The 111,323-nt window shown below is 67.5% G+C and carries 111 protein-coding genes, 1 tRNA gene, 1 pseudogene and 2 riboswitches (1 of these 115 running past the window's edge); of the genes and pseudogenes, 54 read left to right on the forward strand and 59 right to left on the reverse strand.

The features are described 5' to 3' along the window. Positions 1-326: pseudogene (locus RKE40_RS12445) on the reverse strand (hypothetical protein); the annotation flags it as partial. 15 nt (positions 327-341) lie between these two features. Beyond that, on the reverse strand, positions 342-2,147 hold the full coding sequence (locus RKE40_RS12450; RefSeq protein WP_316018563.1) for an ATP-binding protein: 1,806 nt from the start codon (positions 2,145-2,147) through the stop codon (positions 342-344). A gap of 348 nt (positions 2,148-2,495) precedes the next feature. Between RKE40_RS12450 and RKE40_RS12455 the strand changes: the two genes are divergently transcribed. After that, entirely contained in the window at positions 2,496-2,780 is a 285-nt protein-coding gene (locus RKE40_RS12455) for a hypothetical protein (protein WP_316018564.1), read from the forward strand. Positions 2,781-2,864: 84 nt separating this feature from the next. Then, on the forward strand, positions 2,865-3,290 hold the full coding sequence (locus RKE40_RS12460) for a SufE family protein (protein ID WP_316018565.1): 426 nt from the start codon (positions 2,865-2,867) through the stop codon (positions 3,288-3,290). A 7-nt stretch (positions 3,291-3,297) separates the two neighbouring features. Here the strand turns inward: RKE40_RS12460 and RKE40_RS12465 are convergent, their stop codons facing one another. The 3 genes from RKE40_RS12465 to RKE40_RS12475 all read right to left on the reverse strand — a co-directional run bounded on the left by RKE40_RS12465 (position 3,298) and on the right by RKE40_RS12475 (position 5,085). Further along, the gene (locus RKE40_RS12465) at positions 3,298-4,086 is read right to left on the reverse strand and encodes a DUF6456 domain-containing protein (protein WP_316018566.1); all 789 of its coding nucleotides are present in this window, start codon (positions 4,084-4,086) and stop codon (positions 3,298-3,300) included. Next, complete coding sequence (locus tag RKE40_RS12470; RefSeq protein WP_316018567.1) at positions 4,083-4,442, reverse strand: helix-turn-helix domain-containing protein; 360 nt, start codon at positions 4,440-4,442, stop codon at positions 4,083-4,085. The genes RKE40_RS12465 and RKE40_RS12470 overlap by 4 nt, the downstream gene beginning before the upstream one ends. Positions 4,443-4,668: 226 nt before the next feature. Then, positions 4,669-5,085: a Ros/MucR family transcriptional regulator gene (locus tag RKE40_RS12475; RefSeq protein WP_316018568.1), complete on the reverse strand. Its 417-nt coding sequence runs from the start codon at positions 5,083-5,085 to the stop codon at positions 4,669-4,671. A gap of 419 nt (positions 5,086-5,504) precedes the next feature. Between RKE40_RS12475 and RKE40_RS12480 the strand changes: the two genes are divergently transcribed. Continuing rightward, a complete protein-coding gene (locus RKE40_RS12480) occupies positions 5,505-7,646 on the forward strand; it encodes a S9 family peptidase (RefSeq protein ID WP_316018569.1) in 2,142 nt (713 codons plus the stop codon). Between the two features lie 88 nt (positions 7,647-7,734). Here the strand turns inward: RKE40_RS12480 and RKE40_RS12485 are convergent, their stop codons facing one another. Continuing rightward, complete coding sequence (locus tag RKE40_RS12485) at positions 7,735-9,213, reverse strand: hypothetical protein (protein ID WP_316018570.1); 1,479 nt, start codon at positions 9,211-9,213, stop codon at positions 7,735-7,737. Between the two features lie 289 nt (positions 9,214-9,502). Between RKE40_RS12485 and RKE40_RS12490 the strand changes: the two genes are divergently transcribed. Beyond that, complete coding sequence (locus RKE40_RS12490) at positions 9,503-10,102, forward strand: superoxide dismutase (RefSeq protein WP_316018571.1); 600 nt, start codon at positions 9,503-9,505, stop codon at positions 10,100-10,102. A 171-nt stretch (positions 10,103-10,273) separates the two neighbouring features. On the opposite strand, the gene RKE40_RS12495 is transcribed toward RKE40_RS12490, so the two are convergent. Together RKE40_RS12495 and RKE40_RS12500 are read right to left on the reverse strand one after the other, a co-directional pair. Beyond that, entirely contained in the window at positions 10,274-11,971 is a 1,698-nt protein-coding gene (locus tag RKE40_RS12495) for a methyl-accepting chemotaxis protein (protein WP_316018572.1), read from the reverse strand. A 144-nt stretch (positions 11,972-12,115) separates the two neighbouring features. Further along, the gene (locus RKE40_RS12500) at positions 12,116-12,946 is read right to left on the reverse strand and encodes a ChbG/HpnK family deacetylase (protein ID WP_316018573.1); all 831 of its coding nucleotides are present in this window, start codon (positions 12,944-12,946) and stop codon (positions 12,116-12,118) included. 122 nt (positions 12,947-13,068) lie between these two features. On the opposite strand from RKE40_RS12500, the gene RKE40_RS12505 reads away from it, so the two are divergent. Both RKE40_RS12505 and murJ read left to right on the forward strand, forming a co-directional pair. After that, positions 13,069-14,103 (forward strand): glycosyltransferase family 2 protein, encoded by a 1,035-nt coding sequence (locus RKE40_RS12505; protein WP_316018574.1) that lies wholly within the window; start codon positions 13,069-13,071, stop codon positions 14,101-14,103. Positions 14,104-14,289: 186 nt separating this feature from the next. Beyond that, positions 14,290-15,816, forward strand: coding sequence for a murein biosynthesis integral membrane protein MurJ (gene murJ, locus RKE40_RS12510; protein ID WP_316018575.1), 1,527 nt, complete (start codon positions 14,290-14,292; stop codon positions 15,814-15,816). A 6-nt stretch (positions 15,817-15,822) separates the two neighbouring features. Here murJ and RKE40_RS12515 read toward each other — a convergent pair whose 3' ends face one another. The 4 genes from RKE40_RS12515 to RKE40_RS12530 form a co-directional block, all read right to left on the reverse strand. Then, a complete protein-coding gene (locus tag RKE40_RS12515; RefSeq protein ID WP_316018576.1) occupies positions 15,823-16,806 on the reverse strand; it encodes an NAD(P)H-dependent flavin oxidoreductase in 984 nt (327 codons plus the stop codon). Between the two features lie 14 nt (positions 16,807-16,820). Beyond that, entirely contained in the window at positions 16,821-17,681 is an 861-nt protein-coding gene (locus RKE40_RS12520; RefSeq protein WP_316018577.1) for a branched-chain amino acid aminotransferase, read from the reverse strand. A gap of 182 nt (positions 17,682-17,863) precedes the next feature. Then, complete coding sequence (locus tag RKE40_RS12525) at positions 17,864-18,181, reverse strand: AzlD family protein (protein ID WP_316018578.1); 318 nt, start codon at positions 18,179-18,181, stop codon at positions 17,864-17,866. Further along, positions 18,168-18,899, reverse strand: a complete 732-nt coding sequence (locus RKE40_RS12530; RefSeq protein ID WP_316018579.1) for an AzlC family ABC transporter permease — start codon at positions 18,897-18,899, stop codon at positions 18,168-18,170. Before RKE40_RS12530 ends, RKE40_RS12525 begins: the two co-directional genes overlap by 14 nt. Before the next feature lie 131 nt (positions 18,900-19,030). Here RKE40_RS12530 and RKE40_RS12535 point away from each other — a divergent pair, with 131 nt between their 5' ends. Next, positions 19,031-19,642 (forward strand): 4'-phosphopantetheinyl transferase family protein, encoded by a 612-nt coding sequence (locus RKE40_RS12535; RefSeq protein WP_316018580.1) that lies wholly within the window; start codon positions 19,031-19,033, stop codon positions 19,640-19,642. Positions 19,643-19,649: 7 nt separating this feature from the next. Here the strand turns inward: RKE40_RS12535 and RKE40_RS12540 are convergent, their stop codons facing one another. From RKE40_RS12540 to pheS, 8 genes are all read right to left on the reverse strand, one after another. Further along, positions 19,650-20,393 carry a TerC family protein gene (locus RKE40_RS12540; protein WP_316018581.1) on the reverse strand — a complete coding sequence of 248 codons (744 nt, stop codon included), beginning with the start codon at positions 20,391-20,393 and terminating at the stop codon, positions 19,650-19,652. 19 nt (positions 20,394-20,412) lie between these two features. Beyond that, positions 20,413-21,117 (reverse strand): TerC family protein, encoded by a 705-nt coding sequence (locus RKE40_RS12545; protein ID WP_316018582.1) that lies wholly within the window; start codon positions 21,115-21,117, stop codon positions 20,413-20,415. A gap of 73 nt (positions 21,118-21,190) precedes the next feature. Beyond that, entirely contained in the window at positions 21,191-22,270 is a 1,080-nt protein-coding gene (locus tag RKE40_RS12550; protein ID WP_066468290.1) for a tartrate dehydrogenase, read from the reverse strand. Then, the gene (locus RKE40_RS12555) at positions 22,267-23,169 is read right to left on the reverse strand and encodes an alpha/beta fold hydrolase (protein ID WP_316018583.1); all 903 of its coding nucleotides are present in this window, start codon (positions 23,167-23,169) and stop codon (positions 22,267-22,269) included. Before RKE40_RS12555 ends, RKE40_RS12550 begins: the two co-directional genes overlap by 4 nt. Positions 23,170-23,397: 228 nt before the next feature. Continuing rightward, the gene (gene pheT, locus RKE40_RS12560; protein WP_316018584.1) at positions 23,398-25,821 is read right to left on the reverse strand and encodes a phenylalanine--tRNA ligase subunit beta; all 2,424 of its coding nucleotides are present in this window, start codon (positions 25,819-25,821) and stop codon (positions 23,398-23,400) included. Then, a complete protein-coding gene (locus tag RKE40_RS12565; protein WP_390893345.1) occupies positions 25,818-26,240 on the reverse strand; it encodes an ASCH domain-containing protein in 423 nt (140 codons plus the stop codon). Before RKE40_RS12565 ends, pheT begins: the two co-directional genes overlap by 4 nt. Next, on the reverse strand, positions 26,237-27,424 hold the full coding sequence (locus RKE40_RS12570; RefSeq protein ID WP_316018585.1) for a glycosyltransferase: 1,188 nt from the start codon (positions 27,422-27,424) through the stop codon (positions 26,237-26,239). The genes RKE40_RS12565 and RKE40_RS12570 overlap by 4 nt, the downstream gene beginning before the upstream one ends. Before the next feature lie 29 nt (positions 27,425-27,453). Further along, positions 27,454-28,536 carry a phenylalanine--tRNA ligase subunit alpha gene (pheS, locus tag RKE40_RS12575; RefSeq protein WP_316018586.1) on the reverse strand — a complete coding sequence of 361 codons (1,083 nt, stop codon included), beginning with the start codon at positions 28,534-28,536 and terminating at the stop codon, positions 27,454-27,456. Between the two features lie 299 nt (positions 28,537-28,835). Here pheS and RKE40_RS12580 point away from each other — a divergent pair, with 299 nt between their 5' ends. Then, positions 28,836-29,597: an LOG family protein gene (locus tag RKE40_RS12580; protein ID WP_316018587.1), complete on the forward strand. Its 762-nt coding sequence runs from the start codon at positions 28,836-28,838 to the stop codon at positions 29,595-29,597. A 207-nt stretch (positions 29,598-29,804) separates the two neighbouring features. On the opposite strand, the gene rplT is transcribed toward RKE40_RS12580, so the two are convergent. The 3 genes from rplT to RKE40_RS12595 form a co-directional block, all read right to left on the reverse strand. Then, on the reverse strand, positions 29,805-30,179 hold the full coding sequence (gene rplT, locus RKE40_RS12585) for a 50S ribosomal protein L20 (protein ID WP_066468282.1): 375 nt from the start codon (positions 30,177-30,179) through the stop codon (positions 29,805-29,807). A gap of 28 nt (positions 30,180-30,207) precedes the next feature. Beyond that, positions 30,208-30,408, reverse strand: coding sequence for a 50S ribosomal protein L35 (gene rpmI, locus RKE40_RS12590; RefSeq protein ID WP_066468280.1), 201 nt, complete (start codon positions 30,406-30,408; stop codon positions 30,208-30,210). 160 nt (positions 30,409-30,568) lie between these two features. After that, positions 30,569-31,777, reverse strand: coding sequence for an MFS transporter (locus RKE40_RS12595; RefSeq protein WP_316018588.1), 1,209 nt, complete (start codon positions 31,775-31,777; stop codon positions 30,569-30,571). Positions 31,778-31,891: 114 nt separating this feature from the next. On the opposite strand from RKE40_RS12595, the gene RKE40_RS12600 reads away from it, so the two are divergent. The 5 genes from RKE40_RS12600 to RKE40_RS12620 all read left to right on the forward strand — a co-directional run bounded on the left by RKE40_RS12600 (position 31,892) and on the right by RKE40_RS12620 (position 36,666). Beyond that, complete coding sequence (locus RKE40_RS12600; protein ID WP_316018589.1) at positions 31,892-32,485, forward strand: TetR/AcrR family transcriptional regulator; 594 nt, start codon at positions 31,892-31,894, stop codon at positions 32,483-32,485. 90 nt (positions 32,486-32,575) lie between these two features. After that, on the forward strand, positions 32,576-33,469 hold the full coding sequence (locus tag RKE40_RS12605; protein WP_316018590.1) for a MurR/RpiR family transcriptional regulator: 894 nt from the start codon (positions 32,576-32,578) through the stop codon (positions 33,467-33,469). After that, entirely contained in the window at positions 33,466-34,803 is a 1,338-nt protein-coding gene (locus tag RKE40_RS12610; protein WP_316018591.1) for an aspartate aminotransferase family protein, read from the forward strand. Before RKE40_RS12605 ends, RKE40_RS12610 begins: the two co-directional genes overlap by 4 nt. A gap of 77 nt (positions 34,804-34,880) precedes the next feature. After that, positions 34,881-35,900, forward strand: a complete 1,020-nt coding sequence (locus RKE40_RS12615) for an amino acid ABC transporter substrate-binding protein (RefSeq protein WP_316018663.1) — start codon at positions 34,881-34,883, stop codon at positions 35,898-35,900. A 136-nt stretch (positions 35,901-36,036) separates the two neighbouring features. Beyond that, positions 36,037-36,666, forward strand: a complete 630-nt coding sequence (locus tag RKE40_RS12620; RefSeq protein ID WP_316018592.1) for an aspartate/glutamate racemase family protein — start codon at positions 36,037-36,039, stop codon at positions 36,664-36,666. Positions 36,667-36,673: 7 nt separating this feature from the next. On the opposite strand, the gene RKE40_RS12625 is transcribed toward RKE40_RS12620, so the two are convergent. From RKE40_RS12625 to RKE40_RS12635, 3 genes are all read right to left on the reverse strand, one after another. Next, on the reverse strand, positions 36,674-37,405 hold the full coding sequence (locus RKE40_RS12625; RefSeq protein WP_316018593.1) for an aldolase: 732 nt from the start codon (positions 37,403-37,405) through the stop codon (positions 36,674-36,676). A 114-nt stretch (positions 37,406-37,519) separates the two neighbouring features. Beyond that, on the reverse strand, positions 37,520-38,062 hold the full coding sequence (infC, locus tag RKE40_RS12630; protein ID WP_316018664.1) for a translation initiation factor IF-3: 543 nt from the start codon (positions 38,060-38,062) through the stop codon (positions 37,520-37,522). Between the two features lie 165 nt (positions 38,063-38,227). Continuing rightward, positions 38,228-39,451, reverse strand: a complete 1,224-nt coding sequence (locus RKE40_RS12635) for a glycosyltransferase family 4 protein (RefSeq protein WP_316018594.1) — start codon at positions 39,449-39,451, stop codon at positions 38,228-38,230. Between the two features lie 126 nt (positions 39,452-39,577). Here RKE40_RS12635 and RKE40_RS12640 point away from each other — a divergent pair, with 126 nt between their 5' ends. Then, positions 39,578-40,357, forward strand: a complete 780-nt coding sequence (locus tag RKE40_RS12640) for an alpha/beta hydrolase (protein WP_316018665.1) — start codon at positions 39,578-39,580, stop codon at positions 40,355-40,357. A gap of 54 nt (positions 40,358-40,411) precedes the next feature. Here RKE40_RS12640 and RKE40_RS12645 read toward each other — a convergent pair whose 3' ends face one another. The 6 genes from RKE40_RS12645 to RKE40_RS12670 form a co-directional block, all read right to left on the reverse strand. Then, entirely contained in the window at positions 40,412-40,666 is a 255-nt protein-coding gene (locus RKE40_RS12645) for a BQ00720 family protein (RefSeq protein ID WP_066468264.1), read from the reverse strand. A gap of 96 nt (positions 40,667-40,762) precedes the next feature. Further along, positions 40,763-41,191, reverse strand: coding sequence for an Hsp20 family protein (locus RKE40_RS12650; protein ID WP_066468263.1), 429 nt, complete (start codon positions 41,189-41,191; stop codon positions 40,763-40,765). Positions 41,192-41,331: 140 nt separating this feature from the next. After that, positions 41,332-41,736 carry a RidA family protein gene (locus RKE40_RS12655; protein WP_316018595.1) on the reverse strand — a complete coding sequence of 135 codons (405 nt, stop codon included), beginning with the start codon at positions 41,734-41,736 and terminating at the stop codon, positions 41,332-41,334. A gap of 135 nt (positions 41,737-41,871) precedes the next feature. Then, positions 41,872-41,948, reverse strand: a tRNA-His gene (locus RKE40_RS12660). A gap of 157 nt (positions 41,949-42,105) precedes the next feature. Continuing rightward, positions 42,106-43,101 carry a hypothetical protein gene (locus RKE40_RS12665; RefSeq protein WP_316018596.1) on the reverse strand — a complete coding sequence of 332 codons (996 nt, stop codon included), beginning with the start codon at positions 43,099-43,101 and terminating at the stop codon, positions 42,106-42,108. Between the two features lie 120 nt (positions 43,102-43,221). Beyond that, positions 43,222-43,617, reverse strand: a complete 396-nt coding sequence (locus RKE40_RS12670) for a phasin (RefSeq protein WP_316018597.1) — start codon at positions 43,615-43,617, stop codon at positions 43,222-43,224. A gap of 253 nt (positions 43,618-43,870) precedes the next feature. Between RKE40_RS12670 and RKE40_RS12675 the strand changes: the two genes are divergently transcribed. Continuing rightward, a complete protein-coding gene (locus tag RKE40_RS12675) occupies positions 43,871-46,951 on the forward strand; it encodes an ATP-binding protein (protein ID WP_316018598.1) in 3,081 nt (1,026 codons plus the stop codon). Positions 46,952-46,953: 2 nt separating this feature from the next. Here the strand turns inward: RKE40_RS12675 and RKE40_RS12680 are convergent, their stop codons facing one another. Next, complete coding sequence (locus RKE40_RS12680; RefSeq protein WP_316018599.1) at positions 46,954-47,451, reverse strand: GNAT family N-acetyltransferase; 498 nt, start codon at positions 47,449-47,451, stop codon at positions 46,954-46,956. Between the two features lie 56 nt (positions 47,452-47,507). Continuing rightward, positions 47,508-48,890 (reverse strand): magnesium transporter, encoded by a 1,383-nt coding sequence (gene mgtE, locus RKE40_RS12685; protein ID WP_316018600.1) that lies wholly within the window; start codon positions 48,888-48,890, stop codon positions 47,508-47,510. Between the two features lie 342 nt (positions 48,891-49,232). Between mgtE and RKE40_RS12690 the strand changes: the two genes are divergently transcribed. The 10 genes from RKE40_RS12690 (at position 49,233) to RKE40_RS12735 (ending at position 58,271) form a co-directional block, all read left to right on the forward strand. Further along, complete coding sequence (locus tag RKE40_RS12690; RefSeq protein ID WP_316018601.1) at positions 49,233-50,390, forward strand: acyl-CoA dehydrogenase family protein; 1,158 nt, start codon at positions 49,233-49,235, stop codon at positions 50,388-50,390. Positions 50,391-50,501: 111 nt separating this feature from the next. Next, complete coding sequence (locus RKE40_RS12695; RefSeq protein ID WP_316018602.1) at positions 50,502-50,993, forward strand: hypothetical protein; 492 nt, start codon at positions 50,502-50,504, stop codon at positions 50,991-50,993. A gap of 132 nt (positions 50,994-51,125) precedes the next feature. Next, entirely contained in the window at positions 51,126-51,788 is a 663-nt protein-coding gene (locus RKE40_RS12700; RefSeq protein ID WP_316018603.1) for a glutathione S-transferase family protein, read from the forward strand. A gap of 86 nt (positions 51,789-51,874) precedes the next feature. Next, positions 51,875-52,816 (forward strand): DMT family transporter, encoded by a 942-nt coding sequence (locus RKE40_RS12705; RefSeq protein WP_316018604.1) that lies wholly within the window; start codon positions 51,875-51,877, stop codon positions 52,814-52,816. Between the two features lie 234 nt (positions 52,817-53,050). Continuing rightward, positions 53,051-54,040, forward strand: a complete 990-nt coding sequence (locus tag RKE40_RS12710) for a LysR family transcriptional regulator (protein WP_316018605.1) — start codon at positions 53,051-53,053, stop codon at positions 54,038-54,040. Then, on the forward strand, positions 54,040-54,558 hold the full coding sequence (locus tag RKE40_RS12715; RefSeq protein ID WP_316018606.1) for a tripartite tricarboxylate transporter TctB family protein: 519 nt from the start codon (positions 54,040-54,042) through the stop codon (positions 54,556-54,558). Before RKE40_RS12710 ends, RKE40_RS12715 begins: the two co-directional genes overlap by 1 nt. 4 nt (positions 54,559-54,562) lie before the next feature. Continuing rightward, positions 54,563-56,065, forward strand: coding sequence for a tripartite tricarboxylate transporter permease (locus tag RKE40_RS12720; RefSeq protein ID WP_316018607.1), 1,503 nt, complete (start codon positions 54,563-54,565; stop codon positions 56,063-56,065). Positions 56,066-56,130: 65 nt separating this feature from the next. After that, positions 56,131-57,099, forward strand: a complete 969-nt coding sequence (locus RKE40_RS12725) for a tripartite tricarboxylate transporter substrate-binding protein (protein ID WP_316018608.1) — start codon at positions 56,131-56,133, stop codon at positions 57,097-57,099. Between the two features lie 102 nt (positions 57,100-57,201). Further along, complete coding sequence (locus tag RKE40_RS12730; protein ID WP_316018609.1) at positions 57,202-57,750, forward strand: ureidoglycolate lyase; 549 nt, start codon at positions 57,202-57,204, stop codon at positions 57,748-57,750. Between the two features lie 101 nt (positions 57,751-57,851). Next, entirely contained in the window at positions 57,852-58,271 is a 420-nt protein-coding gene (locus RKE40_RS12735; protein ID WP_316018610.1) for a DUF1236 domain-containing protein, read from the forward strand. 112 nt (positions 58,272-58,383) lie between these two features. Here the strand turns inward: RKE40_RS12735 and RKE40_RS12740 are convergent, their stop codons facing one another. From RKE40_RS12740 to RKE40_RS12775, 8 genes are all read right to left on the reverse strand, one after another. Next, positions 58,384-58,830, reverse strand: coding sequence for an RES family NAD+ phosphorylase (locus tag RKE40_RS12740; RefSeq protein ID WP_316018611.1), 447 nt, complete (start codon positions 58,828-58,830; stop codon positions 58,384-58,386). Further along, the gene (gene parS / locus RKE40_RS12745; RefSeq protein WP_066468768.1) at positions 58,830-59,258 is read right to left on the reverse strand and encodes a type II RES/Xre toxin-antitoxin system antitoxin; all 429 of its coding nucleotides are present in this window, start codon (positions 59,256-59,258) and stop codon (positions 58,830-58,832) included. Before parS ends, RKE40_RS12740 begins: the two co-directional genes overlap by 1 nt. 65 nt (positions 59,259-59,323) lie before the next feature. Further along, a complete protein-coding gene (upp, locus tag RKE40_RS12750) occupies positions 59,324-59,965 on the reverse strand; it encodes a uracil phosphoribosyltransferase (RefSeq protein ID WP_316018612.1) in 642 nt (213 codons plus the stop codon). Between the two features lie 101 nt (positions 59,966-60,066). Then, complete coding sequence (locus RKE40_RS12755; protein WP_316018613.1) at positions 60,067-61,284, reverse strand: URC4/urg3 family protein; 1,218 nt, start codon at positions 61,282-61,284, stop codon at positions 60,067-60,069. Positions 61,285-61,289: 5 nt separating this feature from the next. Beyond that, positions 61,290-62,552, reverse strand: coding sequence for a GTP cyclohydrolase II (locus tag RKE40_RS12760; RefSeq protein ID WP_316018614.1), 1,263 nt, complete (start codon positions 62,550-62,552; stop codon positions 61,290-61,292). A gap of 139 nt (positions 62,553-62,691) precedes the next feature. Further along, a complete protein-coding gene (locus RKE40_RS12765; protein ID WP_184231595.1) occupies positions 62,692-62,853 on the reverse strand; it encodes a Thivi_2564 family membrane protein in 162 nt (53 codons plus the stop codon). A gap of 360 nt (positions 62,854-63,213) precedes the next feature. Then, complete coding sequence (glyS, locus tag RKE40_RS12770; protein ID WP_316018615.1) at positions 63,214-65,352, reverse strand: glycine--tRNA ligase subunit beta; 2,139 nt, start codon at positions 65,350-65,352, stop codon at positions 63,214-63,216. Continuing rightward, on the reverse strand, positions 65,352-66,260 hold the full coding sequence (locus RKE40_RS12775) for a glycine--tRNA ligase subunit alpha (protein WP_316018666.1): 909 nt from the start codon (positions 66,258-66,260) through the stop codon (positions 65,352-65,354). The genes glyS and RKE40_RS12775 overlap by 1 nt, the downstream gene beginning before the upstream one ends. 234 nt (positions 66,261-66,494) lie before the next feature. Between RKE40_RS12775 and RKE40_RS12780 the strand changes: the two genes are divergently transcribed. Continuing rightward, positions 66,495-66,785, forward strand: coding sequence for a hypothetical protein (locus tag RKE40_RS12780; protein WP_316018616.1), 291 nt, complete (start codon positions 66,495-66,497; stop codon positions 66,783-66,785). A gap of 98 nt (positions 66,786-66,883) precedes the next feature. Then, complete coding sequence (locus RKE40_RS12785) at positions 66,884-67,183, forward strand: hypothetical protein (protein WP_316018617.1); 300 nt, start codon at positions 66,884-66,886, stop codon at positions 67,181-67,183. Here RKE40_RS12785 and RKE40_RS12790 read toward each other — a convergent pair whose 3' ends face one another. Next, positions 67,184-67,954 (reverse strand): tRNA1(Val) (adenine(37)-N6)-methyltransferase, encoded by a 771-nt coding sequence (locus RKE40_RS12790; protein ID WP_316018618.1) that lies wholly within the window; start codon positions 67,952-67,954, stop codon positions 67,184-67,186. Between the two features lie 6 nt (positions 67,955-67,960). Beyond that, positions 67,961-68,245: a putative signal transducing protein gene (locus tag RKE40_RS12795; protein ID WP_390893348.1), complete on the reverse strand. Its 285-nt coding sequence runs from the start codon at positions 68,243-68,245 to the stop codon at positions 67,961-67,963. 126 nt (positions 68,246-68,371) lie between these two features. Between RKE40_RS12795 and RKE40_RS12800 the strand changes: the two genes are divergently transcribed. Together RKE40_RS12800 and RKE40_RS12805 are read left to right on the forward strand one after the other, a co-directional pair. After that, positions 68,372-69,388, forward strand: a complete 1,017-nt coding sequence (locus tag RKE40_RS12800) for a polyprenyl synthetase family protein (RefSeq protein ID WP_316018619.1) — start codon at positions 68,372-68,374, stop codon at positions 69,386-69,388. Continuing rightward, positions 69,385-69,996 carry an NUDIX hydrolase gene (locus RKE40_RS12805; protein WP_316018620.1) on the forward strand — a complete coding sequence of 204 codons (612 nt, stop codon included), beginning with the start codon at positions 69,385-69,387 and terminating at the stop codon, positions 69,994-69,996. Before RKE40_RS12800 ends, RKE40_RS12805 begins: the two co-directional genes overlap by 4 nt. Positions 69,997-70,028: 32 nt before the next feature. On the opposite strand, the gene RKE40_RS12810 is transcribed toward RKE40_RS12805, so the two are convergent. The 3 genes from RKE40_RS12810 to RKE40_RS12820 form a co-directional block, all read right to left on the reverse strand. Beyond that, positions 70,029-70,913 carry a 4-(cytidine 5'-diphospho)-2-C-methyl-D-erythritol kinase gene (locus tag RKE40_RS12810; RefSeq protein ID WP_316018621.1) on the reverse strand — a complete coding sequence of 295 codons (885 nt, stop codon included), beginning with the start codon at positions 70,911-70,913 and terminating at the stop codon, positions 70,029-70,031. Between the two features lie 3 nt (positions 70,914-70,916). Next, entirely contained in the window at positions 70,917-72,698 is a 1,782-nt protein-coding gene (locus RKE40_RS12815; protein ID WP_390893349.1) for a tetratricopeptide repeat protein, read from the reverse strand. Between the two features lie 486 nt (positions 72,699-73,184). Further along, positions 73,185-74,864: an electron transfer flavoprotein-ubiquinone oxidoreductase gene (locus tag RKE40_RS12820; protein WP_316018623.1), complete on the reverse strand. Its 1,680-nt coding sequence runs from the start codon at positions 74,862-74,864 to the stop codon at positions 73,185-73,187. A gap of 335 nt (positions 74,865-75,199) precedes the next feature. Between RKE40_RS12820 and RKE40_RS12825 the strand changes: the two genes are divergently transcribed. The 4 genes from RKE40_RS12825 (at position 75,200) to ypfJ (ending at position 79,587) form a co-directional block, all read left to right on the forward strand. Then, positions 75,200-76,000: a uracil-DNA glycosylase gene (locus tag RKE40_RS12825; protein ID WP_316018624.1), complete on the forward strand. Its 801-nt coding sequence runs from the start codon at positions 75,200-75,202 to the stop codon at positions 75,998-76,000. Between the two features lie 142 nt (positions 76,001-76,142). Next, positions 76,143-77,573: a cytochrome ubiquinol oxidase subunit I gene (locus RKE40_RS12830; RefSeq protein ID WP_316018625.1), complete on the forward strand. Its 1,431-nt coding sequence runs from the start codon at positions 76,143-76,145 to the stop codon at positions 77,571-77,573. 11 nt (positions 77,574-77,584) lie between these two features. Then, positions 77,585-78,589 (forward strand): cytochrome d ubiquinol oxidase subunit II, encoded by a 1,005-nt coding sequence (cydB, locus tag RKE40_RS12835; RefSeq protein ID WP_316018626.1) that lies wholly within the window; start codon positions 77,585-77,587, stop codon positions 78,587-78,589. 107 nt (positions 78,590-78,696) lie between these two features. Next, entirely contained in the window at positions 78,697-79,587 is an 891-nt protein-coding gene (gene ypfJ, locus RKE40_RS12840; RefSeq protein ID WP_316018627.1) for a KPN_02809 family neutral zinc metallopeptidase, read from the forward strand. Between the two features lie 21 nt (positions 79,588-79,608). Here the strand turns inward: ypfJ and RKE40_RS12845 are convergent, their stop codons facing one another. Then, entirely contained in the window at positions 79,609-80,094 is a 486-nt protein-coding gene (locus RKE40_RS12845) for a glycosyltransferase family 2 protein (protein WP_316018628.1), read from the reverse strand. 115 nt (positions 80,095-80,209) lie between these two features. On the opposite strand from RKE40_RS12845, the gene RKE40_RS12850 reads away from it, so the two are divergent. The 3 genes from RKE40_RS12850 (at position 80,210) to RKE40_RS12860 (ending at position 83,615) form a co-directional block, all read left to right on the forward strand. Then, positions 80,210-81,400, forward strand: a complete 1,191-nt coding sequence (locus tag RKE40_RS12850) for a PA0069 family radical SAM protein (RefSeq protein WP_316018629.1) — start codon at positions 80,210-80,212, stop codon at positions 81,398-81,400. An 81-nt stretch (positions 81,401-81,481) separates the two neighbouring features. Next, complete coding sequence (locus tag RKE40_RS12855; RefSeq protein WP_316018630.1) at positions 81,482-82,099, forward strand: ribonuclease HII; 618 nt, start codon at positions 81,482-81,484, stop codon at positions 82,097-82,099. A gap of 313 nt (positions 82,100-82,412) precedes the next feature. Next, positions 82,413-83,615: a site-specific DNA-methyltransferase gene (locus RKE40_RS12860; RefSeq protein WP_390893350.1), complete on the forward strand. Its 1,203-nt coding sequence runs from the start codon at positions 82,413-82,415 to the stop codon at positions 83,613-83,615. A 16-nt stretch (positions 83,616-83,631) separates the two neighbouring features. On the opposite strand, the gene RKE40_RS12865 is transcribed toward RKE40_RS12860, so the two are convergent. After that, on the reverse strand, positions 83,632-83,886 hold the full coding sequence (locus RKE40_RS12865; RefSeq protein ID WP_316018632.1) for a GDCCVxC domain-containing (seleno)protein: 255 nt from the start codon (positions 83,884-83,886) through the stop codon (positions 83,632-83,634). Positions 83,887-84,002: 116 nt separating this feature from the next. Further along, positions 84,003-85,070, reverse strand: coding sequence for an A/G-specific adenine glycosylase (mutY, locus tag RKE40_RS12870; protein ID WP_316018633.1), 1,068 nt, complete (start codon positions 85,068-85,070; stop codon positions 84,003-84,005). 210 nt (positions 85,071-85,280) lie between these two features. On the opposite strand from mutY, the gene RKE40_RS12875 reads away from it, so the two are divergent. Both RKE40_RS12875 and RKE40_RS12880 read left to right on the forward strand, forming a co-directional pair. Next, complete coding sequence (locus RKE40_RS12875; protein ID WP_316018634.1) at positions 85,281-86,081, forward strand: class I SAM-dependent methyltransferase; 801 nt, start codon at positions 85,281-85,283, stop codon at positions 86,079-86,081. 290 nt (positions 86,082-86,371) lie between these two features. Then, the gene (locus RKE40_RS12880; RefSeq protein ID WP_316018635.1) at positions 86,372-87,220 is read left to right on the forward strand and encodes a SphA family protein; all 849 of its coding nucleotides are present in this window, start codon (positions 86,372-86,374) and stop codon (positions 87,218-87,220) included. Positions 87,221-87,325: 105 nt separating this feature from the next. Here RKE40_RS12880 and RKE40_RS12885 read toward each other — a convergent pair whose 3' ends face one another. Next, positions 87,326-88,426: a linear amide C-N hydrolase gene (locus RKE40_RS12885; protein WP_390893353.1), complete on the reverse strand. Its 1,101-nt coding sequence runs from the start codon at positions 88,424-88,426 to the stop codon at positions 87,326-87,328. A gap of 237 nt (positions 88,427-88,663) precedes the next feature. After that, on the reverse strand, positions 88,664-89,461 hold the full coding sequence (locus RKE40_RS12890) for a class I SAM-dependent methyltransferase (protein ID WP_316018637.1): 798 nt from the start codon (positions 89,459-89,461) through the stop codon (positions 88,664-88,666). A gap of 92 nt (positions 89,462-89,553) precedes the next feature. On the opposite strand from RKE40_RS12890, the gene RKE40_RS12895 reads away from it, so the two are divergent. The 8 genes from RKE40_RS12895 (at position 89,554) to RKE40_RS12930 (ending at position 97,084) form a co-directional block, all read left to right on the forward strand. Beyond that, a complete protein-coding gene (locus RKE40_RS12895; RefSeq protein WP_316018638.1) occupies positions 89,554-90,051 on the forward strand; it encodes a DUF721 domain-containing protein in 498 nt (165 codons plus the stop codon). Positions 90,052-90,139: 88 nt separating this feature from the next. Continuing rightward, the gene (locus RKE40_RS12900) at positions 90,140-90,757 is read left to right on the forward strand and encodes a DsbA family protein (RefSeq protein ID WP_316018639.1); all 618 of its coding nucleotides are present in this window, start codon (positions 90,140-90,142) and stop codon (positions 90,755-90,757) included. Positions 90,758-90,784: 27 nt separating this feature from the next. Then, a complete protein-coding gene (locus tag RKE40_RS12905; RefSeq protein ID WP_316018640.1) occupies positions 90,785-94,240 on the forward strand; it encodes a chromosome segregation SMC family protein in 3,456 nt (1,151 codons plus the stop codon). A 221-nt stretch (positions 94,241-94,461) separates the two neighbouring features. Next, positions 94,462-94,812, forward strand: a complete 351-nt coding sequence (locus RKE40_RS12910; RefSeq protein WP_066468160.1) for an AtpZ/AtpI family protein — start codon at positions 94,462-94,464, stop codon at positions 94,810-94,812. A 40-nt stretch (positions 94,813-94,852) separates the two neighbouring features. Beyond that, positions 94,853-95,614 (forward strand): F0F1 ATP synthase subunit A, encoded by a 762-nt coding sequence (locus RKE40_RS12915; RefSeq protein ID WP_066468157.1) that lies wholly within the window; start codon positions 94,853-94,855, stop codon positions 95,612-95,614. 64 nt (positions 95,615-95,678) lie between these two features. Beyond that, complete coding sequence (locus RKE40_RS12920) at positions 95,679-95,906, forward strand: F0F1 ATP synthase subunit C (RefSeq protein ID WP_066468155.1); 228 nt, start codon at positions 95,679-95,681, stop codon at positions 95,904-95,906. Between the two features lie 49 nt (positions 95,907-95,955). Next, entirely contained in the window at positions 95,956-96,597 is a 642-nt protein-coding gene (locus tag RKE40_RS12925) for a F0F1 ATP synthase subunit B family protein (protein ID WP_316018641.1), read from the forward strand. Between the two features lie 10 nt (positions 96,598-96,607). Next, positions 96,608-97,084, forward strand: a complete 477-nt coding sequence (locus RKE40_RS12930) for a F0F1 ATP synthase subunit B family protein (protein ID WP_316018642.1) — start codon at positions 96,608-96,610, stop codon at positions 97,082-97,084. 385 nt (positions 97,085-97,469) lie between these two features. On the opposite strand, the gene RKE40_RS12935 is transcribed toward RKE40_RS12930, so the two are convergent. From RKE40_RS12935 to RKE40_RS12965, 7 genes are all read right to left on the reverse strand, one after another. After that, positions 97,470-98,750, reverse strand: a complete 1,281-nt coding sequence (locus RKE40_RS12935) for a L,D-transpeptidase family protein (RefSeq protein ID WP_316018643.1) — start codon at positions 98,748-98,750, stop codon at positions 97,470-97,472. Between the two features lie 134 nt (positions 98,751-98,884). Next, positions 98,885-100,459, reverse strand: a complete 1,575-nt coding sequence (gcvPB, locus tag RKE40_RS12940) for an aminomethyl-transferring glycine dehydrogenase subunit GcvPB (protein ID WP_316018644.1) — start codon at positions 100,457-100,459, stop codon at positions 98,885-98,887. Then, positions 100,459-101,799 carry an aminomethyl-transferring glycine dehydrogenase subunit GcvPA gene (gene gcvPA / locus RKE40_RS12945; RefSeq protein ID WP_316018645.1) on the reverse strand — a complete coding sequence of 447 codons (1,341 nt, stop codon included), beginning with the start codon at positions 101,797-101,799 and terminating at the stop codon, positions 100,459-100,461. The genes gcvPB and gcvPA overlap by 1 nt, the downstream gene beginning before the upstream one ends. A gap of 156 nt (positions 101,800-101,955) precedes the next feature. Then, on the reverse strand, positions 101,956-102,330 hold the full coding sequence (gcvH, locus tag RKE40_RS12950) for a glycine cleavage system protein GcvH (RefSeq protein WP_316018646.1): 375 nt from the start codon (positions 102,328-102,330) through the stop codon (positions 101,956-101,958). A 28-nt stretch (positions 102,331-102,358) separates the two neighbouring features. Next, positions 102,359-103,522 carry a glycine cleavage system aminomethyltransferase GcvT gene (gene gcvT, locus RKE40_RS12955; RefSeq protein WP_316018647.1) on the reverse strand — a complete coding sequence of 388 codons (1,164 nt, stop codon included), beginning with the start codon at positions 103,520-103,522 and terminating at the stop codon, positions 102,359-102,361. A gap of 57 nt (positions 103,523-103,579) precedes the next feature. After that, a riboswitch (glycine riboswitch) is annotated at positions 103,580-103,674 on the reverse strand. 4 nt (positions 103,675-103,678) lie between these two features. Beyond that, a riboswitch (glycine riboswitch) is annotated at positions 103,679-103,778 on the reverse strand. 196 nt (positions 103,779-103,974) lie between these two features. Further along, positions 103,975-104,583 carry a hypothetical protein gene (locus tag RKE40_RS12960; protein ID WP_316018648.1) on the reverse strand — a complete coding sequence of 203 codons (609 nt, stop codon included), beginning with the start codon at positions 104,581-104,583 and terminating at the stop codon, positions 103,975-103,977. After that, entirely contained in the window at positions 104,580-105,089 is a 510-nt protein-coding gene (locus tag RKE40_RS12965) for an invasion associated locus B family protein (protein ID WP_316018649.1), read from the reverse strand. The genes RKE40_RS12960 and RKE40_RS12965 overlap by 4 nt, the downstream gene beginning before the upstream one ends. A 424-nt stretch (positions 105,090-105,513) precedes the next feature. Between RKE40_RS12965 and coxB the strand changes: the two genes are divergently transcribed. The 8 genes from coxB to RKE40_RS13005 all read left to right on the forward strand — a co-directional run. Then, positions 105,514-106,344, forward strand: coding sequence for a cytochrome c oxidase subunit II (gene coxB, locus RKE40_RS12970; protein WP_316018668.1), 831 nt, complete (start codon positions 105,514-105,516; stop codon positions 106,342-106,344). Between the two features lie 53 nt (positions 106,345-106,397). After that, positions 106,398-108,032 carry a cytochrome c oxidase subunit I gene (gene ctaD, locus RKE40_RS12975; protein ID WP_316018650.1) on the forward strand — a complete coding sequence of 545 codons (1,635 nt, stop codon included), beginning with the start codon at positions 106,398-106,400 and terminating at the stop codon, positions 108,030-108,032. A 150-nt stretch (positions 108,033-108,182) separates the two neighbouring features. After that, positions 108,183-109,136 (forward strand): heme o synthase, encoded by a 954-nt coding sequence (locus RKE40_RS12980; protein WP_316018651.1) that lies wholly within the window; start codon positions 108,183-108,185, stop codon positions 109,134-109,136. After that, a complete protein-coding gene (locus RKE40_RS12985) occupies positions 109,136-109,327 on the forward strand; it encodes a hypothetical protein (RefSeq protein WP_316018652.1) in 192 nt (63 codons plus the stop codon). The genes RKE40_RS12980 and RKE40_RS12985 overlap by 1 nt, the downstream gene beginning before the upstream one ends. 4 nt (positions 109,328-109,331) lie before the next feature. Next, the gene (locus tag RKE40_RS12990) at positions 109,332-109,913 is read left to right on the forward strand and encodes a cytochrome c oxidase assembly protein (RefSeq protein ID WP_316018653.1); all 582 of its coding nucleotides are present in this window, start codon (positions 109,332-109,334) and stop codon (positions 109,911-109,913) included. Between the two features lie 45 nt (positions 109,914-109,958). Then, on the forward strand, positions 109,959-110,816 hold the full coding sequence (locus RKE40_RS12995; protein WP_316018654.1) for a cytochrome c oxidase subunit 3: 858 nt from the start codon (positions 109,959-109,961) through the stop codon (positions 110,814-110,816). Between the two features lie 72 nt (positions 110,817-110,888). After that, positions 110,889-111,263 (forward strand): DUF983 domain-containing protein, encoded by a 375-nt coding sequence (locus tag RKE40_RS13000; RefSeq protein WP_316018655.1) that lies wholly within the window; start codon positions 110,889-110,891, stop codon positions 111,261-111,263. 2 nt (positions 111,264-111,265) lie between these two features. Next, on the forward strand, positions 111,266-111,323 hold the start of the coding sequence (locus tag RKE40_RS13005) for an SURF1 family protein (protein WP_316018669.1). It continues 704 nt past the right edge of the window; only the first 58 of its 762 coding nucleotides appear in the window; the start codon lies at positions 111,266-111,268; the stop codon falls past the right edge of the window.

Consider the following 111,323-nt stretch of genomic DNA (forward strand, 5'->3'; position numbering starts at 1 on the left):
CCCTGCGGCGCTGCCGGCTGCGACTGCGGCTGAGCGGCGGGCATGTCGGCACGGCGTTCGGTCGCGCGAGCCGGCGGAGGGCTGGCCGAGGGCGCCGACAGAATCGGCGCCGGGTGGCGTACCTTCTGGAAGAGCAGCGCGTTGAGCGTGATCGCCGCAGCGACCGCAGTGAACAGCAAGATGATGACAGCCCTGCCGGGCTTGCGGCCGAGCCAGCGCATCAGCCGGCTCGACATGGAAGCCTGGCGCTTGCCGCCGCCGGCTCGGCGCGGCGGCATGGACAGCGTCGCATCGTTGCGGGCGCGGGCGGCGAGCGTTGCGGACATCTTCTCGGCTCTCGATCAGGCGGTCAGGCGAAAGGGCTGCTTGGTTTCAAGACCGCGGCGCGGGGCGCGGGCATGGGTGGCGATGCGGACCGGCTCGCAGGCAGCGGCGATGCCGGCCAGCGGCAGGCGAACGGCGACGCGGGTGCCGACGCCGGGCGCACTCTCGATGCTGAGCGTGCCGCCATGCAGGCCGACGAGCCCGCGCACGACGGAGAGTCCGAGACCGGTGCCGTCATAGGCACGATCATAGGAGGACTTGGCCTGGAAGAAGGGATCGCCCAGCCGCGGCAAATCCGCTGCGGCGATACCGATGCCGGTATCGGAGATCGAGAGGTCGATCATGCCGCCATCGCGCACGACGGCAAGGGTCACGCGGCCACCGGGGCGGGTGAATTTCACCGCATTCGAGAGCAGGTTGAGCATCACCTGCTTGAGGGCGCGTCGATCGCCGAGCAGCGGCGGCAGGTCGGGTCCGAGCACGCGCTCCAGTGTCACCTGGCCGGACTGGGCCTTGAGTGCGACCAGGGAGCAGCAATCCTCGGCGAGCTTGGCGACATCGAGCGGCGCCTGCTCGATGGTCATTGCCCCGCTCTCGATCTTGGAGACGTCGAGCAGCGTGTTGACGACGTCGAGCAGATGGTGCCCGGAATCATGGATGATCGTCGCGTATTCCTTGCGGCGCTCGGCGTCGAGGCCGCTGGCGAGGTCTCCGCTGAGCATCTCCGAAAAGCCGATGATGGCGTTCAGCGGCGTGCGCAGCTCATGGCTGACGGTCGCGAGGAACTGGCCCTTGACGTCGCTCGCCCTGACGGCCTCGGCATGGTGCCGCTCGCGCTCTTCGTCATGGACGCGGCGGTCGGTGACATCGCGGGTGACGCAGACCACGGCCGCACCGAAGCGCGCACCCGCCTGATCGATCCGCCGGGCATTGAGCTCGAGCCAGCGCACGGTCGGCACGCCCGCGGGCTCGCCGGGACGGTTGGCGATGAACAGCACGCGGAAGCAGGCACTGGCCCGCCCCGGTCCATGGGCGGCATCACTGAGCGCCTTGAGGAAGAGCGGGCGATCGGCGATGTGGACGCGCTCGAACAGGCCCTTGCCGTGCAGTTGCGACGGCTCGGAGCCGGTCAGGGCACGCGCCGCCTCATTGGCGAAGACGACGGCGCCGCCCAGATCGTGCCACGTCACGAGGTCGCCGACATGCTCCAGCATCAGGCGGGCGCGGGCATCCGAGGCGCGGTGCTCGCGCACCTCGTCATCGCGCCGGCGCAGAAAGGCCGCGGCGATCAGCAGCGCGTGCAGGATCGCGACGGCGGCAAAGAGTGGCATCGCCGCGACAATCCAGGGCGCGGGCTCGCCCACGACGCCCCAGCTCTGGAGCGCGACGACGCTGCCGAGCCCGATCGCGGCGAGGGCACTGGCGCGCGCAACATAGGGCCGCGAGCCCAAGAACATCGCCTGCGCCGGGACAGCGGCGAGCCAAAGCAGTAGTGGCGAGGTCGCGCCACCGGTCATGCAGGCAAGCGCCACGATGAGAAGCGTCAGCGCCGCCGCGGAAATGCAATGTGCGGCGTCGAGACGGCCGGTGCGCGACAGCACGAAAACCGCCAGCAGCGGCAGCCCGAGCGCCATCAGCATCAGGGTCTCGAACGAATCGAGGCGGCCGCGCCAGGCGATATAGGCCGGCACCAGACTGAGCCCGCCGGCGCCGATCGCCAGGCGGGTCAGCATGAAGCGCTCATGCCGCATGCGTTCGAGCGAATTCGGCAGCGCCGATGGATGAACCATCGCCGCGACCTGCGCCCTGACCGCCGTCATCATGCTGGAGAACCGCAAACGCTCAACCTCTGCCGGCCGGCGACGAAAAGCCGGGCCTTGTTGGGAGCGATCCTCGCGGCCCGCATTTAAGCGGGACTTAAGGCGAAAGCCCACCTAGCGGCGACGGGCGTAAGGGAAGCGAGATTTATATCTTTTATTTTCAATCACCTAGCTCTCATCAGCCAAAATTCTCCGAGGTTTCGCTTGTTGCCAGCAAGGTGAATGGAAACTGAAGAGCAAACACGGTCTTTGATTCAAATTGCGACCGTCCGGCACACCCGATGTTTCGACCCGTGTTCTAAGGTCGCAACGTCGGGGCCGGGACGCCCCGCGCTAGCGACGGGGACGATGATGGCCTATCTATTGCGAAGCATGGCCCTGATCGGGGCGATCGCCATGTACTCGCCGGTGCATGGCACGAAGAGCGAGCCGGAGGCTGCGCCTTTCGATGCGAAGGCCGCCATCTCCGTGCTGGCGCAGATAGACCCCAAGGCGGTGCTGCAAGGCGCGACCAGCCTGCGCGAGGCGGCCGAGGTGCTGGCCGGGCTGGAGCCCGAGACACGCGCCCGGGTGCTGGCGCTGGCGGCGGCCGCCGCGACGAGCCGCAATGGCGAGGCGCAAACGTCGCAGCGCTGACGCTTGACCTCGAAGGGCCGCGCGCCGAAGACAGCCGGCCAGACCGCCTCCCCCGCCGGCGGCCTGCAAGGTGAGCGACGGCCGATGAGCGAAAACCTCGACGAGATCATTGCCAATTTCGAGGTCCTGGACGAATGGGACGATCGCTACCGCTACCTGATCGAGCTCGGGCGCACGCTCGCGCCGCTGCCGCAGGAAGCCTATAGCGACGCCAACAAGGTCCGTGGCTGCGCCAGCCAGGTCTGGCTCGAGACGACGCGTGAGGGTGGCCCCGGCGAGGCGACCCTGCTGCATTTCCGCGGCGACAGCGATGCCCATATCGTGCGCGGCCTCGTAGCGCTGGCGCTGGCGATCCACTCCGGTCGCAGCGCCGCCGAAATCCTGGCAACCGACGCCTTCGGCATCTATGAGCGACTGGGCCTTGCCGCCCATCTCACGCCACAGCGCTCGAACGGGGTGCGCTCGATGATCGAGCGGATCAAGAACGACGCCCGCGCCGCCCTCGCCTGACCAAGCTTCAGCCCGGCGAAGGAAACACCGGGCGGGCATCCACGGCCTGCCAGGCATAGTGCGCGACGGGATGGCGGCCGACCTTGCGCGCCAGGCCGTAGTGTTCGGCCAAGGCCGCCAGAGCCAGGCGCAGCACGACCTTGCCCGAGCGCGAAGGCCAACCTCGCTCGCGCTCGACCTCGTCCAGCCCCTTGAGAAAGCCGCAGACGTCGATCGCGAGCCCGGACAGCTCGGGGCCGAGGCGCTTGCAGGCCTGTCGAACACGCTGGCGCGCCGCCAGGCTGGCATCCGAGGCGCTGGCCGGGCCATGCGACGAGGCATGGGTTCCCGCAGCCAGCCCGGCATCCCAGTTCACGGTTACGCGCGGCAGCATCTGCGCCAGCGTGAGGTCGGCCCGGAAGCGCTCGCCGGCGGCGAATTCCGCGGCCGAGATCTGCGGTCTGCCGTCCCTGCCAGGCCGACGGTGCAGCCAGAGCAGCGGGCTTTCGCGCTCGTTCAGGGCGACTTTCCGCACTTCGCCCTCGATCATCACATCGGTCAGCGCGACGGGGCGGGTTTCGGCAAGCTGCAGGCGGCGGGCCTTGCCGCTACCAAGCCAGACGGCGAGACCAGCCTCGACCAGTGCCGCCGCCTGTTCGGGCGGCGCGTACCCGGCTCCGAGGGTCGCCGCGCCCACGGTCCGATAGAGCGCGATGCGGCCGCAGCCGAAAGGAGATTCAGCAGCGAACGCCCCAGCCTGCCGAAGGTGTTGCAGCAGGCGCTCCGGAGGCGCCCCGGCCACCGCGCCCGCGCTCATCGGCCCGCCTCCGGCGCCAGTGACCGATGTCTCAGCGCCAGCGCAGCCTCCAGTGCCACGAGCGCGAGCTCGAAACCGGGCTCGCTGCGCCTGTCTTCGACCAGCGCACAGGCATGACGCACGGTCGTCCGGTCGCGACCGAAGGTGAGACCGACCTGGCTGAAGTTCAGCCCGAAGCTGACATGGGTGAGGTACATCGCGATCTGCCGGCCGAAGGCGACGCGGCTCACACCGCGCCGGCCTTGCCGCAGCGCGGCCGGCGGCAGGCAGAGCGCCGCACAGACGGCCGCCTCGGCGAGCCTCGCCCCGGCGCTGCGGGACAAGGGATCGGGCCCATTGGCGAACTCAATGTTCATGCTATGTTCACTTCCACATTGCGATCGTCTGGCGCGATCGGGGACAGCGAACACAGGACTATATTCCTATTTCTGGATTTTCAAGGGCGCCAGCAAGGCCGGGGATATCCTCCTGCCATATCCTGGCAGGGGCGCTCCAAACGACAAAGCCGCCGGCACAGCCGGCGGCTCGACATGAATCCCTTGACGGAATCCGCTTCTGCGCGAGGGCTCGCGGCAGGCTCCCTCAGCGGCGCTTGCGGCGCTGCTGGCCGAGGCCCATCTTTTTGGCGAGCTGCGAGCGCGCCTCGGCATAGTTCGGCGCGACCATCGGATAGTCGGGCGGGAGGCCCCACTTCTCGCGGTACTGCTCGGGGGACATGTTGTACTGCGTACGCAGATGCCGCTTCAGCGACTTGAACTTCTTGCCGTCCTCCAGGCAGATCAGGAAGTCGGCCGTAATCGACTTCTTGACCGCGATCGCGGGCTTCGGCGCTTCGGCCGGGACGACTGGGGCTGCACCGCCAACGACGCGGCTCAGAGCCGCATGGACGTCGTTGATCAGCGCCGGCAATTCCGAGGCTGGAACCGAATTGTTCGAGACGTAGGCGGAAACGATATCTGCTGTAAGCTCGATAAAGTCCGAACCGTCGTGATCAGCCATGGCGGCGTTGCTCCGTTGTTTTTTTGAACCGGGCGTATCGGTGACTGTGCCCGCTCTGTTTACGTGGCGCGAACGCCTGCCGGAACCTGCACCGGCAGCAGGTCGAATTCTGCCGGACATAGAATCGTGCAAAACGGATCAGTCGTGCAATCGTCTAATCCAACAAAGATGACATCGCAAGTGGCAGTGATCATTTCGAATACGTTTATTCATGCCCAGTATTGGCGCTTCTTGCAATCGGCATGGTAACCAGAATGTGCAGCGGCTCGACCAGAATGTGCAATGGCGCGAATGGCCACGCGGAATGGTTGTCTTGCCAGCCCTTTTGCGCGGCTCTACGACTCCGGGACCTGCCGCAACGTCCCGATATCGAGCAACGACGCGGCGAATGACCGCAACGCCGCGCTTCGAGACGGACCATGCCTGGAAAAGCCACTGCTACCCCGCCCCGCGCCGAAGCGCGCCCGCAGCATCGGACAGTGCACGGCGTCGCCCTCACCGACGACTATGCCTGGCTGAAGGCGGAGAACTGGCGCGACGTGCTGCGCGACCCGGCGGTCCTGCCTGCCGACATCCGCGCCTATATCGAGGCGGAGAACGCCTGGTGCGAGCGGCTGATGAAGCCGACCAAGGCGCTGCAGCGTGAACTCGTCAAGGAAATGCGCGGGCGCATCAAGGAAGACGACAGCGAATTGCCGCAGCCCGACGGCCCGTTCCTCTATTATCAACGCTACCGGCGCGGCGGCGAGCACCCGTTGATCTGCCGCAAGCCGCGCCAGGGCAAGGGCAAAGCTACAGGGAATAGCGCCGGCAAGCCCGGCCGCGAGCAGATCATGCTCGACGCCGACAGCCTCGCCGAAGGCAAGGAGTTCTTCGACCTCGGCGATGCCGCGCACAGCCCCGACCATCATCTGCTCGCCTGGAGCGCCGACGAGGCCGGCTCCGAACTCTACCTGATCCGCGTGCGCGACCTTGCGAGCGGGAAGGACCTGCCCGACGAGATCCGCGACACCAGCGGCGAGGTGATCTGGACGCAAGATGCCAGCGCCTTCGTCTATGTCGCGCTCGATGCCGATCACCGGCCGACGCGTGTGCTGCGCCATCGGCTCGGCACATCCCAAGGCGACGACGAGCTGCTCTACGAGGAAACCGATCCGGGCCTGTTCGTCGACATCGACGAGACGCAGTCGCATCGCTACCTGCTGATCTCGAGCAGCGACCACGAAACCTCCGAGGTCCGCATCGTCGACCTTGCGGCGGTGGACGGCCAGCCTCGGCTCGTCGCCGCGCGCCAGACCGGGCGGCAATATGCGATCGAGCACCATGGCGAAGAGCTGCTGATCCTGACCAATGCCGACGGTGCCGAGGACTTCAAGATCGTGCGGGCGGCGCTCGACGATCCCTCGCCGGAGCGCTGGATCGATCTCGTGCCGCACAAGCCCGGCCGGCTGATCCTCAACCACCTGTGCCTGCGCGGCCGCCTGCTGCGCCTGGAGCGCGAGGACGGCCTGCCGCGCCTGGTGATCCGGGACCTCGCCAGCGGGGCCGAGAGCACGATCGCCTTCCCCGAGGAAGCCTATGGCCTCGGCATGGATCCCGGATACGAATTCGACACCGACAGCATCCGCTTCATCTATGCCTCGATGGCGCGCCCGGCGGAAACCTTCGACTTCGACATGGTGACCGGCGCACGTACCTTGCTCAAGCGGCAGGAAGTGCCTTCAGGCCATGATCCGGACGCCTATGTCGTGCGCCGGATCTTCGCCACCGCGAAGGACGGCGCCAAGGTGCCGGTCTCGCTGCTTCACAAGCGCGGCCTCGTGCTCGATGGCTCGGCGCCCTGCCTGCTCTATGGCTACGGCTCCTATGGCTCGGCGATGTCGGCTTCTTTCCGAACCCGCCCCTTGAGCCTCGTCGATCGTGGCTTCGTCTATGCGATCGCCCATATCCGCGGCGGCACCGACAAGGGCTGGCGCTGGTATCTCGACGGCAAGCGCGAGAACAAGCCGAACAGCTTCACCGACTTCATCGCGGCCGGCGAGATGCTGGCGGCGGAGGGCTATACTTCGCGCGGCCACATCGTGGCGCAAGGCGGCAGCGCCGGCGGCATGCTGATGGGCGCCGTCGCCAATCTCGCGCCCGATCTGTTCTCCGGCATCATTGCCGAAGTGCCCTTCGTCGACGTGCTCAACACCATCCTCGACGAGAGCCTGCCGCTGACGCCGATGGAATGGCCTGAATGGGGCGATCCGATCCGCGACGAGGCGGCGTTCCACTGGATCAAGGCCTATTCACCCTATGACAATGTGCGGGCCCAGGCCTATCCCCCGATCCTCGCCATGGGCGGGCTGACCGATCCGCGCGTCACCTATTGGGAGCCGGCGAAATGGGTGGCGCGCCTCCGCGCGACCATGACCGGCGGCGGGCCGGTCCTGCTGCACACCAATATGGAGGCCGGGCACGCCGGCTCGGCCGGCCGCTTCGACTCGCTGAAGGAAACGGCGCTCGCCTATGCCTTCGCGATCACCGCGGCGAATGGCGGCTGGCAGCGGCAGGCATAGCCCGACGCCTGCCTGCCGTGCCCTCCCCGGGCCAAGCAGGCGCTGAAGCCGGCCAATCGCCCGGCGGCAATGTCGCCGGGCCCGACGCTCAGCGGGGCCCGGATTCGAGCCGGCTCTTCTCGCTGGCGAGATAGGTCTTGAGCTCGTCCATCGAGCCGAAGACATAATCGCCATCGGGCGTACGCGCCTGGATCGAGCCATCGGCGTAGATGGTGAAATGCGTCTCGCCGACCTGGTAGGCGCCGACGACGCCTTCATTGGAAGCGGAGGGCTTGTCCGCCGCGCGAGCGGGCGCCTCGGCTTCCGCAGGCGCGGGCTCCTGCGCTTCTGCTTCGGCAGCGTCCTCTTGCGCTTCCGGCTCGACCGCGATGGCCGGCTCGTCCTCCGCGGACGGCGCCGGCTCGGGCGCCACGTCGGGTATCTCTTCGACGAGCGGAGGAATCTCGCCCGCAGCGGCTGCGGCCGGCTCTTCGAGGGCATCCAGCACGTCGCTGCTGCGCGGCTGGGTCACCGGCGGCCATGCACGCGGCGCCATCCAGCTGCTGACCGCATCGAGCGAGCGCTTTGGCGGCTCGACCTCGGGGACCTTCCCGGGCGTCGCGAGCGCGTCGTTCAGCTGCTCGCGCAGCGCGCTGAAGTCGTCGAAATCGTGCCCGGCCTTTTCCTGCTTGGGCTCGTCGGCGGCCCGGTCGACCTGCGGCCACCACATCGGCCCCGGTTCGCGCGCGGGCTCCTTTGTCATGTCGTCAGGCTTCACCTCGTCTTCCGGCACCTCGGAAGACGGCTCGAACGCCAGCTCCGTCTGGTCCTCCGAGACGGGCTCGGATTCGGGTTCGGGCTCTGCGTCAGCCTCGGAGCCATATTCCACCAGCGTCTCGCGCTGTGCGGACTCTGGCTCCACGGGCGGCGTCGGCAGCAGAGCAGCCTCGAAGAAGTCGGGCTCGACCTTCTCGGCAGCGTCGTCCCCGTCCTGCGGTCGGGGGTCCCGCCATGAAGCAGGCGGCAGCAGCCAGTCGTCGTGCCCTGCGCTAGGCTCAGGCTCGGGCTCGGGCTCGGCCTCGGCCACTGCGACGGCCGGCGCGGCTTTTTCGTCGTCCGGTGACGGCGTGGGGCCAGCCGGCTCGGCATCCTCCACTGCCTCCTCGCCGTCATAGGCGGACTTCTCGGACTTTTCGGGCTTCGACAGTCCAGCGAGCGCTCCACCAAGCGCGATCGCTCCAGCGCCGGTGGCGATGGCCGCAGTCCCGAGGCCCGGCGTCGGTGCCGCAGCCGGCGGCTCGTCGCGCGGAAGGACGGGCGCGGGGGCCGGGACCGAAGCCGGCTCGCCGGAGCGCCCGCCGCCGAGCGCGACTGCGGTCATTGCGCCGGCGACCAGCGCCTTCAGCCTGCGGATTTCGGCGAGGATCGCCGCCGCGGACAGCATGAGCAGACCGGCCGCGAATGAAAGCGCGCCGAGGATGACCTCGGTGAACCCTCGCTCCAAGACCCGATAGGGCCAGCCATCGAAGATGGCATAGGCGCCGCCAACCAACAGGGCGAGCCCGAGAACCACGAACAACTTGACCAAACGCTCGCTCCTTCGAGACGGCAGAGTCCTGCGACAGCTTGCCGCCTCATGGTTAAACTATCGATACAGCCGGTTATTGCCAACCAAGCGAGCGGAGCTGCGCACCGCAAAGCCCAAGTCAAGCCGCACCCGCGCTGCCACGATCTCTCCGCTTGCCGGTTGCCGCTGCCGCCTTCGCGGCTTAACTAACGGGGGAATGGCGGACGTTCCGCCGGGCCTGACGGCTCTAGCGATACATCATTGCAGCCATTCTCACGTCGCGATTTCGACAGCCCCAAGGAGAGGCCCTATGTCCTTTACCCTGCCCGATCTTCCCTATGCCCATGATGCGCTGCAGCCCTTCATGTCGAAGGAGACGCTGGAGTACCACCACGACAAGCATCACCTTGCCTATGTCAACAACGGCAACAATGCGATCAAGGGCACCGAGTTCGAGGGCAGGTCGCTCGAGGAGATCGTCAAGACCTCGTACGGCAAGAACCCGGCTGTCTTCAACAATGCCGGCCAGCACTACAACCACCTGCATTTCTGGAAGTGGATGAAGCCGAATGGCGGCGGCAAGCTGCCGGGCGCGCTCGATAAGGCGATCGTCGATTCGTTCGGCTCGGTCGACAAGTTTAAGGAAGACTTCGTCGCCGCCGGCGTCGGCCAGTTCGGTTCGGGCTGGGCCTGGCTCGAGGTCAAGGGCGGCAAGCTCGCCGTCAGCAAGACCCCGAACGGCGAGAGCCCGCTGGTCCATGGCGCGACCCCGATCCTCGGCGTCGACGTCTGGGAGCACTCCTACTACATCGACTACCGCAACCGCCGGCCCGACTATCTCAAGGCCTTCCTCGAGAGCCTGGTGAACTGGGACTACGTCGCCGAGCTCTATGACGGCGCCAAGGCCTGATCCGGCCAGAAGCGATCAAAACGGAACGGGGCCCTCGCGGGCCCCGTTTTCGTTTCCGGTGCGGCCGGCCTTTAGAGCATTTTCGAGCGAAGTGGATACCGGTTCGCGTGAAGACAATGCGATAAAACAAAGAGCTAGAGCGTCCCGCGCTTCAGAGAAGCTCGGGACGCTCTAGACGGCAACGCGCTTGAGGAACTGGTCCACAGTCGAATCGAGCCGCATCGCCTGGGCCGAGACCTCGCCGGCGGCGTGGCGGACCTGTTCCGCCGAGCGGCCGGTTTCCTCGACGCTGTCGGCCAGCACGCAAAGGTCGCTCGACACCGACAGAGCGGAAGTGCTCGCCATGGCGACGCCGCTGGCGATCTCGCCAGTGGCGATCGCCTGCTGTTCGACCGTGGTCGCGACCGCGTTGGCAAAGCTCTCGATGGCACCCATGCGGCTGGCGATGTTCTGGATCGCGCCGACGACCTCCCCCGTCGCGCCCTGGATAGCGCTGACCTGGGCGACGATGCGGTCCGTGGCATCGGCGGTCTGGGACGCGAGGCTCTTCACCTCGGCGGCGACGACGGCGAAGCCGCGCCCCGCCTCTCCGGCCCGGGCGGCCTCGATCGTGGCATTGAGGGCGAGCAGATTGGTCTGGGCGGCGATATCGCGGATCAGATTGACGACTTCGCCGATGGCGCGGGCGGTCTCATCCAGCGCATGGACCGACCCGGCCGTATCGCGCGAGGCAGAAGCCGCCTCGACGATCTCGGTGCGGACACGACGAACCTGCGACTCGACCTCGCGGATCGCAGCTCCCATCTCCTCGGCGGCCTGGGCGGCACTCTCGACATTGGCGGAAGCGCCCTGCGAGGTCTGCGCGGCGCGGGCGGCGCGCTCGGAGGACTCGGCTGCAACCTGCGCAAGCCCGCCCGAGGCCTCACCCATCCGGTCGGCGTTGCTCTTGAACGCTTCGAGCGCGATGCCGACCTCGCCCCGAAACATCGCGATCGCCTCGTCGACATGCTGCTGGCGCTGGCGGCGCTCGGTTTCGGTCACGAACTGCTGCTCCTGCAGCGTGGCGCGCTCGCCGAGGCGCAGCTTGAGGACGCCGAGGGCGCGGGCGATCGCGCCGATCTCGTCGCGGCGTCCGGTCGCGTCGATCGGCGTGTCGAGCTTGCCGTCGGAGATGCTGACGATCGCCTGCGTCATGCTCTTCAGCGGCTTCATGGTGCGCGACAGCGAGAACCAGAGCAGCGGCCCCAGCACGAGCAGGAGACCGAGCCCGAGCGCGATCGTCACGAGCTGCTCGCGGGCCGCGCGAGCGACGAGGCGGCTCTTGTCGAAACGCAGCGCGACATAGCCGATCTGCTTCTGGTGACCACCGACCCGCACGACGAGGAGCTTGGTGAGGTAGGTCTTGTCCTCGAGCTGGAGCGGGCTGTGCGCGCCGAGCGCATCCCATGGCTCGCGCCCCAACGCCCTGGCGAGGTTGTTCGGCGTCAGCGAGAGCCGCGCATCCTCGTCCCGGCCGGCGGTGGCGAGTGCCACCACGTCGTCGGCGACGATGCCGGCAGCGAAGTCGGGGTCTCGTTTCAGCGATTCCAGAATGTAGCTGAGCGTCGTGGTGTCCCGGGAGAGGATCAGGGCCGGCGCGGCGTTGACCACCATCGCGGTCAGCGAATTCATCTTCTGCTCGAGATCGCTGCGCGTCTTGCCGTCATTGTAGCGTGTGACGGCGATGACCACGATGACGATGGCTATCGCGACGATCGCGACCGCGGCACCGGCGATCTGTCTGCTGAGCGAGCCCGAAGCTTCCTCGGATGGGTCCCCTGCGGGTGGCGTGGCCTGCGGTTTCTCCGCCCGCAGCTTGAACCAGCTCATCTTGCTCTTTTCCTTGCGGGCGCAGCCGACGCGGCCGTGCTGGCGCAGCCAGACCGCTGGCGGGAAAGATGACAGAACAGGGTAAATTTTCGATTGCGACGCCTTGTCGGGATTTTACAATTATTGCGTGCAACAATGCCGATCTCAGCCGAGTTCGCGAAAGCGGGCGAGGCGCAGGCCGGGCGGCGGGACGAAGGCCAGGAGCGCGGCATGCTCGACCGGCCGGGATCCGATAACCGGGTCCAGCGCGCGCAATTCGTCGTCGATGAAACCGGGATGGCACATCACCAGATGCGCCGGCCCCGGCCGCTTCAAGAAGCGCGGCAGATCGGCGGCGAAATCGCGCGTCGGATCGAAGGGCGACACACCGGAGAAGCCGTGATTGAGCGGGATTCCGCGCCGCGCCGCGGCCGGGCGCAGCCCGGAGGCGAGACCGGCGATGACCAGCGCCTTGCCGACGGCCACGCCGCGGGCGCGGATCGCCGTCACCGAATCCGCGGGATCGCGTAGATAGACCGAGCCCCGCGGATAGCGGGCCGCGATAGCGTCGAGCACGGCGCGACGAACGCCCGGCAGCACATGGACGTGCTGGTGGCCGTCGACGAAGTCGGGCGCGCGCCCGAGCGCATCCTCGAAAGCGTCGAGCTGGCGGGCAAGCTCGGCGGCGATTTCATGGCGCGCCGCCGCCGAGCCCAGCGCCAGCCGCGACAGCCCACCCAGTTTCGGCAGGCTCCCGCCTGGAGCGAGGATCGGCATGGCAGCGAGCGGCGCACCGCTGGTCAGGTTGAAGTGCAGGCCAAGATCAGCCTTGCCGGAGAAGGCCGCGAGCTCTCCCGCGAGCGGGCGCCAATGCGGCCGGTTCGTCATCGCGCCGGTGGCGGAGAGCCTGCCCTGCGCGAGCAGCTCGAGGATCGAACGGCTGACGCCCGCCGTCATGGCGAAATCATCGGCGCAGAGCACGAAACCGCGGGTCATGACGGTCTGTTGTCCCTCGTTCATCGAGCGTGATGTAAGTAGCCGCCGGCGGAGCCGGTGCGCGTCCCGATCCGCCCCATCACGACGCCCCCCCTATCCCACGCGCTAAGGTCGTCAAAGCCTTGTCTGCCACGCAGCCCCTCGCCGCCTCGGCCAATCCCGCCGCCCAGCCACGGCGGCCTGAGCTTTCCATCGTCGTTCCCGTCCATGACGAAGCCGACAACCTGCCGCTGCTGGTCGAGCGCCTCAAGAGCGTGCTCGATGACTGCGTCGCCTCCTGGGAGATCGTCTGCGTCGACGATGGCAGCCGGGACGGCACGCTTTCTGTCCTGCGCCTGCTGCACGAAGCCGATCCGCGCATCAATGCCATCTCCTTCAGCCGGAATTTCGGCAAGGAGATCGCGATCGCCGCCGGGCTCGACCATGCCAGCGGCGATGCCGTGGTGATCATGGATGCCGACCTGCAGCATCCACCGGAGACCATTCCCGTCTTCCTGGCGAAATGGCGCGAGGGCTTCCTCAACGTCTATGGCCAGCGCACCGACCGCGAGGGCGAAGGCCGGCTGAAGCGCGGCTTCGCCAAGGCCTTCTACAGGCTGTTCGCCAGCTTCGGCGAGACCGAGCTGCCCGAGGGCGCCGGCGATTTCCGCCTGCTCGACCGCAGGGTGGTCGAGGCGCTGCGGGCGCTGCCCGAGCGGGCCCGCTTCTCCAAGGGCCTCTATGCCTGGGTCGGCTTCCCGGCCACCGGCGTGCCCTTCGAGGTCGCCGAACGCGCCCATGGCCAGACCAAGTTCCGCTTCCGCAAGCTGTTCAGCTTCGCCTTCGACGGGCTGTCCTCGTTCTCGACCGTGCCGCTGAAGATCGCGACCTGGCTCGGCGTCGTCATCGCCATCATCGCTGCCGGGACCGCGCTGTTCTTCGCGGTGCGCACCCTGCTCTTCGGCACCGACCTGCCCGGCTTCCCCTCGCTGATCGTCTCGATCATGTTCTTCTCCGGCATCCAGCTGATCTCTCTGGGGCTGATCGGCGAATATGTGGGGCGCATCTTCGCCGAGGTGAAACGCCGGCCGCTCTATCTCGTCGGCGAGCGCATCGGCTTCGAGAAGCTCGACAGCGTCCACCCGCGCGGCGACGCCCTGCCGCCGCTGATCCGCTAGAGGCCGCTTCCGTCATTGCGAGCAAAGCGAAGCAATCCAGCCTTGCCAGGCCGTCTCTGGATTGCTTCGCCGCTACGCGCCTCGCAATGACGACGCGAATGAACGCCCGCACTGGACCATCCGGCAGGAGGCCGCTATGCGGCTCCTCGGGATGAGGGCTGCGGATTTCGGCGCCCCGGGACAGCGATGCTGAGAAAAATCCTTTCGGTCAGCGGCTTCACGCTGCTCTCGCGCGTCTCCGGCTTCGCCCGCGACATCGTGCTCGCCGCCGTTCTCGGCGCCGGGCCGCTGATGGACGCGTTCTCGGTGGCGCTACGCCTGCCCAATCATTTCCGCGCCATCTTCGGCGAAGGCGCCTTCAACCAGGCCTATATCCCGGCCTTCGCCCGCATCCGCGAGAAGTCAGGCGCGGCGGCGGCGCAGCATTTCTCGGACCGTGTCTTCACGCTGAACCTGATCGTCCAGCTCGTGATTCTCGGGCTCGCCCTGCCCTTCATGCCCGAGCTGGTGCGCCTGCTGGCGCCCGGTTTCGTCGGCGATCCCCAGCGCTTCGACCTCGCGGTGGCGCTGACCCGGATCACCTTCCCCTATCTCTTGTTCATCACGCTGGTGACGCTGCTCTCGGCCAATCTCAACGCGGTCGACCGCTTCGCCGCAGCCGCCGCGGCGCCGATCCTGCTCAATGTCAGCCTGATCGGCGCGCTCGCCGTCGCCTTCCTGTTCCCGAGCGCGGCGCATGCCGCAGCCTGGGGCGTCGCCGCAGCCGGCGTGCTGGAATGGCTGCTCCTCTGGCTCGCTGCCCGGCGGGAAGGCGTTTCGGCGGTACTGACGCGGCCGCGGCTCGACGGCGAGGTCAAGCGCTTCCTCAAGGCGCTGGGGCCGGCTGTGATCGGCTCGGCCGGCGTCCAGATCGCGATCTTCGCCGACACGATCATCGCCTCGCTGCTGCCGGCCGGCGCCTATGCCGCGCTCTACTATGCCGAGCGGCTCTACCAGCTGCCGATCGGCGTCATCGCCATCGGCGTCGGCACCGTGCTGCTGCCGACGATGAGCCGTGCCATCGCCGCCGGCGACGAGGCCAAGGCCGACAAGGCGCAGAATCGGGCGATCGCGCTGACGATCTTCGCCGCAGCGCCTTTCGCCGCCGCCTTCATCGCAATCCCCGAGCTGATCGTCGCCGCCCTGTTCGAGCGCGGCCGCTTCGACGCAGCCGCGAGCCAGGCGTCGGGCGCCGTGCTCTTCGCCTATGCGATCGGCCTGCCGGCGATCGTGCTGATCCGTTCGCAGGTCTCGAGCTTCCAGGCGCGCGGCGACACGACAACGCCGATGATCGTCTCGCTCGCCGCGATAGCCGCGAATGTCGGGCTGAAGCTTTTGCTCTGGCGCGATCTCGGCGCGCCCGGCCTTGCGCTCGCGACCGCTGCCGGCGCCTGGATCAATGTCGGGGCGCTGTTCGTACTCGCTTTGCGGCGCGACTGGACCCGGCCGGATCGCAAGCTGCCGGGCCTGATCCTGATCGTCACGGCCGCAGCCGCCTGCGCCGGCATCGCCGCGCGCCTGCTGGCGCTGCCCCTCCAGACGGCGCTTGCCGGTTTCGCCTTCGAGCCGAAGCTGCTGGCGCTCGGCGTACTCAGCCTGCTTGCGGCGGCGCTCTACGCCGTCCTCGCGCTCGGTGGGCTGAAGCTAACGGGGTTGCTGCGGCTGCTGCGCTGACGCTGCTCAGCCTTCGGCAACGATGCCGGCACCGCGACGCAACTGCTCGGCCGCTTCTGCGACCATGCGCGCGACGATCTCGGCGGCCGGCGGCACATCCGTAATCAGCCCGGCCGCCTCGCCATAGATCGCGGCGGCCCTATCAGGATCGCCGGCCATGAAGGCCTCGCGATAAGCCGGTCCCTCGATTTCGGCCGCCGCCAGCAATTCGGCATCGCGGCCGCGCCATTTGGCCATGAAGGCATTGTCGCCGACGCGGATGTCGAAGGGTTTTGGCCAATCGAGCCGGCGGGCGATGTCGGGCAGCGAGGAGCGCACGGTCTGATCGCCGGTCGCGGCGATGGCCGCGGCCTGGTGGTTCTGGTGGACGAGCGCCTCGCGGCTCGCCCAGAAGCGGGTGCCGACGAGCACGCCATCGGCGCCGAGCATCAGCGCCGCGGCGAGGCCCCGGCCATCGGCGATGCCGCCGGCGGCCAGCAGCAAAGTGTCCGGGCTCTCGCGGGTAAGGAGGTCTGCGACCTCTGGAACGAAGGGCAGCGTCGCACGGGCGTGGCCATGGCCGCCCGCCTCGGTACCCTGCGCGACGATGACGGAGGCACCGGCCGCCAGCGCCACCCTGACATGCCCGATGCTCTGGCACTGGCAGATCAGCGGAATGCCGGCAGCGGCGATCTCGGCCGCGAAGGGCGCGGGATCGCCGAAGGAGAGCATCAGCGCCGCCGGGCGATGGGCGAGCACCTCGCCCAGCAGATGCGGCTGCTTCGCCAGCGACCAGGTGATGAAGCCGCAGCCGGTGCGCATGTTGCCGGCCGCCTCATACTGCGTCCTCAGCCAGTCGCCATCGCCATAGCCGCCGCCTATCAGGCCGAGCCCGCCGGCCCGCGTCACCGCCGCCGCCAGCGCCCCACCGGCAGCGAGTGCCATCGGCGCCGAGACGATCGGATGCTCGATGCCGAAGCGCTCGGTCAGGCGGGTGGCGAGACGGGCCATGCGGGGAGCTCCGGTTACTTGGAGTGGGCGAAGTCCATGTAGAGTTCGCGCGCCTTGCGGAACATCGGGCCGGGCTGAACCTGACGGTCGTCGATCCGGTAGATCGGCATCACCTTCGAGTAGTTGCCCGAGGAGAAGATCTCGTCGGCCTGCTCGAAATCGGCATAGCTCAGGCTGGTCTCCTCGACCGGCACGCCGGCGCCGCGCAGCAGCGAGATAACGCGCTGGCGGGTGATGCCATTGAGGAAGGTGCCGTTCGGAACCGGCGTCTTCACCACGCCGTCCTTTGCGAGGAAGATGTTGGAGGTGCCGGTCTCGGCGACGTTGCCGAGCATGTCGAGCACCAGCGCATTGTCGAAGCCCCGGCCTTTGGCCTCGCGCAGGATGCGGGCATTGTTGGGGTAGAGGCATCCGGCCTTGGAGTCGGTCGGCATGGTCTCCATGGTCGGGCGGCGATAGGCGCCCTTGGTCACCGAGAAGCCCTTGCCGGGATCGCCCATCGCCGCCTCGAACAGGCACAGGCAGAACTTGGTCGAGTCCGGATCGGCCATGATGGTCGAGAGGCCGTCGGCGTCGGCCCAGTACATCGGCTTGACGTAGATCGCGGTACCCGGAGCGAATTTCTTCACGCCCTCGGCGGTGCGCGCGATGATCTCTTCGACCGGAACTGTCGCCTTCAGGCCGAGCGCGTCGGCGGAGCGGTTCACGCGCGCGGCGTGCTTGTCCATGTCGGGGGTAACGCCGTCGAAATGGCGGGCGCCGTCGAAGACGGTCGAGGACAGCCAGCTCGCATGGGAGCGCGGTCCCATGATGCCGGGGTTGCCTTCGTGCCACTCCCCTTCGAACCAGCTCCAGGTTTGCGAATACCAGGCCATAAGGCGCTCCGATCTGTCAGTCTTGTTGACCCGCACCGTCTGCCCCTGCCCCCGTGGCGTCAACACGCGGTCCCGGACGCGACGAACGAATGATGTGATGGCTCCGATCGTAACCGGTGATGGGTCACGATGTGAGGTGCAAATCCGCGCAGCCCGCCCGGCATCCCGCCCGTAGCTGCCGCTCAGAGGCCGAAGGCGCGCGCCAGCGAGACCGTCGCCATGCCGACGAGCAGCGCCAGCAATTCGCTGCGCCGCAGGACCATGCTGCAGATGGCGGCGACCAGCGCCAGGCCTGCGGCCAGTCCGAGGCGCTCGATCAGCGGCAGCACGGTGGCGAAGACGATCGAGCCCGGCAGCGCAGCGAGCCCGCGCCGCACACGCGGCGTCAGCGGCACGAAGCCCATCAGCACCACGCCGGAGATGCGGCAGAGATAGGTCGCTAGCGCCATTGCGAGGATGGCGAGATAGGGGCCCCAGGCGCCGGGATCAGGCAGCGTCATCAAGGAAGGCCCCGGCAAGGGCGCCCGAAAGCGCGCCGATGATGATGAAGGCATAGCCGTCGACCAGCTTGGCGACGACGAGGGCGACCACGCCTGCGACCACCCAGGGCAAGGCAGCCCGGCGGCCGCGCCAGAGCGGCACGATCATCGCCGCGAAGAAGATCGGCATGACGAGATCGATGCCGTACTGGCGGGGGTCGGCGACGAGCGAGCCGAGCAGGAAGCCGGGGATGGTGGCGAGGAGCCAGACGATCCAGAGGCAGAGGCCGGCACCCAGGACGACGCCGAGATCATTGCCGCCCTCGGCCCGGTAGCGCGTGCCGATCAGCCAGTTGGCATCGGTGAAGACGAAGAGCTGGAAGGCGTTGACCAGCCGCGGATAGCGCGCGAACCAGGGTTGCAGCGAGGCTCCCTGCAGGATCGAGCGGGCATTGACCGTCGCGGTGACGAAGGCCAGCCCGGCGATCGCTCCCCAGGTCCATTCGGGACGCCACAGCTCCATGGCGACCAACTGGGCGACGCCGGCATAGACCAGCGCGCTCATCAGCAGAGCTTCCAACAGGCTCAGCCCCTTGGCCGAGGCCGCGGCACCGAAGGCGACTGCAAAGACGACGATGCCGGGCAACAGCACGGAAACCCGGCGCAGGCCGAGCGCCATGCCGGCGAGAGTCAGCTGCGCCTGGGCGGCGGATGCGGAAGGAGTTTCCGGATGGGACATAAGCTGTTCGAAGCTTCTCGGAGGGCCGGCGTCAATGGTGGCGACGCGGCCGGCACATGAATGCAGCGCAAGGCGGGCCATGCATCGAGCGCCCGTCACGACAGAAAGGCGGATCGCGTCTAGAACGGCGTATGCTCTGGCTCTCCTCCCCCGACCAAAGCGCCGCGGCCCTGCCGACAGTCTGGCTCGTCGCGACCGACCACCGGCCCGCCACGCTGGCCGAGCGCTCGGCGCTGCGGCGTGGGCTGGCGCGCACCATTCTCGCCACACAGTTCAACCTTGAGCCGGACGCCGTGAGGATCGAGCACGAGCCCGGCGGCCGGCCAGTAATCGCGGCGCCGTTTGGCAGCGGCTTGCATATCTCGCTGGCAACGCGGGCGGGGCTGGTGGCCCTGGCCCTGGCTCATGGCCCGGTCGGCGTCGATGTCGAGCAGGTCGACCTCACAGCGCAACCGCCACTTGCGGCGCTGCATCCCACCGAGCAGGCGATGCTTCAGGCACTGCAGCCGCCGGCTCGGCCGCTTGCCTTCGCGCAATTGTGGAGCGCCAAGGAAGCCTATGTGAAGGCGCTCGGCACCGGTTTCCGGCGGCCGCCCGAGAGTTTCGAGGTCCGGCTCATCGGCCTGGGAGGCTTTGCGGTCGAAGACCCCGAGCGGCCGGGCGAGCCGGTTCTCGGCAGCAGCCGGATCATAAAAAACGGCGGCCATGAAACCATGGCCGCCGCGTTCATTCAGCTCGCTTGAGCAGGGCTCAGCCGGGCTGGTTCACCGGCTTCTTCTTCAGAATGTAGGCGACGCCGACGACGAAGGCCGCGCCGATGACCGCCGCCGAGTAGAACGGCAGCTTGGCGGGGGCGAGACCGGCCGGGTTGGTATCGGAGACCGGCACGCTGGCCACCCAGCTCGGAATGGCGGTCTGGAGCCACTGCAGAACGGCGATGTCGGAGAGCAGCATCTCGCCAGCGATCCAGCCGAGCAGCGCGGCGCCGAGCCAGATCAGGATCGGATAACGCTCGAGGATCGTCGACAGCATGCGCGCGCCGAAGACGATCAACGGAATAGTCAGCAGCAATCCGAAAATGAAGAGTTCGAAATGGCCGCGCGCCGCCGCAGCGATCGCCAGCACGTTGTCGAGGCTCATCACCGCGTCGGCGATGGCGATGGTGCGCACGGCCTTCCAGAGATTGTCGCTGGCCGCAACGTCACCATGTGCTTCCTCCTCGCCCTTGGCGAGCTTGATCGCGATCCAGAACAGCAGCAGAGCGCCGACCACCTTCAGGAACGGGATGTTGAGAAGATAAGAAACGATCACCGCGAAGAGGATGCGCAGGCCGACGGCAGCGCCGGCGCCGAGCAGGATGCCCATTTTACGCTGCTTCTCCGGCAACGAACGGACGGCGAGCGCGATCACGACCGCATTGTCTCCGGACAACAGCAGGTCGATCCAGATGATCTGGAGCAGCGAAGCCCAGAAGGTGGAAGATGAGAAATCCATAGGTCGGTCAGTCCCTGTATCAGAGGGCCGGATCTGGCCGGCGTTGCTTGAGGAAATAGCCGAGGCCGAGCACGAGCAGGGCCCCAAGTATGGCTGCGGGGTATTCGAGCTGATGGGCCAGCGTCTCGCCGAGCTTGCCGACCAGCCAGGGGTCGGATTCGAACATCTCGCCCGCGACCCAGCCCAGAAGGCCGGCCCCGGCCCAGACCAGGATCGGGAAACGCGAGAGGAGATTTGTGATCAGCGAGGCGCCGAGCACGATCAGCGGGATCGAGATAATCAGCCCGCCGATCAGCAGCGGGATGGAGTCCTTCGCCACGGCCGCGATGGCGAGCACGTTGTCGAGGCTCATGACGATGTCGGCGATGGCGACGGTCTGCACCGCCTTCCAGAGCTTGCTACTGGCGGCGACCGCATTCTCGTCGCCCTCGCCATCTTCGATGACGAGCTTGACAGCGATCCAGACGAGCAGCGCCGCGCCGACGATGTGCAGGAACGGCATATTGAGTAGGGAGGCGATCAGCACTGTGAAGACGACGCGCAGCAGAACCGCGACGCCGGCGCCGAGCGCGATGCCCTTGGCACGCTGTTCGGGCGCGAGCGCCCGGCAGGCGAGCGCGATCACCACCGCATTGTCTCCCGACAATACGATGTTGAGCGCGATGATCTCGAAGAGCTTGCCCCAGAGCGCCGGTTCAAGCAGCGAAAACGTCAGATCGGGCACTTTGTCGCCTCCCTAAGTCTTACGTCTTATTCCGGCGCCGGCCGGAATTTGTGGCCGTGCGCCGGCCGTGTCGTCAACCCAGCGCCTGCTCGATCGCCTTGCCGGCAGCCTCGGTACCGAGCTTGCCGCCGAGGTCGCGGGTGCGGGTGCGCTCGTCGCCGAGCGCCCGCTCGATCGCGGCCTCGATCCCCTTGGCGGCTTCGGTCTCGCCGAGATGGTCGAGCATCATCGCGCCCGACCAGATCATGCCGACGGGGTTGGCGATGCCCTGGCCATAGATGTCCGGAGCCGAGCCATGGACCGGCTCGAACAGCGAGGGATGATCGCCGGTCGGGTTGATGTTGCCGGACGGGGCGATGCCGATCGTACCGGTGCAGGCCGGGCCGAGATCCGAGAGGATGTCGCCGAACAGGTTGGAGGCGACGACCACGTCGAAACGGTCCGGATTCAGCACGAAATGCGCGGTCAGGATGTCGATATGGTACTGCTCGACGGCGACGCCCGGATAGTTCTTCGCCATCTCCTTCACCCGCTCGTCCCAATACGGCATGGTGATCGAGATGCCGTTCGACTTGGTGGCCGAGGTCAGCTTCTTGCGCGGCCGGCGCTGGGCCAGCTCGAAGGCGTATTTCAGCACGCGGTCGACGCCGACGCGGCTCATCACCGTCTCCTGCATGACGATCTCGCGCTCGGTGCCGGCGAACATGCGCCCGCCGACCGAGGAGTATTCGCCCTCGGTGTTCTCGCGGACGACGAAGAAGTCGATATCGCCGGGCTTGCGATTGGCGAGCGGGCCGGGCACGCCCGGCATCAGGCGCACGGGGCGCAGATTGACGTACTGGTCGAACTCGCGGCGGAAGAGCAGCAGCGAGCCCCAGAGCGAGACATGGTCCGGCACCTGGGCGGGCATGCCGACGGCGCCGAAATAGATCGCGTCATGGCCGCCGATCTTCTCCTTCCAGTCGTCCGGCAGCATCTTGCCGTGCTTGGCGTAGTAGTCGCAGGAGGAAAAGTCGAACTCGTCGAGACGCAGCTCGAAGCCGTACTTCTTCGAGGCCGCCTCGAGCACGCGCAGGCCCTCGGGCATCACCTCCTTGCCGATGCCGTCTCCGGCGATGACGGCGATGCGATAGACGCGATTGGTCCGGCTCATGCGACTTCTCCAAAAAACGCGGCAAATTCTGCGGCGACGAGATCAGGAATCTCTTCGGCCAGATAGTGCCCGCCGGGCAATGCCTTCCCACGCACATCCACAGCCCGCTCACGCCAGAGCGCGAGCACGTCGAAGCACTTGCCGACGGCTCCGCGATCGCCCCAGAGCGCCAGCATGGGACAGTCGAGCTTCCTGCCGCCGTCGGCGTCGTCATGGGCGATATCGATCGTCGCCGCCGCGCGGTAATCCTCACAGCTGGCATGGATCATCGCGGGATCGCGGAAGCAGCGGAGATACTCGGCAAGCGCCGCGGGCTCGAACAGCCGCATGTCCGAGGCGCGACGGCTCGTCCAGTAGAACTCAGGATCGGCGCCGATCATGTTTTCGGGCATCGGTGCCGGCTGGATCAGGAAGAACCAGTGCCAATAGGCGCGCGCGAAAGCGTCGCTGGTGTCGCGATACATCTCCCGCGTCGGCGCGATGTCGAGGGTCGCGAGCTTCAACACCCGCTCGGCATGGTCGAGCGCCAGCCGGTGCCCGACACGGGCGCCGCGATCATGCGAGCCGACGAAGAAGCGCTCGTGCCCGAGCGCGCTCATGAGCTCGGCCATGTCCTGTGCCATGGCGCGCTTCGCATAGGGGGCGTGGTCAGCCGAGGTCGCCGGCTTCCCGGAATCGCCATAGCCGCGCAGGTCCGGGCAAACGAGCGTGAAGCGCTGCGCCAGCGCCGGGGCGATACGCCGCCACATGATGTGCGTCTGCGGATAGCCATGGAGCAAAAGCAGGGGCGGCCCCTCCCCGCCGGTGCGCACGCGGATGCGCGCGCCGGAGGTCGCGACGTCGAGCAGCCTGAAGCCGGGGAAGAGATTGTCTTCAACGGGGAGCTCGGTCAGCGACATACGGCCTCTCAGATTGCAACAATCTGAGCCGATACCCCGATTTTCAAACGATTTCGTGCGCCGATTATTTCATAATTATGATCAATAACGGTGCCCCGGCGGTACCTGACCAGAAGCCGCTCACAAAGGGCGTGGGGCGCGGGCCTCGATTCCTTGCAACAAAAAAGGCGCCCGAAGGCGCCTCTTCCGTCCTGGGATGACCGGCCCGAGGCTCGCCCTGAGGCATTGTCACCCGCGCAGCGCGGCCTTGTAGCGCTTGGCCATCTCCGCGACGATCTTAGCGGCGACGGCCTCGATCTCGGCCTCGGTCAGGGTCTTCTCGACCGGCTGCAGCGTCACCGCCAGTGCGACCGACTTCTTGCCGGGCTCGACCCCCGCGCCCTCGTAGATGTCGAAGACGCTGATCTCGGCGATCAGCGCGCGGTCGGCGTTCTGGGCGGTCTTCGCCATGTCGCCGGCCGCCACCGCCTTGTCGACGATGAAGGCGAAATCGCGGGTCAGCGGCTGGAAATCGGAGAGCGCCAGCTTCGGCTTGACCTTGGTCGGCTTGTACTTCGGCAGCGGCAGCGCATCGAGATGGATCTCGAAAGCGACAAGCGGGCCCTTGACGTCGAGCGCCTTGAGCACGCGCGGATGCAGCTCGCCGAAGGCGCCGATCACGCCCTTGGGGCCGAATTGCAGCGTGCCGGACCGCCCGGGATGTGCCCAGGACGGGCCGCCCGCGACGATCTGCAGGCCGCCGACGGGCACGCCGAGCCCGGCCAGCAGCGCCATGACGTCGGCCTTGGCATCGAAGGCATCGACCGGCTTCGCCGCGCCGTCCCAATGGCGGCCTGCGCCTTCCAGCCTGGCCGTGCCGCGGCGCAGACCGGCGGCGGCGATCAGCTGGCCTTCCGGCTCGTCGCTCTGGAAGACCTGGCCGACCTCGAACAGCGCGACATCGCCGAAACCGCGATCGGCATTGGCCTGCGCCGAACGGATCAGGCCCGGCAGCAGCGAGGGGCGCATGTCGGAGAGATCGGCGGCGATCGGATTGGCGAGGACGAGCTGGCGCGAGCCGCCGCCGAAGAGCTTGGCCGCCTCATGCGAGATGAAGGACCAGGTCACGGCCTCGACCAGCCCGCGGCTGGCGAGCAGGCGCTTCGACTGGCGCGTGCGCTTCTGCAGCACGGTCAGCACCGGCTTGATGACCTCGCCCTTGATCCGCGGCAGCGGCGCCGGCTCGACCCGGTCGAGCCCGGCGATGCGCAGGATCTCCTCGACGAGATCGGCCTTGCCCTCGACATCGGCGCGCCAGGAGGGAGCCGCGACCTTGACCCGTTCGCCGGCGCCCGAAACATGGAAGCCGAGCGAGGTCAGAGCCAATTTCATCTCGACCTGCGGCAGGTCGAGACCGGTCAGGCGCTTGACCTCCGACCAGGGAAAGTCGATGGCACCAGCGCTCTCGGGCAGCTCGCCGGCGAAGACCATCTCGGAGGCTTCGCCGCCGCAGAGCTCGATGATCATCTGCGTCGCGAGATCGAGGCCGGGACGGGTGAAGTCCGGATCGACGCCGCGCTCGAAACGGTAGCGCGCATCGGAGGTGATGCCCAGCGCGCGGCCCGAGCGGGCGATGTTCAGCGGCTCCCAGAGCGCGCTCTCGACCAGAACGTCGACAGTGGTCTCGTCGCAGCCGGAAGCCTCGCCGCCCATGATGCCGGCGAGCGATTCGACACCCTCCGCATCGGCGATCACGACCTGCTCGTCGGTCAGCGTGTAGGTCTTACCGTCGAGCGCCAGGATCTGCTCGCCGGCCCTGGCGCGGCGCACCGTCAGGTCGCCATGGACCTTGGCGGCGTCGAAGACGTGCAGCGGCCGGCTGCGGTCATAGGTCATGAAATTGGTGATATCGACCAGCGCGTTGATCGGCCGAAGGCCGATGGCGCGCAGGCGCGCCTGCAGCCATTCCGGCGACGGGCCGTTCTTGACGCCGCGCACCAAGCGCAGGGCGAAGGCCGGGCAGAGCTTCTTGTCTTCCGGGGCGAAGTCGAGCTTGACGTCGACCGGGCACGGGAAGCTGCCGCGCACGGGCGCGACCGAAGCCGTCTTCAGCGTGCCGAGCCCGGCGGCGGCGAGGTCGCGGGCGACGCCGGACACGCCGAGCGCATCGGCCCGGTTCGGCGTCACCGCGATCTCGATCATCGCATCGTCGAAGCCGGCATAGGCGGCATAGGGCTGACCGACCGGCGCATCCTGCGGCAGGTCGATGATGCCGTCATGATCCTCGGAGAGCTGCAGCTCGGCGGCCGAGCAGAGCATGCCGTTCGACTCGACGCCACGGATGACGCCCTTGCCGAGGGTGATGTCCTTGCCGGGAATATAGGTGCCGGGCGGCGAGAATACGCTCTTCATGCCGGTGCGGGCATTGGGGGCGCCGCAGACGACCTGCACCGGCTCGCCGGAGCCGGTATCGACCATGCAGACGCGCAGGCGGTCGGCATTCGGATGCTGCTTGGCCTCGATGACATAGGCGATGGTGAAGGCCGAGAGCGCCTTCGCCTTGTCCTCGACCGCCTCGACCTCGAGCCCGACGCGGGTCAGCGTCTCGGAGATGGTGTCGAGGGTTTCCGAGGTCTCGAGATGGTCTTTGAGCCAGGAGAGCGTGAATTTCATGTGGTTACGTCCATCGGAGCGAAGGCTTCCACCAGGCGGAAGCGCTCGCAAAGCAGGGGCATGTCGGGGCTGAAGACGCCGAGGCGCCGGAAATAGGCCTCATGGGCCTCGCGCCAGAAGGAGAGGCTGCGGTCGCCCTCGCCCTCCTCGAAGGCGAATTGCGCATCGACCTCGTCGAAGCGCCGGGGCGTGAGTTCGAGCGTCTCGATCACGCAGACCGGACGCTTCTCGCCGTCGAGCACGATCCAGAGCTCGCCAAGCTTCGGGCAGTCGGGTGCGTCCAGCGTGTTCACCGTCGCCGTCTTGCGGCCGCTGACGACCAGTGCCGCCAGCTCCGTCGCGAGCTCGGGACTATCGCCGAAGGAGAAGCTCGGGCAGTCGCGATAGCGTTCGGGGATGGTGTGCATGTCCAAGGTCACGCCGCCCCGTCCCGCCGTGCGGCCACGGACGACAGCGCCGGCGCATTGTCGTTCAGCCGATCGTCGCCATCCGTCCTGATCTTCATGGCGTTGCCGCGCCAGCTGACCTCGCCGGCAAGGAAGGCATAGGCCCAGATGCCGGGGAAGACGAGATCGCGGGTGAGATAGGCCAAAGGCGTGCGCCAGTTGACGAACCAGCCGACGCCCTTCGCCAGCGCCATCTCGGCGCCATACCAGATCGCCAGCACCAGCAGCGGAGCCTGCCAGCTCGCAAGGCCATAGGCCGGGGCGGCGAAAGCGGCGAGCACCGCCGGCACCAGCGGGCCGACCAGGATCTCCGGCGCGAAGAAAGGCAGGAAGGTGACGCGGCGCAGCCGTGCCCAACGGAACTGGCGTTGCACGACATGGCGCAGATGCCGGTGGCCGAGCGGCTGCTCGAAGGGCTGGTCGACGAGGTGGACATGCTTGCCGGCGGCGCGCACCAGCTTGGTCGCCGCTGCATCCTCGGCGATCTCGGCAGCGAGCGCCGCGATGCCACCGCGGGCATCGAGGAAGGGCTTGTTCCAGAGCATCGACTTGCCCTGGGCGAAGCCGAAGCCGAGCGCCTCGCCGGCATATTGCCAGCGCGCCTGGAAGGTATTGAGGAAGGCGCACTCCACCTCGGCGCCGAAGCAGAGCGGGCGCGAGCCGGCCGGCGTCGAGCAGACGAGCCCGCTATCCTCGCGCCAGGCCGCCATCATCCGCTGGATGTAGTCCTTCGGCATCAGCACGTTGGAATCGGCGAGGATCACCCAGTCATGCCGCGCCGCTTCCCAGCCCCTGACGCAGTTGTTGAGCTTGGGATTGGCGCTGACCGCGACATCGCCGACGATCAGGCGTACGCGTTCCGGCCCATGGCTGGCGATCAGCTCCTCGACCAGCGGCACGATCGGGTCCTGCCCGTCGGCGACGCAGAAGATCGTCTCGTAGTCGGGATAGTCGAGGACGAGGCCGGAGGTCAGGGTCTCCCGGCTGAAGCTCTCCAGGCCGCAGACCGGCCGCACGATCGTCACCGGCGGGCGCTGGCGCAGCAGGCTGGATTCGAGCGGCTTGCGACGCAGGCGCACGAAGGCGATGGCCAGGCACAGGAGATTGGCCGCCACCAGCAGTGCCGCGATCAGGCCGGCCCAATGCGCCGCGCTCATCCGCCCTTTCCTCTCCTAGCCCGCCCTGGTCACGACGACAGGCCGCCGGTCAGCGTCGGCAGGTCGAGCGGGCGGAAGCCGTAATGCGAGAGCCAGCGGACATCGGCCTCGAAGAAGGGCCGCAGATCCGTCATGCCGTATTTCAGCATGGCGATGCGGTCGATGCCCATGCCCCAGGCGAAGCCCTGATAGACGTCCGGATCGAGCCCGCAATTCCTGAGCACGTTCGGGTGGACCATGCCGCAGCCGAGAATCTCGAGCCAGTCGTCGCCCTCGCCGAAGCGGATCTCGCCGCCCTTGCGCGAGCACTGGATGTCGACCTCGGCGGACGGCTCGGTGAAGGGGAAGAAGGAGGGGCGGAAGCGCATCTTAACGCTCTCGACCTCGAAGAACGACTTGCAGAACTCCTCCAGCACCCATTTCATGTGGCCGAAATGGGTCTTCTTGTCGATGACGAGACCCTCGACCTGATGGAACATCGGCGTATGGGTCTGGTCGGAATCCATGCGGTAGGTCCGGCCCGGGCAGATCACGCGGATCGGCGGCTCCTGGGCCAGCATGGTGCGGACCTGGACCGGCGAGGTGTGGGTGCGCAGGAGCTTGCGCTCGCCATTGGCGTCGGGCGCGAAGAAGAAGGTGTCGTGCATCTCGCGGGCGGGATGACCGACCGGGAAATTCAGCTTGGTGAAGTTCAGATCGTCGGTCTCGACATCCGGCCCTTCGGCGACGGCAAAGCCCATATCGCCGAAGATCGCGGTGATCTCGTCGATGACCTGGCTGATCGGGTGGATTCGCCCGCGCGCTTCCGGCCCCTCGCGGACGGGCAGGGAGATGTCCAGCCGCTCGGCGGCGAGCCGCGCTTCCAGCGCCGCCTCGCCCAGCGCCTCCTTGCGGGCGGTGAGCGCCTGCTGGACGCCGTCGCGCAGGCCGTTGATCAGCGGCCCCTTCTCCTTGCGCTCGTCCGGCGTCATCGCGCCGAGCGTCTTCAGCAAGGCGGAAACCGAGCCGGACTTGCCGAGCGCGGCGATGCGCAACTGCTCCAGCGTCGCCTCGTCCTGCGCCGCGGCGATCTCACCGACAAGGGAATCGCGAAGGGTATCGATCTCGTTCATGCCTGATCTGGTCCGTTAGCGCGTCCTCCGCCGGGCCGGAACCGACCGGCCGCCGGGAATTCGCACCACTTCAAAAAGCCGGAGCGCGTCCCGGCGAGGCATCTTCTATGGCTTCGGCCATGCGGATGCCAGCCCGAATTGCGCTGGCAAAGCGTGCCGATCGCGGCGTTTTCACACATTCGGCCTCGCCTGCCGATCGTTCATGACAAGACCGTAGCACTCGCCCCCGCATGCGGGCGGCAGGGGCGACAGTCGATCCCCTGCCCGGCTATGCAGGGAGCAAGCACGGAGATGCCGACATGACCGAGAACCACGCCCAGAAGAACTCGCCTTCCTATCGCCTCGCCGCGCTCGACCAGGACTTCATCCTGGGCGACTCCACCCGCGGCGCGCGCTTCATGCTCGAATACCAGAAGGCCGAGGACAATCTCAGGGCACGCGGCATCGTCTCGACCATCGTGGTCTTCGGCTCGGCCCGGGTGCGCGAAGGCGAGCCCTGGTACGAGGCGGCAAGGGCCTTCGCACGGCTCGCCTCCGAGCGCGGCGGCGCGCTCGATGCCAAGGGAAGCGGCCGGCACCACGTCATCGCCACGGGCGGCGGCCCCGGCATCATGGAGGCGGCCAATCGCGGCGCCGAGGATGCCGGCGCGGTCTCGATCGGGTTCAACATCACCTTGCCGCACGAGCAGGAGCCTAACGCCTTCTCGACGCCCGACCTGACCTTCCGCTTCCACTATTTCGCGATGCGCAAGATGCACCTCGCCATGCGGGCCTCGGCGCTGGTGGCCTTCCCCGGCGGCTTCGGCACGCTCGACGAGCTGTTCGAGATCCTGACGCTGACCCAGACCGGCAAGATGTCGCCCGTCCCGGTCATTCTCTACGACAGCAGCTTCTGGAAGGGCCTGCTCAATCTCGAGCGGCTGGCCGAAGCGGGCTTGATCCGCAAGGAGGACCTCGAACTGTTCTGCTACGCCGACTCGCCGGAGGAGGCCTATGCAAGGATCGTCGAAGGCGCCGGCGACGACTGGATCCCGGCTGCAGCCGACAGCGTGCAGACGTAAGCCGGCGTTCGACCGCCGACCTCGTCCCGGGCGACCGCAGGGAGACCCGGGATCCATGCCTGAGCTTTTCCGAACCATGCTCCGGCATGGGTCCCGGATCGGCGCCGCTGCGCGGCTTGTCCGAGACGACCCGCTTTTTCCCTGTCAGCAAAAACGAAAAAGGCCGGCGTTTCCGCCGGCCTTTCGCAATTCGTCAGGTCAGACCGCTCAGGCGGCCTTGGCCTCGGCGCCGAGCGCGCCCTTGACCGTCTCGACCACCGCAGCGAAGGCAGCCGCATCGTCGATCGCGAGGGCCGACAGGGTCTTGCGGTCGAGCTCGAGGCCCGACTTGGTGAGACCGTTGATGAAGGCCGAATAGGTCAGGCCGTGCTCGCGCACCGCGGCGTTCAGGCGCTGGATCCAGAGCGCGCGGAACGAGCGCTTCCGGTTCTTGCGGTCACGATAGGCATACTGCATCGACCGATCGACGGCCGCCTTGGCGGCGCGGATCGTATTCTTGCGGCGGCCATAGAAGCCCTTGGCGGCCTTCAGTGTCTTCTTGTGCTTGGCGTGGGACGTAACGCCCCGTTTCACGCGAGCCATGTTTGATCTCCGGAAAGGTTGTCAGGCGTCAGCCGTTGGGGAGGAAGAACTTCTTCACGTTGGCAGCGTCGCCCTCGAACAGGGTCGTCGTGCCACGCTGGTTGCGGATCTGCTTGTTGGTCCGCTTGATCATCCCGTGACGCTTGCCGGCCTGGGCTGCGAGCACCTTGCCGGTTCCGGTGATCTTGAACCGCTTTTTGGCGGCCGCTTTGGTCTTCATCTTGGGCATTTCAGCTCCTCATAGGTCGCGAGCGCGCGAATTGCGCCGCTTGAATTTTGCTTCGGGAAGCAAATAACGATCGCCACGGCAGCCCTTATCAGCCGGGCGATCGAAGGCCGGGCATATGACAGAAAAGCCCCATCCTTGCAAGCAGGGCCGCTCTGCCCGCTCAGGCGAGCGCCGGACGCGAGCTGTCCGAGGCCGCGCCTGACAGCCTGCGCAGGCCGAGCAGCAGGATGCCGAGCGCGGCGAAGCCGCCAACGACCGAGACGTAGAAGCCGCTCGCAGCACCGTAATTGTCGATCAGCCAACCCGATGCCGCGGAGCCCAAAGCAAGCCCGACACCGACACCGGTCATCACCCAGGTGATGCCCTCCGTCAGCTTGGAGGGGGGCACATGGCGCTCGACCAGCGCCATGGCGACAATGACCGTCGGCGAGATCGAAGCCCCGGCGACGAACAGCACAGCGGCCAGAGACCAGAGCGAACCGACCGCGAGCAGCGGCAAGGTCGTCGCCGCGGCAAGACCTATGGCAAGAACGAACTGCCGCGCCAGCGAGATGCGCAGATGCAGGGCGCCGAAGATCAGGCCGGCGATCAGCGAACCGGCTGCGTAGGAGGCCAGCACCAGGCTGGCGGCGGCCTTCTGTCCCTGCGCCTCGGCAAAGGCGACCGTCGTCACCTCGGACGTGCCGAAGATCGCCCCGATGGCAACCATCACCAGAGCGATGAGGCGTACGGCCCCGAAGCGGATCGCCGAGCCGTCGGCGCTCGCCGCCTGCTGATGAACAGGCGGCTCGGTCCCCCGCTGGAGCACAAACAGGGCCATGCCGATGGCAAGGAGAATCGTGGCGGCAAGCGGTCCCGCCTCCGGGAACCAGGCGACGCTGAGGCCGATCGCCAGCACGGGGCCGATCATAAAGACCATCTCGTCGACCACCGATTCGAAGGCGAAAGCGGTGCGCAGCTGTGGCTTGCCGCGATAGATCTCGGTCCAGCGCGCCCGCACCATCGCCGCCATGCTCGGCTCCAGGCCGGAAAGCGCGGCGAACAGGAAAAGCGCCCAGTTCGGCGCCTCGAAGCGCGTCGCCAGCATTAGTCCCGCGAGCGCGACGAGCGTCGCCAGCGTGGCAGGGATCAGCACCCGGCTCTGGCCATGGCGGTCGACGAGGCGCGAGATCTGCGGTGCGATCAGCGCGTTGGCGAGCGCGAAGGTCGCGGCCACGCTACCGGCCAGCCAGTACTCGCCGCGCGCCTGCGAGAGCATGGTGACGATGCCGATCGTCACCATCGACAGGGGCAGACGGGCAACAAAGCCGGCCGCCGAGAAGGCGACAGAGCCGGGTGCGCGGAAGATCTCGCGGTATGGGTTGGGCATTGGCAAAGAGACTCCGTCGCAGCGCAGCGATATTCGCATACGGAGCGTATGTGAACTAATTGCATACGCGCCGTATGTCAATTAACATACGGAGCGTATGCAAAGGAGATGTGGATGAGCCGCAGGCCACGCCAACAGATGATCGCCGAGACCCGTGCGAAGCTGATCGAGGCGGCGCGCGCCGCCTTCGGAACGGTGGGCTATGCCGCGACCTCGATGGACGAATTGACCGCCGCGGCGGGGCTGACGCGCGGCGCGCTCTATCATCATTTCGGCGACAAGAAGGGCCTGCTCGCCGCGGTCATCGCCGAGATCGACGCGGAGATGAACGAGCGGCTGAACGCCGTCTCGGCACGCGCGGCGGACCCGTGGACCGGCTTCCGCGACGAATGCGCCGCCTATATCGAGATGGCTCTGGAGCCCGAAATCCAGCGCATCGTGCTGCGGGACGGGCCGGCCGTGCTCGGCGACCCGTGGACCTGGCCGACGCAGAGCGCCTGCATCACCTCGATGACCGACAGCCTCGGCAAGCTGCGCGACGCCGGCGTCATCCTGGCCATCGACCCTGAAGCTGCCGCCCGGCTGATCGCCGGCGCGACACTCCATGCGGCGCAGTGGATCGCCCACGCCCCCGATGGCCGCGCGGCATCCCAGAATTCCATCGCCGCCTTCGACGCCCTGCTCGCCGGGCTCCTCGTCCGGCCTTGAGCTCATTCGCAGGAGGCGAAACAAACGCGCCTATTTCGAGCTCCTGAATTAGATGTTTCATATCGGTACCCAGCCTGCTAGCGTCGCCGTGTGGACCAGCCGCATCTGACCGCCGCCCTCTCCGCAGGTTTCGAGCAATTGCCCCAGCAATTGCAGGCGGCGGCACGCTGGGTGCTCGATCATCCTGCCGATGTTGCACTGCTGACGACCCGCGAGCAGGCGAAGCGCGCGAGCCTCTCGCCCGCGACCCTGACCCGCCTCGCCCAGCGCTTCGGCCTTTCGGGCTATGACGAGTTACGGGCAATCCATGCCGCCGCCCTGCGGCAGCGCCCGGAGGGCTTCGCCGGCCGCGCCGGCGAATTGATGCAGCGCCACGGCGACGAAGGAGCCGGCGCGATCGCGCAGGACATGTTCGCCGCGCTCGCCGAACATCTCAGGGCCCTGCGGGAGCCGGACACGCAGGCCCAGCTCGAACGCGCTGCCATCCTTCTGGCCGAGGCGCAGACCGTGTTCTGCTTCGGGCTGCGCTCGGCCTTCCCCGCCGCCTACATGCTCGACTATATCCGCGACCTGATCGGCGCCGGTTCGGTGCTGGCGGACGGTGCGGGCGGGCGCGGCATCGACGCGCTGCGTCGGATCGGTCCTGATGACGCGTTCTTCGCCGTTTCGGTCTCGCCCTATACGCGCCTGACCCTGCAGGCCGCAGAGCTCGCCAAAGCGAAGGGTGCGAAGCTCATCGCGCTGACCGACAGCCCGCTCTCGCCGCTCGCTGCGCTCGCCGATGCGACGGTCCTGGTGCGCACCGAGACCCCGTCCTTCTTCCACACGATGACGCCGGCCTTCGCCGCGGTCGAATGCCTGGCGGCGCTCATGACGGCACGCAAGGGCGCGGCCGCGCTCGCCGCCATCGCCCGCCATGAGGCGGAGCTTCACGACACCGGTACCTTCCACCAACCCAGACCCGCCAAGCGAGGCCGCAAATGAGCCATGTCCTGCATCGCATGCTCGGCAAGACCTATCCCGTGGCGGAAGGGGGCGCCGGCGTCATGCTGCGCGACCGCGACGGCCGCGACCACATCGACGCCTCGGGCGGCGCGGCGGTCTCCTGCATCGGCCATGGCCATCCCGACGTGCTCGCCGCGATGCATGCGCAGATCGACAAGCTCGCCTATGCCCATACCAGCTTCTTCACCAGCGACGTCGCCGAGGAACTCGCCGACCACCTGATCGCGCGCGCGCCCGCCGGCATGGACTCGGTCTATTTCTGCAGCTCGGGCTCGGAAGCGATCGAGGCCTGCCTGAAGATGGCGCGGCACTACTTCGTCGAGACGGGCGAGCTGAAGCGCGTCAACTTCATCTCGCGGCGGCAGAGCTATCACGGCATCACGCTGGGCGCGCTCGCGGTCGGCGGCCGGATGAAGGACCGCGCCGCCTTCGCCGAGATGCTGATGACCGGTCACCACATCTCGCCCTGCTTCGACTATCGCGGTCGACGCCCCGACGAAACGGCCGAGCAATACGGGCTGCGCGTCGCCGACGAGCTCGAAGCGAAGATCCTGGAGCTCGGGCCCGAGACGGTCTGCGCCTTCGTCGCCGAGACGGTCGTCGGCGCGACGCTGGGCGCGGCCACCGCGGCGCCGGGCTACTTCAAGCGTGTTCGGGAAATCTGCGACCGCTATGGCCTTCTCCTGATCCTCGATGAGGTGATGTGCGGCATGGGCCGTACCGGCACGCTGCATGCCTGCGAGCAGGAGGGCGTGGCGCCGGACCTGATGGCGATCGCCAAAGGGCTGGGCGGCGGCTATGCGCCGATCGGCGCCATGCTGGTCTCGAAGCGGATCGCGGAAGCGGTCCGGCGGGGCTCGGGCCTCTTCCCGCACAGCCAGACCTATGTCGGCCACCCGCTCGCCTGCGCGACCGCGCTCGCCGTGCAGAAGGTGATCGAGCGCGACGACCTCCTCGCCAATGTCCGGCGCCAGGGCGCCAGGCTGGAACAACGCCTGCGCGAGCGCTTCGGCAACCACCACCATGTCGGCGACATCCGCGGGCGCGGCCATTTCTGGGGCGTCGAGATCGTCGCCGACCGCGCGAGCAAGACGCCGTTCGACCCCGTGCTCAAGCTGAATGCCCGGATCAAGGAAGCGGCCATGGAGCGCGGCCTGATGATCTATCCGATGGGCGGCACCGCCGACGGCACGGCGGGCGACCATGTCCTGCTCGCGCCGCCCTTCATCATCGACGCCGCCACCGTCGACACCATCGTCGAGCGCCTGGGCGATGCGGTCGATGCGGCTCTGGGGACCGTGCAGCCGATCTGAGAAGACCACCAGGCGGGCCGCCAAAGAGCCTGCCTCAACCAAGGGGAACTGCCATGAAACAACTGACCGTGAAACGACTGAAACAGGCGAGTCTCGCCGCGATCGGCCTCGCGGCGATTGGGCTGTCCACGCCGGCCTCGGCGCAATCGGGAACGCTCGACCGCGTCAAGGCGCGCGGCGAGCTGATCTGCGGCAACCACATCGCCCTGCCCGGCTTCGGGCTGCAGGGGCCGGACGGTCGCTGGGCCGGGCTCGACATCGATCTTTGCCGCGCCGTCTCGTCGGCGATCTTCAACGACCCCAACAAGATCAAGTTCATCCCGACGACGCCGCAGATGCGCTTCGTCGTGGTGCAGTCAGGCGAAGTCGACATGCTCGCCCGCAACGCCACCTACACCATGTCGCGCGACACCTCGGCCGGCATGTCCTGGCCGATCATCAACTATTTCGACGGCCAGGGCTTCATGGTGCGCAAATCGCTCGGGGTCAGCGAGGCGAAGGGGCTGAGCGGCGCCTCGATCTGCGTGACACAAGGCACGACGACCGAACTCAACCTCGCCGACTTCTTCCGCGCCAACAACCTGAAATACGAGATCATCGGCTTCGCCACCAACGAGGAAGGGGTCAAGGCGCTGGAGGCCGGACGCTGCGACGCCTTCACCACCGATTCCTCCGGCCTTGCCGCGGAACGGCTGAAATTCGCCAAGCCCGACGATTTCATGATCCTGCCGACCCTGATCTCGCGCGAGCCGCTCGGCCCGGCGGTGAAACGCGGCGACGAGAGCTGGTTCAATCTTGTGAAGTGGACGCACTACGCCATGCTCAACGCCGAAGAGCTCGGCGTGACCAAGGCCAATGTCGACGAGATGCTGAAATCGACCAATCCCGAGATCAAGCGCCTGCTGGGCGTCGAGGGCAAGTTCGGCGAGGGGCTCGGCCTCAGCAATGACTGGGCCTACCGGATCATCAAGCATGTCGGTAATTACGGCGAGAGCTTCGAGCGCAATGTCGGCATGGGCTCGAAGCTTCAGCTGAAGCGCGGGCTGAACGACCTCGCTTCGAAGGGCGGGCTGCAATACCCGCACCCGATCCGATAATCCCGAGAGCCATTGCAAATGGCTCCCCGGATTCCGCATCTGGATGTCTCGAGCCCTTGGCTGCATTTGAGACATCCAGATTGGAGCAACGACCTGACGCGTCAGCGTCATTGGCCGTTGGCATAAGGACCGCCTGATGAGGATCGCGCTGATCCATGCACTGCGCCATTCGCCGCCTCCGATCGAGGCGGCGTTTGCGCGTCTGTGGCCCGAAGCCAGGCTGATGAACCTGCTCGATGACAGCCTATCGGCCGACCTCGCCCGCGACGGCAAGATCACCGAGACGTTGACCGGGCGGTTCCTAGGCCTCGCGCGCTATGCGCGAGGGACCGGGGCCGACGGAATCCTCTTCACCTGCTCGGCCTTCGGCCCGTGCATCGAGGCGGTGCAGCGCGAATTCGCGCCGATGCCCGTGCTGAAGCCGAACGAGGCGATGATCGAGGAGGCAGAAGGGCTTGGCGGCCGGGTCGGCCTCCTCGCCAGCTTCGCGCCGACGCTTCGGTCGATGCCGCCGGAGTTTCCGGCTGCGCTGACCGTCGCGCCGAAGCTGGCGGAGGGCGCGCTCGCAGCGCTCGACCGCGGCGACGGCGATACACATGACCGGCTGGCGGCAGAGGCGGCCGGCGATCTCGCCGGCTGCGACCTGATCGCCCTCGCCCAGTTCAGCCTGGCGCGAGCGGCGCCGGCCGTGGCCGCAGCGACGGGCAAGCAGGTTCTGACCACACCGGACAGCGCAGTCAGGAAACTGAGGCGGCTGCTGGCCTGAGCGCCGCTCAGAGCCCTTCCATCCGGCGCAGCGCCTCGAATTGCTTCGTCGCCTGGTAGACGAGGACCTGGCGCCATTCGCGCGCCGTCGCCTCGATCTCGTCACTCGGGATCAGCTTGAGGGGCCGGCCGGTCGACATCGCCAGCACCTGCTGGCGGCAGGCACGCTCGAGGAAATAGAGGTCGTCGAAGGCGACCGCCACCGACGGCCCGCCGATGGTGACACCGTGATGGGCGAGGAAGGTGATATCGGCATGGCCCTGCTCGCGATTGGCCGCGACGATCGCCTCGCCTTCGCCCTCATCGAGCGCGAGCCCGCCGAAATGGTCCTGGTAGAGGGTGCGGCCATGGAAGCGGCAGGCGGTCTGGTGTGCCATCTCCAGCCGGCCGCCCTCGACCATGGTCAGCGCCGTGGCATAGGGCATGTGGACATGCAGCACGGCGACATGGCGCGGGTTGGCCTTGTGGGCGGCGATATGGATGTTGCGGGCGGTCGCCTCGACCTCGCCCTCCCCTTCCAGCACCTGACCGTGCTCATCGATCAGCAGCAGGTCGGACGGGCGCATCTCCGACCAGTGCACGCCATAGGGGTTGATCAGATAGCGCGGGCGACCATCGGGACCGTCGGGAAGCGCCACCGAGAAATGATTGCAGATGCCCTCGTTGAGCTCGAATCTGGCGGCGAGGCGCAAGGCGGCGGCAAGATCGCGGCGCTGCTCGGTCACGGTCGGTGTCGTCATGGGGGAAGGCCTCGCGCTGGCTCGGGAACCCGGAGCGAAGCATCGCGACACCAGACATGACAAGGCCCGGCACGCGGGCCGGGCCTGTCTGGATTCGCATGACGGAGCGGCAGCCTATTTCGGCGCCAGCACCATCACCATCTGGCGGCCTTCGAGCTGCCAGTCGCTCTCGACCTTGGCGATATCGACCAGATCGGCCTTGACGCGCTCGAGCACCTTCACGCCGAGATCCTGGTGAGCCATCTCGCGGCCGCGGAAGCGCAGGGTCACCTTGACCTTGTCGCCTTCCTCGAAGAAGCCGTGCATGGCCTTCATCTTGACGTCGTAGTCGTGCTTGTCGATGCCGGGGCGCAGCTTGATTTCCTTGATCTCGATGGTGCGCTGCTTCTTGCGCGCCTCCGAAGCCTTCTTCTGCTCGAGGAAGCGGAAGCGGCCATAATCGAGAATCTTGCAGACGGGCGGCTCGGAGTTCGGGGCGATCTCGACCAGATCGAGACCGGCGTCCTCGGCGATCTTCAGCGCTTCGAAGAACGAGACGACGCCGCGGTTGACGCCCAAATCGTCGATGAGCTGAACATCGCGAACGCCGCGGATGTCGCGGTTCGAGCGGGGCCCGTCCTTGGTCGGGGTGGGTGCGGCACGGAAAGGACGACGAATGGCTGTATTCTCCTGTGATTGGCGCGCTACGCGCCGTTGGTGAGACACATTGCACAACGCGTAGCGTTGTCAATGGACGGCAAAGTCAAATGACGGGCGAAAACGGAAGATTGCGGGCTCGCGGGGCGCCGTTTGCCCGCGAACCCTGCTCATCCGTCCACCAGTTCAACGCCCGAGCAGGGCGCAGTAGACATCCAGCGTGTCGTTGACCATCGCGGCCAGCGAGAAATGCCGTTCGACATGCAGGCGCGCCCGCCGCGCCAGCGCGTCCCTGGCGGAAGGACGCAAGGCGAGCGCTTCCTGCAGCGCCGCCGCCAGTGCAGGAGCGTCGCCCGGCGGGATGCGCCAGCCGGTACGCTCGGAAGGGGCGACCTGCGGCGGCGCCAGCACCGTCTCCGGCACGGCTCCGAGATCGGAGACGACCACAGGCACGCCCATGGCCTGCGCCTCGACGGCGACGCGTCCGAAGGCTTCCGGCTCGGTCGAAGGCACGGCGACGATCGCCGCTGCGAGCATCGCAGCAGGCATATCGCTGCAATGCCCGACCCGGCGCACGCGCCTTTCCAGCCCGGCCTTGGCGATCTGCTCGTCGAGCTCGCGGACATAGCCGTCGCGCCCTTGCGGGTCGCCGGCGAGGATGAAGGCAGTGTCCTCGTCACCCGCATCGCGCATCAGGCGCGCAGCCTCGATCAGGACCTTCTGGCCCTTCCAGCCGGTCAGCCGGCCGGGCAGCAGCACGATGCGCTGATGCGGCTCGACGCCCCAGGCGCGGCGCAAGGCGCTGACCCGCTCGGGCCCGACGGCCGCCGGCGCGAAGGCCGAGAAATCGGTGCCGCGGTTGACGATGCGGATTCGGTCGCGGGCAAAGCTGTGCCGCGCCAGGATGAGATCGGCGGTGTAGGCGGAGTTGGCGATGACGACGTCGCCGCGCGCCATCACCGAATTATAGTGGTTCTTCACCACAGAGCGGCTGTTGTAGGAGCCGTGATAGGTGGTGACGAAGGGCAGCTTCAGCGCGCGCGTCGCCGCCAGCGCGACCCAGGCCGGCGCGCGCGAGCGAGCATGGACGAGATCGACGTGCTCCTGCCGGCAGAGTCGCGCCAGCTTGCGTACGTTCATCGCCATGGCGAGCGGGTTCTTGGACGCCGCCGGGAACGGCAGCCAGATGCCGCCCTTGGCCTGCAACTCGGCGACGAGCCGGCCACCCTCGGTCGCAACCAGTGCGCGGGCGCCGGCCTCGGTCAGCCCCTCCGCGATATCCACGGCAGTGCGCTCGGCACCGCCAGCCTCCAGATCGGGGATGATCTGCAGCACTGTGCGCCCACTCAGCGGGTGGGTCTCGGTCGATGGCAGCGAGAGTGGCGCTCCGGAGCGCAGGGTGGTGGTCACCGTTCGAAAGGGCCTTCTTGCAGACGGCGGGTTTGCTATCTGCGCCATGATGGGCATAGCGCTTGCGCGAAGCACAGCGGCCCGGTGCAGATTCCCGCGGTTCGTCACAGGAGAAATAGGGTGAATATGCCTCAACCGCAATTTCTGAGCGTCGGCGAGGGTGAGCAGCGCCGCGAGATCGCCGTGCTGGACGAGCCCGGCAACGGCCCCGCCGTGGTCTGGCTCGGCGGCTTCCGTTCCGACATGCGGGCGACCAAGGCCGAGGCGCTGGCGGCCTGGGCTCGGGCCAAGGGCCGGCGCTTCGTCCGCTTCGACTATGCCGGCCACGGCGAATCAGGCGGCGACTTCGCTCGGTGGACCTTGTCCGACTGGCTGGACGACGCGCTCGCCGTGCTGGAAGCGAAGGTCGAGGGACCGGCTGTGCTCGTCGGTTCGTCGATGGGCGGCTGGCTCGCCCTGCTCGTCGCGCGCCGGCTGCGCAAGCAGGGCGCTGCGCGGACGCCGGCCGGGCTGGTGCTGATCGCACCGGCGGTCGATTTCTCCGAGGAGCTGATGTGGGCGCAGATGCCCGAGGCGATTCGCCGGACCATCCTCGAAGACGGCGTCTGGCTTCGTCCCTCGGAATACTCGCCCGAGCCAACCCCGATCACGCGGGCGCTGATCGAGGACGGGCGCAAGCATCTCATGTTCGGACAGCCGATCGAGACCGGCTGCCCCGTCCACATCCTGCAGGGAATGAAGGATCCCGACGTGCCCTATGGCCAGGCGCTCAAGCTGGTCGAGCATCTGCCGCACGATCCGGTGGTGCTGACCCTGATCAAGGACGGCGACCACCGCCTGTCGACGCCGGAAGACATCGAGCGCCTCATCGCGGCCGTCGAGGGAATCGCTCCCGCAGCCGACTGAGGCCCTGCCCGGCGCCCTTCCCGCCCGGCCGGAAAGGCCGAGCGGCGCGGGCGCCTAGTGCAGGCTGACCATCTTCAGGTCGTGTTCCCAGGCATTGGCCGTCGCGGCTTCGCGCGAATCGGTCACCAGGATCGGCGCGCCATCGGCCGAGAGCAGCGCGAAGAGCTGCAGACCCGGTTCGATATGCGGCGCCTGCGGGAAGATCCGCGCCAGCTCGTCCGAGGTCATCGGCTTGAGATAGGCGACCTGTCCGGCGCCGAGCGCGGCGAATTCCGCCGTGGTCAGGGGGGTGTTTCTGGTCTCAGTCATCGCGCCCTCCTTCAGAGCAGTGCGAGGCGGTTTGATTGTGGACTCATGATCATGAACGGAAGGCAAACCGCATGCCTTTCCCCGAACCGACCTCCTTCAGTCGCGGCTCATGATATCGATACGCCGGACGAGCCGTTCCGGTTCCGGACGGGCGAGATCAATCGCCAGCAACCCGTTCGAAAGATCGGCGCCTAGGACCTGCATGCCATCGGCGAGCAGGAAGGACCGCTGGAACTGCCGCGCGGCGATACCGCGATGCAGGAACTGGCGCGTCTTGTCGTCGATCTGGCGACCGCGGATGGTGAGCTGGTTCTCTTCCAGGGTGATCTCGAGCTGTTCGCGCGAGAATCCCGCCACCGCGAGCGTGATCCGAAGCTTGTCGGGCTCGTTATCCGTGCGCGGCATGCGCTCGATGTTGTAGGGCGGGTAGCCTTCCCCGGCGCCTTTGGCGACCCGGTCGAGCGCCCGCTCGATATCATCGAAGCCGAGCAGGAAAGGATGCGACAGGCTAGGCGGACGCGTCATTGCGAAGCCCTTTGAAAGGCGCCTCTTCAAGATCGCAGGGCCCGCTGGCGCAGCACCCTGCCGGCAGCGGGCGAACCCCACTGCGTGCTCACGATATGGCGAGCGCCGGTTCCGGCTTCAAGCCCGCAGGCGTTCCAGGCTCAGTCGAGCGCCGCGATCAGCTCGATCTCGACCAGCAGGCGCGGATCGACCAGTGCGGTGACGCCGACCATGGTGCTGGCGGGATAAGGCCCCTCGCCGAGATACTTCACCCGCACCCTGTGGATCGCCGCCGCCTTCTCCGGCGTCAGGTCGACGACATAGCTCACCGTCTTGAAGACCTTCGAGAAGTCGGCGCCGGCGGCGGCGAGCCCCGCGGCGAGATTGGCGAAGACCTGCTCGGCCTGGGCGGCAAGATCGCCCTCGCCGACCACCTGGCCCATCGCGTCGAGCGCGATCTGGCCGGAGATGTGGACCTGCCTGCCGGCGCTGACGACCGCGACATGGCAATAGCGCCCCGGCGGCGCGAGCGAGGCGGGGTTGAGGCGGTCGATCTTCATCGGCATGGCGCAGGTCCTGACGGATTCGATGTGCAGCGTCTGCCCGCCGGGAGCGGGTTGGCGCGGCACGGGCCTGCGCGACAGACTAGGCCGCCGGAGCGGCGCGCTGCAATCGAACGATGTCGGGTCTGGTGGAGGGAATGGTACAGCCACCCCGGCTTGAACGGGGGACCTCTAGATCCACAATCTAGCGCTCTAACCAACTGAGCTATGGCTGCACAGCTTCGCGAAATCCGCGATGCATATCCCTGCCGGCATGGCCGGCGGGCGCCGGTTCGTTGCCGATCCAGCGACGGCGCGGAACCTAGTGCCGCGCTGCGCCGAATGCAACGGAGAAATTGCGGCCGGTGCACAGAACTCGCACCGGCCTGCCGATCAGGGGCGCGGCAGCTCCTTGCGGGCGGTCGCGGCGAGGTCGCTGATATGGCTCGACAGCGATTCGTAGCCGCGGCGGAACGCCTTCGCCTGCAGCGCGACAGCATCGGCCGCGCTCTGGGTGCGGGCCAGAGTCTCGATCTCGCCCAGTGTCGCCTTCAGCTCGGCGCAGGCATGATCGAGCACCTTGGCCTGGATCGCGCCGAAGGCACGGGTCAGCGCCAGCGTCTGGCTCAGCCAGGGCGAAACCGGCTCGCTGACCGCTTCAATCGCGGCGATGAACGGCTTCGTCGTCGCGGCCGGGCGGATAGCAACTCCCAGCTCGACCGCCTTCGCCGCGACGGCAACGGGCGCTGCCGCCTTGGCAGCCGCGGACTTGGCAGGCTGAGCCTTGGTCGCGGCAGTGGATTTGGCAGACGCGGCCTTGGCCGACTTCGGCGCCTCGACCTTGGCGTGTGGCGCCGCGACCTTGGCAACACTGCTCGCTGCGATCTTTCGGGCAGGCGGGGCCTTGGCCCGCGGCGCCTTCGCGACGGTCTTGCCAGCCGGCTCGGCGGTGGTCTTGGCCGTGGCCTTGGCCGCGCCTTCGTCCGCGACCTTCGCGGCCGGAACGGCAGCCGGCGCAGGCGGCTTCAGCGGCGCCGTCTTTGCGGCAACGACTTCGGCGACAGCGGCGGCGACGGGATTGGCGGCGACCGGCTTTGCAACCACGGCGGCCGGCGTGACGTAGGCAGGCTTCGCTACCGCAGGATTTGCAGGCGCGGCAGGAGCCGGCTTGGCCGGAGCAGCCGCTACCGCAGGCTTCTCGGCGGGCTTCTCAGCAAGCTTGGGAACGACAGGGGTCGGCTCGACCTTGGCGGGAGCCGAAGCGGCCGGCGCGAGGGCCGATGGGACAACCGGCGCCACCACGGCGCTCGGGGTGGGCTGCGATTCGCTCATCGCCTTGACCGGAGCAAGGCTGATCGGAGCTTTGCCGGGCGTAGTCTGTTTCGCCATCACCGTTCTCCTTCGTGTTTCGGGCCGGGCGCTCCTGCAAGCGCGTGGCCGGCTCGATACCGGCCACGAATCTTGAAAGTCCGCTCCGCCCTGGCAGCAGGCCGGCGTCAACTGACCTGCTTACTTGGTCTTGGTCGCCTTGGCCGCGGTCTCGGCCGTCTTGGCAGCGGCCTCCTGAACCGCCGAGCCCAGCTCCTTGAGCTGCGTCTGGAACGAAGCCATCTGCGACTTCAGGAACTCGGACTGGTGCTGCAGCACCTCGTTGACGTCGCGCGAACGCACCAGCTTCTGGGCGAGATCGAAGGCGGCCGCGACATTGGCCTCGGCATAGCCGATCGCCTTGCGGGTCGCGTCCTGCGCACTGACGCGGGCCGACTCGGCCGAGCCATGAGCGCTGTCGACAGCCTTGTGAGCGGCACCGATGAAACCGTCGAAAGCCTTGCGCGCCTGATCGACGCTCTTCTCGGCGAATTCGCGCATCTCGGTAGGAACCTCGTAAGGGGTCTTGCCGTCCATGATCGATCCTCCTGATGGTTGTGACCGGAGGCCTGCCGCGTGTTCCGCCAGGCTTTATTGTGCACTGCAATATCATTATTGCGATGCGATGACAACGCGCTGCGCGCCTGCCCTCCCAGCCACATTAACGCTGTTTGGAAACGTCAGGGGAGAGCGCCTGTTCCCGCATGGCTTCACAAGGATTTGGTCGCTATTAAAGTTTTGTTAGGCATAATCACGCCGGATTGCAGAGTCGCCGGAAGAACGGGACGGAATGAGCGGATCCGAACAGGATTGGACAACCCTGGGCAGCGCATTGGCGCTTGACGGTGCTTTGGCGCCGTTTGCGGCCGAAGGGGCATTGCTGGTCTGGTCGCTCGACGGCCAGAAGCTTTTGCACGCCAATCCGGCAGGCAGGGCGCTGCTCTCACGTGGACCTGCCAGTTTGCCGGCTGCGGTGCAAGAGCGGCTGCGCCTGCTCGGCAGCGGCCTCGCCACCGCCGACACGGTTCGGCTTGAGCGTTTGCGCCTCGGCACGGGCCTCTCCGGGCTGGTCACCTGCGCCTGCAAGCTGATCGAAAGCCCGGCGGGCCGAGCGCTGGCACTCGGCATCACCGGCGCGGAATTGCGCCGAATCGGCGTCAGCATCCCCGCGGAAGCCCCTCCGACAGCGAACATGGTTCCAGCGTCGGCACAGGCGGAGATCTCGACCGAGAGCGCCGCCGCCGAAGCGCCGGCGCCTGCCGCGCCAGGGCGCCGGGCCAATCTCCGATTTCTGTGGGCAAGCGATGCCGAGGGCCGCTTCACCAGCGCCTCGCCGGAGTTCGGCGAGCTCGCCGGCGTGGAAGCGGCGGCCGCCCTGCCCGGTCGCACCTGGAGCCAGTTGCTCGGCCGCGAGATCCTCGACCTCGACGGCGACCTTGCCGAACGTCTTGTGACGTCGAGCACCTGGAGCGGCCGCGCCGTGATGTGGCGCGTCGCGCCGGGCGAAGGCGCGCGCGTCGAGCTTTCCGGTTTTCCGCTGTTCGACAAGGAGCGGGCGCCGGCCGGTTTCCGCGGTTTCGGCCTCGTCCGGCAAAGCGAGAACGAGCCCTTCCCCGAGTCTGACCCCGAGTCTGAAGCCATCGTCGAACCGGCGACACCGATCGCCGGAGCTAACCCTGTGAACGCCGCTTCCACCGGTGAAGACGAGGCGCATCAGTCGGCATCTGATGCCGATCTCGCGCCCCCGACCACCGAACAGGCGATCGCGGATGCCGACGAAGACGCCGCAGACGTCGCCGAAGTGACCGAGCCCGTCGCGGCGTCCGTGAACGAGGCATCCGAGGCCAGCGAACCCGAGCAGGATGCCGGAGCTGGAACCGAGGCCTCGACCGCAAACGAGACGTCGGGCGAAGCCGACGAAGAGCCGCTGATCGACGAAGCCCAGCAGGACGCCCAGCCACCGGCCGCCACTGGGAACGAAGAGATTTCCGAACCCGCAACCTCCGAGGCTGCGGCCGCCAAGACCGATGCAGCCGACACGCCGCCCTCCCCCGGCAATGTCGTGCCGCTGCGCAACGGGCAGCTTGCCGGCGTGCGCCCCGTGCTCGAACCGTCGAAGACGCTGCTGTCCTCGGCCGAGCGCAGCGCGTTCCGCGAGATCGCCAAGGCGCTCGGAGCGAGAATCGCCGGCGACGACGACGTGGAGACCGGGTTGCGCCTGCCCGCCGCGGCGCCATTGAAAGTAGGCGACGAGAGCAAGGCGGAGGCGCAGGTCGCCTCCCCGACCGACGCACAACCAGCCGCCACCGTGGTCGAAGGCCGGCCACGCATCGCCAACGCCCATGCCGAGATCCTCGACCGTTTGCCGATCGCGGTGCTGGTCAATCGCGACGAGACCGCGCTCTACGCCAATCGCACCCTGCTCGACCTGCTCGATTATGCAGATCTCGACGACCTGACAGCGGCTGGCGGCGTAAGCCGGCTGATCAAGGGCGCCGCCCGCAGCGCCGGCGGCGCGATGATCCTGGTCGACCGCAAGGGCGGGCTGGTCAGCGTCGATGGCAGGCTGTCCAGCATCGGCTGGCAGGGCGAACCTGCGACCCTGATGGCCTTCCGCAACAGCGTGCCGGGGGGTGACCTCAAGCTGCTGACAGAGGAGGAAGCGGAGCAGCACGAGCTCGCCGCCGAATTCGAGGCCGAGGAGGAAGAGGTCGCTGCGCGCGTCGCGTCGCTAAAGCTCGAAGGCTCCGCCAACGAATCGCGCGTCGCCGAGCTGAGCGCCGTCCTCGACACGGCCACCGACGGCGTCGCCACCGTCGACGGCCGCGGCCGCATCCTTTCGCTCAACAAGAGCGCCGAGGCGCTGTTCGGCTACGACCAGCGCGAGGTCGCGGGCGAGCTCTTCACCCTGCTCTTCGCGCCGGAAAGCCATTCGCCGGCGCTCGACTATCTCGATGGCCTGATCGGCGGTGGCGTCGCCTCGCTGATGAACGACGGACGCGAAGTCGTCGGGCGGGTCCGCCAGGGCGGACGCATCCCGCTGTTCATGACGATGGGGCGGATCGCAGAGGGGCCGGACAGCAAGTTCTGCGCGGTGCTGCGCGACATCACCGCCTGGAAAAAGACCGAGGGCGAGCTGGTCGAAGCGCGCAAGGCGGCCGAAAAGGCCAGCGCCCAGAAATCGGACGTGCTCGCCAAGATCAGCCACGAAATCCGCACGCCGCTCAACGCGATCATCGGCTTCGCAGAGGTGATGGCCGAGGAGCGCTTCGGGCCGATCGAGAACGAGCGCTACAAGGAATACCTGCGCGACATCCACCAGTCGGGCGGCTATGTCATCAGCCTGGTCAACGACCTGCTCGACCTCGCCAAGATCGAGGCCGGCAAGCTCGACCTCGACTTCGTCGGCGTGAACCTCAACGAGATCGCCTTGTCGGCGGTGAACCTGCTGCAGCCGGAGGCGCAGCGCGGGCGCGTCGTGCTGCGCTCGGGGCTGGCGCCGAAGCTGCCGCCGGTGGTCGCCGACGAGCGCTCGCTGCGCCAGATCGTGCTCAACCTGCTCTCCAATGCGGTGAAGTTCACCGATGCCGGCGGTCAGGTCATCGTCTCGACCGCACTCGGCGACCAGGGCGAGGCGATCCTGCGGGTGCGCGATACCGGCATCGGCATGGATGACGACGAGATCGCGCTGGCGCTCGAACCTTTCCGCCGGGTGCCGACGACGCGCAAGGCCGGCGGCACGGGCCTCGGCCTGCCGCTGACCAAGGCGCTGGTCGAGGCCAACCGCGCCGCGCTGACGATCACCAGCGTCAAGAAGGAAGGCACGCTGGTCGAGGTGACCTTCCCGCCGCAGCGGGTGCTGGCCGGCTGAAATCAGCGCTCAAGCGCGTGCCGGTAGAGATTGCGTTCCAGTTCGGGCACGTAGCGCTCGATCGCGAAACCGGCCTTCTCGAGAACCCGGCACGAGCCGACATTGTCCGGGCGGGCGAAGGCCCGCAGCTCCGGCAGCCGCAACCGGTCGCGCGCCTCGGCGACGCTCGCCACCGCGAGTTCGCTCGCATAACCCGTGCCCCAGGTCGAGGGCGCGAACCAGTAGCCGAGCTCGACACCCCAGCCCGGATCGAACGGGTCCTCGAACAGCCCTCCCCAACCAATGATCGCCCCGTCGCTCCGGTTTCGGACCGTCCAGGGCGCGCAGCCGAGCCGGCGACGCTGCCACTCATGCCCGGCGACGTGGCGGCGGCAGGCGCGCAATGTCGCGAAATAAGCGGTGTGCCGCATCGCCTGCGCGTCGCCGAGAAAGCTGAAGAGCGCCGGCACGTCGGAGGCTTTGGTGGGGCGCAGCGAGAGCCGCTCGGTCAGGATGTCCATGCAGGCCTTCAAGCAAGAACCGCGCCCGCGGTGCAAGGCGGGCGCGGCTCGTTCCGCTAAAGCAGCGTCCCGGTCAGGATCAGCGAGGCGATGCTGAAATAGATCGCCAGCCCGGAGACATCGACCAGGGTCGCGACGAAGGGCGCCGAGGCGCTGGCGGGATCGAAACCGAGCCGCGTCATGATGAAGGGCAGCATCGAGCCGGTCAGCGAGCCGAAGGTGACGATGCCGAGCAAGGCCGCGCCGACCGTCGCCGCAACCAGCAGCCAGTGCTCGCCATAATCGTAGAAGCCGAGCTTCTGCCAGACCACGACGCGGACGACGCCGATCGCCCCGAGGATGGCGCCGAGCGTGATCCCGGTCGGCAGCTCCCGGAGTGCAACGCGCCACCAGTCGCCCGGCACGAGCTCGCGCAGAGCCAGCGCCCGGATGATCAACGAAGTCGCCTGCGAGCCGGAATTGCCGCCCGAGCTCATGATCAACGGGATGAACAGGGTCAGCACGATCGCCTTCTCGAGCGCGCCCTCATAGTGCTGCAGCACCGAGGCCGTCAGCATCTCGCCGAGCAGGAGCACGCTGAGCCAGCCGGCGCGCTTCTGGATCATGCTGAAGAAGCCGATCTCGCGGTAGGGCACGCCGAGCGCTTCCATGCCGCCGAGCTTGTGCACGTCCTCGGTGGTCTCGGCGATCATCGCGTCGATGACGTCGTCGACCGTGACGATGCCGAGGACGCGGCTGTTATCGTCGACCACCGGCACGGCGAGCAGGTTGTACTTGGCGATCAGCCGCGCCACCTCCTCGCGATCTGTCAGCGGCGAGACGCTGACCGGCTCGCGCCGCCCGGCGGCGGAACCGACCAGCGCCCCCGGCTCGGCCGAGATCAGGCGGCGCAGGGCGACCGCCTGCTGCAGCCCGCCGGTGACGGGATCGAGCACATAGATCGCATAGACGGTCTCGCGGGTGCGCTCGACGGTGCGGACATGGTCGAGCGTGCGTGCCACCGTCCAGTCGGCCGGCACGCTGACGAACTCGGTGGTCATGATCGCGCCGGCGCTGTGCTCGGGATAGGCGAGCAGCGAGGCGAGAGCGGCCTTGGTCTCGTGGTCGAGCTTCGCGACATAGCGATGCCGCTCGGGCTCGGAGAGATCGTTGCGGAACAGGTCGGCGACGCGGTCCGACGACATCGCCTGGATGAAGGCGACCGCGCGCTCGAGCGGCAGCGCCTTCAGGATCGCACCCGGCTCGCGCAATTCTGGCTGGTCGAGCACGTCGACCGCGCGCGCCTTCGGCAGATCGAGCAGGACATCGGCGGCATAGGCCGGCGGATGCTCGTTCAGCGCTTCGACGATGTCGGCGACATGGGCGCGGCTCAGCGTGACGGCGAGAGCCGACGCGGCGAAGCCGACGGTGGGCAGGATTTCGGTAACAGCGGCGTTCATGGCCCGCTTCCTTTCGTTCGGCCGTCGATCGGCCAAACGCGGGCGAGCCTGCCGGTTAGGGTTCAGGCGCCCGGGCGGGCCGGCGACGGCAAGGACTGTCGACTGGGACTGTCGCTTGGCATGGGGTTCAAAGGTTCCTGTGAGGTCGCCGGACGAGCGGAAGGCGCGAGCCGGCGAACAGCGCGGCACATGCGCCTCGCGATCCGCGCCGTCAAGTCGAAACTTCAGGGTTCGGGCGAGCGCCCGCCAGCGCAAAACCCGCCGGGCAAAGCTTCGCGTTGGCGCCAACGACGGCGCGCTCTAAGCTCCCCGTCATCCGTCCAGTCCAGCGAGCGCAACCGCATGCAATTTGCCTTCACCGAAGAGGAAGAGCTGATCCGCGACAGCGCCCGCAAGCTCGCCACCGACCGGCTGGCTCCGCTCGCCGAGACGCTCGACCGCGGCGAAGGCCGGGCCGAATTCCTCGCCAACCTGAAGCTGCTCGCGGAGAACGGCTTCATGGCCCTCAACATCCAGGCCGGCTTCGGTGGCTCGGAAGCGGGTACTGTCGCCTTCGCCCTGGCGCTGGAGGAACTGGCCGCGGCCTGCGCCTCGACGGCGGTGACGACCTCGGTGACCAACATGGTCGGCGAGGTGATCCAGGCGGTCGGCAGCTCGCAGCAGCAGGCCGAGCATCTGCCCAAGCTCGCCGACGGAACCTACCCGGCCGGCGCCTTCTGCCTGACCGAGGCGGGCGCCGGCTCCGACCCCGGCGGCATGAAGCTGCGCGCTCGCCGCGACGGCGACGCCTATGTCCTCGACGGCGAGAAGATCTTCATCACATCCGGGGAGTATGCCGGCCTCTTCGTGGTCTGGGGCGTGACCAACCCGGATGCACCGAAGGGCAAGGGCATCTCGGTCTTCCTCGTTCCCGCCGCCACGCCGGGCGTCAGCGTCGGCAAGGCCGAGAAGAAGATGGGGCAGACCGGTTCGGCCACCAACACGATCCGCTTTGAGGGCGCGCGCATCCCCGCCAGCGCGCTGATGGGCAAGGAGAATGACGGTTTCCGCGTCGCGGTCGGCGAACTCGCCGGTGGGCGCATCGGCGTCGCCTCGGTTTCGCTCGGCATCGCCCGCGCGGCGATGGACGCTGCCAAATCCTATGCTCGCGAGCGCAAGCAGTTCGGCCAGGCGCTGACCGAATTCCAGGGGCTGCAGTGGCTCATCGCCGATCGCGAGCTCGACCTCCACGCCTCGCGCCTGCTGATCCTCGATGCCGCCGCGAAGAAGGACCGCGGCGAGCCCTTCGCCCGGGAAGCCTCGATGGCCAAGCTCTTCGCCTCGGAGGCGGCGCATCGCTGCACCGATGCCGCGATCCAGATCCATGGCGGCGCCGGCTATTGCCGCGACTTCCCGGTCGAGCGCTATGCCCGCGACGCCCGGATCACCCGGATCTACGAGGGCACTTCGGAGATCCAGCGGCTGATCATCGCCCGCGAGACCTTGCGCCAGCTCGGCTGAACGAGGTCCGCGTCGACAACGCCGGCGGTGGACATCACAATTCGGGCGGGAGCGAAGCGGTAGAAGGCTACGAGCGCAACGGCGATCACAGGACAGCGTCAGGGGGCCATCGTGTCGAGGGCACTGGTTTTCGGATTGTGCCTTTCCCTCGGGCTAGCCCCCCGCGCCTACCCGTCCGAACTGCTGGCCAAGGTGGAGTTCATCGAGCAGCACGAGCGGATCGCGCCCTCGCGCGGCTTCAGCCACACGAAGGTCGAGATCAGCGCCGCGATCAAATCGACTGGTCAGGTCAGCGTCGCGGAAAACCGGGCCAGCGGGCGCGCCGCATCTTCCGGCAACCGATCCAGCACACTGGGAAGACCGGGCACCAGGCAGCTCTGGAAGGTGATCAGCGAAAAGAGACTGGCGAACTATACGGCCTATACCAACTTCACGCGGGTCATTTACCTGACCATCGATGGCCCCCGCTGCTCGATCGAGGTCCAGTACCCACTGCAGCCGGGCGAAACGGAGTATCGCTACCGGCGGCTCTCCAACGGCGAAAGGGCGGTCGCGCGCTCGATCTCGATCAGCCATCCGCGCTGTGAACTGAGAACCATGTGAGCAAGGGCGTCCCGGGCCGCGCCGGCACGCGCGCAGCGATCTTGACAATCGCCTGATCCGATCCGCTACCTGAACGGGCTCGCTCCGGTTACCTGCGATCCGGAGTTCCTCCCGCCCGCCGGAATTCCGCCCATGACCCTGACCATTTATGGCTGTCACCGCTCGCGCGCGGCGCGCAATGTCTGGCTCGCCAACGAGCTTGGCATCTCTTTCAAGCAGGTTCCGGTGATTCAGGCCTACCGCCTCGCCGATCCAGACGCGCCCGGTGCGCCGCTCCATACCCGCAGCCCCGAATTCCTTAAGGTCAACCCCAACGGGCACATCCCGTCGATCGACGATGACGGCTTTGTCCTGCACGAATCGCTGGCGATCAACCTCTACCTCGCCCGCAAGCATGGCGGGCCGGTCGCGCCCAAGAACGTGCAGGAGGAAGGGCTCGCGGCAATGTGGGCGCTGTGGGCCGCGACCGAGTGCGAGACGCATGCGCTCAACCTGACCTATCACCTCGCCGCCTACCCGCCGGAGAAGCGCGACCCGGCCATCGTCGCCGCCGCGCTCGCCGCCCTGCCCGCCCCCTTTGCAGTGCTCGACAAGGCCCTGGCGGAAGGCGGTGGCTATGTGATGGGCGGGCGCTTCACCGTCAGTGACATCAACGTCGCCGAGATCATCCGCTACGCCAAACCGGCGGCGCAGCTCTTCGACGCCGCCCCGAACGTCAAGGCCTGGCTCGAGGCCTGCCACGCCCGTCCCGCCTTCAAGGCGATGTGGGCGGCGCGCGAGGCGGAAGCCGCCTGAGCCTGCCTTGCGGAAATCGGGTGGTCGGGCAAAGCCCGGCCGCCTACTGACGCAGGCTGACCTACCCTGCGAAGACAGATTGCACCATGACACAGCCGACCTCCGCTCCCGCGCTGCGCATGGGCCCGACCGAGTGGCTCCTGCTCGTCGTCCTCTCGGTCCTGTGGGGCGGCTCGTTCTTCTTCAACAAACTCACCGTGGCGGAATGGCCGCCCTTCGCGGTGGTTCAGGTCCGCGTCGGCCTCGCCGCGCTGTCGCTGCTGCTGGTGGTCCGGATCACCGGGCAATCCATGGCGGTGGGACGCAGCCTCTGGCTCGCTTTTTTCGGCATGGGCGTCCTCAACAACCTGATCCCGTTCAGCCTTTTTCTTTGGGGCCAGCAGCAGATCGCCAGCGGCCTCGCCTCGATCCTGAACGCCACGACGCCGATCTTCGCCGTGCTGGTGATGCATTGCTTCGGCAATGAGAAGGCGACGGGGTTGAAGCTCGGCGGCGTCCTCGCCGGCCTCATCGGCGTCGGCATATTGATGGGACCCGATGCGCTCGGCGGCCTCGGCTCCAATCTCGCGGCGCAGCTCGCCTGCGTTCTTGCTGCGGTTTCCTACGCCTTCTCCGGCCTGTTCGGCCGGCGCTTCCGTGGCTTGCCGCCGCTCGTCGCCGCCACCGGCCAGTTGTCCGCCTCAACCATCATGATCGTTCCGATCGTGTTTTTCCTGCATCCGCCCTGGACGTTGCCGGTCCCCTCGCAGCAGGCTGTCCTCGCGGCGGTCGGCCTGGCCCTGATCTCGACGGCCCTGGCCTACATCATCTTCTTCCGGATCATGCGCACCGCCGGGCCGAGCAACGTCATGCTGGTGACCTTCCTGATCCCGGTCAGCGCCATCCTGCTCGGATCCGGCCTGCTCGGAGAAGAGCTTCTGCCGCGCCATTTCGCCGGCATGACCGCGATCTTCGTCGGACTCGCACTGATCGACGGCCGGGTCGCGACCTTGTGGAGCGCCAGACGAGCAGGCGCCCCGACCGCTTGACCGGCTTCTGCCGAGCGCCGACAAGCGCCGAAAGATCAATCCATTACGCCATCGACCGGCGATGGCGGCGACGTTCGCCCTGTGGATGTTGCCCGCATGGCAATCAGCTTTGTTGCCAATAAATTATGAATTGCTCTAGGGTCGCAAATTGAGCGGTTGACGCTAAAGGGGCATAACAGAAATCACTGGACGATATCACAAAAAGCGATACGCCAGAGGGGAGACGCGACAACCATGGATCTGCGGCAACTGCGATGCTTCATCGCGGTGGCGGAGGAGCTTCATTTCGGCCGAGCGGCCGAGCGGCTCGGCCTCGCGCCACCCGCTCTCTCGCGCCAGATCAGCGCGCTGGAGGATGGACTCGGCGTCAGCCTGCTGACGCGCACGACCCGTCAGGTCGCCCTCACCCGCGCCGGCCTGATCATGCTCGAGGAAGCCAAAGGCATCCTGGTCAGGATGGAGCGTGCCTCGCGGTCCGTCCGGGAGGCTTCTCTGGCCTCAAGCCGTGTGCTGCGGGTCGGGGCGATCGACGCCGCCTCCTCCAGCTTCGTGCCGGAGGCGTTGGTCACCTTCCGCGCCCGCCATCCCGGCATCGAGATCAAATTCGTCGAGGCGATGACCGCGCCGCTCGTCCAGATGCTGGAGGCCGGCAAGCTCGATCTGGCGCTGCTGCGCCCACCGCGCAAGCCGACCGACTGCGCCTTCGAGGTGTTGCGGGTCGAGCGCCCCATCGTCGTGCTGAACGACGCCCACCCGCTTGCGGCGCGCGACGATCTCACCATGCAGGATCTCGTCGGCGAGCCCTTCGTGGTGCCGTCGAAACGGATCCGTCCCTTCGCCTACGACCTCGTCATGGCCTATTTCGAGAGCGTCGGCGCCGTTCCCAACGTCATCATCGAGGCAACCGAAAAGCCGGCCATGATGTCGGCGGTCGCCGCAGGGCTCGGCATGTCGCTGGCCCCGGACTGGGTTTCGCGGCTGAGTTTTCCCGGCGTCACCATGCGCCGCTTGCGAGGGGCACTGCTCGACCCGCCGCCGCCCGGCGCGCTCGTCGGCGTCGCCTGGCGGCCGCAGCAGAAGCTTTCCGCGCGCGACGATTTTCTCGCCATCCTGCGAGAGAGCGTCACGCTCATCGACGAGCGTATCACCCTGCCCTTCACTGTGCCGGTGCACGCCCGAAAGCCCGCGATGCGCGCCGTCGCGACCCAAGCCGGAGGTTATTGATGAGTTTGAACAAGATCGAGTCGGCGCAGGGGCTGCGTATCCGATCGACCCAGGATTTCGCGGCGGGACTGTTCATGATCGGCCTCGCCGGGCTCGCCTTGTTCCTGTCGCGCGATCTAGCCACCGGCACCTTGCGCCAGCTCGGGCCGGGCATGCTGCCGAAGTCCTTCGCGGTGATCTGCGCTGCGCTCGGCCTGCTGCTGAGTATCAACTCGCTGCGCTACAAGGGCGAGAAGCTCGCCGGCTGGTCCTGGCGCGGCGTGCTCTTCGTGCTCGGCGCTGCCTGCCTGTTCGGCCTCACGATCCGCGGCTTCGAGATCGGCCCGCTCAAGGTTCCTGCCCTCGGCATGCTGGTATCGGGACCGCTCGTCGTATTCGTCTCCGGTCTCGCCGCGGAGGACGTCAAGCTCAAGGAACTGACAATCTTCGCGATCGCGATGACCATCGCCTGTGCCCTCCTCTTCAAATACGCGCTGAGCCTGCCGATCCCGCTGGCGCCCTGGCTCTTCGGGATCTGACACGATGCATGACATGATCGCCAATCTCGGGCTCGGCTTCTCCGTCGCGCTCGGTCTGCAGAATATCGCCCTCGCCTTCGTCGGCTGCCTCGTCGGCACGCTGATCGGCGTGCTGCCGGGCGTCGGCCCAGTCGCCACCATCGCCATGCTCTTGCCGATCACCTTCGGGCTCGATCCGGTCGGCGCACTGATCATGCTCGCCGGCATCTATTACGGCGCGCAATACGGTGGCTCGACCACCGCGATCCTGGTCAACATCCCCGGCGAGGCCACCGCGGTCGTCACCACGCTCGACGGCCACCAGATGGCCAAGCAGGGCCGCGCCGGCGTCGCGCTCGGTACCGCCGCGATCGGCTCCTTCGTCGCCGGTTGCTTTGCGACGCTGATCATCGCCGCGCTCGGCGCCCCCCTGACCAAGCTCGCCCTGCTGTTCGGCCCGGCCGAGTACTTCTCGCTGATGGTGATGGGCCTGTGCTTCGCGGTCGTGCTGGCGCGCGGCTCGATCCTCAAGGCCTTCTGCATGATCATGCTCGGCCTCTTGCTCTCGACCGTCGGCACCGACCTCGAGACCGGCCAGGAGCGCATGACGTTCGGCTTCCCGCCGCTGGCCGACGGCATCGACTTCGCCGTGTTGGCGATGGGCGTGTTCGGCTTCGCCGAAGTGCTGCGCAACCTCGAGAACCCCGAGGCGCGCGACGTCGTGAAGGCCAAGATCGGCCGGCTGCTGCCGAGCTGGGAAGACATCAAGCAGTCGACCGCCCCCTGCCTGCGCGGCACCTTCATCGGCGGCGTGCTCGGCATCCTGCCCGGCAACGGCGCGGTGCTTGGCCCGTTCGCCAGCTACACGCTCGAGAAGAAGATCGCCAAGGACCCCTCGCGCTTCGGCAAGGGCGCGATCGAAGGCGTCGCCGGGCCGGAATCGGCCAACAATGCCGGCGCGCAGACCGCCTTCATCCCGCTGCTCACCCTCGGCATTCCGCCGAATGCGGTGATGGCGCTGATGGTCGGCGCGATGACGATCCACGGCATCATCCCCGGCCCGCAGGTGATGACCAAGAACCCGGAGCTGTTCTGGGGCATGATCGCTTCGATGTGGATCGGCAACCTGATGCTGCTGATCATCAACCTGCCGCTGGTCGGCGTCTGGGTGAAGCTGCTGCAGGTGCCCTACCGCCTGATGTTCCCGGCGATCCTGATCTTCTGCTCGATCGGCATCTACTCGGTGAATAACCAGCCAGTCGACGTCGCCTTCACCGCGCTGTTCGGCCTGTTCGGCTATCTCCTGATCAAGCTCGGCTTCGAGCCGGCTCCGATGCTGCTCGGCTTCGTGCTCGGCAAGCTGATGGAGGAGAAGCTGCGCCAGGCACTGATCATCTCGCGCGGCTCGTTCATGACCTTCATCGAGCGGCCGATCTCGGCCGGCCTGCTGGTGGTCGCGGTCGCGATCCTGGTCATCGCGCTGCTGCCTTCGATGGCGAAGAAGCGCGACGAGGTCTTCACCGAATGACGGGGTTGCCTCGCAGCCCTGAACCTCGCAACGCTCACGACAACCGTTCAATGGGAGGAATACGCATGAAGAAGCTCGCCCTCGGCGTCGTCGCCGCATTGGCGCTTGCCGCCCCGGCCCAAGCGCAGACGAAGTATCCCGAGCGTCCGATCACCATGATCGTGCCCTTCGCGGCCGGCGGCCCCACCGACATCATCGCCCGCATCGTCGGCGAGAGCATGTCGAAGACGCTCGGGCAGCAGGTCGTGGTCGAGAACGTCGCCGGGGCCGGTGGCACCACCGGCATCACCCGCGCGCTGACCTCCGCCCCGGACGGCTACACCATCGCGATGGGCCATCTCGGCACCTACTCCGCGGCGCCCTCGACCTATCCCGGGCTGAAATACGACCCGATCAACGGCATGCAGGCGATTGGCCTCGCCGGCGGCACGCCGATCCTGATCGTCGCCAAGAAAGATCTCGCGCCAAAGGACCTGAAAGAGTTCGTAGCCTTCGTTAAGGCGAACCCGGACAAGCTCAACGAAGCCCATGCCGGCGTCGGCTCGGTATCCTGGACAACCTGCACCCTGCTCAAGGGCCAGCTCGGCGTGCCGAAGCTCAATTCGGTCGCTTATCGCGGCACCGGCCCAGCGCTGAACGACTTGGTCTCCGGCCAGATCGACTTCATGTGCGACCAGATCGTTTCGGTCTCCGAGCAGGTCAAGGCCGGCACGATCAAAGCCTATGCGATCGCCTCGGCCGAGCGCTCGCCGGCCCTGCCGAACGTGCCGACCACCAAGGAAGCCGGACTGCCCGAGTACCAGATCGAGGCCTGGAACGGCCTGGCCGCCCCGAAGGGCACGCCGAAGGAAATCGTCGACAAGCTCGTCGACGCGCTCGACAAGGCCCTGAACGACGAGAACGTCAAGAAGCGCCTGCTCGACCTCGGCACGGTCATCCCGACCGCCGAGGAGCGCAAGCCGGCCGGTTTCGCCGCGCTGATCAAGCGCGACGCCGACAAGCTCTCGCCAGTGCTCTCGGCCGCGCCGAAGTAAACTCCGGGCGCTGAAGCATCGCAGCATCGTCACGGCGGGCCGCAAGGCCCGCCGTTTGCTTTCGGGCTCGGACAGGGCTCGCGATCTCATAGAGGATGCAGCATGAATCGGACGATCCGTATCCCCGTAGCGCCGCTGACGCCGGAGGCCTTCGCGCCCTATGGCCGCATCCTCGCCCCCGCCGGGCCGCGCGATGCCGGCCGCGAGGGTTACGACATCTGGGTCCAGCCCTTCGCCGCCGAGACCAGGCCGCGCCTGCAGCTCGTGCGCTACCATGCCCGACCCTTCGTCGTCGCCGTGATCGAGCGCCATCTCCACGTCACCGAGGCACGCCTGCCACTCGGCGGGCCGCCGGCCATCATCGTGGTCGCAGAGCCTTCCAAGACACCGCCTGAGCCGGAGGCTCTGCGCGCCTTCCGCCTCGACGGCGAGGGCGTGATGTTCAGCCGCGGCACCTGGCACGCGATCGATGCCTACCCGGAAGCCGGGCCGCATGCCGACTTCCTGTTCCTCTCCGAGGAAGCGACCGTCGACGAACTCTTCGCCAATGCCGGCAGGCCGCCGCAACGGACTCAGGTCTTCGATTTCGCCGCAGCCGGGACGGAGATCGTGATCGCCACGAAGCCGCTGATCGACAAGGACAATCCCTGAAGCCGTTCACGAACGTTCACAGCTCGTGACCCGGACCGGCGGAACTTGCCGGGTGTTTTGCCGTTCTTGCTGCCGAGGTTTCCCTCAGAAGGAGAACGGAAATGTTCAAGAAGCTTGCTCTCGTAGCGGCCCTCGCCATTGTTCCGGCCACGGCCTTTGCCCAGCAGAATCCGCAGGGCGCCCAGGGTGGCGCGGTTGGCGGCGCGACGGCCGGCGCGGTCGGCGGCGCCGTGGTCGGCGGCCCGGTTGGCGCTGTGGTCGGCGGTGTCGGCGGTGCCGTCGTGGGTGCGATCATCGGCGACAACACCCCGCGCTTCAAGACCTACGTCGTCGAGCAGCGCGTTCCGTCCTATACCTATGCGGAGCCGGTCGTGGTCGGCGCGACGCTGCCGCGCGAGGGCGTCCGCTATTACGAAGTCCCGCGCGAATACGGCGCGACCGATTATCGCTACACGGTCGTCAACAACCGTACCGTCCTGGTCGACCCGCAGACGCGCCGCATCGTCCAGGTCATCGAATAACGGCTGATTTCGGCGCTCCGGCCCAGCTCGCGCCATCGCGGCCTGAGTGAAAGCCGGCAGCGGGGGCCCGCCCAGAAATGGGCGGGCCTTTCGCACGACAGGAGCGTCGCGCTTACAGGATCGTGCCGGACAGCGGCAGCCAGAGGCGGCGATCGAAGCTGAACTTCTGCTGCCCGATCACCGCGACGGAACTCCCGCCGACACACGCAGGGTTGATCAGAAAGTTGGCGCTACGCGGCGCCGCGAAGGAGGGCACTTTCAGCACAGGCGTACGCCCTTCCGCCAGCCAGGCGTCGCCGAGCTGTCTCGGATTCTCCGGCAAGACCGTGATCTCCTCACAAGCGGCCTCGGCGAGGTCGACCTCGACCAGGACGTAGTCGTCGGGGATCAGGTCCGGCTCGAGATCGAGATGGACCCTGACTTCCAGGATGGCGAGGGCGGGATTCTCGGCGGTGTAGACGACCGGCCGCCCCGGCGAGTTCCAGCGCCCGCCATAAAGCCTCGCGCCCTCGCCGTTGAGATCGGCGAAGGCGGCGCGGCAGACGCGCCAGACCCGCATCAGGCAGCGATGCCGTGCGCGATACGGCCGAGCAGCGTCTCCACCTCGGCCGCGCCCTCGCTGGTGTCGAGCAGCGCGATCGGCTTCTCGCCGCCGAGCGCCTCGGTCGGCCGGCGCAGCCACCTGCCGGCTTTCTCCTGCGAGCCGAAGGTCTCCTCCGCCTCGGCGATGACGCGGGCGGCCCGGACCAGCCGATCGGACTGCTCGCTGGTCAGGGTGCCGATCTTGCGGCGATGGCTGAGCGTCTTGCGCGGCAGCACGACCTCGTCGATCTCGGCCAGCGTCATGCGGCCGCTGGCGATGACATGTTCCACCGCCGCCACCGGGAAGCCGCGCCGGACCGCAGCGATGATCGCGCGCGCGCTGTCGAGCGGAGCGCCGATCACCTCCGGGCCGCCAACCACGTCCACTGCACGGATCGTCGTCACCATCGCCTCCTTGGCAATATGCCTACAAGATAAGGGCATATCGCCGGAACGACAAGGGCGGGCGCTCAGCGCGTCCCGAACATCCGGTCGCCGGCATCGCCCAGGCCGGGCACGATGTAGCCGTGATCGTTGAGACGCTCGTCGATCGCGGCGGTCCAGATCCGGACATCGGGATGGGCGTCGCGCATGCGGGCGATGCCCTCGGGCGCCGCGAGCAGGCAGACGAAGCGCAAGTCATGCGCTCCACGCTCCTTCAGCCGGTCGACGGCGGCGACCGCGGAGTTCGCCGTCGCCAGCATCGGGTCCATCACCACGATCATGCGGTCGGCAATGTCCGAGGGCGCCTTGAAGTAGTACTCGACCGCCTGCAGCGTCTCGGGATCGCGATAGAGGCCGATATGGGCGACGCGGGCGGCCGGAACGAGCTCGAGCATGCCGTCGAGGAAGCCGACGCCGGCCCGCAGGATCGGCGCGAAGACCAGCTTCTTGCCGGAGATCACCGGCTGCATCGACTTCTGCAGCGGCGTCTCGATCTCGATCATCTCGGTCGGCAGATCGCGGGTCACCTCGTAGCAGAGCAGCATGCCGATCTCGTTCAGGAGTTGGCGGAAGCTCTTGGTCGAACGGTCCTTCTCGCGCATCAGCGTCAGCTTGTGCCGCACCAGCGGGTGGTCGACGACGGTCACGCCGTCGGAGTGCGTTGCCATTCTAGTAGCCCCTCATTTGTCGTCTCGACGCTCACCCTGAGGCGCCAGGCGAAAGCCCCGCGCCCGAAGGATGAGGGCCGATGATGTCGTTGGCCCTGGACTCAGAATACCGTGCCGTCGCTGACGATGGTCAAGGGCGGCCCGCCGCCCTCGCGCTTCTCGGCTGCGATGCGGCGGCCGGCTGCCCATGTACCGCCTTCGAGCACCTTTGCCAGCGGCAATTGCTCGCGCGTCAGGCCGAGGCGCTCGCGCACCAGCTCGCCGATCCGATCGAGCAAGGCGACGGTCAGCGCCCGCCATTCGACGACGAGCTCGGAGCCGACCTCATGGGCGCCGCCTCGCTCCTCCTCGTGCTTCAGCGCGATCACGCCAAGGTCGAGCAGCAGACCGCCATTGCGGTACTCCGGCAGGCCGGTGAGCTCGTCGATGCCGACGACGTCGACGCCGGCCCATTGCAGCGGCTCGATCAGCGAGTAGCTCAGCCATTGCGAGAGCTTGTGGAACGGCACGATGCCGGCGGTGATGCTGCCCTGCGCGATCAGCGGATGCTTCCAGCTGTCGCCGAGCGGGATGCCGGCATAGCTCAGGCGCGAGGGCCAGATGCCTCCGAGCACCTCGAGCACCTGCGACAGGATATAGCTGGCGCGGAGCGTGCCGCCCTCGGCCGCGGCGAAAAGCCGGTCGAACAGGCCGCCCGGCCGGTCGAGACCGTGCTTCTCCAGCTCTTCGCCGAGCCGGTTGAGCAGGGCGGCCCGACCTTCGAGGCTGACCAGCGGATTGTCGGGGCCAGCCTGAAAACCCTCGGCGAGCGCCGCCGCATCGAGCCGCTTCAGCGCGGCGCTGTCGACGCGCAGCGGGTCGGCGGGATCGCCGGAGAACAGGCCGGCCGCGAACATGTCGAGCGAGGCCAGAGCCAGCCCTTCCGAACGGGCGATGAACTCTCCGGTCAGCGCGTCGCGATAGCGCCAGGCGGGACCGGCGCCGGCATCGAGGAGGACGCTGACGATGGCGAGATCATAGGCGGCACGGCCGCGCGCACCGGCGTCGGCGAAGCCGGCGGCCTCGTCGAGGGCGCGCCAACGATCGGTGCCGGCGACGAAAAAATGCCGCCAGCGCGCATGGAAGGGAATATCGAGCGTTGGATAGTTCCGGCGGATCGTCGCCAGCACATAGTCCGCGCAGGCTTCGAGCCGCTCGGGATGCACGGTGAAGTGCGAGAGCTGCCCGTCGAGCCCGAGCTGCAGCATCTCCTGCGCACGCTCGCGGATGACGGCCGGCTTCAGCAGCTGGCGGACGGCTTCGGGATCGCGATCGGGCATGGCACTCAGAACTTCTCGAGGTCGCGGCCGACCGTGGATTTCAGCGCATTGTCGCCGGGTGCGCCGTCCGGCGAATAATAGCCCGCGGCCTTCTTGGCCTCGATCTCGACCGAGGCATCGGGCGGGATCAACTCGGGCGGGATCGCGACGCGCTCGCCGATCTCGATGCCGCTCTCGACCATGGCGTCGTACTTCATGTTCGACATCGACATCAGCCGGTCGATCTTCCTGACGCCGAGCCAGTGCAGCACATCCGGCATCAATTGCTGGAAGCGAGCGTCCTGCACGCCCGCGACGCACTCCGTGCGCTCGAAATAGGTCGCGGCGGAATCGCCGCCCTCCTGACGCTTGCGGGCATTGTAGACGAGGAATTTGGTGACCTCACCGAGCGCCCTGCCCTCCTTGCGGTTGTAGACGATCAGGCCGACGCCGCCGCCCTGCGCCTCCTTCACCGCTTCCTCGATGCCGTGCACGAGATAGGGCCGGCAGGTGCAGATGTCGGAGCCGAAGACGTCGGAGCCGTTGCACTCGTCATGGACCCGGCAGGCGAGCTTGCGCCGGGGATCGGAGATGGCCCCGACCTCGCCGATGACATAGGCGGTGATCGAGCCGATCGGCGGCAGGAAGACCTTGAGGTCGGGCCTCGTCACGAGCTCGGGATACATGCCGCCGGTCTGCTCGAACAGGGTGCGGCGCAATTCGTTCTCGCTGGTGCCGAAGCGCTCGGCGATGCCCGGCAGGTGCCAGACCGGGTCAACCGCGATCTTGGTGACGCTGATGTCGCCGGAGCCGTGCAGGATATGGCCGTCGGCGGCGAGCCGGTGGCCGGCCATGGCGGCGAGGATTTCCGGCAGGTTGAGCCTCGCCTTGGTGACGGCGATGGTCGGGCGGATGTCGACGCCCTCGCCGATCCACTTGCCGAAATCCTGGGCGACGCGATGGCCGAACGGGTCGAGCGAGACGATCCTGCCGGGCTCGAACCATTGCGGCTGCGGCAGGATCTCGGCCGTCGGGTAGGTGTTGGTCAGGTCGGGCCGCTGCGCCGGGTTCATGGCGCGGGCCGAGATCGCGAGCGCCCGATAGACCGAGTAGGAGCCGCCATGGGCGCCGATGACGTTGCGGTCGGCGGGGTTGGTGGTCGAGGCGATGACCGGGCCGCGCTCCTCTGGCGTCGCTGCGCCCCAATGGATCGGGAAACGGGCTGCGGCGCTGCCGGGCTCGGGATGGGAGGTCAGCCGGATATGGGTGGTGCGATTCTGCGACGTCATCGCGGGGTTCGCTCTTCGAACGGATGAGGGCCCCGCGACGCGCTGCGTCCGGGGCCCTCTGGACCGAAGAAAGTCTGGATCAGCGCGCGGCTAGCGTCAATCGCAGCCGCCGGTCGCCAAAGTGACGATTTCGCGCGTCTCAGAACACGGCGAGATAGCGCAGCAGCGAGATGATGCCGATGATGATGACGATGATCTGGAGGATGTTCTTGATGTTGCCGTCGAGCGGCAGCATCCGCACGAGATAGAGCACCAGACCGATGACCAGAATCGTGATGAAAAGCGAAATCAAAAGACCCATGGCTCAAATCCTCTTATCGCGGCCGAAAGCCGGCCCCCCGAGGCCCTGACTGCGAGGCATTCGCAAGCATAGCACTCGGGCAAGAGAACGTGGAGCCCTGGGAAAAAGTTCCGGAAGGGTCGCTTGGCTGAGGGGTTGGGCGCGGGATCCCCTCTCCTGGAAGGAGAGGGGTAGGGGTGAGGTGTTCGGACTGGAAACCTTAGCTTGAACCTGACCGCGCGGTCAGGCCTCGCGGAGCTGGTCGCAGGGCCTACACCTCACCCTGCCCTCTCACTGATCTCGGGCCTGCCCGAGATCAGCACTTAAAGTGTCGAAGTCGGGTTACCCGACTTCGATGCAGGAGAGGGTTCCCCGCGGATGTCAGCCCGCGATCCGCCCGAAATCCGCGACCGCGCGGGTCGCTTCGCGAAGCTGGTTGAGCAGCTTTAGGCGGTTGGCGCGCAGGGCCGGGTCGGGATCGTTGACCGTGACCTTGTCGAAGAAGGCATCGACCGCCGGGCGCAGCTCGGCGAGGGCCGCCATGGCACCCTCATAATCCTCGGCGGCAATGGCGGTTTCCGCCTTCGGCGTCGCCTGGGCGAGCGCGACGGCGAGCGCCTTCTCCTCGATCAGCCCCGCAGCGGCGATCAGCTGGAGATCGGCGGCACCGGCGAAAGCGCCCTCGCCGTCCTTCTTCTCCTCGGCCTTGAGGATGTTGGCGGCGCGCTTGTAGCCGGCGAGCAGGCTCTTGCCGTCCTCGGTTTCGAGGAAGCGGCCGAGCGCGGCGACGCGGCGGGTGATCAACAGGAGATCGTCATTGCCCGACGCGCCCTCGCCCAGCACCGCATCGACGAGGTCATGGCGCGCACCCTGATCGCGCAGCATCACCTTCAGGCGGTCGTGGAAGAACGAGAGCAGATCGGCGTCCGTCGCGAAGCGCGCCAGCGGCAGCCTCACACCGTTCTCGACCACCAGCCGGATCACGCCCAGCGCCGCGCGGCGCAGCGCATAGGGGTCCTTACTGCCGGTCGGCTTTTCGTCGATGGCCCAGAAGCCGGTGAGCGTGTCGAGCTTGTCGGCGAGTGCGACGGCGACCGAGACCGGATCGGAGGGGACGCGGTCGGAGGGACCGAGCGGCTTGTAGTGTTCCTCAATCGCGACAGCGACCGAGGCGTTCTCGCCCTGCAGTTCCGCGTACTTGCGGCCCATCAGCCCCTGCAATTCCGGGAACTCGCCGACCATCTCGGTCGGCAGATCGGCCTTGGCGAGTTTTGCCGCACGCTCGGCCTGCGCCGGATCGGCACCGACGATCGGGGCAAGCTCCTTGGCCAGCGCCGCGATGCGCTGGACGCGCTGCCCTTGCGTGCCGAGCTTGGCGTGGAAGACGACGCCGAGCTTGTCGAGCTTGGCCATGCGCTGGTCGAGCGGCTTCGACAGGTCGAGCCCGAACTTCTCGGCGCTCGCCTTCAGCGTGTCGAGGTCGGGCAGCGGGCCGCGATCGGTCGCCCAGAAATAGGCGGCGTCCGAGAGGCGGGCGCGGACCACGCGGCCATTGCCGGCGGTGATCGCCAAGCCGCCATCGCTGGCGACGAGGTTGGAGACCGGGATGAAGCGGTTCGCCAGCTCGCCGGTCGCGGGATCGCGCAGCACGAAGCATTTCTGGTTGGCGCGGATGGTGGCGCGGATTGCCTCGCCGGGAATGTCGAGGAAGCGCTCCTCGAAGGAGCCCATCAGCACGACTGGCCATTCGACCAGCCCCGCGACCTCCTCCAGCAGCCCCTCATCCTCGACCAGTTCGAGCCCGGCCGCGAAGGCGAGGTTCCTGGCGTCGGTCGCGATGATCTCCTTGCGGCGGTCGGCATCGAGCACGACCTTCGCCCGCTCCAGGCTCGCGACATAGTCGTCGAAGCGGCGGACCGTGATCGGCCCGGGCGCATGGAAGCGGTGGCCATAGGTGGTGTTGCCGGAGGTGATGCCGTCGACCTCGAAGGCGACGACTTCCGGATCCTCGGTCTCGGCGCCGAAGGTACAGAGGATCGAGTGCAGCGGGCGTACCCAGCGCAGGCTGGCGCCGGCGGCCGAGGCCTTGCCCCAGCGCATTGACTTCGGCCAGGGGAAGGCGCGGATCACCGCCGGCACGATCTCGGCGATGGCCGCAATCGTCTCCTGGCCGGGCTTCTCGATCACGGCGATGTAGGAATCGCCCTTCTTGGGATCGCTGACGATGGTGGCCTGGTCGAGCGAGGCGAGGCCGGCAGCCTTGAGAAAGCCCTGGACGGCGGCGTCGGGCGCGCCGACGCGCGGCCCCTTGCGCTCCTCGCGGACATCGCGGCCGCGCACCGGCAGGCCTGCGACGGTGAGCGCCAGCCGGCGCGGCGTGGCGAAGGCCTTCGCGCCCTCATAGACGAGGCCGCGCTCGACCAGCGCATCGGTGACCAGCTTCTTCAGGTCCTCGGCCGCCTTGCGCTGCATGCGCGCCGGGATTTCCTCGGAGAAGAGTTCGAGCAGAAGATCGGGCATCAGTTCGCTCCGCCGCCGACGGTCTTCAGCCAGGCCTGACCGCAGGCCTTGGCGAGCTCACGCACGCGCAGGATGTAGCTCTGGCGCTCGGTGACCGAGATCACGCCGCGCGCATCGAGCAGGTTGAAGACATGGCTCGCCTTGATGCACTGGTCATAGGCAGGCAGCGCAAGCTGGTGCCTGGCGCCGCCATCGGCCTCGCCGGCGGCCAGCAGCGCCTTGCACTCGGCCTCGGCGTCGGCGAAGTGGCGGAAGAGCATCTCGGTATTGGCATGTTCGAAGTTATGCCGCGAGAACTCCTGCTCAGCCTGCAGGAAGACGTCGCCATAGCTGACGCGATCCTCGCCCTCGAGGCCGTTGAAGTTGAGGTCGTAGACGTTCTCGACGCCCTGGACATACATCGCCAGGCGCTCGAGCCCATAGGTCAGCTCGCCGGCGACCGGCGCGCATTCGACACCGGCGACCTGCTGGAAATAGGTGAACTGGCTGACTTCCATGCCGTCGCACCAGCATTCCCAGCCGAGCCCCCAGGCGCCCAGCGTCGGGCTCTCCCAGTCGTCCTCGACGAAGCGGACATCGTGCAGGGCGAGATCGACGCCGATCGCCTGCAGCGAGTCGAGATAGAGCTGCTGCAGGTTCGGCGGCGACGGCTTCAGGATCACCTGGAACTGGTAATAATGCTGCAGCCGGTTCGGGTTCTCGCCATAGCGACCGTCCTTCGGCCGGCGCGAAGGCTGGACATAGGCCGCGTTCCAGGGCTTGGGCCCCAGCGCGCGCAAGGTCGTCGCGGGATGGAAGGTGCCGGCCCCGACTTCCATGTCGTAGGGCTGGAGGATGACGCAGCCGCGTTCGGCCCAGAAACGCTGCAAGGTCAGCAGCAGTCCCTGGAAGGAGCGGGTCGGATTCATCGAAGCGGAGGGCGACGCAGCCAAGGGCTCAAGCCTTCGAAATTTTCAGGAAACAGGCGGTGTGCTTAGGGGCTGGCGACGCTTCCGGTCAAGCATTCCCGCATGAACCGCGGGTGAACCTCGATCGAAGGACCTCGTTCATCATCGCTGGCATAGGGTGCGTGCCATCGCGGTCCGCGGTGCTCGGGGCGAGCGCTTGAGCCGGACCAGCGCCCAGCAAGCAGGAGTTTTGCAATGCTGTCATCCCGTATCGCCGCCGCCCTGCTGGGCGCCGGTGCACTTCTTTCGACTGCGCTGATCGCCGCCCCGGCCAATGCTGCGCCGATCGGCGCCGGCAGCGCGCCCGCCGTCAGCAGCGAGGCCGGCGGCCTCGTGCAGCAGGTCTGGCATTACGGCCGGCCGCATTACGGGCCGCGGCCCCCCTATTACGGCCGCCCGGTCTACCGGCCGCGCTGCTTCTATAGCGATCGGCGGGTCTGGAACGGCTATCGCTGGGTGATCCGCCCGGTGCGGGTCTGCCGCTAACCGGATGAAGACAGGCTGAATGGCGCGCTCCGCTGCCGTTCAGCCGCTCCGGCGCAGATTCGCCGCAACGGTGACGCCCGGAGCCCCGGAACAACGCCGTGAACATCGCGAAGGAGGACCATCACATGCTTCGCAAGCTGCTTCTCGGCTTTTCGGCGGCCGTCACGCTCGGCGTCGCCGCGATCGCCTCGACCCCGGTCGCGGCCCAGCCCTTCGGCGACGGCTATTTTGACGGCCCGCGCTGGGGCGGCGGCTATGACCGTCCATATTACGGCTACGGCCGCCCGCCGGGCTATGGCTATGGCCGCCCCTATTACGGCCCGCGCTGCTTCTATCGCCCGGTCCGCTACTGGGATGGCTGGGGCTGGGTGGTGCGCGAGAGACGCGTCTGCCGCTGATCAGGCGAGACCCGCCTCGCCGCGATGGAGAGCTTCGCTCTCAGCAGTGAAACGGCCATCGGGACCATTGAGAACCAGAGCCGGCAGCAGCGCTGCCGGCTTTTTGCTGCCGAGCCGGGCGGAGACAATCACGCGGATCGCGGATCGTTCGGCAAGCGCCTGCACCGGCCGGATCGCGACCTCGCCGAAGCCCGTCGCCAGCGCCGCCAGGATCTCGGGCAGCGCCTCGGCGCGATGGATGATCGTCACCCCGCCACGCGGGCGCAGCACGCGCCGCGCCGCCTTCAGCCAGAGGGCCAGCGGGGTGTCGGCGACATGGGCGGCCCGACGATTCGGCACCGGCGAGGCACGCGCGGCACCAGCTTCGAAAAATGGCGGATTCATCGCGACCCAGGCTGCCGAAGCGTCCGGCAGGCCGGCCTGCAAGGCGCCGTCGCCACGCTCGCCGATCGCAGCGACGACGACGCGGACGCGCTGGTCGAGCCGGTTGAGGGCGGCGTTGCGTGCGGCGAGAGCCGCGAGTTCCGGATCGCGCTCGACCAGCACGACCGAAAGCGCCTCCTGCCGCAGGGCGGCGGCGAGGCCGGCGGTGCCGACGCCGGCGCCGAAATCGACCAGCGGTCCTTCCGCCAGAGCCGGCAGGGCAGCGGCAAGCAGGATCGCATCCGAGCCGGCGCGGTGCCCCTTGCGCGGTTGCAGCAGGCGAAGCCGGCCATCAAGCAGGCGGTCCTCGCCGATCGCGCCGAGGCCCGGCAGGATCTCATCGGTCATGGCGGATCACTCGGGCCGCAATTCGCCGCCGAAGCCGGCCTCGACCAGCAAGGCCCGGGCGCGCTTCCGATCGGCCTCGCGCACCAGCAGCCGGCGCGGGAAGGCGCCGATCATACCTTCCAGCGCGCTGATATGCTGGTCGGCTATCACGCAATCGAGATTGGCAGAGGCGAGCAGCGCCTCGATGGCGCCGAGCAGGACGAGATCATTGGAGCGGACCAGTTCGTGCATGGCGCCATGGAGCCCGTGGCGGATAAGCCGCGCAAGCCCAAAATCGCCGCGCTGCGACATCGTCACACCAGATTGTGCGGCGCGACAGAGATTGCCGGGGCTGGCCACGCATGCAACGGTCATGGCAAAGGGCAGTGCAGCAAAGACAGGGCGCGCCAGCCGCGCCGGTAAAGTCGGAGTTTGAGCGTGGGCGTCGTCGTAGCCTTCGAGGACAAGGAAGCCGGCAAGGCCGGGATCGAGGCTCTGGTCGGTCTGACCCGCCCCGACATGGAGCGCGTCAATGCGATGATCCTGTCGCGGACGGGCTCGCAGGTGACGATGATCCCTGAGGTCGCCAACCATCTGATCTCCTCGGGCGGCAAGCGCCTGCGGCCGATGCTGACGCTGGCGACGGCGGCCCTGTGCGGCTACGAGGGCGAGGGTCACGTCAAGCTCGCCGCCTCGGTCGAATTCATGCACACCGCGACGCTGCTGCATGACGACGTCGTCGACGAGAGCGACATGCGCCGCGGCAAGCTCGCCGCCCGCATGCTCTGGGGCAACGAGGCGAGCGTGCTGGTCGGCGACTTCCTGCTCGGCCAGGCCTTCAAGATGATGGTCGAGGTCGGCTCGCTGCGAGCGCTCGACATCCTCTCGACCGCCGCGGCCGTGATCGCCGAGGGCGAGGTGATGCAGCTTGCCGCCGCCAAGAACACCGAGACGACAGAAGACGAGTACCTCGCCGTGATCCGCGGCAAGACCGCCGAGCTCTTCGCCGCCGCCTGCGAGGTCGGGCCGGTGATCGCCGGTTCGCCCAAGGCCGGCGCCGCCGCCTGCCGCAGCTATGGGCTCAATCTCGGCATCGCCTTCCAGCTGATCGACGACGCGCTCGACTATGGCGGTTCCTCCGGTGCTCTCGGCAAGAACACCGGCGACGATTTCCGCGAGGGCAAGATCACGCTCCCGGTGGTCCTCTCCTTCCGCCGAGGCGACGAAGAGGAGCGGGCCTTCTGGCGCCGCACCCTGCAGGAAGGCCAGATCAACGAGGGCGACTTCGCCCAGGCGCAGGCGCTGATGCGCAAGCACAAGGCGATCGAGGACACGGTCGAACGGGCCCGGCACTACGCCAAGATGGCGAAGGACGCGCTCGGCCTTTACCCGCAATCGCCGATGAAGCAGGCGCTCAACGACGCCGTCGACTTCTGCGTGGCGCGGGCCCATTGAACGAGGCCGCCGGAAAGCCCTCCGGGGAGGCGCAGGAGCAGCCGGCGGAGATCACCGCGCTGTCCTCGCGGGTCGTCTATGAGAATCGCTGGATGCGGGTGCGGGAGGATGAGGTCCTCCGGCAGGATGGCTCCACGGGAATCTACGGCGTTGTCGAGAAGACGGATTTCGTCGCGATCGTCGCCGTCGAGGAGAATGGCGACCTGCATCTCGTCGAGCAGTACCGCTACCCGGTGGGAGGCCGCTTCTGGGAACTGCCGCAAGGCTCCTGGGAGAGCAGGCCGGATGCCGAGCCGGTCACCGTCGCCCGCGGCGAGCTGCGCGAGGAAGCGGGCGTCGAGGCCGGCGAGATGATCGAGGCCGGCTATCTGTTCGAATGCTATGGCTACTCGAACCAGGGTTGCCATGTCTTCCTTGCCCGCCAGCTCAGCGCCGCGCCGCGAGAGCTCGACCATGAGGAACAGGGCCTGGTGACGCGCCGCTTCTCTCCCGCCGAAGTCACCGCGATGATCGAGAGTGGCGCCATCCGGGACGCGATCACCATCGCCGCGCTGGGACTGATGATGCTGAAGGGGCTCCTGTCCGGCTTCGGCGCAAACGGCGCTTAAGGCGCCCCCCTGCGGTCCAGGCGGGCGGATCGTCAGCCGAGTACGGTCGGCTTGATCCACCAGCCCGGCTGTCGGTGAGCGAGCAACTTGGCCGCCGCCGCACTCGCCCGACAATCGTCGAACAGGGCAAAGCAGGTCGCACCCGAGCCCGACATGCGCGCCAGGCGGCAGCCCGGCAGCTCGGCGAGCAGCTCCAGGACATCAGCGATGACTGGCGCGGCGCCACGGGCCGGCGCTTCGAGGTCGTTTCTCGTGGCCGCAAGCGCTTCGATTACAGAGGGAGCGGAGGCGTGGCCCTGCCAGGAGGCGTCCGTCGCCGGAGCCGGCTGGATCGTCGCCTCCCCCGGCTGCAGGCCGAGATTGCGGAAGACCGCGGCGGTCTCAACCGCAACGCCCGGATTGACCAGCAGCGCGAAGAGGCGCGGCAGGCGCAGCGGCGACCCGAGCCGCTCGCCGATCCCTTGCATGATGCGCGTCTTCGCTGCGAGACAGACCGGGACGTCGGCGCCTATGCGCGCGGCGGCGGCATAGAGCGCGGGAGCGTCAGACGGCAGGCCGTTCAGCCGCGCGAGCAGGCGTAGCGCGGCAGCGGCATCGGCCGAGCCGCCGCCGATCCCGGATGCGACGGGCAGGCGCTTGACGAGCAGGAATCCGCCGGAACGCAGCCCCGGCACCTGATCGCGCAAGGCAACTTCGGCCTTCAGCACCAGATTGTCGGCTGCAACCGAGAGCCCCTCGGCGAAGGGGCCGGAGATCGCGATCCCGCTCTCCGCGCCCGGCAGCAGCGTCAACTGATCGCCGACACCGGCGAAGGCGACGAGGCTGTCGAGCTCGTGATAGCCGTCGGCACGCCGGCCCAGGATGCGCAGGCTGAGATTGATCTTGGCCGGGGCGCGGGTGGTGAGACGAGCCTGCAAGGCTCAGCCGCCATCCTTCTTCGGCTCGGCGGCGTTCGCCGAAGGCGGAGCCTCGTCAAGTCCCTTCTCGATCTTGCGCAGGATCTTGACCAGATCCTCCGGCTCGGGGCTGAGATCGCGGGCATGGTTCCACTGGAACTTCGCCTCAAGCTGGCGGCCGGTGCGCCAGTAGACATCGCCGAGATGGTCGTTGATCACCGGGTCGGACGGGCGCAGCTCCATCGCCCGTTCCAGTTCGGTTACGGCTTCGTCATAACGGCCGAGCCGGTAGTGCGCCCAACCCAGCGAATCGATGATGTAGCCATCGCGAGGCCTGAGATCGACGGCGCGCCGGAGCATGCCGAGCGCCTCGTCGAGCTTCAGATTCCGATCGACCAGAGAATAGCCGAGATAGTTGAGGACCAGTGCCCGCTCGCGGCCGAGCGCCTCGGGCATCAGCTCCAGCGCCTTGCGCAGGTCCGCCTCGGCCTCCGGCCACCGCTTGGTGCGCTCATAGGCGATACCGCGCGAATAGAAGAGATCCCAGTTCGAGCGCCCGGGCGAGGTGAGCTTGGCGATCGCCTTGTTGTAGGTGTCGGCCGCTTCCTCGAAGCGCTTGCGCGAGCGATAGATGTTGCCGAGCGCCGAGATCGCCTCGATATCGTCGGGGCGGGCCACGATGAGCGCTTCCAGCTGCTTGACCGCTTCGTCGGTCTTGCCGAGCGCCTCGAGGCCGAGCCCGACCTGGATGTCGGCAACCGGACGCAACGCCGAAGTCTCGGGCATGCGGCGATAGACCTCGACCGCGTCCTCGGTCTGCTTGGCGCGCTCGAGGATGTCGCCCAGCGTCAGCACGGCGAGATCGTGACCCGGGTCGAGATAGACCGCGAGCCTGAGGTAAAGCAGGGCAGTGGCTTCGTCGCCCTGAAGAATCCCGGCGCTGGCGAGGCCATAGAGCACTTCGGCGGCGCCCTGCTGCGCATTGCCGACGATGCGGGGCAGCTGCTCCTTACCGGAAACCTTGGCGAGCGCGTCGCGCACCACCGGATGGTTGGGACGGACGCGCTGCTCGAACTCGTTGAGCGTCGCCAGCGCCGCATCGCGGTCACCGGCACGTGCCTGATGGCGAGCCCAGAGATCGACCAGACGCAGGTTGGTCTTCTCGGCGTCGTAGGCGGCCTTCAGTCGGCGGGTCGAATCGGCCTTTCGGCCGGCGATGTCGAGAATCAGGCCGGCGTGATAGTCGCGGAAGCGATCGAAGCTCGCTTCGCCGCGCAGCCGCTCCAGAGTTTCGAGCGCGCGCTTGGTGTCTCCGGAGCCGGAATAGGCCCAGGCCGCCAGCAGCGTAGCAGTGATGTCGGCCGACCGGCCGCGCCCGCCGCGCTGAAGGTGGTTGCGTGCAGTCGCATAGGATTTCTGCTTCAGCGCCCGCACACCGAGCGCAAGCTGCGCCAGACCGTTCGAGGCATCGCGCTGCACCAGCTTCTCTGCGGCGCGGAACGTGTCGCCCATCGCGCCGTCAGCAAGGAAGGCGACGAAGCCGCGCTCCAGCAATTCGCTGTTCTGCGGATCGTCCTTGATCGCCTCGCGCAGATAGACCGAGGCGGCGCCGAGATCGCGCCCCGAACCTGCGACCACGGCCGCGAGATAATTGCCCTCGAGACTCTCCGCCGGCTCGAACTTCTCGACCGGGCGCGCCTCCGCCCGCGCCGGAATCGATGCGCCTGTCTGCAGGAAAGCCAGGAAAGCCAGCGCCAACACGGCGCCACGGCCGCGGCCGTCGCTCTGAAACGTCACGTTCGCCATTCTCCCTCGGTCCGCCCCTCGCCCGCCGCCGGGAGCCTGTCCGTGGACTGGACCGTGACCTGATCGGTTAAGCGCGCAACATGGCTGTTTCCGGGCGACCCGACAAGCCTGCCGCTGCATTGCAGAAGATGCGTCACGCTGTCGTGAAAGGCCGATCGCGAGAGACTGTCGGCGTTCCCGATAGATTTCATGAAGAAATCGGGCGTAGCTTCCAAACTGTCGCGGCCTTTCGCGGCGATTCGTCTGGGACATTTCCAATGAAGAAGGTCTCGCTTGCGCTTGCGGCCGTCCTCGCTCTCGCCAGCTTCGCTGGCGGTTGCGCGACGCCAGCCCCCGAACAGCCTGCTCCCGTCATCCGCAAAGGCTGATTCGCCGGCCTGCCGCTGCTTCAGAGCCGCGCCGGTCCAGCCGGTGCGGCTCTTCTTGTCTCCGGCGACACCACAAGATTTCGCCGGACGGAAACGTCAGCCGCTCTAAAAAGCGGCCTCACATGTTGGAGTAATTCGGACCTCCGGCGCCCTCCGGCACCGTCCAGGTGATGTTCTGGGCGGGATCCTTGATGTCGCAGGTCTTGCAGTGCACGCAGTTCTGCGCGTTGATCACGAAGCGCGGCTCGGTCTTCTTGTCGGGATCGGCGTAGACGACCTCGTAGACACCGGCCGGGCAATAAAGCCGCGCCGGCTCGCCATAGAGCGGCAGGTTCTGCAGCACCGGCACGTTCGGGTCGGTGAGCTTCAGATGGGCCGGCTGGTCCTCCTCGTGATTCGTCGCCGAGAGGAAGACCGAGGAGAGCTTGTCGAAGGAGATCTTGCCGTCCGGCTTCGGGTAGACGATCGGCGTGACGTCCCCGATCGGCTTCAGCGTGGCATGGTCGGGCTTGCCGTGCTTCATGGTGCCGAAGGGCGACCAGCCGAAGAGCTGGTTCAGCCACATGTCGATGCCGCCGAGAGCGACGCCTCCGAGCGTGCCGAGCTTCGACCAGAGCGGCTTGACGTTGCGCACCAGCTTGAGATCGCGACCGATCTCGGAGGAGCGCCAGCTGTCCTCGATGCCGTCGACCACGTCATGGGCACGGCCAGCCGCCAGGGCCGGAACGAGATTTTCGGCCGCCAGCATGCCGGAGAGGATGGCGTTGTGGCTGCCCTTGATGCGCGGCACGTTGACGAAGCCGGCGGCGCAGCCGATCAGCGCCCCGCCCGGGAAGGTCAGCTTCGGCACCGACTGCCAGCCGCCCTCGGTGATCGCGCGCGAGCCGTAGGAGAGGCGCTTTGCGCCCTCGAAGACGTCTCGGATCATCGGATGGGTCTTGAAGCGCTGGAACTCGTCGAAGGGCGAGAGCGTCGGGTTCGTATAGTTGAGATGGACGACGAAGCCGACCGAAACCAGATTGTCGTCGAAATGGTAGAGGAACGAGCCGCCGCCGGTCGACATGTCGAGCGGCCAGCCGAAGGAGTGCTGCACCAGCCCCTTCCTGAATTTCTCCGGCTTGACCTGCCAGATCTCCTTGAGGCCGATGCCATATTTCTGCGGCTCGCGGCCTTCGTCCAAAGCAAAGCGCTTGATCGCGATCTTGGAGAGCGAGCCGCGGGCGCCCTCGCCCAGCAGCGTGTAGCGGCCGCGCAGTTCCATGCCGCGGGTGAAACGGTCCGAGACGCTGCCGTCCTTGGCGATGCCCATGTCGCCGGTGGCGATGCCGGCGACCGAGCCGTCCTCGTTGAACAGCAACTCAGCGGCCGCGAAGCCAGGATAGATCTCGACGCCGAGCGCCTCGGCCCGGGTCGCAAGGTAGCGCGCGACGAGGCCGAGCGAGCCGACGAAGTTGCCGTGATTGTCCATCAACTTCGGCATGGCGAAGTTCGGCAGACGGGCGCCGCCGGCCGGGCCGAGGAAGTAGAACACGTCCTCGCTGACCTGGGTGTGGAGCGGGCGAGCCTCGTCCTCGCGCCAGTCGGGAAGGAGCTTGTCGAGGCCGATCGGATCGATCACCGCGCCGGAGAGGATATGGGCGCCGACCTCGGACCCCTTCTCGACCACGACGACCGAGATGTTCTCATCGAGCTGCTTCAGGCGGATCGCGGCGGCGAGTCCTGCGGGGCCGGCTCCGACGATGACGACGTCGTAGTCCATGCTCTCGCGCGGGGTGCTCTGCGCTTCCTCGAGTGTCATCCTGCCCTCCGCCAACGGCCCGCTCTGCCTCGATCCGCAATATAGTTTATATGTGAACTATCATGCCCGCCCGTGCAAGACGGGCGGATGTCGAGATTGGAACCCTTCTATCCGGGCGCGGGCGTCAATTTGCAACTGCGAAAAGCCGTGTATCTGCCCGGCGCAGCGACGTGCCGCCAACGGGGGACTCGCTCCATCTCCGCAAGCGAGACCTCTCGGGAACGGCGATGCCGGGCGGGGCACACCCGGAGCGAACCGCCGCGCTGAAACGAGCACAGCCCGACGCTCCCGAACGGGTCGCATCGCCAGTGCTTTCCGTGCTAGCTGAGCCGATCATGTCGTCAGTCGAGCCACATCCCGCCGAGCTCATCGCCTGGTATGCCGAGATGGGCGTCACCGAGGCGCTCGACGAAACGCCGCACGACCATTTCGCTGCCCCACGGCCGGCTGCTCCCGCGCGCCCCGCTCTCGTTCCCGTTGCCGGGCAGGCCGCGCCAATGCGCCACGCCTCCTCCGGCGAATTTGCGCCGCCGGACGAGGCGGCGCTCTCGGCGCGCGCTCTGGCGCGCGAAGCAAGAACGCTCGACGAGCTCAAGGCCGCGATGGCGGGCTTCGAGGGCTGCGCGCTGAAGGCGACCGCGAAGAACCTGGTCTTCGCCGACGGCAATCCGGCCGCGCGGGTGATGCTGGTCGGCGAGGCGCCGGGCGCCGACGAGGACCGCGCCGGCCTGCCCTTCGTCGGTCGCTCCGGGCAGTTGCTCGACCGGATGCTGGGCGCGATCGGGCTGACGCGGGCCGAGCAGGTCTACATCGCCAATCTCCTGCCCTGGCGCCCTCCGGGCAACCGCACGCCGACGCCGCAGGAGGTCGCGATCTGCCTGCCCTTCATCCAGCGCCAGATCGAGCTCGTCGACCCCGACATCCTGGTCTGCGTCGGCCGCCCGTCGTCGATGGCGCTGCTCGAAGTCAAGAGCATCATGGCGGCACGCGGGCGCTGGCTCGAATATGACAGCGGCAAGCGCCGGATTCCCGCCCTGCCGATCCTGCATCCGGCCTATCTCTTGCGCAGCCCGCTCGACAAGCGCCTGGCCTGGCGCGACCTGCGCACGCTGAAGACGGCGATAGAGACGCTTTGAGCAGGAGCGGCATCACGCCGCTGCGTCATCGTCGGGCCCTGCCCTCGCGCCTCGCCTTGATTAATCAGACTACAGAGTAGAACCTGTGGCCCGCAGGGTCTCACGGCCATGATGCAGCTGGCCGGAATACCGGAGCGACGCGATGGAAATCGACGCCTTTCTGCTGTCCCGCATTCAATTCGCCTTCACGATCTCCTTCCACATCGTCTTCCCGGCCTTCACGATCGGGCTTTCGGCCTATATCGCGACGCTACTCGGCCTGTGGCTGAAGACCGGCGACCAGAAGTTCCATCTGCTCGCCCGGTTCTGGACCAAGATCTTCGCCGTCTCCTTCGCCATGGGCGTGGTTTCCGGCATCGTGCTCTCCTATCAATTCGGTACGAACTGGAGCCGTTTCTCGGCCGTCACCGGCAATGTGCTCGGCCCGCTGATCGGCTACGAGGTGCTGAGCGCCTTCTTCCTCGAAGCTTCCTTCCTCGGCGTGCTGCTCTTCGGCTGGAAGCGGGTGCCGCCCTGGCTGCACTTCCTCTCGGCTGTGATCGTCGCCGGTGGCACGGCGCTGTCCGGCTTCTGGATTCTCTCGGCCAATAGCTGGATGCAGTATCCGGTCGGCCACGAGGTCCGCGACGGCATCGTCTATCCCGTCGACTGGATGAAGATCGTCTTCAGCCCGACCTTCCCGCTGCGCTATGCGCATATGATGACGGCGGCCTATCTCACCACCGCCTTCGTCGTGTTGGCGACCGGCGCGCGCCACCTGCTCGCCGGCCACCGCACCGAATCGGCCAAGACGATGGTGCGCATGGCGATCCTGATGATCGCGCTGACCGCGCCGCTCCAGGCCCTGATCGGCGACTTCCACGGCAAGCAGACCGCGATCTACCAGCCGGCCAAGCTCGCCGCGATCGAAGCGCACTGGGACTCGTCCAAGCCCGGCGCGCTCGTGCTCTTCGCCTGGCCCGACGAGAAGGCGGAAATGAACCGCTTCGAGATCTCGATCCCGGGCGTGGCCAGCCTGCTCACCCATGGCAGCATGGACGCGCTGTTTCCGAGCCTGAAGGATTTCGCCGTCGAGGACCGTCCGCCGGTATTGATTCCGTTCTTCGGCTTCCGGCTGATGGTCGGGCTCGGCACGCTGATGATCCTGTTCGGCTGGGTCGGCGCCTGGTTCTGGTGGCGCGGCCGGATCTTCGAATCACGACGCTGGCTCTGGATCGCGCAGTACACCTGGCCCGCTGGCTTCATCGCCATTCTCGCCGGCTGGTTCGTCACCGAGGTCGGGCGCCAGCCCTGGGTGGCGACCGGCATCCTGCGCTCCAAGGATGCGGTCTCGCCGATAACCACGGCCGAGGTCGCGATCTCGCTGGCCCTGTTCGTCTTCGTCTATTGCGTGGTGTTCACCGCCGGCATCCTCCTGATCAACCGCCTGATCGACAAGGGGCCGGACGAGATCAGCCCGGAAGACCCGCCCGAGCAGCCCTCGAAGCGGACGCTGAAGGCGGCCCAGGGGCCCGCCTCCCAACTGTTCGGCGACGGTAAGCCCGGCGACGACAAGATCCAGCCGGCGCTCTGAGGAGAATCCAGATGGAATGGTATCTCCCCGTGATCTGGGCCGGGCTGATCGGCACCGCCGTCATGCTCTATGTCGTGCTCGACGGTTTCGACCTCGGCATCGCGATCCTGTTCCCGACGACCGGGGACGAAAGCGAGCGCGACCAGATGATGAACTCCGTCGCGCCGTTCTGGGATGGCAACGAGACCTGGCTGGTGCTCGGCGGCGCAGGGCTCTGGGTCGCCTTCCCGCTGGCCTATGCGGTGATCATGCCGGCGCTCTATCTGCCGGTGACGCTGATGCTGCTGTCGCTGATCTTCCGCGGCGTCGCCTTCGAGTTCCGCTGGGTGGCGAAGCCGAAGCACCGGATCTGGGACCTTGCCTTCTGGCTCGGCTCGACCAGCGCCGCCTTTGCCCAGGGTATCATCCTCGGCGGGCTGATCCAGGGCATCAAGGTGGTCGACAGGCAGTTCGCCGGCGGCCCGTTCGACTGGCTGACGCCTTTCACACTGATGTGCGGAGCCGGCGTCGTCGTCGGCTATGCCCTGCTCGGCGCGACGTGGCTGGTCTTCAAGACCGAAGGTCCGGTCGCCGAACGGGCGCGTCGCCAAGCCAAGGTCCTGCTGCTCGGCCTGCTCGCATTCGCCGCCCTGGTCTCGCTCTGGACGCCCTATGCCCATCCGCGGATCGCCGAGCGCTGGTTCACGCCCTCGAACCTGATGCTGCTCTGGCCGTTCCCGGTGCTGACCGCCTTCTGCGGCTACATGGTCTGGAAGCGGCTGCACGGGAAGCACGAGTTCACGCCCTTCGCCTTCACCATCGCGATCTTCGTGCTCTGCTTCCTCGGCCTGGCGATCTCGAACTATCCCTATCTGGTGCCGCCCAACCTGACGATCTGGGACACGGCGGCGGCGCCGAGCTCTCACATCTTCGTGCTGATCGGCGTCAGCTTCCTCCTGCCGATGATCCTGTTCTACACCGCCTTCGTCTACTGGACCTTCCGCGGCAAGGTGAAGGCCGATAGCGGCTATCACTGAGCCTCTGCGAAAGATCGGCCGGCACGGAACCCGGCCGGCGCGGAATGAAGGCTTGAGTTCCCGCGCCGCCTCGCGGAAATTGGCAGCGCTGAAGCAAGGGCGTCGCGATGCGTTGGGAAGATTACCGCCAGTCCGAAAACCTCGAGGACAGGCGTGGCGGCGGCGGTGAGTTCGCCGGGCTCCCCGGCGGCCGCGGCGGGATCGGCATCGGCACCATGGTCGTGCTCGGCCTGGTCGGCTGGGCGCTCGGCATCGACCCGCGAATCCTGATCGGCGGCGCCGAGATGATCGGCGGCATCGGCGGGCGCAGCGCGCCGACGCAGGAGCAGCGTCAGTCGGCCGGCCCGCCGAAGGATGAGATGGGCCGCTTCATCTCGGCGGTGCTGGCTCAGAACGAGGACATCTGGTCCAAGGTGCTGCCGCAGCAGGCCAACCGGAAATACCAGCCGCCGCGCCTCGTCGTCTTCGACGGCGTGACGCGCTCGGGCTGCGGCACCGCCCAGTCGGCGATGGGGCCGTTCTATTGCCCGAACGACCAGCGGGTCTATCTCGACACCTCCTTCTTCCAGGAAATGCAGCGCAAGCTCGGCGGCGGCGGCGACTTCGCCTATGCCTATGTGATCGGCCACGAGGTCGGCCATCACATCCAGAACCTGCTCGGCATCCTGCCCAAGGTGAACCAGATGCGCGAGCGGCTCTCCGAGCGCGAATCGAACCAGCTCTCGGTGCGGGTCGAATTGCAGGCCGACTGCTTCGCCGGCGTCTGGGCCTACAATATCAAGGCGATGGACCGTATCGAGCCCGGCGACGTCGAGGAGGCGATGCGCACCGCCGCCGCGATCGGCGACGACAAGCTGCAGCAGCAGGCCGGGCGCGGCGCCGTGGTGCCGGATTCCTTCACCCACGGCTCGTCGGCACAGCGCATGCGCTGGTTCAATGCCGGCTTCAATTCGGGCTCGATGCAGGCCTGCAACACCTTCCAGACCGACCGGCTCTGACGAGCCCGCCCCCGGCAGGCCCTATCGCTGCGCCCGCTCGCGGCGCACGGAAAGACGACGCGGCGAGGCCGGCAGGCGGCCGGAGAGGAGCTGCTTCTTCGGCGCGATCAGCCCGGCCCTGACGCCGCGCGAGCGCAGCGAAACCGCGCCCCATTCGCGTAGCGCCGCGATGCCGCGCAGCGGCATCAGCGCGGGCGTGGTCGCGGCCGTCATCAGATGCCGCTCGACGCTCTCGGCCCAATGCGGCTCCGGCAGATCCCCGGCCTCGAGCAGCAGCACCCAGTCGCCCCGCGCGCGCTCGATGCCGAGCGCCCAGCTCGCGCCGTTTCGCGCTGCGACATAGCTCGCCCCGGTCACATCGGCGAGCCGCTCGGTTTCGCTGTCTTCCCCGGCGCCGATCACCACCGCATGGCCGATCGTGCCGCCGGCCACCGCCGGAATCAGCACCGACAGGGTCGCGGCCAGCGCTTCGGTCCGGCCGTTGGCGCGAATGACAGCTGTAAGCATGAACCCAAGCCTATGACGCACCGCAACATGTCGCAATCCTGTCACTTGCCATATGTTCTCTTTTTGTTCACATTCATTCGTCGTGAAGCCGGCGATTCCGGCGAGGAGCCATCCGATGCGCCAAGCTCGACCTTCCGCAAGGCCGCCGACGACGCAGGCGCTGAAGCGCCGCGATGCCGAGCCAGCCTCGATCTCCGCCCGAATCGCGCCGGTAGACCCGCTCGCCCATGCCGGGCACCGCATCGACCCGGAGCGGCGACGCGGGCGCGGCGCGACGATCAATCCGGGCGGGCGCTTCGAGGCCGAGCAGCGTTTCGACGAGGATGATGGCTGGGGCTCGCTCGGCGAATTGCCACCCTTCAAAACCGAGATCTCGATCGAGAAACCGCGGACGATCATTACCCGCAACGACTCCCCGGATATTTCGTTCGACCGCTCGATCAATCCCTATCGCGGCTGCGAGCATGGCTGCGTCTACTGCTTCGCCCGGCCGAGCCATGCCTATCTCGGGCTCTCGCCCGGGCTCGATTTCGAGACCAAGCTGACGGCCAAGCCCGACGCGGCGCTGCTGCTCGAAAAGGAGCTCTCCGCCGCCAGCTACCAGCCGCGCACCATCGCGATCGGCACCAATACCGACGCCTACCAGCCGATCGAGAAGAAGCTGCGGATCATGCGCGGCATCCTGGAGGTGCTGGCGAAGTTCAACCATCCGGTGGGGATCGTCACCAAATCGGCGCTGGTGCAGCGCGACATCGATATCCTCGCGCCGATGGCCGAGAAGGGCCTGGTCAAGGTCGCGCTCTCGGTGACGACGCTCGACGCCAAGCTGTCGCGCGGCATGGAGCCCCGTGCCGCCTCTCCCGCCAAGCGCATCGAGACGATCCGCAAGCTCTCTGAGGCCGGCATCCCGGTCACCGTACTGGTCGCGCCGATCATCCCGGCGGTGAACGAGCACGAGATCGAGCGCATCCTCGACGCTGCCAAGGCGGCCGGGGCGCGCGAGGCCGGCTATGTGCTGCTGCGCCTGCCGCTCGAAGTGAAGGATCTGGTGCAGGACTGGCTCGTCACCCACCACCCCGACAAGATGCGCCATGTCGTCTCGCTGATCCGCTCGACGCGCGGCGGCAAGGACTATGATGCGGCCTGGGGCCAGCGTCAGGTCGGCTCGGGCCCCTATGCCTGGATGATCGGCCGGCGCTTCGAGATGGCCGCCGAGCGGCTCGGCTTCAACACGGCGCGGCTGCGACTGCGCAGCGACCTCTTCGTCAAGCCCGAGAAGGAGAAGGCGCAGCTCAGCCTGTTCTGACGAACCTTACCGGCGCTGCACTGTGGAAGCCGGCATGGTCAGGGCAGACCGCGGTGCCGCGATCTGGCATAGCCTGCCACCATGTTCGCCGATTTCAGCTATGAGGCGCGCGCCATCGCGCAGGGGTGCCAGCTGGTCGCCGGCGTCGACGAGGTCGGCCGCGGCCCGCTCGCCGGCCCGGTCGTCGCGGCCGCGGTCATTCTCGATCCGCAGGCGATTCCCGAGGGCCTCGCCGATTCTAAGCTTTTGAGCGCGGCCCGCCGCGACGCGCTGTTTGACATCATCCTCCGGCAGGGGCTCGGCGTCGGCATCGGCAGCGCCTCCGCGCTGGAGATCGACCGGCTGAACATCCGCCAGGCAACGCTGCTGGCGATGCGCCGCGCAGTTGCGGCCCTGCCGTTGGCACCGGGACTCGTCCTCGTCGACGGCAACGACCCGCCGAGCCTGGCCTGCCCCTGCGAGGCGATCATCGGCGGCGATGCGCTGATCTCGTCGATCGCCGCGGCCTCGATCATCGCCAAGGTCACGCGCGACAGGATGATGGCACGGCTCGGCCAGCACTACCCCGCCTATGGCTTCGCCGGCCATGCCGGCTACGGCACCGCCCAGCATCGCGCCGCGCTCAAGGAGCACGGCCCCTGCCCGGCCCATCGCTATTCCTTCGCGCCGGTGAAGGGCACCTGGACGCGGCCGGCCTGACGTCCACGAGACCGGCGCCCGGCCTGGCCGGAGCGGACCGCGGCGAGGGCCAGAAGCGCCCGTGAAGATCAGTGGCGGGAAGTCCGTCCTTCGGCCGGGGACGCGCATGTCAAGCCTAAGCGGGCGTTTCCCGCAGCGGCCCAGAACGCTTACCCTTCCTTAACCTCCGTTACCGATTCATCAACATATTCAACGGGCTAGGCAAAATCTGCAGCCCCAGAATGGGACGCATTTTTTTCAAGCCGGAAACCCGGTCTTTACCCTGACCGGCCCAAGATCATGACCGTTGAAGTTGCGTAACGGTCTGGGCGTCATGAGTATCTCGCGTACCGGGACCGCCAGTGCCGCCGTCCGGATTCAAGTCTCGCGTACCGGACGGCCCGCACTGGGGGCCCGGATGAAGGCCAAGAGCCTTCCCTCCAAAACGGGCCTTTTCCCGGCACTGCCGCTCGATCAGGTCATCGTCGGCGACTGCATCGCCGCCATCGAAGCGCTGCCTCCGGCCAGCGTCGACATGGTCTTCGCCGACCCGCCCTATAATCTCCAGCTTGGCGGCGATCTGCGCCGGCCCGACGACAGCCTCGTCGATGCCGTCGACGACGACTGGGACAAGTTCGCGTCCTTCGCCGAATACGACGCGTTCACGCGGGCCTGGCTCTCCGCCTGCCGCCGGGTGCTCAAGCCCGATGGCGCGCTCTGGGTGATCGGCTCCTATCACAACATCTTCCGCGTCGGCTCGATCCTGCAGGATCTCGGCTTCTGGATGCTGAACGACATCGTCTGGCGCAAGGCCAACCCGATGCCGAACTTCCGCGGCCGGCGCTTCACCAATGCGCATGAGACGCTGATCTGGGCGGCGCGTGGCGAGAGCTCGAAATACACCTTCCATTACGAGGCGCTGAAGGGCGGCAATGACGACCTGCAGATGCGCTCGGACTGGTACCTGCCGCTGTGCACCGGTGACGAGCGCCTGAAAGACGAGGCCGGCGTCAAGGTCCATCCAACGCAGAAGCCCGAGGCGCTGCTGGCCCGCGTGATGCTCTCGGCCAGCAATCCCGGCGATGTCGTGCTCGACCCGTTCTTCGGCACCGGCACGACCGGGGCCGTCGCCAAGGCGCTCGGCCGGCGCTTCATCGGCATCGAGCGCGAGCAGTCCTATGCGAGGGCGGCGCGTGCCCGCATCGACGCTGTCGAGCCGCTGCCGCCGGCAGCCTTCGCCACCGCCCCTTCCAAGCGCACCGAGCCGCGCGTGGCCTTCCTGAGCCTTGTCGAGGCCGGGCTGGTCAAGGCGGGCGAGCGGGTCTTCGACGTGAAGCGACGCCATGAGGCGCTGATCCGCGCCGATGGCACGCTGCTGCTCGATCCCGTGGTCGGCTCGATCCACAAGGTTGGAGCACTGGCCCAGGGCCTGCCGGCCTGCAATGGCTGGACCTTCTGGCATGTCGAGCGCGACGGCGCGCCGGTGCTGCTCGACTCCCTGCGTGGCGAGATCCGGGCGCAGATGGCCGCCGCCTGACGGACTAGCCTCTTCATCATCCGGCGCAGCAACCACCTGCGCCGGACGGTCGGCCGTCGAGCTGGATCGGCGGACAGGGCACCGAGCCGTAAGAGCAGAACACGCAGCAATCGCCCGGCTTCGGCCGCAGCACGACGCCGCACCCCTCGCATTCATAGAAGAACTGGCAGGCGTCTTCCGGCATCGCCTCCCGCTTGCGGTGCCCGCACTCCGGGCAGGTGATCTCGCTGTGAAGCTCAGGCCGTGCGATCGGCTTATCGACTTCGGTCATTGCGGCCTCCGGCAATTCGCGCCGCCAGCCAGATGGCGCGCTTCGTCCCGCGGCAGCAACGCCGGCACCGGGATTAGAGCATGTGCTGACGGGACAGGCCACCGGCGGCCACGCCATCAATGCCGCTGCAACCCTTCCAGTCCCGCCTCGAGCGCCTTGAGGAAGACGCTCGGAAAGGCTTCCTCCCTTAGCCTCGCGAAGGGGGTGAAGCGCATGCCCTCGGGCGCCTGCGCGTCCAATGGAAGTTTGGCGACGAAGATCGTCAGCTCCAGCGGGAAATGCGTGAAGACGTGCCGCACCGGCGCGATCAGCCGACGCCACTGCGCTACCAGCGGCGCATCGCGCAGCGCCTCCTCCAGCCGATAATCGGCGCGCCACTCGCCGCCCGGCACCTCCACCATGCCACCGAGCAGGCCCTTGGCGGGGCGGGTGCGCACTAGCACGGCACCATCCTCGCGCATCGCGACGAAGGCGGCACCAAAGCGGGTCTTGCCGGTCTTCTTCGCCGCCTTGCGCGGGTAGGTCTCCTGCGTGCCGGCGATGCGGGCCCGGCATGGCTCGCGCCAGGGACAGAGCCCGCAGGCTGGGGAACGCGGCGTGCAGATCGTCGCGCCGAGGTCCATCAGCGCCTGGGCGAAATCCCCGGGGCGGGACGGCATCAGCGCCAGCACGCGCTCGCGGACCAGCGGCTTCGCGCCGGGCATCTCCTCCTCGATCGCGAAGAGCCGCGTCATCACCCGCTCGACATTACCGTCGACCGCCGCAGCCGGGCGGTCGAAGGCGATCGCGGCCACGGCCCCGGCCGTATAGGCGCCGATGCCGGGCAGTTCACGCAGACCTTCCTCGGTGTCGGGAAAGCGGCCGCCATGCTGGCCGGCGACGACCTTGGCGCAGGCATGGAGATTGCGGGCACGCGAATAGTAGCCGAGCCCGGCCCAGGCCTGCATCACGCTTTCCGAAGGCGCCTGCGCGAGCGCATCTACGGTCGGGAAGCGCGCCATGAAGCGCTCGAAATAGGGCTTCACCGCCGTGATCGTGGTCTGCTGCAGCATGATCTCCGATGCCCAGACCCGGTAGGGATCGGCCTGCTCGCCCGGCAAGGCGCGCCAGGGCAGCACGCGGCGATGCCGGTCATACCAGGCGAGGAGATCGGCGGCGCGGGGCTGGCGAACGGTGGCGTCCATGCCTTCCGGTTTAACGCGCGCCGTCCGGGCCGCAAGGGCGTCCGCTCCGATCGGGCTCAGCCTGAATTTCCATCGGCGGCGAATTGCGCTGGCGCCTGAACTGCGAAAATCTCCCGCTCCGGTTCCGAAGGGCGTGCAAACGCCCGCCGACGGCTTCATGCCGCGGCGAGGAACCGGTGCGGGGCTTCCGGGCGAGCAGGGAGCAGAGCGATGCCTTCGAACTTCAACGTCCGCAGTGCCGCCGGCTACGAGCGCCTCATGGGCCGCTGGAGCCGCTTGCTTGCAGAGCCCTTCATCCGCTTCGCCGGGGTCGCGGACGGCGAGCGCATCCTCGATGTCGGCTGCGGGACGGGCAGCCTGACCTTCGCGTTGCCGAAGGCGGCCGCGATCGGCGAGATCGCCGCGTTCGATTTCTCGCCGGTCTTCGTCGAGGAGGCGCAGCGCCGCAATACCGATCCGCGCATCACGATCCGGCAGGGCGACGCCACTGCGATTCCGTTCGAGGATGGACGTTTCGACCGGGCGCTTTCGCTGCTGGTGCTGCATTTCGTGCCCGAGGCCGACCAGGCGGTGGCCGAGATGCGCCGGGTCGTACGCCCCGGCGGCGTGGTCGCCGCTGCCGTCTGGGACCATCTCGGCGGCATGTCGGGCATGCGCATGCTCTGGGATACGGCTGCCGCGATCGATGAAGGCGCGCAAGCGCCGCGTAGCCGCTACTGCTTCCAGCCGATGACCGGGCCGGGCGAGATGCGCCGAAGCTTCGGCGCCCAGGGCCTGCGCGACGTCACGGAAAGCTCGCTGACGATCCGGATGGATTACGAGAATTTCGCCGATTACTGGGAGCCGATCTCTGCCGGTGAAGGACCGATCGGCCAGTATGTCGCTGGGCTCGACCCACCCCGCCAGGACAGGCTGAGAGAAGCCCTCCGGACCGCCTATGAAGCAGGGCGGCCGGACGGGCCGCGCTCCTTCGCCGCCACCGCCTGGGCCTGCCGCGGGATCGCTCCATAAGGCAGCCACCCGACCTTGCGGAAACACGTGCGCGGCGCATGGCGAACGCTGGTTTCGCCGAGTGCCAGCCACTAGCGTCACATCAACGATTCGCCGATGGAATGGCGACGTCGCGTTGAGGGGCTGTGGCGATGATTCGGCTAAGGGGGGCCCGGCGGCGAGCGCCCGGCTTGTGGGCAGCGCGGGCTCTTGCCGCGTTCGGCGTTGCAGCGTGTGGTGCGATAGTACCCGAAGTGGCGCAGGCGGCAGAGAACGGCACCGGCTTCTATCTGCTCGGCGGACGCGGACCCATGGCGGGGTATCTCCCTCCGCCCGGCTTCTATTTCGAGAGCGACACCTATTCCTACGATGCCAAGCTCGATGCCCGGAAGTCGCTTCCGGCGGGCGGCCGGGTGATCGCGAACGTGCGCAGCCAGGCGCGGGCCGACTTCCTGAACGGGACCTGGGTGACGCCCTGGGAGGTTTTCGGCGGCAACTTCGCGGTGGGCGCCGTCCTGCCCGTCGGGCGCGTCGCGGTCTCGGCCGGCGTCGAGCTCGATTCACCCCGCACCAACGCCATCATCGGGCGCTCGCTGCGCGACAAGGCGACCATCGTCGGCGATCCCGTCCTGTCCGCCACAATGGGATGGCATTCGGGCAAGTTCCATTGGAGCACGACCGCGCTGGTCAATGTCCCGGTCGGCGACTATCGCGACGGACAGCTCGCCAACCTCGCCTTCCATCGCTGGGCGGGCGATCTCTCCGGCGCCCTGACCTGGTTCGATCCCGAGACGGGCATCGATCTCTCCACGGCGGTGGGCGTGACCTTCAACGGCATCAATCGGGCGACCGACTACCGGACGGGAACCGAGTTCCATGTCGAATGGGCTGCCTCGAAGGCGCTGACCAGCGCGCTGTCGATCGGTCTTATCGGCTATCACTACCAGCAGGTCACGGGCGACAGCGGCGCCGGCGCGCAGCTCGGCCCCTATAAGGGGCGCACGACCGCCCTGGGCGGGACGGTCGCCTACAATTTCCAGGTCGGCAAGACGCCGATCTCGACCCGCATCAAGGTGCTGCAGGAGTTCAGTGTCGAGAACCGGGCGCGCGGAACGGTGGGCCTGCTCACCGTCTCGCTCCCCCTGTCGGTATCGCAATAGCGATTGACGAACGGCCGCGCGGGCAAAACCGGCGCGGCCGTTCAGAACTTCAGTTTGCCTCTAAGCCCACGGGTAAAGCCGCGCGCCCGGAACCGATAGGCCAGGTCAGGGCTTGGCGAATTCCAGCGGCGGCGGCGTCAGGTTGATCTTGAACGGCGCGACGCGCAGCCCCTTGGCATCCAGGTCGAAGCTGTTGAGGTCGACCATCCGCAGGACCTGATCCCGATAGCCCTTGATGTAGTACTTCTTGGCGCGCAGGTCGGCGACCGAGGTCCACTGCGTGTATTCGAGCTCGCCACCCTTCGCAGCCGAGTTGATGAAGCCGATCGGGATGTCGAAATTGTTCATGATGTGCTCGACCAGGCGCACGGTCTGCGGGCCATCGGGCTGCTGCTTGGCCGAGGCGGCATAGCCGAGGGCGCGAATGAAGCGCGAGGGCGGCGTCGGATCGCCGGGGATGCCGAGCAGGCCCGAGCCCTGGCCGAACGGCTCGAAGGTCTTTCCGCCGATCTTCAGCGGATCGGCCGCGACCGGCGACATCTTCACGTAGTTGCGGATGTTGTTGAGGTGCCAGTCGAAGGGCGGGGAATTGGTCAGGACCCCCATCGGGTTGTCATAGACCTTCAGCTTCCCGTCGATCGGCTCGATGACGATCGAGGCGCCGCTCGCATCATGGATCGGGAAATGGAAGGGCAGCGTGAAGTTCACCATCGGCGCCGGCAGATCAACGATCACCGCCTTGTCGAGCGCAGCCTTGACCTCGGCGACGGTCGCGAAATTCGACAGGACCCAGCTCAGGAACTCCCACGGCGCGAGCGCGGTATTCGGGTCGGCCTTGGCCGGCGGGGTATAGCTGGCGAAGTCAGGGAAGTAGAGCGCGCCGCCCGCGAGTCCCTTCTCGTTCATGCCGTCCGAGACGAAGGGCTGGCCGAAGCTCATGACGCCGACGAAAGCGTAGCGCGAGGTCCATTTGGCACCGGGCGCATTGTTCGGACGGGTGCCGACGAATTCATGGTTGCGCGGCACGACGACGACGTCGGACTGGGTTTCGAGCGCGTATTCCAGGGTTCGACCGTAGACCGGCGTTCCGTCGGCCGCCATCAGCAGGATATTGGTGCAGGCTTGAGCCGGCATGACGCCAGCCGCCCAGCCTGCCAGGACCACCGCGGTAGCCCGCTTGGCGAGGCCTCGAACCCATAGGCGCATACGATGTTTCTCCGTGTTTGGTGCACGGCCCTTTCCTAGCGGCAACATCTGCAACAACCGTGAATCGCGCGACACGGACGTTTGAAGGCGCCGCGAAAAGCGATGGGTCGGTAAATCGCCGTTTAATGACGCGCGCCGGCCCTCGGCCTCTCCCTCGGCGCGCACCTGTCCGCCTCAGGCAGCGCACCAAAGAAGCCGGCCCGCGGACCGACTTCCGTATGCAGACGCTACGGCCGCTCAAGCCGGTTTGCCGCTGAGGAAAAGTCCGGTCTGCTTCTCGACCTCGAGCACGCCGCCACCCCGCCGAAACGCCTCCGCGATCGCGTGACGAAGACTGGCGAGCTCGGCGAGGCCGGCGGTGTCGCCCGGTGGATAGGAGGTCAGCGCCAGAAACACATCCTCAGGATCGGTGACCCGCAGCCGCGCCGGGTGCTGCGCCATCGTTACATTGCCGAACTGCGCCGACATCAGCTGCTCGGCGTCGTCATATCCGAAAGCGAGAGCCGAAGGGTCGACAGGGGACGAGCCGAGCGTCGTCGCAAGGGCATAGAAGCCGCGCATGTTGCCGATGCCGTTGGTGGTCACCGCGAGATGACCGCCGGGCTTCAGGACCCGGTGCATCTCGGCGATCGCGCAGGCGGGGTCCGGCAGATGATAGAGCATGTGCATCGCGACGACGGTGTCGAAGCTGTCATCGGCGAAAGGCAGCGCCATGGCGTCGGCCTGCTCGGCGCGGAGCACGGCGAAAGCACCGGTCCGGCACCGCTCCTGCGCTTCGGCGACCATGCCCGGCGAGAAATCCGCAAGCGTGAGATCCAGCCCTTTCGGCAGTTGCTCAGCAGCGTCAGCCCAGAACCAGCCGGGGCCGCAGCCGACATCAAGCACGCGCTGGCCTCTCGCGAGCGGCAGGTGTCCGGCGACCCAGGGAAACCAGCTTTGCTCGGCGACCATGTACTGCGTATGGAGGCGCGCCCGCGCCGTCAGCTTGCGGCTGTCGCCGTACTGGCTGGCATTCTCCGTCGCCGACACAGCCATTCCGGCCTTCTCCGTGTCTGAAGGTTGCTCGGCTCGATAACCGCTCGCCGGATCAGCTTGCCATGCCCCCGGCTGCTCGCGCAAAATGGGTAATGGCCGCAAAACCTCTCGCCGAACTGATCGATGACTGCCTCGCCCCGGCGCTGGCGGCGCAGGGCTTCGCCGGGCGCTCGGTCGTGACCTTCTGGCCGGAGATCGTCGGCGAGCGCCTGGCCGAGCGGACGCGGCCGCTGAAGATCGACTGGCCGCGCCGGCGCAACGCACCCGGCGAGACGGCCGATCCGGCGACGCTGGTGGTCCGCGTCGAGGGCGCCTTCGCGCTCGAGATGCAGCAACTCGGGCCGCTCGTGCTGGAGCGGGTCAACACCCATCTCGGCTGGCGCGCCGTCGGCAAGCTCGTGCTCAAGCAGGGCCCGGTCGCCCCGCCGCCCCGCCCGCAGCCTCCTGCGCCGCCGGACGCGGCCACCCTCGCCCGGATTGCGGCCCAGGTTGCCCAGGTCGAGGATGACGGCCTGCGCGAGGCGCTGGCGCGGCTGGGGCAGGGAATCGCACAGCGCCGGCGGGACGCCCGCGACGACACGGCTTCGTGAGCGGAGCAACCGCGGCGTGAACCGGTCTTGCCACAATCCTCGTGGCCATTATGGTCCGCACCCTGTCATTGCCATCAAGGAATTACCCATGACCAGCCGCCGCCAAGTGATGCTCGGCACCGCCGCCTTGGCACTTTCTCCCCTCCTGGCCGGCCATGCTGCGCAGGCGCAGGACATCGGTGTCGCAAGCCCTCTCGGCGATGTCTGGCTCGGCAAGCCCGACGCCAAGGTCTCGATCATCGAATACGCCTCGCTGACCTGCGGCCATTGCGCCACCTTCCACCGCGACACCTGGCCGGCGCTGAAGGCCAAGTACATCGACACCGGCAAGGTGCGCTTCCTGCTGCGCGAGTTCCCGCTCGATCCGCTGGCCACCGCCGGCTTCATGCTGGCGCGCTGCAACGGCAACGACAAATACTACCCGATGACCGATCTGCTGTTCGCGCAGCAGCGCAACTGGGCCTTCACCGAGAAGCCGGTGGATGCGCTGTCGACGATGGTGAAGCAGGCCGGTTTCACACAGGAATCCTTCGAGGCCTGCCTGAAGCGGCAAGACATCTACGAGGCCGTCAATCAGGTTAAGGAGGGCGGCGCCAAGGCCGGCGTCGACTCGACCCCGACCTTCTTCATCAACGGGCAGAAGCGTTCCGGTGCACTCAGCATCGCCGAATTCGAGAAGATCATCGAGCCGCTGCTCGGCAGCTGATCTCGCGGCAAAGCCTGAGGCGCGCCGATGCATCTGACGCGCCTCAAGCTCGCCGGCTTCAAGACCTTCGTCGAGCCCACGGAATTCCTGATCGAGCCGGGGCTGACCGGCATTGTCGGGCCCAATGGCTGCGGCAAGTCCAACCTCGTCGAAGCCCTGCGCTGGGTGATGGGCGAAAGCTCGTTCAAGAACATGCGCGGCTCGGGCATGGACGACGTGATCTTCGCCGGCTCATCCGAGCGGCCGGCGCGGAACATGGCGGAAGTCGCGCTCACCCTCGACAATAGCGACCGCAAGGCGCCGGCCGCCTTCAACGATGCCGAGGTGCTGGAGGTGACGCGTCGGATCGAGCGCGAGGAAGGCTCGACCTACCGCGTCAACGGCAAGGAGGTCCGGGCCCGCGACATCCAGCTGCTCTTCGCCGACGCCGCCACCGGCGCGCGCTCACCGGCGCTGGTGCGCCAGGGCCAGATCAGCGAGATCATCGCCGCCAAACCGCAATCGCGCCGGCGCATCCTGGAGGATGCCGCCGGCATCGCCGGCCTGCACAGCCGGCGCCATGAGGCGGAGCTGCGCCTGTGCGGGGCCGAGGACAATCTCACCCGGCTGGAGGACGTGCTCGCCGCGATCGACGGCCAGGTCGACGCGCTACAGCGGCAGGCGCGGCAGGCCTCGCGCTATCGCAGCCTCGCCGCCGATATCCGGCGGGCCGAGGCGGTGCTGGCGCTGATCGCCCATGGCGAGGCCCGCGAGCAGGACGCACTCGCCGAGCGCGCGCTCGAAGCCGCCGTCCGCGAAGTCGCCGTGCGCACGGGCGTCCAGGCCGAAGCCTCGCGCCTTCAGGCAATCGCCGCCCATGCCCTGCCGCAGCTGCGCGAGAACGAGGCCGCGGCGGCCGCCGCCCTCGTCCGGCTGAAGCGGGGGCTCGACGAGCTCGAAGCCGAGAACCGGCGCGCCAAGCAGCGCAGCGAGGAACTCGGCAAGCGCCTGACCGAATTGCAGGCCGATCTCGGCCGCCAGGAGAATCTCGGCAAGGACGCCACGCAGTCGCTGGCGCGCCTGAGCGAAGAGGACGAGGCCCTGCGCCGGGACACGGAGGCAGCGGCAGCGGCCGGTCCATCGGCAGAGTCCGGGCTGGCTACCGCCGAGATGCGGCTCAACGCGGCCGAAGCCGAGCATGCGGCGGTCCAGCAGCGCCTGTCGGAACTGACGGCGCGGCGCGGCGCCCTCGAGCGGACGATCCGCGAAGCCCGGGAGCGCGAAGCCCGCCATGCCGCCGAACGCGACCGGCTGCTGCGCGACCAGGCGGCGCTCGATCAGGATGGTACGGCCGCTGCCCTGGACGGGCTGCGCCGCGAGGTCACGGCCGGCGAGGCGGCGATGCGGGCTGCCGATCGCGCCGCCGCCGCGGCACGGGCCGCATTGGCAGCGGCGCGCGACGAGGAAGCGCGGCTGCGGACGCCGCTGGCTGACGCGGACCGTGCGGCGCAAAGGCTCGATACAGAAGCCCGAACGCTCCAGAAGCTGCTTGCACCGGCGAGCGGCGGCAGATGGCCGGCGATCCTCGACGTGATCACCGTGGCCAAGGGCTACGAGGCAGCCCTCGCCGCGGCCCTGGGCGACGACCTCGATGCCTCGGCCGACCCGGCCGCACCTGCGCATTGGGACGATACCGGCGCCGGCGATTCCGACCCTGCCTTGCCCGAGGGGGTCGAAAGCCTGAGCCGGCATGTGCGCGGCCCCCCTGCCCTGCTGCGCCGGCTGCGCCAGATCGGCCTCGCCACCGCGAGCGACGGGGCCCGCCTGCGCGCTCTGCTGCTGCCCGGCCAGCGTCTGGTATCGCGCGAAGGCGATGTCTGGCGCTGGGACGGGCTGACCAGCGCAGCCGAAGCGCCTTCGCCCGCAGCCCGCCGGCTCAGCGAGAAGAACCGGCTCGGCGACCTCGAAATCGAGGTGCAGCGCGCCCGCGAAGCCGTCGAAGAAGCCCGCGCCGGGCTCGGCGCCGCGACGGAACAGGCCCGCAGCGCCGGCCAGGCGGAGACGAAGGCGCTCGAATCGGTGCGCGAAGCGCGGCGCCGGCTCGATCAGACGCGCGAGCGCGCCGCCGCGGCCGAGCGCAAGGCGAGCGAGACGGATTCGCGCCGCTCGGCCCTGACCGAAGCCATAGGCCGGCTCGGCCAGAGCATCGGTGATGTCGGCGCCCAGGCTGAAGCTGCGGCGAAGGACCTTGCCGCGCTGGCCCCGGCCGTGGAGCTGGAGAATGCGCTGCTGACGGTCCGAGCCGAGCTCGCGGAACGCCGCAGCGCCGCATCGGAGGCCCGGGCATTGGTGCAGACGCGGGCGCGCGAGACGGAGCTGCGCGCCCGCCGGCGCGAGACGATCGCTCAGGATATCCGCGCCTGGCGCGAACGGGCCGGCGCCAGCGAACAGACCGCCGCCGAGACCCGGCGCCGAATCGCGGCGGCGACGGCCGAGCGTCAGACCCTGCTCGATGCACCCGACACCTTCCTGGTCGAGCGCCGGCGCCTCCTGGCCGAGATCGAATCGGCGGAACAGGCCCGCAAGGCCGAAGCCGGCAAGCTCGCAGCCGGCGAATCGGCGCTCGCCGAAGCGGACAGGCAGGCACGCGCAGCGCTGGAAGGTCTTGCGGGCGCCCGCGAAGGCCGGGCCAGCGCCGAGGCCCGGCTGGAAGCGGCAAGGCAGCGCCTCGCCGACATCTCCCGCCAGATCGTCGAAGGGCTCGACACCGACATTCCCGGCTTGCGCGCTCTCGCGGGAATCGCGCCCGGAGGCCCCCTGCCCGAGGCGGAAGGCGTCGAGCGCCGGCTTTCGGGCCTCAAGGCCGAGCGCGAGCGCCTCGGCGCCGTCAATCTGCGGGCCGAGGACGAGCTTTCGGAAGTCCAGGGCAAGCGCTCGGGCCTGGCGAGCGAACGCGACGACCTGACCGAGGCGATCAGGCGCCTGCGCCAGGCGATCGGGGCGCTCAACCGCGAAGGCAGGGAGCGGCTCCTTGCCGCATTCGAGGTCGTCAACGGCCATTTCCAGCATCTCTTCGGCGTGCTGTTCGGCGGCGGCATGGCCGAGCTCTCGCTGGTCGATTCGGAAGACCCGCTCGAGGCCGGGCTCGAGATCATCGCCCGGCCGCCGGGCAAGAAGCCGCAGGTCATGACCCTGCTCTCCGGCGGCGAGCAGGCGCTGACCGCGACAGCGCTGATCTTCGCGGTGTTCCTCACCAATCCCTCGCCGATCTGCGTGCTCGACGAGGTCGACGCGCCGCTCGACGACTCGAACGTCGAGCGCTACTGCGACCTGCTCGACGAGATGGCGCGCAACACCGCGACGCGCTTCATCCTGATCACGCACAACCCGATCACCATGGCGCGAATGGACCGCTTGTTCGGTGTCACAATGGCCGAGCGCGGGGTCAGCCAGATGGTCTCGGTCGACCTCGATACCGCCGAGCGCATCCGCGAGGCCGTCTGAATTCGGGCAGAATCCGCGCCACAATGCAGCAAAAATGCCGCACCCCGGCAAAATATATAATTACTTCAATTAGTTGAATGCCAAAGCCCCGCCTTGACAGCCGTATGGGGGGCCAATAAAGGAGGCCGTGCTGACGACGGCTCGGTGATCGGGCCGGGAAGGGTGTGCGAAGGTTTTTGGCGTGACCGTGCCGAATTCACGGTCAAACGAAGAGGCCCGGCATGTCCGAACCGGACAAGACACCTGGTGATCCGGAGTTGCGCACGAGACTGGAATCGCTCTCCGCCGCCTTGCGGCAGACCGGCAAGGCCGAAGAGGCCAAGGTCGAAGCGGAGAACAGGGACAAGGTGCTTGCGGGCGCGATGTCCTCCGGCTTTCGCGCGGCGACGGATCTCATTGGCGGCGTCATCGCAGGTGGCCTGATCGGCTATCTGGGCGACCGGTGGCTGGGAACCTCGCCGTTCCTGCTGATTGCCTTCCTGGTAATCGGCACCATCGCCGGTTTCCGGTCAGTCTATCGACTGGGAGCGCGGCCGACCTCCGGACGGGCGCAGAACGCTCCCAAGGATTGAGTTTTTCGCGGCCATGCGCCGCATTGAGAGGGTTGAGAGAATGGCGGCCGGCGGCGGTATCGATCCGATCCACCAATTCGAGATCAAGCCGATCGTCGGCCTGAAGCTCTTCGGACTCGACCTTTCCTTCACCAATTCCGCGCTGTTCATGGTGCTGACGGTCGCCGTCATCGCGCTGATCACGCTGTTCGGCTCGCGCCAGCGCGCCACCGTACCCGGCCGGCTGCAGTCGCTGGCAGAGATGTCCTACGAGTTCGTCGCCTCGACGCTGACGGGCGTGATGGGCAAGGAAGGGATGCGCTTCTTCCCCTTCGTCTTCTCGCTGTTCATGTTCGTGCTGACCGCGAACCTGCTCGGCATGATTCCCGGCTCGTTCACCGTCACCAGCCACATCATCGTCACCGCGGCCTTCGCCTTCCTGGTGATCGGCGTGGTGCTGGTCTATGGCATCGTCAAGCATGGCAGCCATTTCTTCGGCCTGTTCGTGCCCAAGGGTGCGCCTGGCTGGCTGCTGCCCTTCATGGTCCTGATCGAGGCCGTGTCCTTCGTTTCCCGCCCGATCTCGCTGTCGCTTCGTCTGTTCGGCAACATGCTGGCCGGCCACGTCGCGCTCAAGGTGTTCGGCGGCTTCGTGGTGATGATGACCGGCACGATCGGCGTCGGCATCGTGCTCGCCCCGCTGCCCATGCTGCTGGCGATCGCCCTCACCGCATTCGAGTTCCTCGTCGCTTTCCTGCAGGCCTACGTCTTCACGATCCTGACCTGCGTCTATCTCAACGATGCCCTGCACCCCGGCCACTGAGGCCAGCAGGTATCGCGAGAGTTAAACACCCCCCTACCGCCCTAAGTTCACTCGGAGAAAGACCATGGATTTCACTGCCGCCAAGTACCTCGCCGCCGGTATCGCCTGTCTCGGCATGGGCCTCGCGGCCATCGGCGTCGGCAACATCTTCGGTCAGTTCCTGTCGGGCGCCCTGCGCAACCCGTCGGCCGCTGACGGCCAGTTCGGTCGCGCCTTCATCGGCGCCGCGCTCGCCGAAGGTCTGGGCATCTTCGCCTTCGTCGTGGCCCTGATCCTGCTGTTCGTGGTCTGAGGACGACGACTTCATTCGCTCCCGCAGGGCCTTCGCGTCCGGCGGGAGCGTGTCTAATCCGATCAGCCTGAAAGGCGTCGTGATGCATATCGGCATTGCCACGAACCTCCTCCGGACGATTGCTGCGACGGCGCTGGTCGCTGCGGTTTTCGCCCTGCCGGAGGTCGCGCTCGCGGCGAGCGATACCGGCGCTGCCAAGGGCGCCTTCCCGCCCTTCGACAGCAAGACCTATCCCAGCCAGCTGTTCTGGCTCGCCGTCTCCTTCGGCGCGCTCTACTGGCTGATGTCCAGGGTGGCGCTGCCGCGTATCGGCGGAATTCTCGCCGACCGCGCTGCGGCACTGTCGCGCGATCTCGATGAAGCCGCCGGCGCCCAGGCGAAGGCGGAAGCCAGCGCCAAGGCCTATGAGCAGGCCCTTGCGCAGGCCCAGTCCCGTGCGCAGGGCATCGCCCAGACCGCCCGAGAGACCAGCGCCAAGCAGTCGGACGAGCGCCGCAAGGCGGTCGAAGCCGAGCTCTCGGCGAAGGCCGCCCAGGCAGAAGCCTCGATCGGCGCCGCCAAGGCCAAGGCGATGGAAAGCGTCCGCGATCTCGGAGCCGAAACGGCGGCTGCGATCGTCGAGAAGCTGACCGGCAAGGCGCCGAGCGCGGCCGAGGCGGCCAAGGCCGTCGACACCGCTCTGGCGCGTTGAGGAGGAACAGATGGATACTTTCTGGGTAGGCATCGCGTTCTTCATCTTCATCGCGATCGTCGTCTATGTCGGCGGTCACAAGAAGATCCTCGCCGGGCTCGACGCCCGCGGCGAGCTGGTCGCCAAGGAACTGGCCGAGGCGCGCCGCCTGCGACACGAGGCCGAGCAGCTGCTCGCCGAGTACGAGGCCAAGCGCAAGGCCGCCGAGGCCGAGGCCGAGACCATCGTCGCCAACGCCAAGGAGGAGGCCGAGCGCCTCGCCAAGGACGCCGAGGCGAAGCTGGCGGAGTTCGTGACCCGGCGGACCAAGTCGGCCGAGGACAAGATCGCCCAGGCCGAAAGCCAGGCGACCGCGGAAGTCCGCGCCGCTGCCGCCGAGGCCGCCACCCAGGCTGCCGAGGTGATCCTGCGCGGCCAGGTCGCAGGCAAGGCGGGCGCCGATCTCGTCGCCGCCGGCCTCAAGGACGTCAAGGCCAAGCTCAACTGAGCCACCACGCGCAAGCGACTGAAACGAATGAGAACGCCGCGGTCCAAGGACTGCGGCGTTTTCGTTTGGGACAGCTGCATTCTCGACCAAGCGCGCTCGTCATCCGCCGGGCGAGCAGGCGAAGCACCGCAGCTTCAGCGGGACACTGACTTAAAGTCTCTTGCTGCTGCGCTGGGGAACGGAACCTGGTTCCGAATGAACTGACATTCCGGACAAGCCGCCGGGCGGCACAGCTCCGGAATCCCTCCAGGCCAGCGGCGCCTTGCGGTAGCTTCGGGCATTCCGCTTCGCTCCAGCCGGAATGACGAGGGCGCGGCTGGACCGGCGTGCGATCTGTTGGCCCCGGAAGCCTTCGCGCACGCGCCGGACGCCCCCTGCCCCGCCTCTACTGGATCGCCACAGCCGTCGGTACGATCGGCCGCGGCGCCGGGATCGGCGTCACCGCAGGCCGTGGGGCGACTGGCCTTGCCGCTGCAGCAGGCACGGCCGCGGGCTTGGGCTTCGGCTTGCGCGGCTGGATCGTCGAGGTGACGATGCCTTGCGGGGTATCGAGCCCATAGATGTCGTCGCGGAACTGCACCAGCCCGGCAGCATCCTGCCAGCCGGTCATGTAGACCCAGGCGACTGGAACCGGCTTCTTCAGCACGATGTTCTTGCGCTCGCCCTTGGCGATCTCCGCCTCGATCGCCGGCAGGTTCCACTCCGTGCCTTCCAGCAGCCAGCTCGCGAGATCACGCACGCCCTCGATGCGCGCGCAGCCCGAGGAGTTGAAGCGGACATCGTTGCGGAACAGCGTCTTCTTCGGCGTGTCGTGCATGTAGACCGCCTCGCCATTCGGCATGTCGATCTTCATCTGGCCGAGGGAGTTGGTCGGGCCGGGCTCCTGCCGGACATAGAAGTACGGGTTGGTCAGGCTGGCCCAGTTGACGCTGGCCGGGTCGATCTCGCGGTTCTCGGCGCCGAGCAGCTTCATGTTCGACTTGGCGATGAAGCTCGGGTCCTTGCGCATATGCGGGATGATGTCCGCCTTCACGATCGACATCGGCACCGTCCAGTACGGGTTCAGGTTTACCGAGGTGATGCTGGTCTGGAGCACCGGCGAAGGCCGGTCCGGCCGGCCGACGATGGCGAGGTGACGGCGCTGGACGATGCCGCCCTCGACCGCCTCGGCGCTGGCGCCGGGGATGTTCACCACGACATAGCGCTCGGTGAAGTTGAAGCCGTTGCCCTTGAGGCGTTCCAGTGTCGCGGTGAGCTGGTTGAGGCGGACCTCGACCGGCACGTTCAACGCCTTCAGGGTCAGGCGGCCGACGGTGCCGAGTTCAGAGAGGCCATGGCGCTTCTGGAAGCGCTTCACCGCCGCGACCACCGCCTCGTCATAGATGTCGCCGGGCAGCGAAGCCGGCGGCAGGTCGCCGCTCAGCATCAGGCGCTGCTTGAGCAGTGCGACGTCGGGCACTTGCGAATCCGGCTTCAGCGCGGTGGCGCCAGCCGGCACCTTCGGCCAGCCGCCACGATTGGCGATGTCCTCATGGGTGATCAGCGCCTCGAGCGTGCGGTCATAGGTCTTCGGACCATAGCCCGGCTCCTCGGCCCGCGAGGCCGTCAGCATCGCCGCGAAGGCGACGGCGGCGGCGAAAGAATGGCGAAGGCGAACGCACTGCATGAGCCGATCCCAGCGTGCGAGAATACGCACGGAACCAAGCATTCCTCGCACATGGTCAAGGAAGCCTTAAGGCAGGCGCAAACAGGTTACGAAAGGGCAGAGGCGGGAGCACTTCGCCCCCGCCCCTGAGAAATCTACTCCGCGGCTTGCTTGACCGGCGCGGGCTTTTCCCATTTCAGCACCGGCTGGCGGGCGGCCCTGGTCTCGTCGAGACGGCGGATCGGCGCGTGATGCGGAGCAGCGGTGAAGCGGCTCTTGTCGTTGCCCTTGGTCGCGATGGCGAGATCGCGCAGGGTCGCGATGAAGAGATCGAGCGCCGCCTTCGATTCCGACTCGGTCGGCTCGATCAGCATGGCGCCATGGACGACCAGCGGGAAATACACCGTCATCGGGTGGTAGCCCTCGTCGATCATCGCCTTGGCGAAATCGAGCGTCGAGACGCCGGTGCCCTTCAGCCATTCATCGTCGAACAGCACCTCGTGCATCGAGGGGTGGTCCGGGAAGGGCAGCGACATCAGGTCGGAGAGGCTGGCGCGGATATAGTTTGCGTTGAGCACCGCGTCTTCCGAGGCCTGCTTCATGCCGTCGGCGCCATGGCTCAGCATATAGGCGAGCGCGCGGACATACATGCCCATCTGGCCGTGGAAGGCCGTCATCCGGCCGAACGGGTCGTTGCCCTCCGGCGCGTCCGACTTGTGCTCGACCAGACGCGGGCTATCGCCCTCGACATGGATGAACGGCACCGGCGCGTAGGGCGCCAGCCGCTCCGAGAGGACGACCGGGCCAGCGCCCGGACCGCCGCCGCCATGAGGGGTCGAGAAGGTCTTGTGCAGGTTGATGTGCATGGCGTCGACGCCGAGATCACCCGGCCGCGCCTTGCCGACGATCGCGTTGAAATTGGCGCCGTCGCAGTAGAAATAGGCACCGGCCTCGTGCAGCGCCGCCGCGATCTCGACGATCTGCGGCTCGAAGATGCCGCAGGTGTTCGGGTTGGTCAGCATGATCGCCGCGACGTCAGGGCCGAGCAGGGCCTTGACGTCCTCGACAGCGACGGTGCCGTCCGGACGGGCCGGGACAGCCTTGACCGAGAAGCCGATCAGCGCCGCCGTCGCCGGGTTGGTGCCGTGCGCCGACTCAGGCACGAGCACGACATTGCGGGTCGCGCCCTCGCCCTTGGCCTCGATCGCTGCCTTGATCGCCATCATGCCGCAGGCCTCGCCATGGGCGCCGGCCTTGGGCGAAAGCGCCACCGCCGGCATGCCGGTCAGCGTCATCAGATAGCGGGCGAGCTCCAGCATCAGCTCGAGCGCGCCGGGCACGGTCGAGACCGGCTGCAGCGGGTGCACGTCGGAGAAGCCCGGCAGGCGCGCCACCTTCTCGTTGAGGCGGGCATTGTGCTTCATCGTGCAGGAACCGAGCGGGAAGAGCCCGGTATCGATGCCGTAGTTCTTCTGGCTGAGACGCACATAATGGCGCATGGCCTCGGGCTCGGAAAGACCGGGCAGGCCGATCTCACCCTGGCGGGCATGCTTGCCGAGGCGGCTCTTGAACGGCGCCGGCTTCTCGATGTCGACGCCGGTCGATTCATGATGGCCGATCTCGAAGATCAGCGGCTCGATCTGCTGGAGGGCCTTGTTGCCGGTGAAAGTCTCGTGGCTGCGGCTCTCGGCCTCGCCGGCGGCAGTCGGGCGTCCCTGACGGTTCAACATCACAGCACCTCCGCGAGCGCCGCCACGAAGGCCGCCCGGTCCTCATCCGTATTCACTTCGGTATTGGCGACGATCAGGAGATCATCGAGTCCGGCGCCCGGCAGCAGGCGCGAGGCCGGCACGCCGGCCAGGATGCCCTTGGCGGCGAGCGCCTCGACCACCTCGGCAGCAGGCTTGGCGAGCTTCAGCGTGAACTCGTTGAAGAAGCTCTCGTTCAGCACCTCAACGCCCTTCACCCCCGCAAGCGCGTCGGCGAGCTTGACGGCATTGGCGTGGTTGACCTCGGCGAGCCGGGTCAGGCCGGCCTGGCCGAGCAGCGTCATGTGGATGGTGAAGGCCAGCACGCAGAGGCCGGAATTGGTGCAGATGTTCGAGGTCGCCTTGTCGCGGCGGATGTGCTGCTCACGGGTCGAGAGCGTCAGCACGAAGCCGCGGCGGCCGTCGGCGTCGACAGTCTCGCCGCAGAGCCGACCCGGCATCTGGCGAACATATTTCGACTTGGCAGCGAAGAGGCCGACATAGGGACCGCCGAAGTTCAGGGCGTTGCCGATCGACTGGCCCTCGCCGACGACGATGTCCGCGTCCTGGGCACCGGGCGGGACGACCGCACCGAGCGATACGACCTCGGTGAAGACCGCGATCAGGAGCGCGCCATGGGCATGCGCCTTCTCGGCGATCGGCTTGAGATCACGCAGATTGCCGAAGACGTCCGGCGACTGGACGACGACGCAGGAGACGCTGTCGTCGATCGCTGCGAGGATGTCCTCGGTGGCACGAACGTCGGGCTTCAGCGCCACGACCTCGTCATTGGCCATCTCGGAGAGGGTCTCGACGACCTGGGTGTAGTGCGGATGCAGGCCGCCGGAGAGCACCGCCTTGCGCCGCTTGGTGACGCGATGCGCCATCAGCACCGCCTCGGCCGTGCCGGTCGAGCCGTCATACATCGAGGCGTTGGCGACCTCCATGCCGGTCAGGGCCGCGACCTGGGTCTGGAACTCGAACAGGTATTGCAGCGTGCCCTGGGCGATCTCGGGCTGGTAGGGCGTGTAGCTGGTCAGGAACTCCGAGCGCTGGATCAGATGGTCGACCGTCGCCGGGACATGGTGCTTGTAGGCCCCTGCCCCGACGAAGAACGGCACCGCGCCGGCAGCCGTGTTCCTGGCCGACATCCTGCCGAGGATACGCTCGACCTCGAGCTCGCCCTTGGCACGCGGCAGATCGAGCGGCTCCTTGAGCAGCTTGCCTTTCGGCACATCGGAGAAGAGCGCATCGACATCAGGCACGCCGATGCGCGCCAGCATGTCCTCGCGGTCGGTATCGGTCAGGGGCAGATAGCGCATGGAGGTTCCGTTCTCCGATACGGTCGAGGACCGTTCAAAAACTGCATGGTCGTCCCGGGCGACCGGAGGGAGACCCGGGACCCATGCCGGAACCGTTCAGGCATGGGTCCCGGAACTGCGCCGCTGCGCGGCTTGTCCGGGACGACCCGGTGAGGGTCAGAGCGTCTTGACGTAGTCCTGGTACTCGGCCTCGCTCAGCAGGCCTTCGAGCTCGGCCGGGTCCTTGAGCTTGATCTTGACGAACCAGCCCTTGCCGGCGGGGTCCTCATTGACCGTGCCGGGAGCGGCTTCGAGCTCGCTGTTGACGGCGACGATCTCGCCGGACACCGGAGCATAGACCTCGGACGCCGCCTTGACGCTCTCGACGACCGCCGCCTCGGCGCCCTTCGCCAGCGTCTTGCCGATCGCCGGCAGCTCGACGAAGACGACGTCGCCGAGTTGGCCCTGGGCGAAGTCGGAGATGCCGACCGTGCCGGTGTCGCCCTCGACGCGGATGTATTCGTGGTCCTTGGTGTAACGGGTCTCGGCCATGGTTTCCTCCGGCGAAATGGTGTGAAGCTCAGCGCTTGTAGTGGTTGGGAACGAAGGGCATTGCGGCGACGGTCGCCGGCAGCGGCTTGCCGCGCACGATCAGCTCGAGCTTGGTGCCGGGAGCGGCATGTTCCCTGGCGACATAGCCCATGGCGCAGGGGCCGTTCAGGGTCGGGCCGAACCCGCCCGAAGTGACCTTGCCGACGATGGTGCCGTCGGCGAGCGCGATCTCGGCGCCCTCGCGCGCGGGTGCCCGCCCTTCCGGCAACAGGCCGACGCGGACCCGCGCCGTGCCTCCAGCAAACTCGCGCTGGATGCGGGCCGCTCCCGGAAAGCCGCCCTCCTCGCGCCGGCGCTTCTGGATCGACCAGTTCAGACCGGCCTCGACCGGCGAGGTCTCGGTGTCGATGTCATGGCCGTAGAGGCAAAGCCCCGCCTCGAGGCGCAGCGAATCGCGGGCTCCGAGACCGACCGGCTTGACGCTGGCGTCGAGCAGGAGGGCATCCCAGAGCTCGCCGATACGGTCGGCCGCCGTGGAGATCTCGTAGCCATCCTCGCCGGTATAGCCGGAGCGGGTGATGTTCGCCTTGACGCCACCGAGCTTGAGGGTGCGCGCCGACATGAAGCTCATCTCGGCGACTTCGGGGTTGAGCGCCGCCAGCGCCGCCTCGGCCTTTGGCCCCTGGAGCGCGATCAGGCCGCGATGCTCGGCCCGGATCAGCTTCACATTGGCCGGCAGGCGCGCCTCGATATGGGGATAGTCGGTGAGCTTGCAGGCAGCGTTGACGACGAGCAGCAGCGCACCATCCTCGTCGGGGTCAGCCGAGCGCGTCACCATCAGATCGTCGAGGATGCCGCCCTCCTCGTTCAAGAGCTGGGTATAGCGCTGCTTGCCGGGCTGGAGGTTGACGATGTCGGCAGGGACCAGCGCTTCGAGCGCGCGCGCCGTGGTCTCGTGATCGGGCCCGATCAGGAAGGCCTGGCCCATATGCGAAACGTCGAACAGGCCGGCATTGTCGCGGGTCCAGACGTGCTCGGTCAGGATGCCGCTCGGATACTGTACCGGCATGTCGTAGCCCGCGAACGGCACCATGCGGGCGCCCAGCGCGACATGGCGGGCATGAAGCGGGGTCCTGAGCAGCGGCTCGGCGTTTGCGGAGTTTCCGTCGGCCTCTTGGGCTTCGGCAGCCATGGCGTCCCTTCCAGAATCGAGCGCGAGCCCCGAACGGAATCGTCCGGAGCGCGCCCCCTCTGTCTCGGGACCTGAGAGATTTCCCTGCGAGCCTAGGCCTGCAGGTTACCCCCGTCGGTGGGCGAGCCTTTACGGCCCGCCGCTTTCCAGAGCGCCAATTCCCACGCGGTCCGTTTGCCTGAGCGTTTCCGGGGCGGTTGCGCCTTCGGCGCCGGGGTCGAACAAGTCCGATCCCGGTCTCTCCCGCGGGGATGATGCGGCTGAAGCAGCAATAGCTGAGAGCGGTCTTAAGTCAATCGAGGCACGGCTCGGAGGCAAGCCTGTCCACGATCACCTTTGGCACATGGCGGGCCCACAAAAGCATCGGGCCGAGACGTCCAATTCACGTCCCGGCCCGATAACCGATCACAGCGATGGCCCGCCTTCTCGCGTCCAGCCGGACGCGTGGCGGTCTAACGGCGACGACGGCGAGCCGGATCGGCTCCGCCCACGCCGAGCGAGACGACGATCTCGGTCTCGCCGGAACCCGGCGGGACGACGATATTGTCCTCGACATGCGTAAAATCGGCTCCGGACTGGCCGGAGGAGAGCGTCGCGCCGACACGCGAGGCGCGCCGGGCGAGGACCTGGCCGTTGCGGATCACCTGCGTCGTCAGGGTGGCGGTGTGGCTGCCCGAGCCGCCGGCCGGCCCCGCCAGCACGCGCCCTTCGACGCCGACCTTGAGGGTGAAGCCGCCACCGGGCCCGGTCGCCTTGCACTCGCGAGCGACATTCTGGATCGAGATCTGATGGCGCAGGCTCGCGCTGTCGGGACCGGTCTGGGCCCGGATCGCGGCGCCCCCGTCGGCGATGATGACGGCCGGGCAGATCAGCTCGTCCTCGGCATCCTTCGGGAGCTGGTCGACCGGCGGCGGGGTCGTCGACTGGAAGGCCAGGATATTGCCGAACTTCTGCATCGCGCTCGGCTCGCCGGTGGAGTTCGACGAACCGCAGCCTGCGAGCGCGACGGCGAGCACGGGCATAATGAGCCAGGTCTTACGGCCGGTAAGCATATCAATCACGGCAGGGCCTCCACGCCCGGGCCGAATCCATTCAGCGAAACCGGGATACCGACGCCTTCCTCGGGAGTCTGGAAGACAATGAATGTTGCGCTCTTGCCGCCCTTGAGCTGGCCGAGCAGCGTGTCGTCGATTACCACCTCGGCGACGCAGCCGGTGGTCAGGCAGCGCACGAAGCCGGCGCGGCCGATATCGTTGTTGTCGATCTTGAGGCCGAGGCCCGAGGGCAGCAGCACGCCGAGCGGCGCAACGACACGCAGCAGCCGACTCTTCTGATCAGCCGTCTTGAGCACGATCACCAGGAGCGTCAAATTCGGCCTGTCCTCGGCCGCGACGTTCTGGACCAGCGCGCATTGCTCGGTCTTGGCGCCCGGGGGCACCTCACAACGCAATTGCCAATCGCCATGCGTAGCGCGCACCGCGCCCTGCGCCTGCGCCGGCAGCGCCGTGGCGCAAAGCCAGCCAGCAGCCGCCAGGGCTGCGGCGGCGAGGCCAAGAAGTTGGCGCATCCCTGTCATTCCTCTCTATCGGGGCGCCGGGCGCAAGCGGCGACGGCGGCCGGGAGATCTCTTCAATCGCGACGTGCGTTGGGACCATGTGGTCCCTTTCCTGTCAAGACGAAGCATTCCTTCGGCGGCCGAGACTCACTTGCGAAAGCCGGATCTGAGCGATGACGGGCATGCCTGCGTCCCTGCGCCTCGCGTACTTATGCCGCACGGCCCTTGCGCCAGCCTATCATTGCCCCACTGGCGCAAGCGTGATCTTTGATTTATCGCAATGCCGAAGAACAAGGGGCGGCCCGCAAGGGCTGCCTGGACGCGTGCAAGCCGACCCAGGCGGAACCGGGGGCCGGCACGGCATCACAGGAGCTATGTCGGACCGATGCGATTTGTGACCTCGACCCTCAGGGACGCCGCCGCGGCCGTCGCCGCGATGCTGATTGCGTTCTTCCCGGCCGCCGCATCGGCCCAGAACGGCATGCCGCAGCCCTGGCAGATTAATCTCCAGCCCGCCGCGACCGAGGTTGCGACGTTCATCCACTGGTTCCACGACTGGATCAACGTCCTGATCTTCGTCATCTGCATCTTCGTCCTCGGGCTGCTGATCTATGTGGCCTACCGCTTCAACGAGCGCCGCAATCCGGTGCCGGCCAAGACCACCCACCACGCCCTGCTCGAGGTGGCCTGGACCATTATCCCGGTGCTGATCCTGGTCGTGGTCGCGATTCCCTCCTTCCGCCTGCTCAAGCTGCAGCTCGAGGTTCCGAAGGCCGACATCACCGTGAAGGTGACCGGCAAGCAGTGGTACTGGTCCTATGAGTACCCGCAGGATGGCGGCGCCTTCGGCTTCGATTCGCTGATGCTGGACGAGAAGCAGCGCGCCGAGGCGATCCAGTCCAAGAAGATCGCCGAATCCGAGGCTCCGCGCCTGCTCGCCGTCGACAACGAGGCGGTGGTTCCGGTCGGCAAGATCGTGCGCGTGCAGGTCACCGCCGCCGACGTCATCCACAAGTTCACGGTTCCGGCCTTCGGCGTTAAGATCGACGCCATTCCGGGCCGCCTCAACGAAACCTGGTTCCGGGCCGATCGCGAAGGTATCTTCTACGGCCAGTGCTCGTTCATCTGCGGGCAGAACCACGCCTATATGCCGATCGCCTTCCGAGTCGTCAGCGCCGAGCGCTACGCCGCCTGGCTCGCGGAATCGAAGCAGAAATTCGCCAATGCGGCCGATGCCGCCGGCAAGGTCGCCGACGCGACCCGCTGAACCCGATTGACTTGAACTCACGCGAACCGATTTCGCAGGAGGAGACGAACCTCATGGCCACCTCGGCTCCCCACGCCCAGGGTTACGGGCACGACGACGCCCACGCACACGCCCATCCGACCGGATGGCGGCGCTGGCTGCTCTCGACCAATCACAAGGACATCGGCACGCTTTACCTGATCTTCTCGATCATCGCGGGCCTGATCGGCGGCTTCCTGTCGATCATGATGCGTATCGAGCTGCAGGAGCCGGGGCTTCAGATCTTCGCCAACGGCCAGAGCTACAACGTCTTCGTCACCGGCCACGGCCTGATCATGATCTTCTTCATGGTCATGCCCGCGGTCATCGGCGGCTTCGGCAACTGGTTCGTGCCGCTGATGATCGGCGCGCCGGACATGGCCTTCCCGCGGATGAACAACATCTCGTTCTGGCTCACTGTCTCGGGCCTCGTGCTGCTGCTGATCTCGCTGTTCACCGAAGGCGCCCCGGGCGCGAAAGGCGCGGGCACGGGCTGGACGGTCTACCCGCCCTTCTCCTCGGCCGGCCATCCCGGCCCGGCGGTCGACTTCGCGATCCTGGCGCTCCACCTCGCCGGTGCGGCCTCGATTCTCGGCGCGATCAACTTCATCACCACGATCCTGAACATGCGCGCGCCCGGCATGACCATGCACAAGATGCCGCTGTTCGCCTGGGGCGTGCTGGTCACCGCCTTCCTGCTGCTGCTGTCGCTGCCGGTTCTCGCCGGCGCCATCACCATGCTGCTCACCGACCGCAACTTCGGCACGACCTTTTACGATCCGGCCGGCGGCGGCGACCCGGTGCTCTACCAGCACCTGTTCTGGTTCTTCGGCCACCCCGAAGTGTACATCATGATCCTGCCGGCCTTCGGCATCGTCAGCCACATCATCTCGACCTTCTCGAGGAAGCCGATCTTCGGCTATCTCGGCATGGCCTATGCGATGGTTGCGATCGGCGTCGTCGGCTTCATCGTGTGGGCCCACCACATGTACACCGTCGGCCTTTCGCTCAACACGCAGCGCTACTTCGTCTTCGCGACGATGGTCATCGCGGTTCCGACCGGTGTGAAGATCTTCTCCTGGATCGCGACGATGTGGGGCGGTTCGCTGCGCTTCACCGCGCCGATGATCTGGGCGATCGGCTTCATCTTCCTGTTCACCGTCGGCGGCGTCACCGGCGTCGTGCTGGCCAATGCCGGTCTCGATCGCTCGCTGCATGCGACCTACTACGTGGTGGCGCACTTCCACTACGTGCTGTCGCTGGGCGCGGTGTTCGGCATCTTCGCCGGCTTCTACTACTGGTTCCCGAAGATGAGCGGCTACGTGATCCCGGACTGGATCGGCCGCCTGCACTTCTGGATCGCCTTCATCGGTGCGAACCTGCTGTTCTTCCCCCAGCACTTCCTCGGCCTCGCCGGCATGCCGCGGCACTATGTCGACTATCCCGACGCCTTCGCGGGCTGGCACTTCTGGTCGTCGATCGGCTCGTACATCTTCGCGGCCGGCCTGCTGGTCTGGATCTACGGCGTGATCGTCGCCTTCACCAGGAAGGAACTGGCCGGCGACAATCCGTGGGGCGAAGGCGCGACGACGCTGGAGTGGACCCTGTCCTCGCCGCCGCCCTTCCACCAGTTCGAGACGCTGCCGCGGATCGCAGGCTCGGACCACTAGGAATAAAGCGGCGGCGGGCCAGTCCCGCCGCCGCCCTTCTCCCGAGAGCCTTGCAGGGGCTTTCCGGAGGCGGGCGGCGCCCAGCCCCCAGAGTTCTGCAGTTCACGGCCCGCTGTGGCCCCCTAGAGACGAGACGAAGACCAAGTACCGATGTCTGCTGCGTTCGATCAGATCGCCCCGCACCGTGATGGCGCCGCTCCGACCTCCACCGGGGAGGCCGGTGACTATTTCGCGCTGCTGAAGCCGCGCGTGATGTTCCTCGTCATCGTGACGGCGCTCGGCGGCATGGTCGCAGCGCCCGGCTCGGTGAACCCGATCATCGGCTTTGCTGCCCTGCTCGCGATCTCGGTCGGCGCCGGCGCGTCGGGCTGCCTCAACATGTGGTGGGATGCCGATATCGACGCTGTGATGACGCGCACCGCCAACCGGCCGATCCCGGCCGGGCGCATCCTGCCTTCGGAGGCGCTCGCCTTCGGGCTCACGCTCTCGGTCGGCTCGGTGCTGGTACTCGGCCTCGTCGCCAACCTGCTCTCGGCGGCGATGCTTGCCTTCACCATCTTCTTCTACGCCGTCATCTATTCGATGTGGCTGAAGCGGGCGACGCCGCAGAACATCGTCATCGGCGGTGCGGCCGGCGCTTTTCCGCCGATGATCGGCGAGGCCGTGGTGACCGGCGATTTCGGCATCACCTCGATCGTCCTCTTCGCCATCATCTTCCTGTGGACCCCGCCGCATTTCTGGGCGCTGGCCCTGGTCAAGTCGGGCGACTACGCCCGCGCCGGCATCCCGATGCTGCCCAACGTCGCCGGCCCTGCCGCCACCCGGCGCCAGATCGTCGCCTATACCTTCGCGCTCGCCCCAGTCGCGGTGCTGCCGGCGCTGATGGGCTTCGGCGGCGCGATCTACCTCATCGTCTCGGTCGTGACCGGGCTGATGATGATCGCGCTCTCGCTGCGCGTCCTGAAGGTCACCGAAGGCGACGCGGCCTACAAGGCGGCCTATCAGCTCTTCGGCTTCTCGATCCTCTACCTCTTCCTGCTCTTCGCCGTTCTGCTGGCAGAGAACGGACTCGGCCTGATGTGGGCCCTGCCCAAGGTGCTGTGATGAGCGAGAAGCCCCAACACCAGCCCGCGCCTTCGAAACCCGAGCCGCCGGCGCCCTTCTCGCCGGAGGACATGGCAAGGCGCAATCGTCGCTCGATCGCGCTCGCGCTCGTGCTCGCGGGCCTCGTCCTGTTCTTCTTCGTGGTGACCCTGGCCAAGACCGGCCCGGCGATCCTCAACCGTCCGCTGTGATGCGATGACAGACGCTTCCGCCAAGAACCGCCGCATCGTGCTGATCTGCAGCGGCGTCGTGCTGGGCATGACCGGGCTCTCCTTCGCCGCCGTGCCGCTCTACGACATGTTCTGCAAGGCGACCGGCTTCGGCGGCACCCCGATGGTCGGCACCGCCGGCGCGAGCCGCGTCATCGACCGCACGATCGCGGTGCGGTTCGACGCCAATGTCTCCCCTGCCCTGGGCTGGCGCTTCGACGCCGAGCAGACCGAGATCACCGCGCGTGTCGGCGAGACGCAGACGGTGTTCTACAAGATCACCAACACCTCGTCCCGACCCGCCACCGGGATCGCGACCTACAACGTCCAGCCGTCCCAGGCGGCGGCGCATTTCGTCAAGATCCAGTGCTTCTGCTTCACGGAGAACACGCTGCAGCCCGGCGAAAGCATCGAGGCGCCGGTCGTGTTCTATATCGACCCCGAAATCGAGGCGAACCGCGAGCTCGCGAGCCTGAAGTCGATCACCCTGTCGTACACCTACTTCCCGTCGAAGTCCGGGCAACCGGTCGCGGAAAGCAAGGGTGACGCCGCCAAATCAAGCCTATAAGCAGCAAGCCAGCGCGCTGCACTTCTATCGGACGCGGAGACCACGATGGCCGAGGCCCATACCAAGAACCACGACTACCACCTCGTCGATCCGAGCCCGTGGCCGCTTGTCGGCTCGATGAGCGCGACGATCATGGCGATCGGCGCCGTGATGTGGATGAAGCACATGCCGGTCGCCGGCATGCAGCTCGGCCCGTTGGTCTTCGGCGCTGGCCTGCTGGGCGTGCTCTACACCATGCTGGCCTGGTGGATGGACGTCGTGCGCGAGGCCGAGCATGAGGGCCACCACACCCGCGTCGTGCAGATCCATCACCGCTACGGCATGCTGATGTTCATCGCCTCCGAGGTGATGTTCTTCGTCGCCTGGTTCTGGGCCTTCTTCGACGCCAGCCTGTTCACCGGCGAGCACATCCAGTACGCCCGCGCCGAGTTCACCGGCGGTCACTGGCCGCCGAAGGGTATCGAGACGTTCGATCCCTGGCACCTGCCGCTGCTCAACACGCTGATCCTGCTGACCTCGGGCACCACGGTCACCTGGGCGCACTATGCGCTGATCCAGAACGATCGCGCCGGGCTGAAGCAGGCGCTCTGGCTGACCCTGATCCTCGGTGGCATGTTCACCATCGTCCAGGGCTACGAGTACGCGCACGCCTCCTTCGCCTTCGCCGGCAACATCTACGGCGCGACCTTCTACATGGCGACCGGCTTCCACGGTTTCCACGTCATCATCGGCACGATCTTCCTGGCGATCTGCCTGTACCGGGTCTATCTCGGCCACTTCAAGCCGAACCAGCACCTCGGCTTCGAGTTCGCCGCCTGGTACTGGCACTTCGTCGACGTGGTCTGGCTGTTCCTGTTCGCCGCGATCTATGTCTGGGGTTCCGGTACGCCGGCCGCCCACTGATACGAGACCGGTCGCGGTCGCAGATCCCGAGGGGCGGCCGCGAGGCCGCCCCTTCCGTTTGAGGAGAAGCGCATGACAGAGCCGCACCCTGCCGGCCCCTCGCCGTTCTCGACCGGCCTCGCCGGCCGCTGCCCGCGCTGCGGCGAAGGCAAGCTCTTCGACGGCTATCTGAAGCTCAGGCCGCGCTGCTCCGCCTGCGGCCTCGATTTCGCCTTTGCCGATTCCGCCGACGGGCCGGCGGTGTTCATCATGCTGATCGCAGGCTTCTTCGTGCTCGGCCTCGCGCTCTATGTCGAGATCGCCTACGAACCGCCGATCTGGCTGCATCTTGCGCTCTGGCTGCCTCTGGCGCTCGTCACCTGTCTTGGCCTGCTGCGGCCGATGAAGGGCATCGCGGTCGCGCTGCAGTATGTGAACCGTGCGCAGGAAGGCAGGATGAAGAAGTGAGCATGCCCACCACCGCCTCCCCGTCGCGCCAGAAGCTGCTCCTGCCTACGTTGCTCACCG

Origin of the sequence: Allobosea rubneri, from assembly GCF_032464875.1 — a bacterium.
GTDB classification, from domain to species: domain Bacteria; phylum Pseudomonadota; class Alphaproteobacteria; order Rhizobiales; family Beijerinckiaceae; genus Allobosea; species Allobosea rubneri.

Coding starts and splice junctions, on each gene's coding strand:
- RKE40_RS12860 (WP_390893350.1), top strand. CDS start 82,413: ATGAGTATCTCGCGTACCGGGACCGCCAGTGCCGCCGTCCGGATTCAA.
- RKE40_RS12825 (WP_316018624.1), top strand. CDS start 75,200: ATGTCGTCAGTCGAGCCACATCCCGCCGAGCTCATCGCCTGGTATGCC.
- RKE40_RS12570 (WP_316018585.1), bottom strand. CDS start 27,424: ATGAGCGCGGCGCATTGGGCCGGCCTGATCGCGGCACTGCTGGTGGCG.
- RKE40_RS12535 (WP_316018580.1), top strand. CDS start 19,031: ATGCTCTGGCTCTCCTCCCCCGACCAAAGCGCCGCGGCCCTGCCGACA.
- RKE40_RS12665 (WP_316018596.1), bottom strand. CDS start 43,101: ATGGCGAAACAGACTACGCCCGGCAAAGCTCCGATCAGCCTTGCTCCG.
- RKE40_RS12790 (WP_316018618.1), bottom strand. CDS start 67,954: ATGACCGATGAGATCCTGCCGGGCCTCGGCGCGATCGGCGAGGACCGC.
- RKE40_RS12985 (WP_316018652.1), top strand. CDS start 109,136: ATGAGCGAGAAGCCCCAACACCAGCCCGCGCCTTCGAAACCCGAGCCG.
- RKE40_RS12885 (WP_390893353.1), bottom strand. CDS start 88,426: ATGCGCCTATGGGTTCGAGGCCTCGCCAAGCGGGCTACCGCGGTGGTC.
- RKE40_RS12700 (WP_316018603.1), top strand. CDS start 51,126: ATGACCCTGACCATTTATGGCTGTCACCGCTCGCGCGCGGCGCGCAAT.
- RKE40_RS12735 (WP_316018610.1), top strand. CDS start 57,852: ATGTTCAAGAAGCTTGCTCTCGTAGCGGCCCTCGCCATTGTTCCGGCC.
- RKE40_RS12495 (WP_316018572.1), bottom strand. CDS start 11,971: ATGAGCTGGTTCAAGCTGCGGGCGGAGAAACCGCAGGCCACGCCACCC.
- RKE40_RS12990 (WP_316018653.1), top strand. CDS start 109,332: ATGACAGACGCTTCCGCCAAGAACCGCCGCATCGTGCTGATCTGCAGC.
- ypfJ (WP_316018627.1), top strand. CDS start 78,697: ATGCGTTGGGAAGATTACCGCCAGTCCGAAAACCTCGAGGACAGGCGT.
- RKE40_RS12795 (WP_390893348.1), bottom strand. CDS start 68,245: ATGTCGCAGCGCGGCGATTTTGGGCTTGCGCGGCTTATCCGCCACGGG.
- RKE40_RS12470 (WP_316018567.1), bottom strand. CDS start 4,442: ATGAACATTGAGTTCGCCAATGGGCCCGATCCCTTGTCCCGCAGCGCC.
- RKE40_RS12765 (WP_184231595.1), bottom strand. CDS start 62,853: ATGGGTCTTTTGATTTCGCTTTTCATCACGATTCTGGTCATCGGTCTG.
- RKE40_RS12460 (WP_316018565.1), top strand. CDS start 2,865: ATGAGCGAAAACCTCGACGAGATCATTGCCAATTTCGAGGTCCTGGAC.
- RKE40_RS12850 (WP_316018629.1), top strand. CDS start 80,210: ATGCGCCAAGCTCGACCTTCCGCAAGGCCGCCGACGACGCAGGCGCTG.
- rplT (WP_066468282.1), bottom strand. CDS start 30,179: ATGGCTCGCGTGAAACGGGGCGTTACGTCCCACGCCAAGCACAAGAAG.
- RKE40_RS12450 (WP_316018563.1), bottom strand. CDS start 2,147: ATGATGACGGCGGTCAGGGCGCAGGTCGCGGCGATGGTTCATCCATCG.
- RKE40_RS12655 (WP_316018595.1), bottom strand. CDS start 41,736: ATGCCGATGAAGATCGACCGCCTCAACCCCGCCTCGCTCGCGCCGCCG.
- RKE40_RS12865 (WP_316018632.1), bottom strand. CDS start 83,886: ATGACCGAAGTCGATAAGCCGATCGCACGGCCTGAGCTTCACAGCGAG.
- RKE40_RS12820 (WP_316018623.1), bottom strand. CDS start 74,864: ATGACACTCGAGGAAGCGCAGAGCACCCCGCGCGAGAGCATGGACTAC.
- mgtE (WP_316018600.1), bottom strand. CDS start 48,890: ATGAACGCCGCTGTTACCGAAATCCTGCCCACCGTCGGCTTCGCCGCG.
- RKE40_RS12710 (WP_316018605.1), top strand. CDS start 53,051: ATGGATCTGCGGCAACTGCGATGCTTCATCGCGGTGGCGGAGGAGCTT.
- ctaD (WP_316018650.1), top strand. CDS start 106,398: ATGGCCACCTCGGCTCCCCACGCCCAGGGTTACGGGCACGACGACGCC.
- RKE40_RS12670 (WP_316018597.1), bottom strand. CDS start 43,617: ATGGACGGCAAGACCCCTTACGAGGTTCCTACCGAGATGCGCGAATTC.
- RKE40_RS12760 (WP_316018614.1), bottom strand. CDS start 62,552: ATGACGTCGCAGAATCGCACCACCCATATCCGGCTGACCTCCCATCCC.
- pheT (WP_316018584.1), bottom strand. CDS start 25,821: ATGAAATTCACGCTCTCCTGGCTCAAAGACCATCTCGAGACCTCGGAA.
- RKE40_RS12620 (WP_316018592.1), top strand. CDS start 36,037: ATGAGGATCGCGCTGATCCATGCACTGCGCCATTCGCCGCCTCCGATC.
- RKE40_RS12875 (WP_316018634.1), top strand. CDS start 85,281: ATGCCTTCGAACTTCAACGTCCGCAGTGCCGCCGGCTACGAGCGCCTC.
- gcvPA (WP_316018645.1), bottom strand. CDS start 101,799: ATGCGCTATCTGCCCCTGACCGATACCGACCGCGAGGACATGCTGGCG.
- RKE40_RS13000 (WP_316018655.1), top strand. CDS start 110,889: ATGACAGAGCCGCACCCTGCCGGCCCCTCGCCGTTCTCGACCGGCCTC.
- RKE40_RS12935 (WP_316018643.1), bottom strand. CDS start 98,750: ATGCAGTGCGTTCGCCTTCGCCATTCTTTCGCCGCCGCCGTCGCCTTC.
- RKE40_RS12600 (WP_316018589.1), top strand. CDS start 31,892: ATGAGCCGCAGGCCACGCCAACAGATGATCGCCGAGACCCGTGCGAAG.
- RKE40_RS12895 (WP_316018638.1), top strand. CDS start 89,554: ATGGCCGCAAAACCTCTCGCCGAACTGATCGATGACTGCCTCGCCCCG.
- glyS (WP_316018615.1), bottom strand. CDS start 65,352: ATGCCCGATCTTCTGCTCGAACTCTTCTCCGAGGAAATCCCGGCGCGC.
- coxB (WP_316018668.1), top strand. CDS start 105,514: ATGCTGATTGCGTTCTTCCCGGCCGCCGCATCGGCCCAGAACGGCATG.
- RKE40_RS12520 (WP_316018577.1), bottom strand. CDS start 17,681: ATGGCCTGGTATTCGCAAACCTGGAGCTGGTTCGAAGGGGAGTGGCAC.
- RKE40_RS12610 (WP_316018591.1), top strand. CDS start 33,466: ATGAGCCATGTCCTGCATCGCATGCTCGGCAAGACCTATCCCGTGGCG.
- RKE40_RS12515 (WP_316018576.1), bottom strand. CDS start 16,806: ATGGCCCGTCTCGCCACCCGCCTGACCGAGCGCTTCGGCATCGAGCAT.
- RKE40_RS12905 (WP_316018640.1), top strand. CDS start 90,785: ATGCATCTGACGCGCCTCAAGCTCGCCGGCTTCAAGACCTTCGTCGAG.
- rpmI (WP_066468280.1), bottom strand. CDS start 30,408: ATGCCCAAGATGAAGACCAAAGCGGCCGCCAAAAAGCGGTTCAAGATC.
- RKE40_RS12730 (WP_316018609.1), top strand. CDS start 57,202: ATGAATCGGACGATCCGTATCCCCGTAGCGCCGCTGACGCCGGAGGCC.
- RKE40_RS12855 (WP_316018630.1), top strand. CDS start 81,482: ATGTTCGCCGATTTCAGCTATGAGGCGCGCGCCATCGCGCAGGGGTGC.
- gcvPB (WP_316018644.1), bottom strand. CDS start 100,459: ATGTTGAACCGTCAGGGACGCCCGACTGCCGCCGGCGAGGCCGAGAGC.
- RKE40_RS12775 (WP_316018666.1), bottom strand. CDS start 66,260: ATGAATCCGACCCGCTCCTTCCAGGGACTGCTGCTGACCTTGCAGCGT.
- RKE40_RS12650 (WP_066468263.1), bottom strand. CDS start 41,191: ATGACGCGTCCGCCTAGCCTGTCGCATCCTTTCCTGCTCGGCTTCGAT.
- RKE40_RS12965 (WP_316018649.1), bottom strand. CDS start 105,089: ATGCGCCAACTTCTTGGCCTCGCCGCCGCAGCCCTGGCGGCTGCTGGC.
- RKE40_RS12540 (WP_316018581.1), bottom strand. CDS start 20,393: ATGGATTTCTCATCTTCCACCTTCTGGGCTTCGCTGCTCCAGATCATC.
- RKE40_RS12830 (WP_316018625.1), top strand. CDS start 76,143: ATGGAAATCGACGCCTTTCTGCTGTCCCGCATTCAATTCGCCTTCACG.
- upp (WP_316018612.1), bottom strand. CDS start 59,965: ATGGCAACGCACTCCGACGGCGTGACCGTCGTCGACCACCCGCTGGTG.
- RKE40_RS12705 (WP_316018604.1), top strand. CDS start 51,875: ATGACACAGCCGACCTCCGCTCCCGCGCTGCGCATGGGCCCGACCGAG.
- RKE40_RS12980 (WP_316018651.1), top strand. CDS start 108,183: ATGTCTGCTGCGTTCGATCAGATCGCCCCGCACCGTGATGGCGCCGCT.
- RKE40_RS12690 (WP_316018601.1), top strand. CDS start 49,233: ATGCAATTTGCCTTCACCGAAGAGGAAGAGCTGATCCGCGACAGCGCC.
- RKE40_RS12725 (WP_316018608.1), top strand. CDS start 56,131: ATGAAGAAGCTCGCCCTCGGCGTCGTCGCCGCATTGGCGCTTGCCGCC.
- RKE40_RS12525 (WP_316018578.1), bottom strand. CDS start 18,181: ATGACGCTGCCTGATCCCGGCGCCTGGGGCCCCTATCTCGCCATCCTC.
- RKE40_RS12455 (WP_316018564.1), top strand. CDS start 2,496: ATGGCCTATCTATTGCGAAGCATGGCCCTGATCGGGGCGATCGCCATG.
- cydB (WP_316018626.1), top strand. CDS start 77,585: ATGGAATGGTATCTCCCCGTGATCTGGGCCGGGCTGATCGGCACCGCC.
- RKE40_RS12815 (WP_390893349.1), bottom strand. CDS start 72,698: ATGGCGAACGTGACGTTTCAGAGCGACGGCCGCGGCCGTGGCGCCGTG.
- RKE40_RS12555 (WP_316018583.1), bottom strand. CDS start 23,169: ATGTCGCTGACCGAGCTCCCCGTTGAAGACAATCTCTTCCCCGGCTTC.
- mutY (WP_316018633.1), bottom strand. CDS start 85,070: ATGGACGCCACCGTTCGCCAGCCCCGCGCCGCCGATCTCCTCGCCTGG.
- RKE40_RS12490 (WP_316018571.1), top strand. CDS start 9,503: ATGTCCTTTACCCTGCCCGATCTTCCCTATGCCCATGATGCGCTGCAG.
- RKE40_RS12645 (WP_066468264.1), bottom strand. CDS start 40,666: ATGACTGAGACCAGAAACACCCCCCTGACCACGGCGGAATTCGCCGCG.
- RKE40_RS12475 (WP_316018568.1), bottom strand. CDS start 5,085: ATGGCTGATCACGACGGTTCGGACTTTATCGAGCTTACAGCAGATATC.
- RKE40_RS12890 (WP_316018637.1), bottom strand. CDS start 89,461: ATGGCTGTGTCGGCGACGGAGAATGCCAGCCAGTACGGCGACAGCCGC.
- RKE40_RS12625 (WP_316018593.1), bottom strand. CDS start 37,405: ATGACGACACCGACCGTGACCGAGCAGCGCCGCGATCTTGCCGCCGCC.
- pheS (WP_316018586.1), bottom strand. CDS start 28,536: ATGAACGAGATCGATACCCTTCGCGATTCCCTTGTCGGTGAGATCGCC.
- RKE40_RS12595 (WP_316018588.1), bottom strand. CDS start 31,777: ATGCCCAACCCATACCGCGAGATCTTCCGCGCACCCGGCTCTGTCGCC.
- RKE40_RS12900 (WP_316018639.1), top strand. CDS start 90,140: ATGACCAGCCGCCGCCAAGTGATGCTCGGCACCGCCGCCTTGGCACTT.
- RKE40_RS12780 (WP_316018616.1), top strand. CDS start 66,495: ATGCTGTCATCCCGTATCGCCGCCGCCCTGCTGGGCGCCGGTGCACTT.
- RKE40_RS12845 (WP_316018628.1), bottom strand. CDS start 80,094: ATGCTTACAGCTGTCATTCGCGCCAACGGCCGGACCGAAGCGCTGGCC.
- RKE40_RS12995 (WP_316018654.1), top strand. CDS start 109,959: ATGGCCGAGGCCCATACCAAGAACCACGACTACCACCTCGTCGATCCG.
- RKE40_RS12680 (WP_316018599.1), bottom strand. CDS start 47,451: ATGGACATCCTGACCGAGCGGCTCTCGCTGCGCCCCACCAAAGCCTCC.
- RKE40_RS12930 (WP_316018642.1), top strand. CDS start 96,608: ATGGATACTTTCTGGGTAGGCATCGCGTTCTTCATCTTCATCGCGATC.
- murJ (WP_316018575.1), top strand. CDS start 14,290: ATGCTGAGAAAAATCCTTTCGGTCAGCGGCTTCACGCTGCTCTCGCGC.
- gcvH (WP_316018646.1), bottom strand. CDS start 102,330: ATGGCCGAGACCCGTTACACCAAGGACCACGAATACATCCGCGTCGAG.
- RKE40_RS12530 (WP_316018579.1), bottom strand. CDS start 18,899: ATGTCCCATCCGGAAACTCCTTCCGCATCCGCCGCCCAGGCGCAGCTG.
- RKE40_RS12675 (WP_316018598.1), top strand. CDS start 43,871: ATGAGCGGATCCGAACAGGATTGGACAACCCTGGGCAGCGCATTGGCG.
- RKE40_RS12480 (WP_316018569.1), top strand. CDS start 5,505: ATGCCTGGAAAAGCCACTGCTACCCCGCCCCGCGCCGAAGCGCGCCCG.
- RKE40_RS12915 (WP_066468157.1), top strand. CDS start 94,853: ATGGCGGCCGGCGGCGGTATCGATCCGATCCACCAATTCGAGATCAAG.
- RKE40_RS12910 (WP_066468160.1), top strand. CDS start 94,462: ATGTCCGAACCGGACAAGACACCTGGTGATCCGGAGTTGCGCACGAGA.
- RKE40_RS12880 (WP_316018635.1), top strand. CDS start 86,372: ATGGCGGGGTATCTCCCTCCGCCCGGCTTCTATTTCGAGAGCGACACC.
- RKE40_RS12720 (WP_316018607.1), top strand. CDS start 54,563: ATGCATGACATGATCGCCAATCTCGGGCTCGGCTTCTCCGTCGCGCTC.
- RKE40_RS12715 (WP_316018606.1), top strand. CDS start 54,040: ATGAGTTTGAACAAGATCGAGTCGGCGCAGGGGCTGCGTATCCGATCG.
- RKE40_RS12740 (WP_316018611.1), bottom strand. CDS start 58,830: ATGCGGGTCTGGCGCGTCTGCCGCGCCGCCTTCGCCGATCTCAACGGC.
- gcvT (WP_316018647.1), bottom strand. CDS start 103,522: ATGGCTGCCGAAGCCCAAGAGGCCGACGGAAACTCCGCAAACGCCGAG.
- RKE40_RS12465 (WP_316018566.1), bottom strand. CDS start 4,086: ATGAGCGCGGGCGCGGTGGCCGGGGCGCCTCCGGAGCGCCTGCTGCAA.
- RKE40_RS12920 (WP_066468155.1), top strand. CDS start 95,679: ATGGATTTCACTGCCGCCAAGTACCTCGCCGCCGGTATCGCCTGTCTC.
- RKE40_RS12640 (WP_316018665.1), top strand. CDS start 39,578: ATGCCTCAACCGCAATTTCTGAGCGTCGGCGAGGGTGAGCAGCGCCGC.
- RKE40_RS12755 (WP_316018613.1), bottom strand. CDS start 61,284: ATGCCCGATCGCGATCCCGAAGCCGTCCGCCAGCTGCTGAAGCCGGCC.
- RKE40_RS12580 (WP_316018587.1), top strand. CDS start 28,836: ATGACCGAGAACCACGCCCAGAAGAACTCGCCTTCCTATCGCCTCGCC.
- RKE40_RS12500 (WP_316018573.1), bottom strand. CDS start 12,946: ATGACCCGCGGTTTCGTGCTCTGCGCCGATGATTTCGCCATGACGGCG.
- RKE40_RS12550 (WP_066468290.1), bottom strand. CDS start 22,270: ATGAGCCGGACCAATCGCGTCTATCGCATCGCCGTCATCGCCGGAGAC.